Origin of the sequence: Undibacterium sp. RuTC16W, assembly GCF_049339445.1 — a bacterium.
In the GTDB taxonomy this organism is placed as follows: Bacteria; Pseudomonadota; Gammaproteobacteria; order Burkholderiales; family Burkholderiaceae_D; genus Undibacterium.
On sequence record NZ_JBMPPE010000006.1, the window covers coordinates 1 to 115,343 of the forward strand.

At 49.6% G+C, this 115,343-nt stretch carries 97 protein-coding genes and 3 pseudogenes (1 of these 100 running past the window's edge); 52 read left to right on the top strand and 48 right to left on the bottom strand.

Annotated features, from left to right (window positions below):
- The first annotated feature begins 41 nt into the window (after nucleotides 1–41).
- Both ACO0K4_RS12480 and ACO0K4_RS12485 read left to right on the top strand, forming a co-directional pair.
- Complete coding sequence (locus ACO0K4_RS12480) at nucleotides 42–155, top strand: hypothetical protein (RefSeq protein WP_422955401.1); 114 nt, start codon at nucleotides 42–44, stop codon at nucleotides 153–155.
- 867 nt (nucleotides 156–1,022) lie between these two features.
- Entirely contained in the window at nucleotides 1,023–1,679 is a 657-nt protein-coding gene (locus tag ACO0K4_RS12485) for a hypothetical protein (RefSeq protein WP_422956963.1), read from the top strand.
- A 149-nt stretch (nucleotides 1,680–1,828) separates the two neighbouring features.
- Here ACO0K4_RS12485 and ACO0K4_RS12490 read toward each other — a convergent pair whose 3' ends face one another.
- Complete coding sequence (locus ACO0K4_RS12490; protein ID WP_422956964.1) at nucleotides 1,829–2,710, bottom strand: polysaccharide deacetylase family protein; 882 nt, start codon at nucleotides 2,708–2,710, stop codon at nucleotides 1,829–1,831.
- Nucleotides 2,711–3,560: 850 nt separating this feature from the next.
- On the opposite strand from ACO0K4_RS12490, the gene ACO0K4_RS12495 reads away from it, so the two are divergent.
- The 4 genes from ACO0K4_RS12495 (at nucleotide 3,561) to ACO0K4_RS12510 (ending at nucleotide 9,231) form a co-directional block, all read left to right on the top strand.
- Complete coding sequence (locus ACO0K4_RS12495) at nucleotides 3,561–6,155, top strand: TonB-dependent receptor (RefSeq protein WP_422956965.1); 2,595 nt, start codon at nucleotides 3,561–3,563, stop codon at nucleotides 6,153–6,155.
- Nucleotides 6,156–6,170: 15 nt separating this feature from the next.
- Nucleotides 6,171–7,166: a YncE family protein gene (locus ACO0K4_RS12500; protein ID WP_422956966.1), complete on the top strand. Its 996-nt coding sequence runs from the start codon at nucleotides 6,171–6,173 to the stop codon at nucleotides 7,164–7,166.
- 89 nt (nucleotides 7,167–7,255) lie between these two features.
- Nucleotides 7,256–7,918 (top strand): response regulator, encoded by a 663-nt coding sequence (locus tag ACO0K4_RS12505; protein WP_422956967.1) that lies wholly within the window; start codon nucleotides 7,256–7,258, stop codon nucleotides 7,916–7,918.
- A complete protein-coding gene (locus ACO0K4_RS12510) occupies nucleotides 7,915–9,231 on the top strand; it encodes an ATP-binding protein (protein WP_422956968.1) in 1,317 nt (438 codons plus the stop codon). The genes ACO0K4_RS12505 and ACO0K4_RS12510 overlap by 4 nt, the downstream gene beginning before the upstream one ends.
- A 30-nt stretch (nucleotides 9,232–9,261) precedes the next feature.
- Here ACO0K4_RS12510 and ACO0K4_RS12515 read toward each other — a convergent pair whose 3' ends face one another.
- Nucleotides 9,262–9,669, bottom strand: coding sequence for a hypothetical protein (locus ACO0K4_RS12515; RefSeq protein ID WP_422956969.1), 408 nt, complete (start codon nucleotides 9,667–9,669; stop codon nucleotides 9,262–9,264).
- Between the two features lie 174 nt (nucleotides 9,670–9,843).
- Between ACO0K4_RS12515 and ACO0K4_RS12520 the strand changes: the two genes are divergently transcribed.
- A complete protein-coding gene (locus ACO0K4_RS12520; protein ID WP_422956970.1) occupies nucleotides 9,844–11,517 on the top strand; it encodes a SulP family inorganic anion transporter in 1,674 nt (557 codons plus the stop codon).
- Between the two features lie 329 nt (nucleotides 11,518–11,846).
- Here ACO0K4_RS12520 and ACO0K4_RS12525 read toward each other — a convergent pair whose 3' ends face one another.
- The 9 genes from ACO0K4_RS12525 to ACO0K4_RS12565 all read right to left on the bottom strand — a co-directional run bounded on the left by ACO0K4_RS12525 (nucleotide 11,847) and on the right by ACO0K4_RS12565 (nucleotide 18,524).
- Nucleotides 11,847–13,067: a DUF2252 domain-containing protein gene (locus tag ACO0K4_RS12525; RefSeq protein WP_422956971.1), complete on the bottom strand. Its 1,221-nt coding sequence runs from the start codon at nucleotides 13,065–13,067 to the stop codon at nucleotides 11,847–11,849.
- Between the two features lie 111 nt (nucleotides 13,068–13,178).
- Entirely contained in the window at nucleotides 13,179–13,376 is a 198-nt protein-coding gene (locus ACO0K4_RS12530; protein WP_422956972.1) for a hypothetical protein, read from the bottom strand.
- Between the two features lie 276 nt (nucleotides 13,377–13,652).
- Nucleotides 13,653–14,948 carry an ATP-binding protein gene (locus ACO0K4_RS12535; protein ID WP_422956973.1) on the bottom strand — a complete coding sequence of 432 codons (1,296 nt, stop codon included), beginning with the start codon at nucleotides 14,946–14,948 and terminating at the stop codon, nucleotides 13,653–13,655.
- A 38-nt stretch (nucleotides 14,949–14,986) separates the two neighbouring features.
- The gene (locus ACO0K4_RS12540) at nucleotides 14,987–15,649 is read right to left on the bottom strand and encodes a response regulator transcription factor (RefSeq protein WP_422956974.1); all 663 of its coding nucleotides are present in this window, start codon (nucleotides 15,647–15,649) and stop codon (nucleotides 14,987–14,989) included.
- Between the two features lie 190 nt (nucleotides 15,650–15,839).
- Nucleotides 15,840–16,301, bottom strand: coding sequence for a hypothetical protein (locus tag ACO0K4_RS12545; RefSeq protein ID WP_422956975.1), 462 nt, complete (start codon nucleotides 16,299–16,301; stop codon nucleotides 15,840–15,842).
- 30 nt (nucleotides 16,302–16,331) lie between these two features.
- Nucleotides 16,332–17,114 (bottom strand): hypothetical protein, encoded by a 783-nt coding sequence (locus tag ACO0K4_RS12550; RefSeq protein WP_422956976.1) that lies wholly within the window; start codon nucleotides 17,112–17,114, stop codon nucleotides 16,332–16,334.
- A gap of 86 nt (nucleotides 17,115–17,200) precedes the next feature.
- Nucleotides 17,201–17,797: an undecaprenyl-diphosphatase gene (locus tag ACO0K4_RS12555; protein ID WP_422956977.1), complete on the bottom strand. Its 597-nt coding sequence runs from the start codon at nucleotides 17,795–17,797 to the stop codon at nucleotides 17,201–17,203.
- A gap of 54 nt (nucleotides 17,798–17,851) precedes the next feature.
- A complete protein-coding gene (locus tag ACO0K4_RS12560) occupies nucleotides 17,852–18,190 on the bottom strand; it encodes a PepSY domain-containing protein (RefSeq protein ID WP_422956978.1) in 339 nt (112 codons plus the stop codon).
- Between the two features lie 163 nt (nucleotides 18,191–18,353).
- Nucleotides 18,354–18,524 carry a hypothetical protein gene (locus ACO0K4_RS12565; protein WP_422956979.1) on the bottom strand — a complete coding sequence of 57 codons (171 nt, stop codon included), beginning with the start codon at nucleotides 18,522–18,524 and terminating at the stop codon, nucleotides 18,354–18,356.
- 255 nt (nucleotides 18,525–18,779) lie between these two features.
- Here ACO0K4_RS12565 and ACO0K4_RS12570 point away from each other — a divergent pair, with 255 nt between their 5' ends.
- Nucleotides 18,780–19,028: a GlsB/YeaQ/YmgE family stress response membrane protein gene (locus ACO0K4_RS12570; protein WP_422956980.1), complete on the top strand. Its 249-nt coding sequence runs from the start codon at nucleotides 18,780–18,782 to the stop codon at nucleotides 19,026–19,028.
- 55 nt (nucleotides 19,029–19,083) lie between these two features.
- Nucleotides 19,084–19,422 (top strand): hypothetical protein, encoded by a 339-nt coding sequence (locus ACO0K4_RS12575; RefSeq protein WP_422956981.1) that lies wholly within the window; start codon nucleotides 19,084–19,086, stop codon nucleotides 19,420–19,422.
- A 109-nt stretch (nucleotides 19,423–19,531) separates the two neighbouring features.
- On the opposite strand, the gene ACO0K4_RS12580 is transcribed toward ACO0K4_RS12575, so the two are convergent.
- From ACO0K4_RS12580 to ACO0K4_RS12590, 3 genes are all read right to left on the bottom strand, one after another.
- Entirely contained in the window at nucleotides 19,532–20,086 is a 555-nt protein-coding gene (locus tag ACO0K4_RS12580; protein ID WP_422956982.1) for a hypothetical protein, read from the bottom strand.
- 223 nt (nucleotides 20,087–20,309) lie between these two features.
- Complete coding sequence (locus ACO0K4_RS12585; RefSeq protein ID WP_422956983.1) at nucleotides 20,310–21,698, bottom strand: sensor histidine kinase; 1,389 nt, start codon at nucleotides 21,696–21,698, stop codon at nucleotides 20,310–20,312.
- Nucleotides 21,682–22,356 (bottom strand): response regulator, encoded by a 675-nt coding sequence (locus ACO0K4_RS12590; protein WP_422956984.1) that lies wholly within the window; start codon nucleotides 22,354–22,356, stop codon nucleotides 21,682–21,684. The genes ACO0K4_RS12585 and ACO0K4_RS12590 overlap by 17 nt, the downstream gene beginning before the upstream one ends.
- Before the next feature lie 184 nt (nucleotides 22,357–22,540).
- On the opposite strand from ACO0K4_RS12590, the gene ACO0K4_RS12595 reads away from it, so the two are divergent.
- The 5 genes from ACO0K4_RS12595 (at nucleotide 22,541) to ACO0K4_RS12615 (ending at nucleotide 27,970) form a co-directional block, all read left to right on the top strand.
- A complete protein-coding gene (locus ACO0K4_RS12595) occupies nucleotides 22,541–23,857 on the top strand; it encodes a porin (protein ID WP_422956985.1) in 1,317 nt (438 codons plus the stop codon).
- 208 nt (nucleotides 23,858–24,065) lie between these two features.
- The gene (locus ACO0K4_RS12600; protein ID WP_422956986.1) at nucleotides 24,066–25,061 is read left to right on the top strand and encodes an ABC transporter substrate-binding protein; all 996 of its coding nucleotides are present in this window, start codon (nucleotides 24,066–24,068) and stop codon (nucleotides 25,059–25,061) included.
- Nucleotides 25,061–25,837, top strand: coding sequence for an ABC transporter ATP-binding protein (locus tag ACO0K4_RS12605; protein WP_422956987.1), 777 nt, complete (start codon nucleotides 25,061–25,063; stop codon nucleotides 25,835–25,837). Before ACO0K4_RS12600 ends, ACO0K4_RS12605 begins: the two co-directional genes overlap by 1 nt.
- A gap of 1 nt (nucleotide 25,838) precedes the next feature.
- On the top strand, nucleotides 25,839–26,723 hold the full coding sequence (locus ACO0K4_RS12610) for an ABC transporter permease (protein ID WP_422956988.1): 885 nt from the start codon (nucleotides 25,839–25,841) through the stop codon (nucleotides 26,721–26,723).
- 128 nt (nucleotides 26,724–26,851) lie between these two features.
- Nucleotides 26,852–27,970 carry an ABC transporter substrate-binding protein gene (locus ACO0K4_RS12615; protein WP_422956989.1) on the top strand — a complete coding sequence of 373 codons (1,119 nt, stop codon included), beginning with the start codon at nucleotides 26,852–26,854 and terminating at the stop codon, nucleotides 27,968–27,970.
- Nucleotides 27,971–28,369: 399 nt separating this feature from the next.
- Here ACO0K4_RS12615 and ACO0K4_RS12620 read toward each other — a convergent pair whose 3' ends face one another.
- Nucleotides 28,370–29,308 (bottom strand): AraC family transcriptional regulator N-terminal domain-containing protein, encoded by a 939-nt coding sequence (locus ACO0K4_RS12620; protein ID WP_422956990.1) that lies wholly within the window; start codon nucleotides 29,306–29,308, stop codon nucleotides 28,370–28,372.
- A gap of 152 nt (nucleotides 29,309–29,460) precedes the next feature.
- Between ACO0K4_RS12620 and ACO0K4_RS12625 the strand changes: the two genes are divergently transcribed.
- The 5 genes from ACO0K4_RS12625 to ACO0K4_RS12645 are packed head-to-tail and all read left to right on the top strand — an operon-like array spanning nucleotide 29,461 to nucleotide 34,317.
- A complete protein-coding gene (locus tag ACO0K4_RS12625) occupies nucleotides 29,461–30,051 on the top strand; it encodes an NAD(P)H-dependent oxidoreductase (protein WP_422956991.1) in 591 nt (196 codons plus the stop codon).
- A gap of 37 nt (nucleotides 30,052–30,088) precedes the next feature.
- Entirely contained in the window at nucleotides 30,089–30,562 is a 474-nt protein-coding gene (locus ACO0K4_RS12630; protein ID WP_422956992.1) for a (2Fe-2S)-binding protein, read from the top strand.
- A gap of 10 nt (nucleotides 30,563–30,572) precedes the next feature.
- Nucleotides 30,573–32,801, top strand: a complete 2,229-nt coding sequence (locus ACO0K4_RS12635; RefSeq protein ID WP_422956993.1) for a molybdopterin cofactor-binding domain-containing protein — start codon at nucleotides 30,573–30,575, stop codon at nucleotides 32,799–32,801.
- Nucleotides 32,802–32,830: 29 nt separating this feature from the next.
- Nucleotides 32,831–33,259 (top strand): DUF1330 domain-containing protein, encoded by a 429-nt coding sequence (locus ACO0K4_RS12640; RefSeq protein ID WP_422956994.1) that lies wholly within the window; start codon nucleotides 32,831–32,833, stop codon nucleotides 33,257–33,259.
- Nucleotides 33,260–33,270: 11 nt separating this feature from the next.
- Nucleotides 33,271–34,317 carry an XdhC family protein gene (locus ACO0K4_RS12645; RefSeq protein ID WP_422956995.1) on the top strand — a complete coding sequence of 349 codons (1,047 nt, stop codon included), beginning with the start codon at nucleotides 33,271–33,273 and terminating at the stop codon, nucleotides 34,315–34,317.
- Between the two features lie 152 nt (nucleotides 34,318–34,469).
- On the opposite strand, the gene ACO0K4_RS12650 is transcribed toward ACO0K4_RS12645, so the two are convergent.
- Nucleotides 34,470–35,363, bottom strand: a complete 894-nt coding sequence (locus ACO0K4_RS12650; protein WP_422956996.1) for a LysR family transcriptional regulator — start codon at nucleotides 35,361–35,363, stop codon at nucleotides 34,470–34,472.
- Between the two features lie 101 nt (nucleotides 35,364–35,464).
- On the opposite strand from ACO0K4_RS12650, the gene ACO0K4_RS12655 reads away from it, so the two are divergent.
- From ACO0K4_RS12655 to ACO0K4_RS12665, 3 genes are all read left to right on the top strand, one after another.
- Nucleotides 35,465–36,100, top strand: coding sequence for an NADPH-dependent F420 reductase (locus ACO0K4_RS12655; RefSeq protein WP_422956997.1), 636 nt, complete (start codon nucleotides 35,465–35,467; stop codon nucleotides 36,098–36,100).
- Nucleotides 36,101–36,183: 83 nt separating this feature from the next.
- Nucleotides 36,184–36,732, top strand: a complete 549-nt coding sequence (locus tag ACO0K4_RS12660) for an ester cyclase (protein ID WP_422956998.1) — start codon at nucleotides 36,184–36,186, stop codon at nucleotides 36,730–36,732.
- A 785-nt stretch (nucleotides 36,733–37,517) separates the two neighbouring features.
- A complete protein-coding gene (locus ACO0K4_RS12665; protein WP_422956999.1) occupies nucleotides 37,518–40,430 on the top strand; it encodes a ligand-binding sensor domain-containing diguanylate cyclase in 2,913 nt (970 codons plus the stop codon).
- A 499-nt stretch (nucleotides 40,431–40,929) separates the two neighbouring features.
- Here the strand turns inward: ACO0K4_RS12665 and ACO0K4_RS12670 are convergent.
- Nucleotides 40,930–41,127: pseudogene (locus ACO0K4_RS12670) on the bottom strand (IS3 family transposase); the annotation flags it as partial.
- Between the two features lie 286 nt (nucleotides 41,128–41,413).
- Here ACO0K4_RS12670 and ACO0K4_RS12675 point away from each other — a divergent pair.
- From ACO0K4_RS12675 to ACO0K4_RS12695, 5 genes are all read left to right on the top strand, one after another.
- Nucleotides 41,414–43,171: a methyl-accepting chemotaxis protein gene (locus ACO0K4_RS12675; RefSeq protein WP_422957000.1), complete on the top strand. Its 1,758-nt coding sequence runs from the start codon at nucleotides 41,414–41,416 to the stop codon at nucleotides 43,169–43,171.
- 81 nt (nucleotides 43,172–43,252) lie between these two features.
- Nucleotides 43,253–43,945, top strand: a complete 693-nt coding sequence (gene cysC / locus ACO0K4_RS12680; RefSeq protein WP_422957001.1) for an adenylyl-sulfate kinase — start codon at nucleotides 43,253–43,255, stop codon at nucleotides 43,943–43,945.
- Nucleotides 43,946–43,953: 8 nt separating this feature from the next.
- A complete protein-coding gene (locus ACO0K4_RS12685) occupies nucleotides 43,954–44,964 on the top strand; it encodes a hypothetical protein (protein WP_422957002.1) in 1,011 nt (336 codons plus the stop codon).
- Nucleotides 44,964–46,013 (top strand): sulfotransferase family protein, encoded by a 1,050-nt coding sequence (locus tag ACO0K4_RS12690; RefSeq protein WP_422957003.1) that lies wholly within the window; start codon nucleotides 44,964–44,966, stop codon nucleotides 46,011–46,013. Before ACO0K4_RS12685 ends, ACO0K4_RS12690 begins: the two co-directional genes overlap by 1 nt.
- A gap of 161 nt (nucleotides 46,014–46,174) precedes the next feature.
- Nucleotides 46,175–47,737 (top strand): sensor domain-containing diguanylate cyclase, encoded by a 1,563-nt coding sequence (locus ACO0K4_RS12695; RefSeq protein ID WP_422957004.1) that lies wholly within the window; start codon nucleotides 46,175–46,177, stop codon nucleotides 47,735–47,737.
- Between the two features lie 86 nt (nucleotides 47,738–47,823).
- Here the strand turns inward: ACO0K4_RS12695 and ACO0K4_RS12700 are convergent, their stop codons facing one another.
- Genes ACO0K4_RS12700 through ACO0K4_RS12710 form a run of 3 tightly spaced genes read right to left on the bottom strand, consistent with a single transcriptional unit; the run spans nucleotide 47,824 to nucleotide 51,001 of the window.
- Nucleotides 47,824–48,291 (bottom strand): response regulator, encoded by a 468-nt coding sequence (locus ACO0K4_RS12700; protein ID WP_422957005.1) that lies wholly within the window; start codon nucleotides 48,289–48,291, stop codon nucleotides 47,824–47,826.
- The gene (locus ACO0K4_RS12705; RefSeq protein ID WP_422957006.1) at nucleotides 48,288–50,222 is read right to left on the bottom strand and encodes an ATP-binding protein; all 1,935 of its coding nucleotides are present in this window, start codon (nucleotides 50,220–50,222) and stop codon (nucleotides 48,288–48,290) included. The genes ACO0K4_RS12700 and ACO0K4_RS12705 overlap by 4 nt, the downstream gene beginning before the upstream one ends.
- Nucleotides 50,219–51,001: a LuxR C-terminal-related transcriptional regulator gene (locus ACO0K4_RS12710; protein ID WP_422957007.1), complete on the bottom strand. Its 783-nt coding sequence runs from the start codon at nucleotides 50,999–51,001 to the stop codon at nucleotides 50,219–50,221. The genes ACO0K4_RS12705 and ACO0K4_RS12710 overlap by 4 nt, the downstream gene beginning before the upstream one ends.
- A 133-nt stretch (nucleotides 51,002–51,134) precedes the next feature.
- Here ACO0K4_RS12710 and ACO0K4_RS12715 point away from each other — a divergent pair, with 133 nt between their 5' ends.
- The 3 genes and pseudogenes from ACO0K4_RS12715 (at nucleotide 51,135) to ACO0K4_RS12725 (ending at nucleotide 52,888) form a co-directional block, all read left to right on the top strand.
- The gene (locus ACO0K4_RS12715; RefSeq protein ID WP_422957008.1) at nucleotides 51,135–51,629 is read left to right on the top strand and encodes an SgcJ/EcaC family oxidoreductase; all 495 of its coding nucleotides are present in this window, start codon (nucleotides 51,135–51,137) and stop codon (nucleotides 51,627–51,629) included.
- Nucleotides 51,630–51,889: 260 nt separating this feature from the next.
- A pseudogene (tnpA, locus tag ACO0K4_RS12720) lies at nucleotides 51,890–52,261 on the top strand (IS200/IS605 family transposase).
- A gap of 111 nt (nucleotides 52,262–52,372) precedes the next feature.
- On the top strand, nucleotides 52,373–52,888 hold the full coding sequence (locus tag ACO0K4_RS12725) for a hypothetical protein (RefSeq protein ID WP_422957009.1): 516 nt from the start codon (nucleotides 52,373–52,375) through the stop codon (nucleotides 52,886–52,888).
- A 1,073-nt stretch (nucleotides 52,889–53,961) separates the two neighbouring features.
- On the opposite strand, the gene ACO0K4_RS12730 is transcribed toward ACO0K4_RS12725, so the two are convergent.
- From ACO0K4_RS12730 to ACO0K4_RS12740, 3 genes are read right to left on the bottom strand one after another with little or no spacing between them, the layout of a single operon-like run.
- A complete protein-coding gene (locus tag ACO0K4_RS12730) occupies nucleotides 53,962–55,845 on the bottom strand; it encodes a feruloyl-CoA synthase (RefSeq protein ID WP_422957010.1) in 1,884 nt (627 codons plus the stop codon).
- A gap of 13 nt (nucleotides 55,846–55,858) precedes the next feature.
- The gene (locus ACO0K4_RS12735; RefSeq protein WP_422957011.1) at nucleotides 55,859–57,325 is read right to left on the bottom strand and encodes an aldehyde dehydrogenase; all 1,467 of its coding nucleotides are present in this window, start codon (nucleotides 57,323–57,325) and stop codon (nucleotides 55,859–55,861) included.
- 37 nt (nucleotides 57,326–57,362) lie between these two features.
- On the bottom strand, nucleotides 57,363–58,196 hold the full coding sequence (locus tag ACO0K4_RS12740; protein WP_422957012.1) for a p-hydroxycinnamoyl CoA hydratase/lyase: 834 nt from the start codon (nucleotides 58,194–58,196) through the stop codon (nucleotides 57,363–57,365).
- A gap of 117 nt (nucleotides 58,197–58,313) precedes the next feature.
- Here ACO0K4_RS12740 and ACO0K4_RS12745 point away from each other — a divergent pair, with 117 nt between their 5' ends.
- On the top strand, nucleotides 58,314–58,772 hold the full coding sequence (locus ACO0K4_RS12745; protein ID WP_422957013.1) for a MarR family winged helix-turn-helix transcriptional regulator: 459 nt from the start codon (nucleotides 58,314–58,316) through the stop codon (nucleotides 58,770–58,772).
- A gap of 185 nt (nucleotides 58,773–58,957) precedes the next feature.
- Here the strand turns inward: ACO0K4_RS12745 and ACO0K4_RS12750 are convergent, their stop codons facing one another.
- The 8 genes from ACO0K4_RS12750 to ACO0K4_RS12785 are packed head-to-tail and all read right to left on the bottom strand — an operon-like array spanning nucleotide 58,958 to nucleotide 71,023.
- On the bottom strand, nucleotides 58,958–60,838 hold the full coding sequence (locus ACO0K4_RS12750) for a carboxylesterase/lipase family protein (RefSeq protein WP_422957014.1): 1,881 nt from the start codon (nucleotides 60,836–60,838) through the stop codon (nucleotides 58,958–58,960).
- Nucleotides 60,839–60,890: 52 nt separating this feature from the next.
- Nucleotides 60,891–62,009, bottom strand: coding sequence for an ABC transporter substrate-binding protein (locus ACO0K4_RS12755; RefSeq protein ID WP_422957015.1), 1,119 nt, complete (start codon nucleotides 62,007–62,009; stop codon nucleotides 60,891–60,893).
- Nucleotides 62,006–64,438: an efflux RND transporter permease subunit gene (locus ACO0K4_RS12760; protein WP_422957016.1), complete on the bottom strand. Its 2,433-nt coding sequence runs from the start codon at nucleotides 64,436–64,438 to the stop codon at nucleotides 62,006–62,008. Before ACO0K4_RS12760 ends, ACO0K4_RS12755 begins: the two co-directional genes overlap by 4 nt.
- 40 nt (nucleotides 64,439–64,478) lie before the next feature.
- Nucleotides 64,479–65,588: a YCF48-related protein gene (locus ACO0K4_RS12765; RefSeq protein ID WP_422957017.1), complete on the bottom strand. Its 1,110-nt coding sequence runs from the start codon at nucleotides 65,586–65,588 to the stop codon at nucleotides 64,479–64,481.
- Between the two features lie 15 nt (nucleotides 65,589–65,603).
- Nucleotides 65,604–66,962: a DUF1329 domain-containing protein gene (locus ACO0K4_RS12770; protein WP_422957018.1), complete on the bottom strand. Its 1,359-nt coding sequence runs from the start codon at nucleotides 66,960–66,962 to the stop codon at nucleotides 65,604–65,606.
- A gap of 13 nt (nucleotides 66,963–66,975) precedes the next feature.
- The gene (locus tag ACO0K4_RS12775) at nucleotides 66,976–68,685 is read right to left on the bottom strand and encodes a DUF1302 domain-containing protein (RefSeq protein WP_422957019.1); all 1,710 of its coding nucleotides are present in this window, start codon (nucleotides 68,683–68,685) and stop codon (nucleotides 66,976–66,978) included.
- 60 nt (nucleotides 68,686–68,745) lie between these two features.
- On the bottom strand, nucleotides 68,746–69,513 hold the full coding sequence (locus tag ACO0K4_RS12780; protein ID WP_422957020.1) for a coniferyl-alcohol dehydrogenase: 768 nt from the start codon (nucleotides 69,511–69,513) through the stop codon (nucleotides 68,746–68,748).
- Nucleotides 69,514–69,553: 40 nt separating this feature from the next.
- Nucleotides 69,554–71,023 carry a benzaldehyde dehydrogenase gene (locus ACO0K4_RS12785; protein ID WP_422957021.1) on the bottom strand — a complete coding sequence of 490 codons (1,470 nt, stop codon included), beginning with the start codon at nucleotides 71,021–71,023 and terminating at the stop codon, nucleotides 69,554–69,556.
- Nucleotides 71,024–71,312: 289 nt separating this feature from the next.
- Between ACO0K4_RS12785 and ACO0K4_RS12790 the strand changes: the two genes are divergently transcribed.
- Nucleotides 71,313–73,121, top strand: coding sequence for a sigma 54-interacting transcriptional regulator (locus tag ACO0K4_RS12790; protein WP_422957224.1), 1,809 nt, complete (start codon nucleotides 71,313–71,315; stop codon nucleotides 73,119–73,121).
- Between the two features lie 111 nt (nucleotides 73,122–73,232).
- Here the strand turns inward: ACO0K4_RS12790 and ACO0K4_RS12795 are convergent, their stop codons facing one another.
- The gene (locus ACO0K4_RS12795) at nucleotides 73,233–73,724 is read right to left on the bottom strand and encodes a MarR family winged helix-turn-helix transcriptional regulator (protein ID WP_422957022.1); all 492 of its coding nucleotides are present in this window, start codon (nucleotides 73,722–73,724) and stop codon (nucleotides 73,233–73,235) included.
- Between the two features lie 125 nt (nucleotides 73,725–73,849).
- Here ACO0K4_RS12795 and ACO0K4_RS12800 point away from each other — a divergent pair, with 125 nt between their 5' ends.
- On the top strand, nucleotides 73,850–75,016 hold the full coding sequence (locus ACO0K4_RS12800; protein ID WP_422957023.1) for an ABC transporter substrate-binding protein: 1,167 nt from the start codon (nucleotides 73,850–73,852) through the stop codon (nucleotides 75,014–75,016).
- A gap of 11 nt (nucleotides 75,017–75,027) precedes the next feature.
- Nucleotides 75,028–76,740, top strand: a pseudogene (locus tag ACO0K4_RS12805) (tannase/feruloyl esterase family alpha/beta hydrolase).
- Between the two features lie 26 nt (nucleotides 76,741–76,766).
- Here the strand turns inward: ACO0K4_RS12805 and ACO0K4_RS12810 are convergent.
- A complete protein-coding gene (locus tag ACO0K4_RS12810; RefSeq protein WP_422957225.1) occupies nucleotides 76,767–77,918 on the bottom strand; it encodes an ABC transporter substrate-binding protein in 1,152 nt (383 codons plus the stop codon).
- A gap of 283 nt (nucleotides 77,919–78,201) precedes the next feature.
- Nucleotides 78,202–79,050, bottom strand: coding sequence for an IclR family transcriptional regulator domain-containing protein (locus ACO0K4_RS12815; protein ID WP_422957024.1), 849 nt, complete (start codon nucleotides 79,048–79,050; stop codon nucleotides 78,202–78,204).
- A 146-nt stretch (nucleotides 79,051–79,196) separates the two neighbouring features.
- On the opposite strand from ACO0K4_RS12815, the gene ACO0K4_RS12820 reads away from it, so the two are divergent.
- From ACO0K4_RS12820 to ACO0K4_RS12850, 7 genes are all read left to right on the top strand, one after another.
- Nucleotides 79,197–79,862 (top strand): 3-oxoacid CoA-transferase subunit A, encoded by a 666-nt coding sequence (locus ACO0K4_RS12820; RefSeq protein WP_422957025.1) that lies wholly within the window; start codon nucleotides 79,197–79,199, stop codon nucleotides 79,860–79,862.
- Entirely contained in the window at nucleotides 79,859–80,503 is a 645-nt protein-coding gene (locus tag ACO0K4_RS12825) for a CoA transferase subunit B (RefSeq protein WP_422957026.1), read from the top strand. The genes ACO0K4_RS12820 and ACO0K4_RS12825 overlap by 4 nt, the downstream gene beginning before the upstream one ends.
- A gap of 11 nt (nucleotides 80,504–80,514) precedes the next feature.
- The gene (gene pcaF / locus ACO0K4_RS12830) at nucleotides 80,515–81,717 is read left to right on the top strand and encodes a 3-oxoadipyl-CoA thiolase (RefSeq protein ID WP_422957027.1); all 1,203 of its coding nucleotides are present in this window, start codon (nucleotides 80,515–80,517) and stop codon (nucleotides 81,715–81,717) included.
- A gap of 103 nt (nucleotides 81,718–81,820) precedes the next feature.
- Nucleotides 81,821–82,687 carry a branched-chain amino acid ABC transporter permease gene (locus ACO0K4_RS12835; protein WP_422957028.1) on the top strand — a complete coding sequence of 289 codons (867 nt, stop codon included), beginning with the start codon at nucleotides 81,821–81,823 and terminating at the stop codon, nucleotides 82,685–82,687.
- Nucleotides 82,684–83,739: a branched-chain amino acid ABC transporter permease gene (locus ACO0K4_RS12840; RefSeq protein WP_422957029.1), complete on the top strand. Its 1,056-nt coding sequence runs from the start codon at nucleotides 82,684–82,686 to the stop codon at nucleotides 83,737–83,739. Before ACO0K4_RS12835 ends, ACO0K4_RS12840 begins: the two co-directional genes overlap by 4 nt.
- Nucleotides 83,736–84,512 carry an ABC transporter ATP-binding protein gene (locus ACO0K4_RS12845; protein WP_422957030.1) on the top strand — a complete coding sequence of 259 codons (777 nt, stop codon included), beginning with the start codon at nucleotides 83,736–83,738 and terminating at the stop codon, nucleotides 84,510–84,512. The genes ACO0K4_RS12840 and ACO0K4_RS12845 overlap by 4 nt, the downstream gene beginning before the upstream one ends.
- Nucleotides 84,505–85,206 carry an ABC transporter ATP-binding protein gene (locus ACO0K4_RS12850; protein ID WP_422957031.1) on the top strand — a complete coding sequence of 234 codons (702 nt, stop codon included), beginning with the start codon at nucleotides 84,505–84,507 and terminating at the stop codon, nucleotides 85,204–85,206. The genes ACO0K4_RS12845 and ACO0K4_RS12850 overlap by 8 nt, the downstream gene beginning before the upstream one ends.
- A gap of 14 nt (nucleotides 85,207–85,220) precedes the next feature.
- Here the strand turns inward: ACO0K4_RS12850 and ACO0K4_RS12855 are convergent, their stop codons facing one another.
- Both ACO0K4_RS12855 and ACO0K4_RS12860 read right to left on the bottom strand, forming a co-directional pair.
- Nucleotides 85,221–85,682: a cache domain-containing protein gene (locus ACO0K4_RS12855; RefSeq protein ID WP_422957032.1), complete on the bottom strand. Its 462-nt coding sequence runs from the start codon at nucleotides 85,680–85,682 to the stop codon at nucleotides 85,221–85,223.
- Between the two features lie 37 nt (nucleotides 85,683–85,719).
- A complete protein-coding gene (locus ACO0K4_RS12860; protein WP_422957033.1) occupies nucleotides 85,720–86,214 on the bottom strand; it encodes a MarR family winged helix-turn-helix transcriptional regulator in 495 nt (164 codons plus the stop codon).
- A gap of 131 nt (nucleotides 86,215–86,345) precedes the next feature.
- On the opposite strand from ACO0K4_RS12860, the gene ACO0K4_RS12865 reads away from it, so the two are divergent.
- Together ACO0K4_RS12865 and ACO0K4_RS12870 are read left to right on the top strand one after the other, a co-directional pair.
- On the top strand, nucleotides 86,346–87,377 hold the full coding sequence (locus ACO0K4_RS12865) for a Rieske 2Fe-2S domain-containing protein (protein WP_422957034.1): 1,032 nt from the start codon (nucleotides 86,346–86,348) through the stop codon (nucleotides 87,375–87,377).
- A complete protein-coding gene (locus ACO0K4_RS12870; RefSeq protein WP_422957035.1) occupies nucleotides 87,374–88,339 on the top strand; it encodes a PDR/VanB family oxidoreductase in 966 nt (321 codons plus the stop codon). The genes ACO0K4_RS12865 and ACO0K4_RS12870 overlap by 4 nt, the downstream gene beginning before the upstream one ends.
- 55 nt (nucleotides 88,340–88,394) lie before the next feature.
- Here ACO0K4_RS12870 and ACO0K4_RS12875 read toward each other — a convergent pair whose 3' ends face one another.
- Genes ACO0K4_RS12875 through pcaH form a run of 4 tightly spaced genes read right to left on the bottom strand, consistent with a single transcriptional unit; the run spans nucleotide 88,395 to nucleotide 92,310 of the window.
- Complete coding sequence (locus tag ACO0K4_RS12875; RefSeq protein ID WP_422957036.1) at nucleotides 88,395–89,657, bottom strand: alpha/beta fold hydrolase; 1,263 nt, start codon at nucleotides 89,655–89,657, stop codon at nucleotides 88,395–88,397.
- Nucleotides 89,654–91,057 (bottom strand): lyase family protein, encoded by a 1,404-nt coding sequence (locus ACO0K4_RS12880; RefSeq protein ID WP_422957037.1) that lies wholly within the window; start codon nucleotides 91,055–91,057, stop codon nucleotides 89,654–89,656. Before ACO0K4_RS12880 ends, ACO0K4_RS12875 begins: the two co-directional genes overlap by 4 nt.
- An 18-nt stretch (nucleotides 91,058–91,075) precedes the next feature.
- Nucleotides 91,076–91,606, bottom strand: a complete 531-nt coding sequence (locus ACO0K4_RS12885; RefSeq protein WP_422957038.1) for a protocatechuate 3,4-dioxygenase — start codon at nucleotides 91,604–91,606, stop codon at nucleotides 91,076–91,078.
- A gap of 11 nt (nucleotides 91,607–91,617) precedes the next feature.
- Nucleotides 91,618–92,310, bottom strand: coding sequence for a protocatechuate 3,4-dioxygenase subunit beta (gene pcaH, locus ACO0K4_RS12890; protein WP_422957039.1), 693 nt, complete (start codon nucleotides 92,308–92,310; stop codon nucleotides 91,618–91,620).
- 151 nt (nucleotides 92,311–92,461) lie between these two features.
- Here pcaH and ACO0K4_RS12895 point away from each other — a divergent pair, with 151 nt between their 5' ends.
- Entirely contained in the window at nucleotides 92,462–93,235 is a 774-nt protein-coding gene (locus ACO0K4_RS12895) for an IclR family transcriptional regulator domain-containing protein (protein ID WP_422957040.1), read from the top strand.
- 45 nt (nucleotides 93,236–93,280) lie between these two features.
- Here ACO0K4_RS12895 and ACO0K4_RS12900 read toward each other — a convergent pair whose 3' ends face one another.
- A complete protein-coding gene (locus tag ACO0K4_RS12900) occupies nucleotides 93,281–94,171 on the bottom strand; it encodes a helix-turn-helix domain-containing protein (RefSeq protein ID WP_422957041.1) in 891 nt (296 codons plus the stop codon).
- A 126-nt stretch (nucleotides 94,172–94,297) separates the two neighbouring features.
- Between ACO0K4_RS12900 and ACO0K4_RS12905 the strand changes: the two genes are divergently transcribed.
- A complete protein-coding gene (locus ACO0K4_RS12905; RefSeq protein WP_422957042.1) occupies nucleotides 94,298–95,464 on the top strand; it encodes a 4-hydroxybenzoate 3-monooxygenase in 1,167 nt (388 codons plus the stop codon).
- Nucleotides 95,465–95,838: 374 nt separating this feature from the next.
- On the opposite strand, the gene ACO0K4_RS12910 is transcribed toward ACO0K4_RS12905, so the two are convergent.
- The 3 genes from ACO0K4_RS12910 to ACO0K4_RS12920 form a co-directional block, all read right to left on the bottom strand.
- A complete protein-coding gene (locus tag ACO0K4_RS12910; RefSeq protein ID WP_422957043.1) occupies nucleotides 95,839–98,586 on the bottom strand; it encodes a bifunctional diguanylate cyclase/phosphodiesterase in 2,748 nt (915 codons plus the stop codon).
- Nucleotides 98,587–98,655: 69 nt separating this feature from the next.
- Nucleotides 98,656–100,371, bottom strand: coding sequence for an ArnT family glycosyltransferase (locus tag ACO0K4_RS12915; RefSeq protein WP_422957044.1), 1,716 nt, complete (start codon nucleotides 100,369–100,371; stop codon nucleotides 98,656–98,658).
- 308 nt (nucleotides 100,372–100,679) lie between these two features.
- The gene (locus ACO0K4_RS12920) at nucleotides 100,680–100,946 is read right to left on the bottom strand and encodes a type B 50S ribosomal protein L31 (RefSeq protein ID WP_262835590.1); all 267 of its coding nucleotides are present in this window, start codon (nucleotides 100,944–100,946) and stop codon (nucleotides 100,680–100,682) included.
- Between the two features lie 215 nt (nucleotides 100,947–101,161).
- On the opposite strand from ACO0K4_RS12920, the gene ACO0K4_RS12925 reads away from it, so the two are divergent.
- Entirely contained in the window at nucleotides 101,162–101,770 is a 609-nt protein-coding gene (locus ACO0K4_RS12925; RefSeq protein ID WP_422957045.1) for a trimeric intracellular cation channel family protein, read from the top strand.
- Nucleotides 101,771–101,797: 27 nt separating this feature from the next.
- Here the strand turns inward: ACO0K4_RS12925 and ACO0K4_RS12930 are convergent, their stop codons facing one another.
- The gene (locus tag ACO0K4_RS12930; protein ID WP_422957046.1) at nucleotides 101,798–102,433 is read right to left on the bottom strand and encodes a TetR family transcriptional regulator; all 636 of its coding nucleotides are present in this window, start codon (nucleotides 102,431–102,433) and stop codon (nucleotides 101,798–101,800) included.
- Between the two features lie 159 nt (nucleotides 102,434–102,592).
- Between ACO0K4_RS12930 and ACO0K4_RS12935 the strand changes: the two genes are divergently transcribed.
- The 4 genes from ACO0K4_RS12935 to ACO0K4_RS12950 all read left to right on the top strand — a co-directional run bounded on the left by ACO0K4_RS12935 (nucleotide 102,593) and on the right by ACO0K4_RS12950 (nucleotide 109,378).
- Complete coding sequence (locus ACO0K4_RS12935; RefSeq protein ID WP_422957047.1) at nucleotides 102,593–103,939, top strand: efflux RND transporter periplasmic adaptor subunit; 1,347 nt, start codon at nucleotides 102,593–102,595, stop codon at nucleotides 103,937–103,939.
- A 72-nt stretch (nucleotides 103,940–104,011) separates the two neighbouring features.
- On the top strand, nucleotides 104,012–107,167 hold the full coding sequence (locus ACO0K4_RS12940; protein WP_422957048.1) for an efflux RND transporter permease subunit: 3,156 nt from the start codon (nucleotides 104,012–104,014) through the stop codon (nucleotides 107,165–107,167).
- A gap of 3 nt (nucleotides 107,168–107,170) precedes the next feature.
- Entirely contained in the window at nucleotides 107,171–108,640 is a 1,470-nt protein-coding gene (locus ACO0K4_RS12945; RefSeq protein WP_422957049.1) for an efflux transporter outer membrane subunit, read from the top strand.
- Between the two features lie 351 nt (nucleotides 108,641–108,991).
- Nucleotides 108,992–109,378, top strand: coding sequence for an OsmC family protein (locus tag ACO0K4_RS12950; protein ID WP_422957050.1), 387 nt, complete (start codon nucleotides 108,992–108,994; stop codon nucleotides 109,376–109,378).
- Nucleotides 109,379–109,428: 50 nt separating this feature from the next.
- Here ACO0K4_RS12950 and ACO0K4_RS12955 read toward each other — a convergent pair whose 3' ends face one another.
- Entirely contained in the window at nucleotides 109,429–110,133 is a 705-nt protein-coding gene (locus ACO0K4_RS12955; RefSeq protein ID WP_422957051.1) for a pirin family protein, read from the bottom strand.
- 203 nt (nucleotides 110,134–110,336) lie between these two features.
- Here ACO0K4_RS12955 and ACO0K4_RS12960 point away from each other — a divergent pair, with 203 nt between their 5' ends.
- On the top strand, nucleotides 110,337–111,257 hold the full coding sequence (locus tag ACO0K4_RS12960; protein WP_422957052.1) for a LysR family transcriptional regulator: 921 nt from the start codon (nucleotides 110,337–110,339) through the stop codon (nucleotides 111,255–111,257).
- A gap of 153 nt (nucleotides 111,258–111,410) precedes the next feature.
- Here ACO0K4_RS12960 and rho read toward each other — a convergent pair whose 3' ends face one another.
- Both rho and trxA read right to left on the bottom strand, forming a co-directional pair.
- Nucleotides 111,411–112,673 (bottom strand): transcription termination factor Rho, encoded by a 1,263-nt coding sequence (gene rho, locus ACO0K4_RS12965; RefSeq protein ID WP_422957053.1) that lies wholly within the window; start codon nucleotides 112,671–112,673, stop codon nucleotides 111,411–111,413.
- A 219-nt stretch (nucleotides 112,674–112,892) separates the two neighbouring features.
- On the bottom strand, nucleotides 112,893–113,219 hold the full coding sequence (trxA, locus tag ACO0K4_RS12970; RefSeq protein WP_422957054.1) for a thioredoxin TrxA: 327 nt from the start codon (nucleotides 113,217–113,219) through the stop codon (nucleotides 112,893–112,895).
- A gap of 378 nt (nucleotides 113,220–113,597) precedes the next feature.
- Between trxA and ACO0K4_RS12975 the strand changes: the two genes are divergently transcribed.
- On the top strand, nucleotides 113,598–115,343 hold the 5' portion of the coding sequence (locus ACO0K4_RS12975; protein ID WP_422957055.1) for a PD-(D/E)XK nuclease family protein. Its footprint extends 972 nt past the window's final position; only the first 1,746 of its 2,718 coding nucleotides appear in the window; it begins with the start codon at nucleotides 113,598–113,600; the stop codon falls past the right edge of the window.

The following is a 115,343-nucleotide window of genomic DNA, read 5'->3' on the forward strand; positions in this document are numbered from 1 at the left end:
CAGGACATTGGTATCAAGGCAGCGTACGCCCTATGCCCGCGATGCTTGTAGAGCAAATTACAATAGCGCCAAGTCCTAATCATTATTGGATACCAGGGCACTGGAAATGGCATAGTAATGAATGGGAGTGGGTCAAAGGGCGCTGGAATATTTAAGTGCTTGACTGCCAGCATCAATCGGCTTTGCTGGCAGGGCTTGCTATTGCCTCAATTCGACTACGTTTTTTTAGTTAATCGAAGTGAATTTTTCGTATTTATGGATGTACGTCGATACATATACAATTGCGAGAATTCGTACCGCTGTACCTGCGATCGCGCAAACGCTGCCGCGAACGAGCAGGAGTAGATCCAGTTACGCCCAATAAACTAGCCGTGGGAAGCGCTTATCTTTCAGCGACAATTGAAATTGAAAAACCAGATTAGGGTGGCGTACTACAGACGGCAAAAAGCGCAAAGAATATGCTCTATCGAACTGTAATATGAACTCAAAATTCATATGGATCACTGCATAAATTGATCATTGCCCGTTATTAAGATGCCTCATCGATACCGTATATGTTTCGGTTGAACTTACCAAAAGCTCTAGATCTTAATAAATGTTACTTGCATATTACCGATACTTCGGTAACGTTATGGAATTCGACGTATCTACGAGACACTGTTTGTCCAAAGTTACAAGTCTCGTGTGGAAATATTGTGTCGGGATTTTTGTTGAGACAGCGTAGAAGATGGTTTGCAATTATGAAGGACCATAAATTTCTTATTTTTCAGTATGAAACTAAACGATGGCGCCTTCGTAGAGACAACGAATTTGGTGTCACAAAAGGCTTCTTTAGATAATTTAAGATTTATAAAACTGACCAGGTCATGTTCAAATTCTTCTTCAACGGGATGTTATCTGTGAAAAGAGATGTAGCTTTGCTCGATATTTTTTAATCAGATAGAAGAAAAGCAAAGTGTGTACCCAATCGTAGAGATAGCTTGGTGATGCGTTTTCAAGGTATCTTTTACTAAGGAAGCTTAATGAAAAGTTTAGAAGAGCGCGTCCAGATGTGCGAGCAGGAAAATGCTCGCCTACGTAAGCAACTTAGCTGGCAAAATAAATTCTTGTTGGTTAGTTTTCTTCTGGCGATTGGAGGAGGAGCGATTGCAGGTGGAAGTTTAAAGCAAGAGGTTTTCGAAAGCATCAAGGCGAAGGAAATCATCGTGGTGGATTCAATGGGTTCCGTGCGAGCACGATTAGGAGGCGATTTACCGGACGCTATTATGGCGGACGGCCGCGTTGCAAAACGGGGGTCAAAAGCCTCTGGATTAATACTTTACGACGAGCAAGGTATCGAACGTGGTGGCTATGTTACTCAGGATGAGGGAAGTAACGCGATGTTGACCCTCGACTCTAAATACAGCCAAGTAGCTTTGTTTGTTGCGGGGCCAGATGAGAGCCAGGCCAGCGCCTTAAAACTATGGACAAAGGGAAGTGCAATTGAGCTGCGGTCTGACCACAATGGTTCCAGACTCAGTATTTCCGATCAGCAAGGTGTGAAGTTTCAGCAACCCGAGGTTGGGCTCTCTTCAGACAATTGTGCAGAGTACAAAAAAATCGAAAAACCAAGTTTAGCAAAGCAATATTGCCAAGGTCGTTTTACAGAGCGCGCTTGCATTGCTTGCTTGGGATTTTAATCTCTTTGGGTTCAACTCTCGGTCCTTTGGAGGAGAAGGGTGATTAAAAGCTAGCGCTTTGAAGAGCGCGTTAATATCCCTTTGCTTGCGGCAAGGTGCTCTATTTGCTTATTTAATCAAGTAATTAGCTAAATAAAACAGTACTATTTTTAATGAAAAAAAACTTTGGACTCATCCTCGCCAAGAATACCAAACGAGAATCCATCATCAAGTAATTTTTGAACTAACGCGTCCAATTGGTTTAATGTGTTTGGATGAATTTCATGCATTAAAATAATCCCACCGTTATGCGCTTGGACGGTAGAAATAACATGTTGGAAAAAATTATTTCGATTTTGTGGCAAAACGCCACAGCTTAAAGCCTCTTTAAGATCTACCGATCCTTTGTGATCAAATGCCCAGTCACAAGAATCAATATGCCATCCGATAATTTTATAATTTCTTGATTTTAGTAATTGATTCGATTCACACGAGGAATTGCCGTATGGATAACGGAATAAAAGCTGATCTGTAATCTGGAAAAATAAGGCTGAACTTTTTTCGATTTCAAGTACTTGTTTCTCTTCCAGAATGTCATGAAAATTTGGGTGCGACCAGGAATGGTTTCCTATTGACGCTAACGGCGACTGCCGCACTAATTTTACTAACGAAGGATGTAATTCTACTTTTTCACCAATCATGAAAAAAGTTGCTGGAACGTGATACTTGTTGAGTACTTCAAGAATATGTTCCGTTTGACCTGGTTCAGGACCATCATCGAAAGTAAGATATATTTTTTTCTGAGTTGGAGGGATGCTAATTTCGGATTCAAAACGACATTGATGTTTTAAGTTTTCTTGACCTGAATTCATATGTTCAATCAGTTTTTTTAGACGATGCTTTTTTATTGATTTCGTCTCCTCACTTATAGAATGAATCTGCAGCGTATTTGCTAGTTCGTCTGCTTTTGCAAGTATTGGTGCGAGAGTAAAAATAAATAAATAAATAAATTTCAAATAACTGAAAATGGCTGAATTGAATAAAGATTGCATATGGTAATTTTTTGAAATTCTGTTGTGATAAAACATTGAGCTTGAACGAAACAATTAATCCTAGTTAGTTGTCTAGAGATATTAGCTAGATAGTTGCTTTTAGCATGTCATGCTAAAAAAGGCTAATTAATCAATACACTTAGTTAAAATTTAAAAAATTAAAAGCGTAAGTAGCGGCATGCCTCAATACATTTCTTTGCAGCTTACCGTGTTAGCTATTTCTCATTAATATGGAATTGAATAATTCAGTAACTATTACTCGCCACCTTATTAAATTAGATTGTAGAAAATAGGTCACATTTATTTTACGTTAGCTCTTGGAATTCATCTCGGCGATATTGGCTTTGCCTGTCTAAAAGGAAGGTGTTTCGAGTACTACAATGAGTTTTAGAAACTAAAAATGGTGCGTTCCACCGAACGAAATACGATATTTTATTTCATGTTTTATTGTTGAAAATATGAAAAAAATATTTGGAAATACATTAGCCTAATAAAATGGATTTGGCTTTTAATTGCTTCCACAAATAAAAAAAGAAAAAATTATCCTCTCTTAATACTTAAAATTTCCTTAATTTTAAGTAAATACAACGACTATTTTTTCCCTTATTACATGTAGTTTTCTCGTAATAAATACTCCCTAAGCTTCGTTCACAAATATCTTCCAAAAACCAGTCGTCACTATTCGATCCTGTCTGAATAGCGATAGAAACATCGTTTTTGGAGAGATATTTTCTACTGGTAAATAGTCGCCAGATTTACATCCCGTATTTATGATGCGAAACTTTGAATTTGTATTTCATCTGGCTCGTATTTTTTACGCGGTACTTATTAATTTTTATTGAAAAATATCATGCGAAAATTAGATACGAAAAAAACGTTGATCTCAATGTTGATCTCACAAATTTTTATGACATCGGCTTTTGCTGTTGAAGGCGACGCAAACAATTCAGCTATTGAAACAGTGGTTATTGAAGCTCAACGAACGTCAAATGGAGTAGCTCGTAAGGCACAAGAGGAGGCGCCAAACCTGATTAATTTATTGACTGCGACTGAGATGAGGAAGTTGCCAGATGTGAATATCGCAGAATCGGTACGTCGAATTCCTGGCATCTCACTTGAAACCGATACAGGAGAAGGGCGTTTCATTAATATTAGGGGATTAGATGCAGACTTAAATAGCACAACATTTGGAGGCTTGCGTCTCCCTCCATCGAATAATGCGACACCATTTTCGGGCGGACGAGCTGTCGCATTAGATGCTATACCAACGGGATTGGTTGGCGCAATTACTGTCACAAAAACGAATCTTCCCGAGCAGGATTCGGAAGCGTTAGGTGGCACAATTGAGATTACACCTAAAACTGCTCCACTCAATGGGAAGCCCTTTTTTGAGGGACGTATTGGAACTGGGCGAGAGCAACTTCGTCGTACCAGTATTACCGATCTTTCTTTCTCTGCAGGAGGACGTTTTGGTGGGGACGGCGCTACCAAATCGATAGCAACAGCCTATTCCGATAATCCATTTTCTGTTGTAATTACCGGCGCATATTATGAAGATAAGCGCGGTATAGACGATGTCGAACCTGCATTCGTTGACGATGGTATCAACTCGGCACTCGCTTACGCTGGTTGGGACCAGCGTTGGTATCAATATAATCGAAAACGTCACGGTGTCGGGATGGACTTTGGCTACCAAGCCGATTCAAAAAATAGTTACTACATACGTGCATTCGATGCTGGTTATACTGAAACTGTTTTGCGTCAACGTCTCACAATCACTCCTGACGGCAATCCTTTGTCAATCACTGGCGGATTAAGTGATGGCTTGGGAGTAAATGGATTTGATAAAACATTGCGTCAAGAAAAAGAGACTATTAACAATCAAGTATTCGTTATCGGTGGAAAAAATCAATTTGATGACAAAGTAATTGATTATCGGTTAGGAATGACTAAGGGATCCTTTGATAAAAAATACGACTACAACTCAGACTTTAATTACACACCAAGTGGCACTGCAACTATCGTCTACAACAACCTTGGTTCAGGTAATACGCCAGCATTCGTTACCGGTACAGATTATTTGAATCCGTCCAATTATTCTTTAGTTAAATTCCAAAATAGTACTCAAAATATTTCTGATAAAGAGTGGTCAACCGCTATCAATGTTAAGTTTCCAGTATCGTGGGGTAGGTTTGATTCCGAAAGTTTAAAGCTTGGTATCAGTACAAGACTACGTACAAGAGAGGTTAACGGGCAACCCTATTCTTATCTTGGGATCCCTGCACTTTCAATGACAGATGCTTCTTATGGACCCAGTGTGACCTTTTATGATGGAGCGTATAAGAATGGTCCGCAATTAAGCCCAGATGTGCTTCAGAGGCTTTTGTCTGGTTACCAAACGATTAGCACTAATAACAAGGTAAATGCCGCTCTCCAGTACCAGAAGGACAAGGAAGATGTCTATGCAACCTATGGTCAATATCAGATGAACATCGACAAGCTTGGTGTTGTGACCGGTATCAGGATTGAAAGCACTCACGGTACCTATGATGCTAACGGAAAGGGTGTTGACATAAACGGCAACGTATTCGTTACACCCGTAAGACAGGGAAAGTCATATACAAATTTCTTCCCTAGTCTGCAGGCTCGGTATGAGTTAGAAAAAGGTCTTATTGTGCGCGGAGCTTATTCTTCAACGATTGCGCGACCAGGTTTCAATCAAGTAAATGCTTCGCTCAATGTCGACCCAAGTGCTAATACAGTTTCTAGAGGAAATCCAGATTTAAATCCTGTTACGGCGAATTCGTTTGATATCTCTGTTGAAAAATATTTATCTAACTCGGGTATTGTTTCTATTGGTATTTTTGACAAAGAGATAAGTAACTATATCGCAAACAATTTAACCAATCAGACTTTTCCCAATAACGGACTATTTGCTGGGTTCGTTGGTGTCGCGCACGTGTACTCATACACTAACGTTGGGAAATCCCGTGCTACTGGGATTGAATTCAATTATGAACAGAAGTTTAAAACACTCCCTGATTTGTGGAGCGGGCTTGGTTTTGGCGCTAATTATACGTATGTCAATTCTCGTTTTGAAATCCGACCAGGTGAATTTGCCTCAATGCCGTCAACATCGAAACAAACAGCAAATGCTAATCTTTCTTATGATCGAAATGGCTTAAATTTACGACTTGGCGCATATTATGTCTCACGTAACTTATGGGCAATTGGTGGTAGTAGTGCTTCTGATAATTTTTCAGAAGCACGTACGTCAGTTGATTTCGGTAGCTCATATGCGATAAACGACTACACCTCGATTTACTTTAACGCTAAGAATCTGACTAATACACCACTTCAATTCTCAGAAGGTGCGTCAAATAGGACGATTCAACGTGAATTTTATGGTGCTACCTACCAAATAGGTCTCAATATCAATTATTAATTACGCGAGAATAAAATGAACCTCACAATTATCACATCTTCATCAATGGCAACTTTATTACTAGGGACTCTTTTCGTCAGTCCCTTTGTAAGCGCATCGGAATCTGGATACAACTTAGCTCAACAGTGGTCTCTTGGGAAAATATCAAAATGGGATTATTTGGACATAGACCCAGTTCGTCAGCGTTTATTTTTAACTAAGTCCGACCATGTCCAAATACTCGACGTGAATTCGGGTAAGCAAATCGGTGAAATTCCAAATACCTTAGGTGTTCATGGCGTTGCATTTGCGGAGAACTTGAAAATTGGCTTTACTTCAAATGGCAAAAGCAATTCAGTAACAGTTTTTGATCTTGACTCTTTAGTGGTAAAGCAAGAAATAAAAATTAGTGGACTCAATCCCGATGCCTTACTTTATGAGACGGCCAGTCAAAAGCTTTTTGTGTTTAATGGAAAATCTGCAGACGTAACAGTAATAGACGCAAAAACTTTGAAAGTAATATCTACCATTGCAACAACAGGACGCCCAGAATTTTCTGTCAGTAATCAGGCCGGTAAAATATATTTTAACGTTGAGGACAAGAATGAAGTCCATGTAATTGATGTCGCCACAAACAAATTGATTTCAAAGTGGCACTTAGATGGGTGTGAGGAGCCAACTGGATTAGCTATTGATATCAATGGAGAACGACTGTTTTCAGTATGTCAAAATAAAAAAATGATTGTTACCGACGCTAAAACTGGTAAAAAAGTGGCAGCAGTTGATATTGGTGAGCATCCAGATGCAGTTATATACGATCAAGAAACGTCAACTATTTTTTCCTCAAATGGTGATGCTGGAGGATCGCTATCAGTGATTCATCAACGAGATGTTAATAACTATGACCTTGTTGAAAACATTAAAACTGCGCAAGGTGCAAAAACCATGGCGATGGATATGAAATCAAAGAAAATATACTTACCCGCGATTCTGAATAATACATTTACGATTATGACGTTCGCAAAAAAATAGAACGGCCATTTGAAAAAGAAGAGCGTCGTTTGCAGCCATAACGGCTCTCTTTATTTTTTGTAGCCTGAAAATAGTGTGAGTGCAACGTTATGCGAATTTTGCTTGTTGAAGATGATCCGATGATTGGTGGCAGTATTGAGGAGGGGTTGCAAAGTCAGTTCTATGCTGTTGATTGGGTTAAGGATGGCATCAGTGCGTCCTTGGCGTTATCGTCTAACGTATATGATTTTGTATTACTAGACTTGGGATTGCCAAAAAAAACCGGATTAAAGGTACTCGAGGAATATCGTCGCTACGGCGGAAACTCACCTGTCATTATTCTTACCGCAAGAGATACGACAGATGATCGAGTGCTGGGACTAGATGCCGGTGCAGATGACTACTTAGTTAAACCCTTTGATCTTATTGAATTGTTTGCCAGGATAAGAGCGGTCATGCGTCGAAAGTTAGGTAGGGCTCAGCCGATTCTATCTTGTCATGGCGTATTCCTCGATCCCGCAAGCCATGAGGTTAAACTACATGGGGGCCTGATCTGCTTGTCTGCACGTGAATTCGGATTACTTTATGCGTTAATGGATCCTGTCGGTCAGGTCGTCTCTAAATCTCAGCTAGAAGAAAAGCTATATAGCTGGAAAGATGAGATAGAAAGTAATACGATTGAAGTCTATATCCATCATTTAAGAAAAAAATTCGGTATTGGTTTTATTAAAAATGTTCGTGGCGTCGGGTACGTTATTCCATTGCAGTTATGAAGACAATTCGTCAGAAATTATTGCTTTGGCTTTTAGGCGGAACACTCTTATATGCTCTTGTCGGTGGTGTGCTGTTATTTACCCAAATTAGTACGGAAACAAACGAACTTTACGACGATCAGCTTATGCAAATTGCTCAGTCGGTTCCTATGTCAATGATGTCAATACCATCAGCCGGAGATAATAGTAAATTTCATGAAAATTTCTCACTCCAGGTATGGGATTTAGATGGTAAGTTGATTTATGCCTCTAATTATTCTGTTCAAATACCGGTACATAAAATCAATGGATTTCAAACAGTTGAATTTAATAAAATAGCTTGGCGCATTTTTGTACGACGTACTCAAGATTATATTGTGCAGGCGGCACAACCTGTCTATGAGCGCGATATATTAGTCGGTGAAATGGCTTTTCGTTGCTTGATTCCGTTTATCGTTTTGATGCCGCTCTTAATATTATTAATATGGGGGGCAGTTAATAAATGCCTGATGCCGCTGAATATGCTGGCAAACAATGTCAGAAGTCGCTCTCCGGACGATTTGCATCCAGTGTCAACTGCTGGAATATCTCCTGAATTAGTGCCTCTATGTGAGTCGCTTAACGATTTATTGAAAAGGTTGAATTATTCTACGTCTCTGCAAAAAGAGTTTATAGCAGATGCTGCACATGAACTACGATCCCCTCTGACTGCATTAAAACTCCAGATTCAGCTAGTTGAGATGGCTACCGATAGCGATCAAAGAGACGTGGCAATCTCTAAAGTTCATGAACGAATTGATCGAGCAACTAACTTGGTGCACCAACTGTTGACTCTCGCACGTAACGAACCCGGATCCAACGATAGACCGCAAGTCCCAATTAATTTGAAATCTGTAGCTGAACAAACTGTGATCGATAATTATCAGTTAGCTGCAGCCAAAAAAATTGACTTAAGCTTTTCTTGGGAGGGTGCCTCTTTTGATATTTTAGGAAATTCTGACGATGTAAGGGTTTTGATGTCGAATCTATTAAGTAATGCGATTCGATACACATCAATAAATGGAGTCATCGAATTAGCATTAATTAACAAGAACGAGAAAATTATTTTTCGCGTATCAGATAATGGCCCAGGGATACCGTCTTATGAATATTCTCGAGTTTTCAATCGATTCTACCGATGCGAGCACACGGCAGCATGGGGGAGTGGATTGGGGCTATCCATTGCTAAAAATATTGTAGACAAACATTTGGCATCCATTCAACTACAACCTACGTCTGCCGATAAAGGACTGACGGTAGTAGTATCGTTTCCTATACTACTACCCTTGATCTGATGAATTGCAAATTTGAGGGAGTTGAATTAATTACTTGATTTGTGCGGCATCCTTATTCCGCTGATTTACATCCTCATTTCGCTCTTTACGATCGTGATGAAGTTCTTTTTTATCTTTTTTTAGATCATGTTTCTCATGATTTATTTCATGTTGTTCATGTTCACGGCGCTTTTCCATTTTTTCAGCACCAACCAAATTACCGTTTTTAATGTCTTTATCTTCCACGCGTTGGTCCATATTGCGTCTCTGACGATCCTCAGATAACTCCTTTTTATCTTTACCGATAGCACGCTTATCTTGGTGAATATCTTTATTATCTTGATGTATTTCTTTGTTATCTTGTTTGACCTGCTCAACGGCATTAGATGTCGTTGATTGGGCGAATGCCGATATAGAAAGTACTGTCATCAATGTCGTAAAAATGAGTTTCGTCTTCATTATGCTTCCCTTTTTAAGTAGATTAAGACGTTGAATGTCTTGTTCACATTAACGATGCTCATGTTAAATTCGATGACGGAATAGTTTCACCAAGTTGCAACAAACTGTAAGTCATTCAATGGGTGGCGGTTAATAGTGAGACTGTTAAAAAATAGTGTCTTCTGAATGTCAAATATGAAAATGAAAAATAATAGTTGGGGTATAAATATTATTGCGGGAATTTCGCTCGCAGGGTTATTACTTCCTGAGGCAGTTGCTTATTCAAGCATCGCGAATCTTCCTGCTCAGGCGGGTATCGTTGCATTGTTTGCCGGGCTCGCTTGCTATGGATTGATAGGTAATAGTCGATTTGCAATTGTTGCTGCAACTTCGTCATCGGCCGCAGTACTTGCTTCCGCATCCGCCGCAATGTCTACCGGAAGCAGTACGATGCGCCTGGATATTGCCGTGGGGCTCGTATTGTTGACAGGAGTCTTTTTTATTTTGGCTGGAGTTTGTAAATTAGGTAGTATTTCCGATTTTATTGCGAAGCCCGTGTTGCGTGGATTTGCGTTTGGACTTGCTCTTATCATCATCATCAAGCAAGCTGCCAATATCCTTCAAATTCGCTTACATCATACGGATATTATTCGTATTTTTAACGATCTATTTGGGCAAATACATTCGTGGAATTGGATTTCGGGTGTTGTCGGAATCGTCTCACTAATTTCACTATTTATATTTTCTAGAGTACCTAAACTGCCGGGAGGCTTAATCGTTATTCTTCTCAGTATTCTTCTTGGTAAATGGTTTGATCTTTCTCATTACGATATCCGATACGTTGGAGATATCGATCTTCGTCTAGAATCACCTTCTCTGCCAACGATGTCTTATCTGGAATGGTTACGAATAGGGGAAATGAGCATTGCTATGTTGATGATCTTATATGCAGAGTCTTATAGTTCTATTCGTAATTTCGCAATGAAACATAACGATCAAGTCTCACCAAACCGCGACTTGTTAGCTATCGGTTTCTCAAATATCGTTTCTGGCTTGTTTCATGGAATGCCTGTTGGCGCTGGATTTTCTGCAACATCTGCTAATGAAGCGAATGGCGCGACATCACGTATCGCTGGATTAAGTGCTTTGATGACGCTATTTGTGATTGTATTAACCTTGTTACCCTTAATTGCCATGACACCAGAGCCAGTTCTAGCTGCCATAGTAATTCATGCAGTAAGCCATACATTGCGACCTTCAACTTTTTATCCTTACTTCAAATTACGTCGAGATCGATTTGTCGTCATAGCGGCAGTTGTTTCAGTACTGTTTTTGGGCGTATTAGATGGGTTGCTGGTCGCCATAGGAGTTAGTCTGATAATGCTGTTGAAGCGTTTATCTGAGTCTGCGCTGTCTATTTTAGGGCGATTAAATGGTGGACATGACTTTGTCAGTAAAGCGACATATCCAAACGCACAATCGATTCACGGAATTTTGATTTTAAGGCCAGAGTCAGGCCTTTTTTTTGCGAATGCTGAACGTATTTTTAGTTTGGCAAAAAATTACATTTCTTTGGCTGGAGAAGATGCAAAAATTACTATTATTAGTTTAGAAGAGTCGCCTGATCTTGATAGTTCCAGTGTAGAGGCGATCATCAATTTTTGCGATGAGATGTCGGTTATTCGTAGATATGTTTTTTTCTCTCGCTTGAAATTTCCAGTACAAAAAGTTTTGATAGAAGCTGGGATTCAAAAAAATAGTTGGGTTAAGATTAGTGATCTTAGTGTCGACGAGATGGCTAAATTGGCTGCGAATGTACTTTTGAAAAACGCCCAACCAGAACATATTTCCAGTTCATCGGTGTACTGAAAAATGTCAGAAAATTACAAACGCTTTGGTGTTCCAAAACAGAATTTGGATGCTGCACAAAAGGCAAAAAAATATCAAAAAAATGCGAATTACTGCTGCTACGTTCCGACGCGTGATCAAGTTGCGAATGCAGACATTGACAGCGTAAAAAAGCTTCTTATTGACTGGATGTGTCACAGTCCCACGGAGCTAATTCCGAGTAAGACACAAATAGCCGAGGTACATGCCATATTAGTGGCAAGACCTGATGCCAACAGTCTCAGTGGGTTATTAACAATGTGTAGCTATTACATTAGTGGCGACTAGAGGACAATAATGGCAAACGATAGTTAAAAATTAAAAAAACCGTCGTCAAATGCACAAATATAAGATTTCCAGTCTTTATTAGTTTGCCTAGCACAATCGTCAGCGTAGGCTAATATTTGCGTATGCCATTGATTATTTTGACTATATTCGATAAGTTCGTCGGTGATTGTGGAGCCATCTCTTCCTGTACTACGAATATGTGCTGATGCAACGATTTCCCCCATCGCATGAAGTATGTTCTCCAGCTCACTCATGGAGTTCATAGAACGATCTAAAATAATTCTGTCTTCAACTGGTTGAAGTGCTCTTAAAAGGTAATCTGTTTTTTGTATTTTGACAGATTCTAAAAAAGACATAGATACTGCTTGTAGTCGAGACTGTAGTTCACGTGTTCTATGTGATTCAGTTTGCCATTTTGGTTGCTTAACTCTTAAATGAGAGACTAAAGACGAGGGTGAAGATGCTTTGAGATCGAGTAAGTAGTTACCATCTAGATGTCCCTTGCCATTGATCAAAATGATATAACGATCGAGCCCCAGACTACCAGTGCCGGCCACACGTCTAGCAATATCAATGGGACGAAAAAAATTGGGATCAGCCTGAGTTTTAGCGTATCCACTCATGAACTCAGCAATTAAATCAAACTGGCGTAATGACGCCGGGAGCGCTCTTTGCCCATCAACCTTTAATTTACGTTTGCCTTTTAGTGTATCCGTTCTTTTATTTAAGAATGCAGATCGTTTACGTTCTCTGAGATTGTCAAGTAACAGGCGGATTTTTCCATCAGCAGTTTCTCTCTCCACCCAGTAGCTTTTGCCTGATGAGAGCGTTGATCGATAGGACGTTAAAAAAACATCGCCTAATAACTGCGCATCTTTTTTCTTAATTCCAAGGCTGACCGAGCCAATCAGAATACTAGTAAGAAGTCTCACCAGGTCCCAAGTTAAGGGGGCGAGCGCAGCCTCATCAAAATCATTGATATCAAAATAGGTAAGACGATTATTACCCTTATAGCTTCCAAAATTTTCTAAATGTAAATCACCACAACACCAAACAAGAGGTGCGTCATTAAAGATATTTTCTTTTGGAAGCCGGTCATAAAATAAATGACATGTGCCTCGTAAAAATACGAAAGCATCGCTTCGCATTTTTTTGTATTTCAATACTAAACGCTCTTGCTCTCGACCTGTATTGAAATTTTTAATAAGTTCGCAGGCGTCTGTCATATTAATTTGATTTTTCAATACATAGCATTATTGAAAAATCTTTTTATGGGTAAACATCAGCCCACCAAAAGATATTCAAAAAATATGCTCAGCGAAAGTAATGTCTGAAAATTTATATCGTGAAATGAATTAAGAAAATCCACCAAGCTGAGCTAGTTTATGTTCTTGACCATCATGGCTCACAGAAACAACATCTATTTGATATGGAGCATTTAGCTCATGACGAAGTACGGCAGCTTTGTTAAATGAATTCAAAAAATCATCACCAGCTTCTACTGTTTTTGTAATTTCTTGTGCTTCATTTTGGCAAATTAATTGATAACGCATTGATAGAACTTTCCTGTGAAAATTAAATTTAAGATTTGAAACGAATATGAATACTAATGCTTTTTATGGTTAAATTTAGTAATTTTTGAAAATTTTCCTGATTCATAATTCACAAAAAATTAAGAAACAATCTAAGTAGTCATCAGTAGATGAAATTGTTTAAATCAACTTTTCGTTATATTTTTGAATTTTGCTTTGTCGGTTGAAGTAATTAAGTCAAAAAATAGCCGTTTCAACTCTTTTTTGCCGCATGATAATGCATCTTATCTAACTAGATTAATGAGATTTTAAGTTAAATATTGCTTTTACACTTAATCCTATTAATCCCTCTTCTGACCGGATATTTTCTATTTGAACATCAGCACCAATTCGTAAAGCAACGGATTGCACGATAGACAGCCCAAGCCCAGAACCAATTTCGTCACTACCTAGCACTCGATAAAAAGGATCAAATACTCTCTGCAACTCGTTGTCTGGAATGCCAGGACCCGAGTCAACAATTTGAATGATTACGATTGATTCATTCGAGTGAATCGAGATATCAACACGTCCTCCCTTTGGTGTGTAGCGAATTGCATTTTCTACGATGTTCTTGAGTAAAATTGTTAGATCAAACTCATTTGTTGATATGTGAATATCTGTTCTGCCGACAACGCCCAAATCAATATTTTTTTCTTCTGCTAGCGGCATTAGGTCTTCTAAAAGACGACGTAACACCAATCCAATTGAGATTTCTATTAGATTACCTTTTGAGGGTTCCTGCATCCGGGCTAGCATGAGCAATTGATCTAACAACAATCGTGAGCGATTTAATCCCCTTTGTAGTGTGACCAGGCGCTCTCTTGCCGAATCGGACATATCCGCATTAGATAATCTTTCTGCTTGTAAGGATAAAGCAGTTAACGGAGATCTAAGCTCATGTGCGGCATCGGTAACAAACCGTCTTTGTAACGCGATAGTGTGCCGGACACGAGAGAGCAAATGATTGATCGATGTGACAAAAGGGATAATTTCATAGGGTACGTAATCGTCACTGACTTCATTCAAATCATGTTCGGAGCGAACGAATAAATCAGACGCTAATTGTCTCACCGGCCTAAACATTTGGCGAATCAAATTTCGAATCAATACCAAGAGAAGTGGAATCAATACTAAGAATGGCATCAAGGTTCTAAACGCACTGTCTCGAGCGACCTCATCACGAACCGCAGTCTGCTGACCAACAGCAATTCGTGAGCCAGATGATAGTGACTTGACAAAAAATCGCCATGACTCACCATCAACGATGATTGTCTGTATGCCTAAAGGCAACTTATAAGATAAAGCAAGTCCATGATCTAAATCGGCTGATAGTTCGTTTGGGTCATTGGGTAATACTTGAACTACTACACGTGAGTCGGGATCAATATTGGTAAGGCTGTCCTGGCTATTAGTTTGCGCTGTAGAAAGCCGATAGCGACTTAACATTGACGCTATTTGCTTTAGTTGATCATCCTGTAGTTCATTTGCCTCTTGAAATGCAGAGGCAAATGAGAATATTCCAGCTGCAATGGCGACCATAATAATGGACACGCACAACCATACAGATAACTTAAACTGCAATGAATGCTTCAATTTCCTTTTGAAACCATCCATCCTACCCCCCGAACATTTTTTATCGCAGCATTGCCCAATTTTTTACGAATAGAGTGAATTAAAAATTCAACCGCATTACTTTCTACCTCTTGGTTCCAGCCATAGATACGATCCTCAAGGTCTGTGCGAGATAAAATCGCACCAGGACGTATCAACAGCGCTTGGAGCAGCGCAAATTCTCTTGCTGATAGGCGAACACGCACATCTTCAAAATTAGCTTCATGTGTGGCGGGATCTAAGGTTAAGTCACCGTTACTCATTAACGGAGCGGCTATTCCTCCTTTACGCCGAATTACCGCGCGCATACGGGCGAACAATTCTGCCATTTCAAATGGCTTTACTAAATAATCGTCAGCGCCACTATCCAGGCCTCGCAGACGGTCGTCTAGGGAATCTCTGGCCGTAATGACGATTAAGGGAATAGGATTATTGTCCTCTCGTATTGATCTCAGAACGTCAAAACCATCTTTTTTGGGTAGGCCTAAATCTAGTAATACGAGATCATATTGTTGCGCTTGAAGCGTAGACAGAGCATCTTGCCCGTGACGTATCCAATCCACAGCAAACGCGGCGTCTTTTAACGCACCTTGGATAGCATCTCCAATCATCTGATCATCTTCAATAAGAAATATTCTCATTTTTTTTGCCTAATCAGTGTCATGAATATCGATTTGCTTTGTAATTAAGCATAATCGATTTGATACTAAGCGGAAATCGCACTGAACGGAAATCGCACTGAATTTAAATAAGGAATATAGACCAAAAAATTTGGAATGTTCAATGCAGACTGAAAATTCATATTAGAGTTTTTATGGACATATCGTAGTCTCAATGAGGCTCTTGAAGAGTATCAAAGGTTTTTAACAACTCAGACATAGCAGTTTTACAGTCAACTTGATTTGCTGGGTCTGCGCGAAGTGCATTAAGGGCATGATCAATAGCCTTGTCTAAGGCATGCCAATCACTTGCAGCACGAGGTTTTAAACCTGCCTCTGCGGCGTCCCATGCGATTTCTAAATCCTTGATTCTAGTTTTAGCGACAGTAAGATTATCCTTGTCCACGATGGTAGAAACGTCAGCTGCGATCACACGAAATGTAGATAAGTCGCCTAATTTAGAAGCGGTCTTATTGGGTAATTGAGCTGCCGTCGAGGAGCTTGGACTTGTTATCGATGTACTGGTGACTGCGGCAGTACCGGTCTCAGGTTTTGAGCATCCAGAAACAAAGACCAAAGAAGTTGCTACTGAAATCGTAGCAAGGACGCGAGTAAGTGAATACAGGTGAGTCACGATAATTCCTTAATTGATGGTGATTTGATGTTATTTTGAGAGTTGTGCTTGCTGATCACTGTTCGCACTACATTGAGCGAAGACTACTAGGATGATGATTACGGATAAGAATAAGGCACTTGTCCACATCGCACCCATACCAAGTCCGCCATAGGTTTTTGCCTGTGTGAGCATATCGCCTAGCGCAGCACCAAACGGACGTGTCAGGATGTAACTTATCCAGAACGTAAGTACAGCATTTCCACCGAATCGCCAGATAGCATAGGTAGTAGCGATCAGCGTGCCGAATAATATTGTTCCCCATACAAAGCCAAGTCCAATGGCTTCCGTAGCGAGATCTCCTGCTGCAGTACCTAAAGCAAAAGTGCAGAGAATCGCCGACCAGTAAAATAATTCTCGGCTGTGCGTAACAATCTGATGGATAGATAAACTGTGCTCTTCCCAATACCAGATCAAAAAAATGAATCCCAATAGCAAGGCGAACGCCGCCGTACTGATATACAGGCTCACACCCAATCCATCGGTGAGCAAATCTGTAATTAAGGTACCCACTACGCTGACCAGAACCACGGTATACCAATAAATCCAAGGTGTATAACGGCGTGTACGTAATTGGATTAACAGAGCTACGACTAACAGTGCCCCCATGACTGCGCGCGTTATTCCTTGGCCCAAACCTGCGTTGACCGCAAGAAAATCGGCTCCAGTTTCTCCCACTGTTGTGGACATGATTTTGATAATCCAGAAAGAGAGTGTCACTTCGGGGACTTTATTGAATAACTGTGATCGTTGTGGCGTTGTTAGCATATTCATGAGTTAATTTTTTTATATAATTGGTTCGTCTTGGTGCTAGTTTGAAGCCTCAAACTTAGGCTATCCATAGGAGCTCAAACTACGCGTCATTTTTTTACCCATCCGATTCGGATGAGTTTTTTAAAAAGAAGGTGATGTATGCTGATAGTGATTTTGTAGGTAAAAGCTAGATACAAGCTCGATAGAATATAGCCTGACCAAGCACTTAAAACGGCAACCAAGATTGCACCCAACATGTCGAGTGGAAAATGAATACCCAGATAAATTCTTGCCCAAGCCATAGGTAAACCAAGTAACGTAAATGCAGCACCTATTGATCGAAAAGGTTGATAGCTTAAAAAGCTGAACGATACAGACCAGAGCAAAGTTAAATGATCGCTTGGAAATGATGAGTCGGCTACATGAGGAATCAAGGTTCGACCCAGTCCCATCATGAATGGCCTAGGATGCTGCCAAAGTGCGCTGATACTCTGGTTGAGTAGCAATCCAACTAGTCCAGCACAGACGGCTTCTAATAGGAATTTTCGTGTGGACTCATCACCACGTAGCCAGGTAATGATCAGGAAGATAGGAATCAAATAAATACAATATTCTGCGAAAAAAATAGCTAAGCTAACGACGATCTGGATTGGATGTGCTGAGGCATTGAGCCAAAGGAATAGATTTTGGTTTAGTTGTTCCATAGGGTTAAATCAAGAATTGCCTCTAAAATTTAGAGGCAATTTATTAATCATAAATTAGTCTGGTTTGTCGTGATCATCGTCGCGATCCGCTTTGTCTTCAACAGAAGAAATGATGCTACCTTTTTCAGCATCCACTCTGACGTCAAAGACTTTCGCTCCACTAACAACCTCTACGTCATATACCCAGCCAGCTTTACTTTGTTCGTATTCAACACGAGATGCTTTTCCATTGGCATGCTGTTCTGCGGTCGTGACAGCCTGTACCATCGTTACTTTCGCACTCGCTACTGCTATTGCGTCGTTCTCCGTTCCTTTGTTTGCATAAGCAAACGCACCTAAACTAACCGTTGTTAAACTCGTGATAGCGATTGCAATTTTAGTAAAACGAAACATGATGAATCTCCTTGAAGAAATCCGCAGATATTTGCGTAGTGAAAAGAGTAATGTCCCAGACTTAGCTAACACTGAGGACTTCGATTAATCTGAGGGTCAACAGCAATAAAAAAGCCAGCGATTGATTTACGCTGGCTTTTTGGACATTCTTTATTGTTGCCTATCATGCGAAGGTATTAATGGAGGTTCCTTTGCCATCTTCTTGAGCGCGTACTTGTGGAGATTCCTTTGCCTCTTCACTAGAACGTGTTTGTTGTACGGTTTGATTTTGCTTTGTTATTGGTTGTGCCAATGGTTGAGCTACTGGCGAATGAGTAACATTACCGATATTCATATTTACTCCGTCATAGACAGCACAAAATTGTGCTATTTCAGCCTACCCTAAGATACTTAGCTCAGACATAGTATCTAGACAGATGTTGCTTAGGTGATCGTAGTACTTAAAGCATTCCTTAATGTTACACGTCGGCTTTAGCAAGGTGTGTTAAATCAATTGATTTTAAAACCTAATGAATTAACAATACTCAATAGTTGGTAAAAAATAAATTATGTATCCTTTTTAAGTTCTAATTTTATATAGGAGAACCTTGTGCACATCATTTGGACCATCTTGATTGGTTTGGTTGCTGGTGCGATCGCTAAAATGATTCTTCCAGGGAAAAATCCTGGAGGGTTTATTATGACGGTGTTGTTGGGTATCGCAGGTTCCGTCGCCGCAACCTATTTAGGACATTTTATTGGTTGGTATCATGCTGGAGAATCAGCAGGTTTCATTGGTGCAGTTGTCGGTGCAATCTTGTTGCTAGGGATTTATCACTTGGCAACTAAAAATAGTTAATCGCCCTCAAAATAGAGGGGTCTAATTTTTTCAATTTAATCTTGAAAGTACAACAATGAAATTACTCATATCGTCATTTATATTGGGAACAAGCATACTAAGTGCTGCAAGTAGTTTTGCACAAACAGCACAAAGTGCATCCAACACAGTGAATCCGATCAAACCGAATGCCACGGTCGCTGCGTCCTCTTCTGCAACAACGGCATCAGCTAAAGTAAAGGTAGCCGCAGCTGGCGGTGCATCAGACAAAGTTTGGCTGAATACCAAGTCAAATGTATACCATTGCTTTGGTACCAAATCCTATGGCAAAACAAAAGTAGGTGAATATATGAGTGAGGCCGATGCAAAAACAAAAGGCGCGCACGCGGATCATGGTAAGGTTTGTTCTAAGTAAGAGCTAAATTAATAAAGCAAAAAGGTGGAAATAGCTCAACTATTCCCACTGTTTTCCTATATCCGAACCTTTAGTTTTTTCTTTTCTTTGCGTTTCTATTTCCGCTTACTTACGGCCAGAGCTGCCAAAAAATCAGAGCACTGACAGTACCGTAAATGAGCGCATCCAGCAGATTCTTCAGCGTTGCCGACCATGGACGTCCCATCCAGATGGACTCTTGCACACTACCTGTACCATAAGCGATCAAGGTAAAAATGCCGATAAAATGACCTGCTTGATGAGCATTGCCCGGGCTACCAAAAGCATGCAAAGCCAGCATAGCACCTAGTGCCGCAACTGCGATATTAAGCGCAAACCACTGCAACAGATATTTGCCCATGGCGGGAGCGCCTGGCGCACGCATGGTAATCAGCGCGACCGGACCATCACGGAATTTTTGCTGTATCACTTCCGATTGCATTTCCTTCATGTCAGGGCAGTGCGGCGTGACATACAAACCAGCACTTAACTTGGCGCTTCCCAAAACACGGCGCACCTCATCATCATTTGGCAAAGCACGATATTCAGAATTGTGCCATTTGAAAACCATGTGAATAAAACTGCTGGCAACAAATACAGCAATCGCTGCCGCCAGAATCGGTATCCATAAATGCAGTAATGTCATAACGTCTCCCTATTTGTGAATTATATGTTGTGCCAATTAGGCACCTGTGGGCGTTTAAGAAATATACGCTAGGAATGCTAGGAATTGTGAATCAAAAATAGGAGACATCGTATAAATTTATTGTGGTGCTTCCGCTGCATACGAAGTAGGTGAAGTTAGGATACAAACTACGCAGCAGAAGTGCGACAACCATCGCATATAGTTATTTGTTGAAATTCAGCTTTTATAAAATATTGAAATTGATAGAAACAACTAGTCCCGTTTCGTTGTCTGGAGCAGTGAGCTTGATCGTTGCATTTAGCATATCGCAGATTTCTTTGACGATAGATAAACCTAATCCAGAGCTGTTCGGTTTATCTTCGTTTAAGCGGTAAAAGCGTTCGAATACTTTACTATGCTGCTCAATTGGAATGCCAGGTCCGTTGTCAGAAACTTGTAATAATATTGAACTGCCTAAATTCTTAAGGGATATAGTCACCATGCCCTCTGTTTGCAGGTGTTGGATAGCATTTCCAACTAAATTGGAAACTAATTCACGCAGCAAATACCTCGATGCATTCACCATGCAATTTTCATCAAGTGCATCGATCCCTAGATCGATATTTTTTTGTTGTGCTAGAGGGGCAAGTTCTTCTATAACGGATTGTACGACTTCAGAAAACTGGGTGACAACTTGTGTATTTTTGTTGTGACGATTTTGTTCTATCGATGCGAGAACGAGTAATTGATTAATGACCTTAGTGCCGTTCACTATCGTTTTTTGAATCGCACTAAAAATATCTTTTTGAGATTGATCCAAATGGGTATTTCTATTTCCAAAATTAATTTGAGAGGTAATAATGGCAAATGACGTCCTTAATTGATGTGCGGTATTAGCGACAAATTGTTCATAAGACGTTAGGGTTTTATCTAATCTAGCAACATAATCATTCATGGCAAATATGACTGGTCTTAACTCGTCAGGTGCATTGTCTTCATCTAGTTTTTCTAATGACCCAGGTTGACGTTGCAATAATTTTTCACCAAAAAGAATTAATGGACTTAAAGTCCATCGAAATGCAATAACAAGTCCAAATAAAACTAAGGATAAGAGAATAAAATGCTCTCTCATCGTTAATAGAAAAAGTTCTTTTTTGAAGGCGTCATGACTGCGTAATGTCTGTGCTATTTGAGTAACTGCATAGTCATTGCTGGATGTACTGGGAAGTGCGTGAGCATACGCAATTACTCGTACCGGCTCTCCGCGAATATGTGTCAGGAAATACTTCTCCTGTTCGATCTGCAAGGTGCTTGAATAAGTACTCAGCTCCTCATCTCCTGAAATCAGATGACCATCTTTACTACGCACAGAATAAAAAACACGATCTTGATATTTACTGGCGAATAGTTCAAATGCCGCTGGAGGAATACTTATTTCGTATCCTCCATCAATTGTAATGAGTTGCTCAGAAATGATTTTTGCAGAACCTTTTAATAATTGCTCCTGAACTAAAGTGGCAATATTATCGGTACTTTTGTAAGTGACAAATAAGTCGATCGTAGAGATCAGTAATGTGGGCAGAAATACCCACAAAGCTAATCTACTTTTTAAACTTTTAAGGTGTAGCAACATAAGTCAACATGTATCCCAAGCCACGCAAAGTAATAATTTGCGCGCCAGAATTTTCTATTTTTTTTCTCAACCGTACGATATAGATTTCTAGCGCCTTCGGCGAAACGGTGTCATTGAGCGTAAATAAACCATCAGCCAATTCTTTTTTTGAGACGGTCTTCCCACATTTGCGAACTAATGCCTCTAGCACAGCATGCTCTCTTGGCGTCAAATTGATATTCTCTCCAGTATTACTAAAAATCTTAGTATTGCTGTTATAGGTTAAAAATCCGCACTGAATTATGGGATTTGCTTTCCCACTAGACCTCCTCAACAAGGATCGCAGGCGTGCTTCTAACTCCTGAATATCGAAGGGTTTGGCTAGATAATCGTCGGCGCCTAAGTTCAAATTTTCTATGATGTCACCTAAAGAATCCAGAGCACTAATGATCAAGACGGGAACATCATTATTTTTATTTCTGAGATCCCTTAATACAGTCTGACCCTTCACTCCCGGAAGTGTTAAATCTAAAAGAATTGCATCAAAATTTTGCGTTATTAAAAAATGCAATGCTTCTTCGCCAGTAAAAGCTTGCTCGACTGCATAACCTGATTGAGTTAGCAGACGCGTGAGCCAAGACGATAGTTCACGATTGTCATCGACTAAGAGTAATTTCATAGTTACTAGACTAAATCATTTTGATGCCTCAATAAATGAAACAGTCCTCCCCGTTTCATTTTATCCACACGATACCTATTGAAGGCTGATAGAAGGCTTCATACAACTACATTGGTCTCCGTAGGCTCACGCAACCAACTAATAGGTATGTGAGATACGACTTCATTAATCAGGAGACATTCAAATGAAAAAAAAGTTAATGGCTATGGCCATTTTAGGTGTACTGGCGAGCTCAGTTCAAGCGCAATCAGTTCAGGATTTACAGCAAGCATTGGCTCAAGCACAAAAAGCGGCCGCTGATGCACAAAAAGCAGCTCAACAGGCGCAAGATGCCTTAGCACAAATCCAGCAGGCCACAGTTGCTGCCAAAGAGGCGGCAGAGGTAAGCAAAAAATCCGCAACCGTCAGCCAGCCAGCAGGAGAAGGACTTGTTTATAAAAGTGGTGGCGATACGGTTCGCTTATATGGCTTGATTGATTTGAGCCTCAGTAATAAAAGTAACGCAGATAAAGCCGGTAACAGCCAGAAGGATATGTCCGTCGCTTGGTTTAGCGGCAATCGTTGGGGGATTGAGGGCGAGCATGCTTTAAAAGATACGGGCGGCTTAAAAGCTATTTTTAAACTGGAAAGCGAGTATGAGTTGCCTACTGGGAGCATGGATACCCCTGGTGTTTTGTTTAATCGAGATGCTTGGCTTGGTGTACAAAGTGATAGCCTGGGTAAGTTGACTTTTGGGCGTCAGAATACACTCGCACGTGAATTTTCAAAAATTTATGGCGACCCATATGGAACGGCAGCAGTCACTCTGGATGAAGGCGGGTATTCCAATAATAACGATTTCAAGCAATTAATTTTCTATTCAGGTAGTGCAACGGGCACCCGCTATGATAAGGGTATAGTTTGGAAAAAAGAATTCGGTAATATTGTTGCCGGTGTCGGTTATCAGGTTGGTGGTATTCCTGGAGACACGACAACTGGGACAACCAAGTCTTTGGGATTGGCTTATAACGGTGGCGACGTCAATGTTTCAGGATTCTATAACTCAGCTAACGTCAATGGCTATACGCATTCATCCTATTCCATCGGCGGAAATTACCAATTTGGCATGATGCGCCTCAATGCTGGCTATATCAGTTATAAAGCGGATCAACCTCTAGCCATTGGCAATCGTAGCGACAAAGCCTACACACTGTCCGCTAAATTCACACCTGCTGGCAACTTCGACTATGAATTAGGCTGGCAAACAATGAACGCAGAAAATGCCGCTGTCAACGGCAGTGGTTATGTCCTGAATGCCTATGCGAATACAGGAAATGCAACGAAGACCGCAACAGGGAAGCGTAAGACTTGGTATGGTTCAGCGTTCTATCATTTTGACAAACGCACAGAGCTTTACTTTGCTTTAGATCGTCTTAACACTGACGGCACTTATTTAGCCTCTCAAGCTAATGGATTTAATTCCCAAAATGAATATGCCGTTGGTATGCGGTTCAAATTTTAATCTGCTTAATTATTCGAATTGACATCAGTAGAGGGCAATGTAGGGTGCCCTCTACGTTTAGCTAACTAATTCTAATAACGAGATCAAAAATAGTTAGAGTTCGTAAGCTATTTATAGGTGCTATGCAGAATTATTGTTTAGTGAAAGCTAAATGAAGGAATCAATAAGCCACAATAAAGTAGCAGTCAATATAAAAACGGAGACAACCATGAAATTAACATTGAAGCCTTTGGCGTTAGCAATTTTGCTAACAGCCAGCCTGAACTCAATTGCCGCAGAAAAAATCACCATAATGGTAGGCGGCATAGAAAAACAAATATATCTTCCTGCCAAACTAGCAGAGCAGCTGGGCTATCTTAAGGAAACCGGTCTTGATATCGAGCTCCTGAGTGAGCCTGCTGGCGTGAATGCAGAGACAGAAATGTTATCCGGTGCAGCTCAAGGAGTGGTCGGATTTTATGATCACACCATTGATTTGCAAGCACGTGGAAAATTGGTGCAATCAGTTGTGCAGTTCAGTCAAGCTCCTGGTGAGGTCATTTTAGTTTCTAAGGCTGCAGCTAAAGATATTAAATCTCCTGCTGATTTTAAAGGAAAGACGTTAGGCGTTACAGGATTAGGATCCTCTACAAATTTCCTGACGCAATATCTTGCTGCTAAAGCGGGTATTAAAAACAGCGAATTCACTACTTTGCCGGTAGGTGCGGGATCTACGTTTATCGCCGCAATGGCGCAAAACAAAATTGATGCAGGTATGACGACTGAGCCGACAATATCTCGCCTGGTATCGACAGGAGCAGCAACTATTTTGGTCGATCTTCGTACGGTCAAAGAAACCGAGGCAGCGTTAGGCGGAACCTATCCTGCTGCATGTTTGTATATGCCAACTGCTTGGGTCAGTACGCATAAAGATCAGGTCCAGAAAATTGTAAATGCGTTCGTTAAAACCTTAAAGTACATCAAAACGCATACGGCAAAAGAAATTGCGGAAAAAATGCCCGCTGATTATTACGCCTCAAATAAACAAATGTATATCGATGCACTAGAGGCTAGCAAACTGATGTTCACACCGGATGGCGTGATGCCAGAAAACGGCCCCGCAACTGTATTGAAAGTACTAAACGGTTTTGATAAGGCTGTTCAAGGAAAAACAATCAATCTGGCGAATACTTTTACCTCTGATTTTGTGAAAGCTGCAAAATAATGAAAAACGTTGCAATAGAGTTGACCAATGTCAGTAGAAAATTTATCAGTCCATCTGGAAAAGTAACGCTGGCCTTAAAAGATTTTAGTTTGACTGTTAATGAGGGAGATTTTTGCGCCATTGTTGGTCCAACAGGATGCGGAAAATCAACGACGCTAGGCATGATTACGGGTCTTAACCCTCCTTCATCTGGGAGTGTCAGGGTCTTCGGTAAACCTGTTATGGGTATCGATCCCAACATCGGATTTGTTTTTCAGGCCGATGCGGTATTTCCATGGAAAAGTGTGATCGATAACGTAGCAATTGGTCCTATTTATCGTGGAGTCGATAAGCAAACTGCTCAAGGTATGGCGGCAGAATGGGTTCGTCGAGTCGGGTTATCTGGGTTTGAACATCATTATCCACATCAACTATCCGGTGGTATGCGAAAGCGAGTTGCGCTGGCTCAAACTTTTATTAATGAACCCAAGATATTGCTAATGGACGAGCCTTTTTCAGCCTTAGATGTGCAGACGCGCGCACTGATGCAGGAGGAGCTACTTGGGCTTTGGTCTGAGAAAAAAGCATCTGTTGTGTTTGTGACTCATGACATAGAAGAGGCGATTGCATTGGCAGATCGTGTGATTGTTTTGTCTAAGGGTCCTGGATCCGTGAAGAGTAGTTATGAAATTCCGTTAGCACGTCCACGAGATGTCTCTGAGGCTCGCTATACCAATGAATTTATTCATCTCTCCAAGCAGATTTGGTCCGATTTAAAAGATGAAGTGCAAATCTAAAATGGAATCAATGACTATGAACACTTCAACTATCAAACAAACTTTGAATCAGTCTGCCAATGGCGACGAGGAGAGAAAAGCTATTGCTCGAGCAACCAATCATAGACGGCTAGTCATATTTCTACGTATTGCTCTAGCTGTTGCCACGTTAACCGGATGGGAATTAGCAGTTAATTGGGGATTGATGGATGTATTTTTCTTTTCAAAACCATCGGCAATTTACGAACAATTAGTCATTTGGCTGACTGAAGGCACTGCTCAGGGGCCCTTATGGCGTGAATTAATGGTAACAATGGAAGAGACGGTTCTTGGATTTTTAATTGGGAGTTTACTCGGAATATTTTTTGGCATTGCACTTGGACGTAACAAACTGGCAGCCGATGTATTTAGTATTTACATTAAAGTCGCGAATGCAATTCCTAGGGTCGTCTTGGGATCGATATTTATTATTATGTTTGGATTGGGAATGGGATCCAAAGTTGCTCTTGCCGTAGTCATGGTTTTTTTTGTTGTTTTCGGTAATGCGTTTCAAGGTGTTCGTGAAGCAGATAAAAATCTTATTGCCAATGCTTATATTCTTGGTGCGAGTAAGAGGCAGGTAACATTCTCTGTCGTATTTCCATCAGCATTAACTTGGATTCTGGCAAGCTTACACGTTAGTTTTGGTTTTGCTTTAGTCGGTGCGGTTGTTGGAGAGTTTCTTGGCGCCAGGCATGGCATTGGTTTGTTAATTGCAACGGCTCAAGGTACGTTTAATGCTGCGGGCGTATTTGCCGCAATGATCGTACTAGCTATTGTGGCCCTCGCTGCTGAATATTTGCTGACTGCCATAGAAAATAAATTATTGAAATGGCGCCCGGCACAATTTGTTGAACAAGGTATGTGATTTATTTTATGAAATTGTAAATTTGTCTTTTGCCCGCTTTCGCGGGCATTTTTTTGTATGCATTCATTTCATTTTTGATGGTGCAAAGCAGTAAAAAATTAACTTATAAATATCAGGAGACAATAATAATGAAAACAATATTAGTTCTTGCTTTAGCTGTTTTCTTCAATTCAGCACAAGCCGTCGATAAAACAACTCTAGAAAAAATTGTAATTGGTCAGTCTGTCGAATTATCAGGAGAGGCAACAGGAAAAGAAAATATGGAAGGTGCTCAAGCTTACTTCAAATGGGTTAATTCTCAAGGAGGTGTTTATGGGCGTCAAATTGAACTAAAGACTTACGATGACAAGCGAAAACCAGATATTACAAGAACAAATACAGAAAAATTAATTAAAGAAGATCACGCATTAGCTTTGTTTGGTTACCGTAGTACACCTACGGTGGAGGCTGCATTACCATTACTCATATCTGAAAAAATTCCCATGATCGCGCCGTTTTCTGGCGCTCAGGTATTGCATCAACCGCTTAATCCTTACCTCTTTCATTTGCGTGCCAGTTATCAGGACGAAACCAAAAAAATGGTAGAGACTTTGATGCCTCTAGGAATAAGCCGGATTGCTATTTTGTATCAGGACGATTCGTTTGGAAAAGATGGATTGGTCGGCTTTAAACAGAGTTTAGCTTTAAATCGTGTTAAAGCCTTAGTTGAGGCAAGTTACGACAGAAAAGACTTAAAAATAGACAACGCAGTGAATCTGATCGCCTCTGCGAACCCACAAGCCGTACTAATGGCATGCACTCCATCAGTATGTGCGGACTTTGTGAAGCAAGTTCACACGAGGAATTTTTATCCTAGATTCTTAATGTTATCTAATGTCAGTTCCGATAGTTTTTTTAAGTCACTTGGCGATGACGGTCGAGGTGTCGGCATTATGCAGGTTATGCCTTATCCGAAAGATATTGGTGTATTAGTAGTCAGAGAATTTCAGCATGTCTTAAAGGGAATGGATAATCCACCACCGATCTCCTACGCGACATTAGAGGGTTTTGTCGCGGCAAAATTATTGACAGAAGGCTTACGGCGCGCTGGGCCGTCCGTCAATAGAGAAAAATTGATGGCGGCATTTAATAGCATGCGTAATTTTGATCTTGGAGGAGTGAAAGTGACATATACGCCAAATTCACATGAGGGCTCAAAATTTGTTGAGTTAACCGTTGTGGGGAAAAATGGTGTGATTCAACGGTAGTGTATAGCGAACAGCCCTTCGATACCAATGCCATTCAGGTAAATCGTATGCCACAGGGCTCATTTGCGAACAAGGTTCTAGTTACCTCCAGCGTGGGACTATAAAAGAATATACTATTCACCTAGTACGATAGCTGCCAGCCCGCTGATTTCCAACACTGTGTGGCCGGTGTCTTTTTACCTCAATTAGTTTATTCGCGCACAGAAGTGCACGATATGCCCGGTTGCGTTGTCAATTCATGGTCATACGGAATCGTGTAAGCTGCAAATCAATAATTTATTACTTCAGATTGAGGTCTGCATCTTCACTGGCGAGTGAGCGTATAAGGGTGTGGTGCTAACAGGGATTGGGGGGCATATCTCTAGAAGAGGCAAGGTGGTTCGTCGAAGAGTTTCATACTCATAAAGTTAAACGCACCCGCTTTAGATCCCTCAAAGGCGGAGCCCCAAACAAGCGGGTGTATTCACGACTGAACTGTGACGCGCTTTCATAGCCTACCCGCAAAGCGGCGCTGCTGGCGTCGATGTCTTCATTGAGCATCAGTTGCCGTGCATCTTGCAGCCGCAAATGCTTCAGGTATTGCAAGGGACTCATTCCGGTGACTGCACGAAAATGCTGGCGGAAGGTGGATGGGCTCATGTGGGCTTTGTCTGCCAGCTCATCCATGGCGATATCTTCGGTGTAGTGCAGTTTCAACCAGGTGATGAGCTTGGCGATTTGCTGGCCCGGTGAACCTGCCGTCATCAAATGGCGCAATGCCGGGCCATGTTCACCATTGAGCAGGCGCACGATGATCTCTTGCTGTATCAGCGGTGCGACCAGAGGTATCAGTTGCGGTTCATGTTGCAGGCGCACCAGCCGGGTAATGGCATCGAGCAAACCATCGTCCACGGTCACGACTGACATTGCCAGTGATGTTGATGCTTTCAGCGGTGCAGAGAAATTCATTTCGGCAGCGCACTGGGTAATGACACGGGCATCCAGTGCCAGGCCCATTCCCAGAAATGGTTGCGCGCTGCTGGCACGCGTCACGTAAGACACCACCGGCAAGTCCAGCGAAGTCACCAGCGATTGCCCGGGTGCGTAGTCAAAAATCTCTTCCCCCAGCAAGACGCGCTTACCACCCTGCACGGTTACACCCAGGCTCAGGCCATAGATGCAGGGCATGGGATCGGTCGTTTTACTGCGCCTGTACATTAACAAGCCAGGAATATGGGTCGTATAGTCGCCATCGGTTTGGGCAATATTGCTGACCAGTGCGGCCAATGCCTGGCCATTCACAGTGAGGGTTTGATGTCCGGTTTGCATGGTGTCGCCAGTGAATTCTTGAATAGTCATAGCCTACCATTTTCAATGCCATGTTTCGCATTTCTGCTGATGAATCATCAAATTGGGCAAGAAATGCATCGGATCAGGCAAACGGCTTTTATGACACCTGGCACACAATAGCCGTCAATAAAAGTATTCCGGTAAATCAACAGGACTTATCAATGAAACACGCACTGATCATCAACGCACACCAGTTTTATGAAGGCATTTCCACTGGCAAGCTTAACCATAGCATGGCCGACATCATCAAGACCGAGCTGCAAAACCGCGACTACCAGGTCAGGCAAACCCAGATCGAGCAAGGCTATGACATCAATGCCGAAGTGCAGAATCACTTGTGGGCTGACCTCATCATTTTGCAGTCACCCGTGTACTGGTTTGGCATGCCGTGGATATACAAGAAGTATGTTGATGAAGTTTTCACGGCAGGCATGATGCAGCAAGGCTTCCTGGATGGCGATGGCCGCACGCGTGAAGACCCCAGCAAGCAATATGGCAGCGGTGGCAAGTTACATGGCAAGAAATATATGTTGTCACTGACCTGGAATGCACCTGCAGAAGCCTTTGGCGACACCGCGCAATCTTTATTTGAAGGCAAGACGGTTGACGATGTCTTTGTTGCCAATACAGCCAATTACAAATTCTGTGGAATGGATGTCTTACCCGCTTTCTCTTGCCATGACGTGCTGAAACAGCCTGATATTGAGAATGACATCGCAAGGCTGCGCGCCCACCTGGCAAATGCCATCTGAATAAATACCAAGGCTCTTACCCATACCGGAGGTTTTCATGATCAACACTACCATTAATGGCAAGAATACCAGCGTCGATGTCACACCCGACACACCCGTGCTGTGGATGCTGCGCGATGCGCTGCAACTGACAGGCACCAAGTTTGGTTGCGGTGCCGCCTTGTGCGGTGCCTGCACCGTGCATCTGGATGGCCAGGCGATACGCTCTTGCGTCACGCCAGCTTCTGCCGTGCAAGGCAAGAAGCTCACCACCATAGAAGCAGCAACGGGTGGTAACGACAAAGTGGGTAATGCCGTCAGCGCGGCCTGGATCAAGCATGATGTGGCGCAATGTGGTTATTGCCAAAGCGGGCAAATCATGAGTGCCACTGCTTTCCTGAAATCCCTGCCACGCGGCAAACAACCGACTGCTGCTGAAATCGACAGCGCCATGGCGGGCAATATCTGTCGCTGCGGTACTTACGCCCGCATCCGCGCAGCCGTCGCCGATGCAGCCAAAGCCATTATCTAAAGGAAACACTATGTTGCCGAATATCGATTACAGCGAAATGCCGCGTGCCTTGCAACACATGCTGGAGCGCGATCAGTCCGCTAAAATTCTCCCTCTCAACCGTCGCAGCTTTCTCAAATTTGCCGGTATAGGTGGCCTGGCTCTGGGAGCCTTTCCCCACCTTGCGCTGGCACAGGCGGCTACTGCCTTGAAACCGACTCAGCAGCCATCTGCTTTCGTGCAAATCGCTACAAACGGTGAGGTCACGGTCATCATCAACCGGCTGGAATTTGGCCAGGGTGTGCAGACTGCCTTGCCGATGATACTGGCAGAAGAACTGGATGCAGACTGGAATCTGGTGCGCAGTCGCCATGGCAGCAGTGATGCGGCCTATCACGACCCCTTCTTTGGCATCCATCTGACCGGCGGTTCCAATTCCGTCAAGAACAGTTTCTTGCAATATCGTGAACTGGGTGCACGCGCCCGCGCCATGTTGCTGGCTGCGGCGGCAGCGCACTGGAATGTCGATTTGGCCACGCTGCGCACGCAGGCAGGTAATGTGATTGCCGCCGATGGCCGCAAGCTGGGCTATGGCGAACTGGCCGAAGCTGCGATGGCATTGCCCGTACCTGAAAAAGTCGAACTCAAAAACCCCAAGGACTTTCGCCTCATCGGCCAGCCAACCAGCCGCCTGGATGCCCGCGCTAAAAGCAGCGGCAAACAGGATTATGGTATCGACATGCACTTGCCCGGCCAGTTGACCGCCGTGGTAGCACGCCCACTAGTATTTGGCGCAAAACTGAACACTGTCGATGACAGCGCAGCGCGCGCCATCAAGGGTGTGAAGGCTGTTTTCCGCCTGCCGCTGGATCGTGGTGCCGAAGGCGTCGCCGTAGTGGCCGATGGCTATTGGGCCGCCAAACAGGGGCGCGATGCCTTGAAGCTGGAATGGGACACCGCCAGTGTCGAAAAGGTTGACAGCACAAAACAACTGGCTGATTACCGCAAGCTGGCCAATGAGCCCGGCGCGCGCCGCTTTGATGCCGACATGGTAGCACTGGACACTGCGCCCAGACACCTGGAAGCGGAAATCATTTTCCCCTACCTCGCGCATGCCGCGATGGAACCGCTGAACTGCACGGTTGCCCTGAAGGATGGCGCTGCGGACATCTACACAGGCTCACAAAGCCCCGGCCTGGATGCAGCAGCCGTGGCACGCACGCTGGGCATCAAGCCTGAGCAAGTGGCCATGCATGTGCAAATGGCAGGTGGTGGCTTTGGCCGCCGCTTTGCCAGCAGCAGCGACTTTGTGGTCGAAGCCTGCGAAATCGCCAAGGCCACCCGCGCTGCAGGCTTGAATGTGCCGGTGCGCACCGTCTGGAGCCGTGAAGACGACATGCGCGGCGGCTATTATCGCCCCATGCACTTGCACCGCGCCCGCATAGGTTTTGATGACAAGGGCAAGGTATTGGCATGGGACCATGTAATTGTTGGCCAGTCGATCACCGCTGGCACCGTGTTTGAGCAATTCCAGGTCAAGAATGGAATTGATGGCACAGCGACTGAAGGCATGCGTGACCCCTACCCTTTCCCCATGCGCCTGACTGTGCATCACCCAAAACTGAATGTGCCAGTGTTGTGGTGGCGCAGCGTGGGTTCTACCCACACCGCCTTTGTCATGGAAACCCTGCTGGACGACATAGCCCGCGCTACCAAACAAGACCCGGTGGCTTATCGCATGAGCCTGTTTGGCGACAAGCACCCGCGCCACCGCGCAGCCCTGCAACTGGCCGTGGATAAAAGCGGCTATGGCAAGAAGCGCCTGCCAGCCGGTCGTGCCTGGGGTGTGGCCGTGCATGAATCATTCTCTACCGTGGTGGCCTATGTGGTCGAGGCGACCATGCAGCAAGGCCGCCCGGTACTCAAAAAAGTGACGGCAGGCGTGCATTGCAACCTGGCAGTCAACCCACGCACTATCGAAGCACAAGTGCAAGGTGCTGCGGTAATGGGGCTGAGCATGTGTTTGCCGGGCGCAGCCATCACGCTCAAGGATGGTGTGGTCGAGCAAAGCAATTTTGGTGACTATACAGTGGCACGCATGACCGACATGCCCGCCATCGAGGTGCATGTGGTACCCAGCGCCGAACCACCAACCGGCATGGGTGAACCCGGCTTGCCACCACTGGCACCGGCCTTTGCCAATGCGATAGCCAAGCTGACTGGCAAACCTGTGCGCCAGTTGCCGTTCAACTTGGCGTAGTCTATCCATAACCCGATTCAGTGACCAATATGAGCAAACTTATTACACGCATCGCCCCCAGACTCACCCTTGGGCTTGCCATCGCACTTGTCACGGCCACAGGACATGCGCAGGAAGCGACACCGTCTACGGACGCGCCTATCCCGGCTGGCAAGACGGTGCCAGGCTACCTGATCGCCAACTTTACGATCCATGATCAGGCGATGTTCCAGAAGTACCGTGACGCCGTTCGCCCTATCTCGCTGAAATACAAAGGCAAGGCTATCGTCTTCAATCCGGATGCAAGAAAGGTCGAAGGTAATCCACAAATGGTAACGGTCGTCGTCGAGTTCCCCAGTCTGGCCGATGTCGAGAGCTTTTACTTTTCGCCTGAGTACACTGAGGTAAAGAAGCTGCGTATTGCATCAACCGAAGGTTCGATCGTGCTGACCCAAGGTTTAATTCCACCCGTGAATTGAGTACCCACACCATGGAAGACATCGACACCCTGGTCTTGCGCACTGCGCTGAGCTGGCATGCGCAAGACTTGCAAGTCATCCTCGTCACGGTGGCGCGCACCTGGGGTTCTTCACCACGCCCACCAGGGTCGCTGATGGCGATCAATGGGCGCGGTGAAACCGTGGGCTCGGTATCGGGTGGTTGCATAGAAGATGATCTCATCCACCGCATCCGGGAAGAAGGTGTGCAGGCTGTCTGTGCAGGCAACCTGCCGCTGGTGCTGCGCTATGGCATCTCTGCCGACCAGGCGCACCGCTTTGGCCTGCCCTGCGGCGGCACGGTAGAGCTGGTGCTGGAACCTGTCTCGGCACATAGCCGTCTGGATGAATTATTGCAGGCTTGCGAACAGCGTCGCAGCGTTGAGCGCACACTGGATTTGCTAACCGGCCATGCAGCCCTGCAAGCAGGCCAGTATGATGGTTTGCCAAGGCTGGATGATCACAAGCTTGTCACTTACCTCGGCCCTCAAGCCCGCATCATCGTCATCGGTGCCAGTGACCTCTCGCGTTACCTGTGCCAGTTTGCACTGAGCCTGGGTTTTGCCGTCATCGTCTGCGACCCGCGTGAAGAATACCGCGCCAGTTGGCAATTGCCAGGTGTCGTCGTCAGTGATGAAATGCCGGACGACCTGATACTGCGCCTGCAACCAGATAGCCGTACCGCCATCATCGCCCTGACGCATGACCCAAAGCTTGATGACCTGGCCCTCATCGATGCCCTGCAATCAAATGCCTTCTACGTCGGCGCAATCGGTTCACGCCGCAACAGCCAGCAAAGGCGCGAACGCCTGCACACCCATTTTGACATCCCCGAAGCCGCCCTGAAAACCCTGCATGGGCCAGCAGGCCTGTACATAGGCAGCAAGACCCCAGCAGAAATTGCACTGTCCATTATGGCAGAAATTGTGGCGCTGAAGAATGGCATACCGCAGCCAGCAAGCACGCCCGTCGTGCTTGGCAAGACGATGTATGAAAGCCAGCAGCATCAGACTACAAACACTGCGCCTTGCACCATTTGACCGTGAAAGGCATTGCGTGAATTGATTTGGCCCCGGGCTTATCTATAGACAAGCCATAGCACAATGCCATACGCCATCCATTGACGGATACTTGAGTCAATCACCCTGGATGTCATCGTTCGCCTTGGCATAGGCAGGCATTAATACAGGCATTAAATCAGTCGGGACCCAAAAGTGCTCACTGCAAAATCCAGAAAACTTCTCAGCTTGGGAGTCATTCGCCGGTCCGGCGCATAGAGAATGTGCAAAGGTCTGGTTGGCACCTCATAATCCTGTAACACAGGTACCAGGCGACCTGAGTCCAGTTCGGCCTGCACCAGCTCTATCGGCTGCAGCATGATTCCAAGCCCGGAAATGGCGGCGGCTAGCAATGCTTCGCCACTGTCCACCATCAAGCGTCCTGATATGGGCACTGAAATACGACCATCCGCACTATCAAATAACCAGTGGGTCCGCAGAGTGGTATGTGAAAACATCAGGCATTCATGTTGCTGAAGATCCATTGGCGTTGTGAGCGGTGGGCCAGACGCGAGGTAAGAGGGGGCAGCACACATCATCAGGCGATAGGGTGCCAGTGATCTGGCCATCAAGCCGCTGTCTGATAATTCACCTATCCGAAAGATGGCATCATAACCTTCGTCAATGAGGTCAACCATGCGATTGGACAAGGTGAGTTCGACCGTGACATCAGGAAATTTTTTCAGGTATTCATGCAGTTTAGGTGCCAGAGCGTGAATGCCGAAAGTGACTGGCGCATTGACCCGGATACGCCCACGCGGTACAGCGCGAGTTTCCTCCACAAGCGACTCTGCAGCCTCAACCTCGGCCAGGATAATTTTGGCGCGTTCATAAAAGAGCTTGCCAATTTCGGTCAGGCTATGGCGTCTGGTTGTGCGGTTCAGTAATCGTACCCCCAGGTTTTGTTCCAGCACCATGACGTTTTTCCCGACTAGCTGTGGCGAAATCTTCAGTTCATCGGCTGCAGCCGAAAAAGACCCCAGCTCTATGGCTTTGACGAAGATGTGCATGCTGGTGAGCCTGTCCATTATAAACACCTTGTTTTTAGTGATTAAATATTATAGACATTTATCACGAATTGTTTTCATTTTATAGTGAACTCCTCATAAATACTTTTGGAGAAATCAAAATGAAAATCGCTGTTATTGGTACCGGCAACATGGGAGCTGCTCTTGCCAGCCTGTTTTCTGAGGTGAATCTTGACGTGGTCATTGGGCATCGCGAACCTGCCAACGCGGCGGCATTGGCTGCCAAGTTGGGTGCCCACGTGCAAGCTGGTGGCATTGAGGCAGCATGCAGGCTGGCTGATATCGTGTTTTTGGCCTTGCCTTTTGGGGCGGTGGCAGACGTGTTGCAAGCGGCAGGCGACCTGTCAGGAAAGGTGATCGTCGATATCACCAATCCCATCAGCGCTGATTTCAAAAGCCTGTTGATTGGTCACACGACATCCGCTGCAGAAGAAATCCAGGCGCTGGCACCAACGGCCAAGGTCGTTAAAGCATTCAACACAATTTTTGCTCAATTGCTGCCTGTTGAAGCGCGCAAGCAAAATGTCTTGCAGGTGTTTGTGGCGAGCGACGATGCCATCGCCAAAGACGCAGTATCACAACTGGTCAGTCAGGTCGGTTTCGAAGCAATTGATGCCGGGCCGCTGAGTAATAGCCGGTTTATCGAACCAATTGGAGAAATGAATATCCATTTCGGGTACTTCCTTGGCTGGGGCCCCACGGCAGCACCAACGTGGATCAGGCTTGGGCAGAGCTAACGCATTTCTCACACCACACGCTTAGCGATGTCGGTTACCACGGCTGCTGCAAATTTCCAACTTTTTTCGACACGACTGGATTAATGATGATTACTTCCCGTATTAAATCTACAGTACTGATGGCTTTTACTGTGCCACTCATAGCAATGGCAGCAGAACCCGCGACGACAACAAAATTATCTGCTCAGCAGTTAAAACTCAATGCTGACGTCATTGCAGAAGCACAGGCAAATCGCCTGTGCATGCAAAGCTTTGTGAAATTTATTAATACCGCAGATGTGAAGCTGGCCTCTGAACTGGTTTCGCCCAAAGCAATATTTTATGTGCCTGGCCGTGCAGAACCTGTGAGTGGCCCTGCAGGTTATCTGGACATCATTCACATGATGCGCTCTGGTTTCCCCGATATTCAATGGACACTGGAGGAGACCGTTGCTGAAGGCGACAAAGTGGTAGCCCGCTTCACCATGCGTGGTACCCACCTGGGGACTTTCTTCGGTGTACCAGCATCTGGCAAGAAGATTGCAGTACAAGCATTGAATATCTATCGGTTCTCTGATGGGCAGATTGTCGAGGAACGTGGGCAACCAGATCTGCTTGATTTATTGCGACAGCTTGGTGCCGTTACTAAGTAGTCGTTATTTGCAACTGATACAACACTCTTTAATCGGGAGCGCGAACACTCTGCACAAAATCTATGTAATTTTTAAACACCAACCTACCTAACAATCACTGGCTTACGTCGATGATCCTTAGTTTTTATAACAACCTATAGTATGTGATACGAATGCTACCAAGATTCTTGTACTGGTTTTTATCTAATGTGACCTCGCCTCAGTATCATCATGTAAAAAAGTAATTTGCTCTTGATTGCGGTTAAATTAATGGCTGATAAAGAAGACTAGTTTTTTTTGCGAGCACTGGATAGCACAGGGAAGTTTAAGACGCGTATTAAGGATGCTATTTGGGAGCGATTGAAGACGGTGTATAACCGCTTCAATCGCCGGACGTACAGAGGGCTGTGGCGAAATTTCGTTCGAGCTCACCAGCATGCGAGCGGAGCTCGGACTGGAGAAGAGTGGGCTATTGGCAGGCGGGTGCCAGTCCAGTTATTTACAAAAAATCCAATAGCAATAAAATCAATCCGGAATTTAATTCGCATTTATGCAGACAACGCCACTTGGTTGAAAACCCTTTTGTAGATTGAAGCATTTGCGTAGCATCGCTACTTGTTTTGAAAAATTGATGCTTAATTTCAAAGCTATATTTTTTATCGCATGTACTTTTACCTGGATTAAATTGAAATGAGGACCCGCCCTAAAATCAGTTCCAGATTTTGGTATATAACACGGGTAAAATTAGTGGAAAGCTGAATTAAGATTTTGTTGATTTGAGCAACTTTTCTGATAAGGTTTTTCATATGTTTGTCTGCCCCCGCATCTTTGTTGCCAATCTAATCTTATGGCCTTGGCTGGCTTGGGCGCAGCAAATGCCGCTCCGATATTTTAGCCAACAGGATGGTCTGAATAATCTATCGATTAGCGCAATGGCTTTTGATAAGACGGGTTATCTTTGGACAGGTACTGAAAATGGGTTATTTCGCTTCAATGGTGCAGGCTTCCAGCATTTTTCAAAAGAATCAGGAATAACAGAGCCTTTCGTGACAGCTGTCTATATTGATAGGCAAGACCGACTATGGGTTGGAAGTTACGATAATTTATACCTTAAATCAGGTGAACGTTTCGTTCCAGTCTTAAATGCACGAAACAAAATAAATATATGGCCGGGACAAAATTTTGCGACCTTACCTGATGAAAGGCTTCTAGTTGTCGGTGACCGACATCTGTATTCGCTCACACTGCTTGATGGCAATCCGCAGGCCCATCCTTTCTTTTCTGATGAACAGGTTCGACAACAGCCGGCATTGGGAGACATTCTCAGCATCCATGCTGATGCGAATGGGACGTTGTGGATGGGGTGTCGCCAGTCACTTTGTGAGTTAGGGGCGCAAGGACTTAAAGTCTGGGGCAGTACGCAAGGAGTGCCAGATGACCAGTGGAATAGTATTATCAGTGACAATAGGGGACAGTTATGGGTGCGTGGAAGTCATCACATAGTTTCGTTGCCATCGCAGGCGATTCGCTTCATTGACCGCACTCCACCCGGCAATATTCTCCAGAAAATTGTATTGTTGACGCCATTAACGATTGACGCAGAAAACCGTGTTCTCAGCAGTTCCGACCAAGGCTTAATTCGCTGGAGCAAAGAACGCTGGGAAGTGTTTGATGCGCGGAATGGTTTGAGAACAGGAGGCGGTCTCAATGCCTTATTATTTGACAGAGATGGTGGTATGTGGATGGGGGTGCGTGGGCATGGTCTGATCAATTGGCTAGGATACGGAAACTGGGAAAATTGGACCAAGGCGGAAGGCATGCCAGATGATGTCGTTCTATCCTTCTTGCGGGATCAGACTGGCACATTTCATGTCGGCACACGTTCTGGACCAGCACGCATGAAGCAAGACGAAGGGCGATTTGTATTGGGCAAGAGTGAGCATGTCCACAATAGTCATCAATGGGCAAGAATGGTATTGGATAATGACGGAGCAGTATGGAGCTCGACTTATTCGGGCTTGTTGATGCGATATGATGCTGCAACTGGCAAAAATATGAAGGTGACAACACTGTCTTTGATTTCGGCTATGCTCGCTGACCGTAATGGTCTGCTTTGGCTGGCGACAGCGAAAGGTATATTTACTGTTGACACACACTCACATGACAAAGCCGCACGGCAATCTGCCGCACTCAAAACGGTACTGGGTTCTAAGAGTGAACAGTTTCTTGATCTTTGCCAAAATACTAGCGGCGATATCTGGTTCCTTTCTGAACATCGCTTGTTGCGCTTCGATGGAGTTCATTGGAATAGTTTTCTTATCGGCGTGGAAGGAGATGGCGCGGCAATGGGAATCATCAATTGTGCTAGTGATGGAACCTTGTGGTTGGGGAGTGACCAAAACCTGTGGCAAGTTGTGCCCAGCAAAAATGGTATTCAGATCACTCAACAGGATGTGCCACTGTTACACGGTAAAATTTTGCTCTCTATGCATGAAGACCGTCGTGGCTGGTTATGGATAGGGACTGATGCAGGCATCGCAGTATGGAATAAAAAGCAATGGCGTACCTTCAACCAAAATCATGGCCTAGTATGGAATGATATCAACGGTCACGCGTTTTATGAGGATACGGATGGCTCAATGTGGATTGCAACAAGCAATGGCATGTCACACCTGCGTCAACCAGAGCGATTGTTTCTGTCGCAACAATTGAATGTGCTGATAGAAAATGCCAGCCAGGACGGCAAGTCGTACTCCACAAATCAGCCATTGCATTTGGCATGGTCCCGGGAGCCGCTGCAACTGACGCTGGCCAGCCTCAGCTTTCAGAACCGCGCGGCACTCAAGTTTCATTACCGTTTAGCTGGACTAGAAAAAAACTGGTCAGAGTCGTTTTCGGCGGATATACGCTATACCGCGCTGCCACCAGGTCGTTACCAGTTAGAATATTTTGTAAAAAATATAGAATCGCAAACGGCATCCCCATTGATGACGCAGGCATTGTTAATTCAACCTCCTTGGTGGCGAACTGTCCCATTTTATTTTTTATGTAGTTTTGTGATGATCTTTTTTCTGCGCACTCTATATCGTTACAGACTGCGTAAATTGACTACACGACAGTTGGAAATGGAGGTGCTAGTAAGTGAGCGTACGCGTGAACTCGAACTTTCCCGAGAAGAATTACGTGCACGCGCTCTAAGGGACGGTTTGACCAAAGCGTGGAATCGTTCAGCATTAATCGAAATTCTTGATAAGGAATTGTCAAAAGCAACGAGACAACAAACGTCATTACTATTGATCATGTTGGATCTAGATCACTTTAAACGTATCAACGACACCTATGGGCATCCAGCCGGTGATGCTGTGTTGCAAGAAGTAGTGCGACGTTTGGAAGGCGTCGTGCGACCGTATGATTCCGTGGGGCGTTATGGTGGTGAGGAATTCCTGGTTCTACTACCAGGGCTAGATCTGAGCAAAGGAAAAAATCGTGTTGAGGTTCTTCATCAGATAATACAATCAGAAGTCATACCGATCGGGGAGCAAACAGCGATCACTGTTACAGCTAGCTTTGGGGTTATCGTATTTAATCCAGTATTTCCTCAAACCTCATCTGAGATGATTGCTCAGGCAGACTTAGCTTTATATCGTTCGAAAGAACAGGGGCGCAACCGGATTGAATATGCCAGTCTTGAAAAGAGTAGTCCTGAGCGAGAGAACTGACTTTTCACCAATCAAGGAAAGGGTTCCAGGTACAGATCAATATGAATTTAATTAATAATTACAAGTACATTTCGACCACTACAGAACTACAACTTATCATTTAAAACACCAGTATTAATCGTCAAATTACGATTAGATTAGCAAAGAAAAGCCATCATTTATTGGGGATAATTTATTTTAATAACATCTACATTCATCTGATTGGATTGTGATAATCCATTTAAAATAAATAATTTACATTAATCACAAAATTGCTCTGGGATTGATTGCCGTAATTTGAGTTTCTGCTGCTATTTCCCCCCGTAATATTCCATGCAAATTGCAGTTTCTATGCAGCGAAATTTGCACCAAATCCAATTCGGGAATCAGGTCTGTTGATCGCGTAATATGTTGTTTTAGCAGATAGTGATCTAAGTAGACCAACATGGACGAATATGTCCAGATACGTCAGAAGCTAACAGTCACCATTGACTTCAATATATGCAGTTTTAACACCCTGTCCACTTTCACGCATGAGCCTTTCAACGCGCTCCTTGCTAGCAGTAAAACCTCGCAGCCGCAGTTCACGCGCCATGCGCGGGCCGCCGTAAGCACCTTTGAGCTCGGCATGAATGGCGCGGATTACAGCAAGCATCTGCGTATCCGTCAATCGTTTGCTTTCAGGTGTGCCGCCACGCTTCCACGCCCGATAGCCGCTGCCAGTAATTTTGCTATTTAAACAAGAGGGGAGGTTTAACTTTCGAGATCCCATGTGCTGATCACAGTGAATATGAGTTCGACTCTCAATTACATAGTCAACCAAGATACCAAATGCAAAAATAAATTTCCTCAATTCAATAACATTCACTATTGACATCATTGAGAAATACTCTATTGTTAACTTTAGTTAAATACAAGAAAACTAATTGACATTGTGAATTCTTGAAATTTCAGATCTACAATCTGGAATTGCAATTATGTAATATAATTGCCGAGTGGAAATAATGTCCCATATTGAAATATCTGTGTTGCTCATCAAAGGGGTAATCATGAATTTTGGAAATATGACAGTTTCAACACGATTATCTGTTGGTTTTGGATTGGTTCTCTCTTTGCTTTTAACGGTTTTATTACTTGGTGTCAGTCGCATGGCACAAATGCAAAATCGGATGGAAGACATTGCCAATATCAATAATATTGAGTCAAAATTGGCATCTACTATGTATTTAACAATTACGGAGCGGGCATTAGCTTTACGTAATCTCATACTCTTAAGTGATGAAGCTGAAATTCAAATTGAAGTAAATCGCATCAAAACACAAGCAAAAAAATATGCTGAAGCGGAAGATAAACTTGAAAGCATGATTGCTAATGATCCAAATAATCCCCCCGATCAATTGGCATTACTAAACAAAATTAAGGAACAATCAAAATTGTCCGAACCTTTTATTACAAAGGGGACTCAGCTTGGCTTACAAAAACTTGGGGATGATGCTTATAAATTACTGCGATTTGAGTTTAGACCTGTTCAAAAAAAGTGGTGGGAAATGCTAAATGAATTTATCAGCGAAAAAGAAAAACAAACTACTCAGGCAATTGTTGATGCCGAAAAATCCTACGAGAACGCACGACTACTGATGTTTGTTTTTGGCGGCACTGCATTGGTCGTAGGGGTGGTCGCTGCGTATTTAATTGTCCGAAGCTTGCTTTTGCAACTCGGAGGGGAACCACAATATGCGGCACAAATCGCAAAAAAAATCGCGGGTGGAGATCTGACTGTTCCTGTTGAACTGGCTGGAAATGATCAGTCTAGCCTTTTGCATGAAATGGGGAAAATGCAGCAGAGCCTTGCCAATATCGTTGGACAAGTACGTTCTGGAACCGCGACCATTGCAGCAGCGTCCCGACAAATCGCTGCAGGCAATATGGATTTATCTTCGCGTACAGAGATGCAAGCTGGATCATTAGAGGAAACAGCATCCTCCATGGAAGAGTTAACATCAACGGTAAAACAAAATGCCGACAATGCCAGACAGGCCAATCAACTGGCAGTGTCGGCCTCTGATGTCGCGATTAAAGGTGGCGTTGTGGTATCTGAAGTTGTACAGACTATGGGCTCAATCAATACATCTTCACGCAAAATCGTTGACATCATTGCTGTCATAGATGGGATTGCCTTTCAAACCAATATTCTTGCATTGAATGCCGCGGTAGAAGCTGCCCGGGCAGGTGAGCAGGGCAGGGGATTTGCTGTCGTTGCGAGTGAAGTGCGTAGCCTGGCACAAAGATCGGCAGATGCCGCGAAAGAGATAAAGAAACTGATTGATGATTCAGTTCAAAACGTCGATAAGGGAACAAAACTGGTAGATCAAGCTGGCCATACGATGGAGGATATTGTGACGAGTATCAAGCGCGTGACCGATATTATGGGTGAGATCATGCTGGCTAGTCAGGAGCAAACATCAGGAATTGAGCAAATCAATGAGGCCATTATGCATATGGATGATGTAACGCAACAGAATGCAGCTTTAGTAGAAGAAGCGGCAGCGGCGGCAGGATCGCTACAACATCAGGCAGATGATTTAGAGAGTGTTGTCAGTACGTTTACTCTGGACGAGAAAAATGTGTTGAGTTCAGAGCAGCTTTCGCTTTCTCTTAAGGGAAAGGAAAATGTAATAGCGATGTCAAGAAAAATGGTTAAGGCAATTAACCCTTTGATATCAAGTGAAATTAAACGCATTGCCAACTTAGACAAAGGATGACAGATACCAGATCTTCTGTCCCGTTGCATTACCTCTTAGGGTTTTAGTGTGGCCGATTGATTTTTTTTCGTTGGAGTTACCATGCGGACTAACTTAATTTCAGGCCAATTCAATAATGAAAATTCTGATCAGACTGACATAAAGAAACAGTTTGGGCGATATGCAGTAGCTCCTCAGGCACGAGGTGCGGATGTAGTCTGGCATGACGGTGATGTATCTTTGGAGGTCAGGCAAAAATTATTGTGTCAACATGCAGCTACGTTGTGGCTGACAGGTTTAAGTGGATCAGGAAAATCAACGATTGCTTTTTCTCTTGAAAAATTTCTTTTAGAGAGCGGGCATTCTTGTTTTGCACTTGACGGTGATAACTTGCGTCACCACTTAAATAGCGATCTTGGTTTTTCCCCTGCAAATAGACGAGAGAATATCCGGCGTGCTGCAGAGGTTGCACATCTGATGAATGAGGCAGGCTTAATTGTCATCACTGCATTTATCTCTCCGTTCCAAGAGGATCGTTTAATGGCCAGAGAAATAATCGGACATCCTCGATTTATTGAGGTTCATGTCAGTACCTCAACGACGGTCTGCGAACAGCGTGATCCCAAAGGCCTATATAAAAAAGCCAGAAATGGGGAAATTCCAGAATTTACCGGTATTTCTTCTCCATATGAAATACCCTTAATACCAGAATTGGAGCTTAACGCGGAATTTTTGAGCATAGAGTCAGCAACACAAATTCTCTATGAATATTTGATTCATCACCATTTCATTTGAAAACGTGTATGTCGTTACACAATAAATCGAACGTCAGTACATTCGACGTTTTTAATGGTGACGCAGACGGCATTTGCGCACTTCATCAGTTACGGCTTGCCATGCCAATAGAATCAACCTTGGTGACGGGTGTAAAGCGTGATACTCAATTATTACAACAAATTCGCTCAACAGATGGCGATCGTATTACCGTCTTAGATATTTCCCTTGATACTAATACCGACGCCCTGAAACAGCATCTGGCGAATGGAGCCGGTGTTATCTATTTTGATCATCACAGCGCCGAACAAAGATTTTCTCATCCATTGTTAACTTTGTATTGGGACGATGCACCCAATGTATGTGCCAGCATTTTGGTGAATCGTTATTTAAGCGAAAAATATGTGCTATGGGCGATCGTAGCGGCCTTCGGCGATAACTTGATGGCAGTAGCACATCACATGGCAATACAGAACGGACTCACTTTTACACAAGAGCTTCTGTTATCCGAGCTTGGTACCTTGCTTAACTACCATTCCTATGGTGAAAAACTTGAGGATTTGCCTATTTTTCCAGTTGAGCTTTATCAAAAGCTACACAACTATACAGACCCTTTCGAGTTCATTGCAAAGTCATTTTGTTTTTCACTACTCCAACATTCTTATGCCCAAGATATGTCCTTGCTTCAATCTTTGCAACCCTCATGGGAACAAAGTAATGGCGCAATTTATTTATTACCAAATCATATCTGGGCAAAGCGTCTGTCTGGACTTTTGGCAAATAAATTAATTACTCAAAATCATAACATCTCTTTTGCGGTACTAACCGAAAAATCCGACGGGTCATTTTTTGTTAGCGTACGTTCTGCTAATCCAAGATACAAGCACGCCAGCGAATTTTGTGCATGCTTTCCCAGTGGGGGGCGGGCGACGTTCAGCCGCCGGAGTGAACAGCCTTCTGGCATCAGAGCTATCAGTATTTATAGTACGATTTTTTTCATATTTCTAACGACCCTTCATCCGAAAATTTTGGAAAACTAATGAATAAGCTATCCAGACCCAAGCCGGTATTAATGATTCCTTTGCGTCGCTGTGGTAGTCACGCTTTACGATTGCGGTTAAATAACAGTAAAGAATTTTATTCACCTTATCCGTTGCATATTGTTGATTTCATCCCATTGTTACCCATGTATGGCGATTTATCCGATGACCAATCTTATTTTCAATTAATAGTCGATGTAATTGGTTTGCAATCAGCCAGTATGGTGAAGTGGAAAGATATTGTGTTCGATCCGGTAGAGATTTTTGAGGTACTTCAAGAGCAAAAACGTAGTGTGCATAAAATTTTGTGGGAATTATTATTACGTGCAGGTACGCAACATCAGGCGACAGTTGTCATGGATAAATCTTTGGATAGTGTGCATTATTCGGAGGAGTTATTTGAGTTGTTTCCCGACATGCTTTTATTGAATGTTGTCCGCGATCCGAGAGCTCAAGTATCATCAATGAATCGGGCCATTATTCATGACTATGAATCTGTTTTAAATGCACTCAGTTGGGTTGATGCTCATCAAGTTACCCGATTATTAATAGCACGTCATCCCGAGAAAGTGCTAACGATACGTTACGAAGATTTTTTGTCTGACCAGGAATCTGTTTTAAGGAATATTTGCCATTTTTTGGGGATTACATTTTTGCCTGATATGCTGGATATCACACAATCGAATGAGGCACAAAAAATTTCTCAACTTTCAGCTTTATGGGAAAACAATTATTTTCCTCCTGTCATGACTAACATCGACAAATTTAAACAGCAATTGGAAATTGGGGAGATAGAAATAATTGAGACCTTGGCCAAAGATCTCATGAAATTATATGGCTATGAATTAATGACTGAAGCAAACGCCGACATATCTGATGCCACCATAATACAGGCAAGAGAAAACTCAGCAACTGCAAAAAAGAAAGCTTGGGAGGCATTAAGAACTAATGACTATAAAGACTACGTTTTGCGCCGGTTCCGCGCAGACTATCTTGCTGGACTGAGCCAAAGGTTAATGGTGCACTCTACCACGAGTACGATACGATAGACTAAGCGAGCATCATTATGAAACAAGGAATGAGGAACGTCTTGAACTCCATTGCGCTAATATTTTTCGCTTATTAATGTCCGCAAATATCATGTCAATGTCGGTTCTTTTTAGAATTCACTGTTTTTTTTCAGTACATATCACCTAATTTCATTTAACTTATGAGTCAGTTGACTTACTCAGGCAGTCTTAAAATAAAACGTATCCCAATAACATGGTTAGCGTTTGGATTTGTCGTCTTGGTCTGTATATCACTTGTTGTAATTGATGGATGGCGCAGTTGGGCGGCAAGAGAAAAGCAATTAATGGAAATGGAAATTTCCACCTCTAATATGGCTCGTGCGATCGCTCAACATGCCGATGATACGATTAAAGCGGCGGATACGGCATTGATTGGACTTGTGGAAAGAATACAAACCGATGGTGTTAATAGCGCTGCGCTGGATCGACTGCATACGCTGTTAGTTCGGCGAGTAACGGAATTGCCGCAACTTAACGGCTTATTTGTTTATGACGAACAAGGACGCTGGCTGGTTAATTCACAACCTTCAATACCGGCAAATGCCAATAATTCTGATCGGGATTACTTCATTTATCACCGTACCCACCAAGACGATAGCGCATATATTGGTCCTCCTATCCGAAGTCGCTCTACGGGAGTATGGATTATTACGGTATCTCGCAGAGTTAACCATGCGGATGGCAGCTTTGCTGGAGTCGTATTGGCAACAATTAATATTGATTATTTTAATAAATTTTATGACAGTTTTAATATTGGCAAAGCTGGTGCGATCGTTCTGGTATTGAATCGAGGGGTGATGTTAACTCGTCGGCCATTATTGGCGGACTCTATTGGCAAGAGTATGCTTAACACGCCAGTCTATCGTGATAATGCATCTAAAAGACCGTTTGGGACATTTACAGTCAAGTCTGCCCAAGATGGGGTAAAGAGACAAAACAGTTTTCGTCGTATGGATAAATATCCGCTATTTACTTCCGTGGCCTTATCAGAGGAGGAAATACTTTCGGATTGGTTAGCTGATACTTATCTTCATTCAGCGGGTGTTCTAATCTTGATTGTCATATTGGGATCGCTCGGATTTCCTCTCGTCAGTCAAATTCAGAGGCGTTTTGATGCGGAAGCGGAGGTTATTAAAGCGCGAGATGCGTTAGTGACACTTAACCAGACATTGGAGAGATTATCGTTGCAGGATGGGCTTACAGAACTCGCAAATCGTCGCCATTTTGATATGGCACTAGATGAGGAATTTAGCCGGGCAATGCGCAATGCCAGTTCACTGGCATTAATTATGATTGATGTAGATTGTTTTAAGCAGTACAACGATATTTATGGACATACGGTAGGTGATGATTGTCTTAGGAAAATTAGCCGGATCGTGAGTGCTAGTCAGAACAGATCGGGTGATTTGGCTGCTCGCTATGGGGGAGAGGAGCTATCGGTTTTGCTCCCTGGTACGGATGTCGGTGGAGCGATGATTGTTGCTGAAAAAATTCGCTTGGCAATTTATCAACTCAATATTGCTCATAAGGGTAGTCCTGAGGGTGTCGTCACCGTGAGTGCTGGTGTGGAAGCTATCATACCTGTACGCTCTCAGGATCAACCACTGGATCTGGTGAACGCCGCAGACAAAGCTTTATACGTAGCAAAAAATAGCGGTCGCAATCGGGTTTCCCCAAGGGGAAATCTCGAATTCACAAATTAAAACAAGGATTGATTTGTGTTATTTGTTGAACTTGACGTGGATTTAGTTGATCTGTGACACGTCATTTTTAGCAGAGAGAAAGATAGCTAATTTAGCTTCAGATGCCAGGGTGGTACAGGCGTCTCGTTGGGGATCAGTGCATGCAGGCGCTTGTACAGCAAGCGGGTTTCCAGCAAGTTGGAGATTCTCAATATCGATTCGACAAAGTCGAAAGGCTTGGTCAGAAAATCTTTTGCTCCCAGTGCCAGCGCCCGGTGTTTTGCTTCAGACATGGCGTCAGCAGTGAGTACCATGACGGGACGGAAATCATTTTTCGGCGTGCATCTGGCCAGTTGTTCCAGCACGGCATAACCATCAAACTCTGGCATCATTAAATCCAGTAAGACAAGGTCAGGGTCGAATGCAATAACCAGATCGAGTGTACGGGTCGGGTCAGTGGTGCTGACGATGTTGTTGAAGCCTTCACGCGTCAATATTTTTTCGAGTAACTGCACATTGTCTATTTCGTCATCGACAATCAGAATTCGCATGGCAAGTATGTCTGTGGCATTCATGGCAAAAGACGATTCAAAGTGGAAAAGAATAATGTGACATCCAGTGGCTTGGTCAGGTAGTCATTGGCACCACCAGCCTTCAGTCTATGGATGGTAGTCGCCAGTGCATCCGCACTCAGTATAACCACGGGTATGTCTTTCAGGCTGGCTGATGCACGTAGCTCTTGCAAGACTTCTTCCCCGGACATATCAGGCAATTGCAGGTCCAGTAGTATCAGGTCTGGCCGCTGTTGTTGCGCCATGTGCAAACCCTCAGCCCCTTTTTTTGCGCTGAAAAGCTCTACATGCTTGCTGCGTGCAAGCAGTATTTCTATCAATACCAGGTTCGATGAATTATCTTCGATATACAGTATGCTGCAAGGGCGATGCAAAATTGCCAGTTCGCTGGTCGCTGGCCTATGTCCTTCTTGCGATTGCGTTGCTTGTGCGACGGGCAAGTTGATCCAGAACTGACTGCCTTGTCCCTCTACGCTGGACATACCAATCTCCCCACCCATGGCTCGCGCCAATTGCATGGATACTACCAGGCCCAGGCCATTGCCTTCTACTGGCTTGTGTTCTGCACCTAATCGGTCAAAGGGAGTGAACAAGCGCTTTTGCATATCTGTGGCGATGCCTATGCCACTATCCACCACTAGCAACTGCACTTGCATTGCTGTGGCATGCACGCTTACTGTGACTGTGCCGTTTTCCTTATTGTATTTGACGGCGTTGGACAAGAGATTGAGTATCACTTGCAGCAGGCGTTTGCGGTCGGCCTGCAGGTAGATATCACTGGTTTTCTCCGGCCCTGCCAGGGTGATATTCCTGGTATGTGCCAGCGGTGCAATCAGCGACAATGCTTCGCGCAAGATCCCGCCAGCTTCAATTGGCTGGAGTGATAATTGCAGATGGCCAGTTTCTATGCGGGCGATATCCAGTACTTCATCAATCAGGGCCAGCAGATGATGGCCGCCTTTCAGTATATGGTCCAGGCTTTGCCGGGCGTCTTTGGCATGGATATCGAGTTGCAGCAATTGCGCAAAACCGAGTATGGCATTCAGCGGTGTGCGTAATTCGTGGCTGGTGCGGGACAGGAATTCAGTCTTGGACTGGTTGGCGCGCTCGGCTTCTTGTCGCTCTTTTTGCACTTCTTCTGTACGGGCAGCCAGCAAATGGCTGGTACGCACCATACGGTCAGAGAGTTGCCCCAACTCGTCATTCGCTGCTTCCAGTGGAGTCAGTGCCTGGCCGTGTTCCAGGCGGCCTGCATTGCCCGTCAATTGGTGTACCCGCCGCACAATACCGGCAGAAAATAACAGGCTCGTCAATAATGCGCCGAGCACCCCTGCAATGGCTGCTGCGGCGGTAACGATCATGGTGAGATCGTATACCCGATTGGCCTGGTTGACGCTTTCTTGCCTGAGCTTTTCTTCCCGTACCAGCATGGTGTCGATATGGGCACGTAAATCGTCTAGCACTTTCTTGTTCCGAACCAGGGCCTGCGTCAATTTTTCAGGTGATGATCCAGGCCCGATATTGATCAGTTCAACCAGGCCATCGCTTTTTTTGACGGCCAGAGCCGACAGTTCATTCAAAAGCTCGGTTTGCTGCCTGTCGCGGATTTGCCCTTTGAGGCGTTGCAAGGTCTTTGGTAATTCAGTTTCGCTGATCTGGTAGGGCGTCAAAAAATTCTTGTATCCGGTCAGCAAATAGCCGCGTACACCGGTCGCTGCTTCCGCCAGCAGGGTATGCACTTCCTGGATATCGCGCTGTATCTGTATCGTGCGTTGCACGTTTTCTTGTGCACGTTTGGCCTGTACACCCATCAGGTAACCGGATATCAGGGTGCCAAGCAAGACCATGATAGGCACGGCGATTACGATCAGCCCCTTGATCCTCAAGGGACGGTCTGACCACCAGCGCATTGCCAGCTTGAAGAATTTTGTCATGATGTCCTGGTAGGAGATGTGCCAGATGTACCCAGGCCCAGTTCAACTGCCAGGGCGGCCACCTGTGTCCTGTCCTGCAGTCCCAGTTTATGTATGATGCGCTCCACATGAATTTTTACCGTACCCCTGGCGATGCCTAACCTGTCGCCTATATCAGCGTTGGTCAGGCCATGCGGCAGCCATGACAGGACTTCCCGTTCGCGGGCTGTGAGCAGGGCTGATATCTGTTTGATGCGCTCATTCATTTGCGGGCTGGTGTTTGTGGCCGATTCACGCAATGCCAGCGCGAGGATGTTGGCCAGGGTACTTAATGTGAGCATGTCGGCAAGTGAAGGTTCCGCCAACTGCTTGCGGTTAACCAGCACCAATATTCCTTGAGGACGGCCTTGCTTCATTAATGGAAGCAACAATTCCAGCCCTGCCACACCGCCCGCTGGCAACAACAAGCGACTGACACTTTTTTGCCTGACCATTACTTTTGCATCCTGCTCCAGCATGGCTGACAAGATACCCTGCACTGGAAACCGCGTGCCATGCGGCAAGACCGGCCCTTTCGACGCATGCACGCGCAAGGCACCGGTGTCTTCCACCAGCACTGCACAAGCTTCAAAAGCCGAAAACTCCATAGCATAGGCCAGCACTGCCGCGATGGCAGATTCTTCCCCTTCGGCCAACACCCGGCCAACATCGTGCAACAGACGCAAACGGGCAAGATTGGCCTGGTTGTCGCGATATTGTTCGCGTAAAGAATGAGTGGTGTCTGAGGGCAGGGTATTCATTTGGCTAGTATATGCCATCTGGCATATGGAATGCTAGGCCACCTGGCTGATGGCAAGACTTGAGCCCTGGTTCATGATAAGTCCAACCTCGCAGAAAGAGGCGAACATCTATTCTAACCATGGGAAATATGAAATGAAAAATCTGTTCTTTGTAGTGGCCTTGCTCGCCAGTGGTACTGCTTTTGCAGAAGCACCTCCCAAGAAATACGATCAGGTAGCTGCCGCACCTGCCAGCGCTGCAGAAAAAGAAATTGCCGGCTTGTTTGACCGCTGGAATGCCGCACTTGCAACTGGCAAACCTGCAGAAGTCGTGAAACTGTATGCGCCTAACGGCATCCTGCAGCCTACCGTGTCGAATAAAATCCGTGCGACACCGGAAGAAATTGAAGAATACTTTGAGCACTTCCTGTTGCTTAAACCTAAGGGTACTATCAATTACCGCCAAATCCGTCTTTTCGGTGAAAACACGGCTCTCGACAGCGGTGCCTATACCTTCGATATCGTGAAGAATGGCAAGCCTGCAAAAGTGCGAGCACGATATACCTATGTATATGAAAAAATCAAAGGCGATTGGAGAATCATTAATCATCATTCTTCAGCTATGCCGGAATTTGTTGAAGAAAAATGAGACTCTTTGATAGCAGAGCCGATCCAACACTGGTCTAGTTGAATTTCCTTTTGAACGCAGATTTAAATGACAGAATTGATTGCCTCGCTTCGTGTAATTTAATAAGGTACCCCCTGGCTTTGCCGGTGGACTCGCCAATGCTTGACTAATACGCCGGTCGCTTTGAAACTTCTATCTCTATCAAAAGAACGAATTGCAGAATAAAAAATTATCAAAGTTTTAGTCATACGAGGTGAGATTGTAACTACCACGTAGTTTTTATACCTAAGCGCTGCAAGATATTAATTTACGGAGCGCTACGTAAGCAGCTTGGATAGATCTTTCATGAGCTTGCACGGCAGAGAGAATGCAACGTTGTAGAAAAGCATTTGATGATGGATCTAGTTCACATCCGTTTGAGTGTGTCCCCCAAATATGAGATATCAAATGTGATTGGCTATATTAACAGTGAGAGTGTGATGTCGATAGCACGACATTTTGGAGGCCGACAACGAAATTTTACTGGCAAGGTATTTAGGGAACTAGGTTACTTTGTATCTGCTGTTGGATTGGATGAAGAAATGGTTCGGGCTTACATCCGAAATCAAGGGCAAGAAGATGATCGTTACGATCAAATAAAATTGGGACTATAGCTGCCTGCATGCGAATCACGGGTTACCCAGCGCCTTAGCGGCATCCAGCAATAAACCCTCAGCTTTGCTGGAGGTAATTAATGTTGTGGTTTTATAGGAGTCATCGCCGCTATGCATACCGCAAATGCCAGCGACATCCCGGCAAAATCCCTGCCCTCTGACATTGAGATCAAGCAGAAAATCAACGGCTATGTAACAAATGAAATTCAAGAGCGGCGCATTCCGGGCATACAATTGGAGGTAGTCAAGGGTGGTAAGATTGTTCTGTTGAAGTCATATGGCCCGGCAGAGATTTCGAATGCAGTTGGTGGGAGAGGGCAGACTGGATTTGTGGCACCGGTATCACGTTATCTTGAAGGCTTGCCGGTCACATGGCAGGTGGTGATTGTGAAACAGTTGCTCACTCATACGTCGGGTATCCTGACATCAGCGCAAGCTACCCTCGGTAGCTACGCCGTAAGAGGTAGATGCTGCGTGGGCTGCGATTCAACCCTGGCCTATGGAATTCAAGATGGGAGGGCATTGTCGCCACAACCAGACCAATTATATTTATTGGGCAAGATGAGCGATCGCCTGAGCGGCCTGCCATTTGTAGGATTTTTTTCCAGAAGTGTCAGTTTGCCGTGACCAGTATGCGTAACGTTGGTTTTGTGACTCGCGTGATGTCATTCCGCACAAGACAGTATCGTACAGGTATGAAGACTCGGGCAAACGCTTGAAGCATTTCGTCGAGGTTTTTCCTTGGTGCCGACATGAATAGCAGTGCTGAGGGGTTAGCCAACTGGTTCATCGCTCTGAAACAGGGCAAGCTGATTTCTGCTGCGGTTTGAAGTAACTTCGCACGCCAGGCACCATTCAATAATGGAAACCGATCGCCTGCGCGCTGGGCTGGCCAGTGGTACGGCAGGGGACTATGCTGCGGTCGCCGGTGTGAGCGGGCCCCGCTCGCCGTTTTATGTATATTCCGATCATGATCTTGCCCTTGTCACGTTGATCAATCTGGCGAGTGCGGATCCGCAAGGAATAATCGATGACATCGCTGGCTTCTATATAAAAGTGAGTGCTCCTGTCTGTTAGCAGTTAACCTTAAAACTAGCTGTCAACTTTAAGCCTTGCAACTTGATATACTCATCTCACTTTCCACAAGCGCCGGGTTTCTTCCGCAATCACATCATGAAACTCCTCCTGAAAAAATAGCCTCCCTTATGGTGCGGCAAGTATGCCATGTAAATGTGAAAATAGCAGGTCAAAGTAAGACTACTCGCTGCGTTGAAGTTTTGAGAATTGGGTGGCCGTGGATAGCTGGAACATCAAGTCGATGATGAAGTACGTGTTCTGGAGAAATACTCAAAGTGCCATGCACTACATCGGCAGCGTTAACCGCTTCGCGAGGTTACACATAACCCGGCGGATGCTGAATCCAGCTAGAACCGCTCTAGAAATGGTTTCAGGCGATTAGTGCTTTCTGATATAGCCACTGCTTTTCTCAGAAAATCTGAAACCATGAAGATATGGCAATAATGATTTCATCTCCTATCTATGTCCACGCAGTCACATTGGTGCAGTCGTCTTCAGCGAAAATGATTGGCCTTTTCGAAAATGTGTGAACGCATCTCTTTGCGTGTTTGCCCGTAGTGCAAGACAAATAGTAGTACATCGAATACCATTCAAGCTAAACGTCCCGGCTCGATTGAAGCTGTTTATTTGCTTGATTCTACGATCAGACATCCGTCAATTCCCGCTCCGTCGCCATACATCGCTTCGACCAGCTCTGCGCGTCGCGTCAATACCACTCGCTGATTGATTGAGCCTTTGTCGGTTTGCTCGCCTGCTACCAAAGACGGAGCCTCGTCCAGCAACAGCATGCGTTCGATGCGTGACGCCGATCCGGTTGCCTTGCTGTTTAATTGCGACAACAGCTGCTGGAAATGGTGGCGTACAGGCGCGCTAGACAGAATAGCTGCGGCATCGGCATCGGCTCCCAATCCGGACAATAACTGGCATTGATCCAGACGAGGGAATACTAGCAAGCCTAAGGTGTCGCGATTGAGACCAGCCACCACTACATCCTGGACGTAAGGCGCACAGGTACTGATCACCCGTGCCCGCAATGGACCCACACTGACGAAGGTGCCGCTACTGAGCTTGAAATCCTCGGCGATACGGCCATCGAACATCAATCCCAGTTCAGGTCGTGCCGGATCGACAAATCGCACCGCGTCGCCGCTGCAGTAATAGCCTTCTTCATCAAAGGCAGTGGCGGTGGCTTCCGGCGCACGCCAATAACCCGGCATAACGTGTGGGCCCCGGAAACGTGCCTCATACTTGCCATCTATCTGTACTAGCTTGACCTCGCAGGCAGGTGCTGGCAAGCCGACATAGCCTGCCATCATTACCGGACCGGTGGTGAAGGTGCAGGATGGCGCTGTTTCCGTCATGCCCAGGCCAGCCATGATGCGGATCCGTTGACCACACTGGTTTTCGCTGACCTGTTCAAGCGCATCCCAGGCAGCTTGCGACAAACCAGCACCAGCGAAGAAGAACAGTTCCATCTGGGAAAAGAATTTCTGGCACAGGGCCGGGTCGTCCTGCAATGCGGTAGTAAGTAGCTCCCAACCCTTGGGTACGTTGAAGAATACAGTCGGCGCGATCTCTTTCAGATTCCGCACTGTGATAGCGAAGTCACGCGCCGTTGGCTTGCCATCGTCAATGTAGTAGCTGCCACCGTTGTATAGCGCGACACCGACATTATGACTACCGCCGAATGTGTGGCTCCATGGCAACCAGTCCAGTAGTACTGGTGGCTTTTCACCGAAACTAGGCAAGCTTTGCAACAGCATCTGCTGGTTGGCGCATAGCATACGCTGAGTGGTGATCACTGCTTTTGGCAGCTTGGTTGAACCAGACGTGAACAGAAATTTGGCAATAGTGTCGGGACCGCTGGCTGCGTTGGCTGCGTCTACCGTGTCTGGTACCGTTGCCAGCAAATCGGCCAACTGTGTGCTGGTGCGCCCTGCATCACCACGGCTGATCACGATTTCCACTTCGGTTGACACCGCAGTTGCCAGTGCTGCCGCACAGGTGCCACCGTCGGTGGCATAGATCATACCCGGCGTCAGGTGGCGCACGAAGTGTGACAGCTTGGTGTAGTCAGTGGTAATGATGGAGGCTGCAGGCGACACTGGACAGTAGGGGATGCCAGCATACAGCGCCCCCATTGCCATCTGCAGATGTTGCAGGTCGTTACCGGACAAAATCATCAGTGGACGCTCGGCAGACAGGCCACGGTCCAGAAGTGCCTGGCCGATGGCGCGCGCCTGCTCCAGCATTTCCCGGTAGCTGATGTGCTGCCATGCGCCATCAGGGCCACGTTGCGCGACCAGCGTACGCCCAGGGTGCTGTTCAGCGCCTCGTACCAGGCAATCGGTGATGCGATCCGGGTAGGCACCCAGTGATTCCAGCGATGCCAGGTGCCAGCGTCCCTGTGCGTCGGTGTCTATCCGCACCGGCGCGCTGCCGACGCGCACCGGACGGTAGCGCGACAGATCCAGCGTGCCGACGGCAGTGGAGGGGAGTTGCGTCATGGTGCCAACTCCATCACACAGGATAGTGACGATGGCCACTCTGGATGGTGATCCAGCGCAGGTCGGTGAATTCGGCGACGCCGGCCTTGCCACCGAAGCGCCCGTAGCCACTGGCTTTGACACCGCCAAACGGCATTTGAGCCTCGTCCGCCACGGTGGAGCTATTGATATGGCAAATGCCTGATTCGATGCGGCGCGCCAGCGCCAGTGCACGTGAGATGTCGCGACTGAAGACTGCCGCCGACAAGCCATACTCGCCGGCATTGGCTTCAGCCAGCGCTGCCTCGTCACCATCGACACGGATAATGGCGACGATGGGGCCAAAGGATTCCTCCTGATAAACCGCCATGGCAGATGTGATGTAGTCGATAATGGCCGGTTGCAGCACATTGCCATCGGTTTCGGTGCTACCACAAACCAGTGTGGCACCTTTGGCGCGCGCGTCGTCGATCATGGCAGCAACGCGGCTGGCGGCAGCGCCATCGACCATGCCACCCAGTACTGCACCTTGCTGGCCCGGTTTGCCAGCGCGCAGACTGGCAGTTTTTACTTTCAGCTTTTCGACGAACTGGTCCGCCACCTTGCTGTCGACGATGATACGGTCAGTTGACATGCAAATCTGCCCCTGGTTAAAGAAGGCCCCGAAGGCGGCAGCCTGTACCGCCTCATCCAGGTCAGCGTCGTCCAGCACCAGCAATGGATTCTTGCCACCCAGTTCCAGTACCACGGGTTTCAGATATTGTGCCGCTTGCTTCGCAATGATGCGCCCCACCTTGGTAGAGCCAGTGAAGTTGACACGCTTGACGGCCGGATTGGCGATCAAATGACCCACGATGCTGGCGGCGTCCTGCGGCGCATTGCTGATGACGTTGACCACCCCAGCCGGAAAACCGGCATCCTCGAACACTTTACCGATCAGGCGGTGCAGGGCAGGGCATATTTCTGACGACTTTAGCACTACGGTGTTGCCACAGGCCAGCGGAGTGGCGATGGCGCGCATGCCTAGAATCACCGGCGCATTCCAGGGCGCAATACCCAACACCACACCACAGGCCTGGCGCACTCCCATTGCCATCAGGCCAGGTACGTCTGATGGGATGACTTCGCCAGCGATCTGGGTAGTCATGGAAGCCGCTTCGCGCAGCATACCTGCTGCTAACATCACGTTGAAACCATACCACCCCGGTACACCACCAGCTTCGGCCACACCAGCGGCGATGAATTCGGGCGCGCGTGCTTCCAGGCAATCAGCTGCTTTCAGCAGCAGACGGCGGCGTTCGCCCGGTGCCGTGGCGGACCAAGTGGGAAAGGCCGCCTGTGCCGCTGCTACAGCGGCATTAGCATCAGTCAGGGTGGCGGCGGCAGCAACTGAAGCAGTGTCGCCAGTGGCGGGGTTGAGGCGCTGGTAAGTGGCGCCTGTGGACGCGGCCTGATCCAGGCCTCCAATCAATAAACGAGTTTCAATGCGGGTTTCAGACATGACGTATCTCCTGTGTTATTGGGCGGTGGGGCGCGTCTTATGCGCGCTTGTAAGTTTGTAGGCCGGGCTTGATCGTTTTGTCGTCCAGGAATTGTTTGAGCCCCTGGGCGCGGCCTTTTTCCGGATCGCGGTAATTGGATTGGTCGACCTTGGCGTACAGGTAGTCTTCGTTCTGGTCCCAATTCAACTCGCGGCAACGTTTGAAGCCATTCTTCGCGATGCGCAATACTACTGGTGCCTTGGCCAACAGCTTGTCGGCCAGCTCAAGCACTGCGGCGTGCAGTTCGGCGCGTGGCACACTCTTGTTCACCAGGCCCATTTCAGCAGCCTGCTGACCAGTAAAAGTGTCACCCGTCATGATGTAGTGCAGTGCAGCGCGGTGGCCCATGGTGTCTGCCACGGCCTTACTGACCAGATTGCCAGGTGGAATGCCCCAGTTGATTTCGGACAAGCCGAACACCGCTTCGTCGGCAGCAATTGCCAGATCGCAGGCCACCAATGGCGAGAACGCGCCACCAAAGCACCAGCCGTTGACCATGGCAATGGTCGGCTTGCTGTACATGCGCAACAGCTTCCATTGCCATTGCGAGCAATCACGGCGCATGCGTTCCTGCACGATCTCGGGCTGGCCATCAGTTTCGCGGAAGTACTCTTTCAGGTCCATACCTGCCGTCCAGCTGTCGCCAGCACCGGTCAGCACCAATACCTGTGCTTCAGCATCCAGCTCCACGGTTTCCAGTACGTCTATCATTTCGCGGTTCAGCGTTGGGCTCATGGCATTGCGCTTTTCTGGCCGGTTCAACGTTACCCAGGCGATGCCGCCGGTAACTTCAACTTTTACAGTATTCCAACGGTTTTCATATTGACTCATTTTGGCCTCATTTTATGTTAGGTTAATATCAGGTTGCCTGATATATTACTTATAATATATCCTGTTTGAAACGTAATGCAAGTACTTTTTGAACGATTTTTAAACTTATGGATCACGATGAAAAAACACCAGCCCGCCATTGCGCATGACAAACCCAGTGGCATCGCCTACCTGATCGGACGGCTCGACCACGTATTGAGCCGCCGTCTACGAGACAGTCTCAGCCTGCTGGGGTTGACTGCAGCTCAGTACACGGCGCTATCAGTGCTGGACACTCAGCAACAATTATCCAACGCGCAATTGGCAGAACGCTCGATGATTTCGCCACAATCTGCAAATGAAATGGTAAAAGCGATGGAAGTGCGTGGTTTGATCGCCCGTCAGCCAGATACCAATCATGGCCGCATCATCCATTTGCGCCTTACCGTCGAGGGCAGTGTCTTATTGCGCCAAGGGGATGCCGCAGTGGCACAGTTGGAGCGTGCTATGTTGTCCGAGTTGGATTCTGACCAGCGCGGTGAGCTGCACGCACAACTGCGCCTGCTGTTGCGGTCACTTAGCGCCATCGTGCTTTGATCGCTGCCAATCCTGATTTTCCTGAGCAGGATGATGCAAACGAATGACTCAGAAAGAGCACAATCAGCATGCTTAGCTTAAGGCGACTGTAGTACTGAATACAGTGATCCAATTGAGATTCAATTCGATGTCCACCAAGAGTGCCGTGTCGATATAATCGCGAAAAATCAGGTTAACACATATCGTTACGGCCAATAGTTGGGTCGTAGTTCGTCGGTGTTGCCGTTATAGCCTTGCATCTGGGCGAAAGCTGCCAACGCGTGCGGTGCTTCTTGCCCGCCGAAGATTGACCACAAGAACATACGACCATACAGTTCGGCACGCTCACGTGGGTCGTGCTTCAATGTTGGGTCTTGCGCCAGCGTTGCCTTGAGTTTAGCTATGCTGCTGTCGTGCGTCACCATACGGGTGCCGCCATCAGCGCTAGTGTCAAACACCATCAGGCGCGGTTGACTGACTTCAGTGCTCCAGCGCGTCCATTCAGGCAGATATCCACCCAAACCACTGCTCGGCTGGCCCTTATGGGCGAAGTAGGTCCAATAGCCCGCCATGGCGTCTGACACTTCTTTACGCCCCGGTAAATTGGCCGCCGTGAAGGAGCGAAATGGATCAAATTCACCATCCAGATCGCGGAACACGAAGGCCACATCCAGTACATGGGCGGCACCCAGCAACAGCCTTGGCTGGATCAGTGGCACAGCCGGCTGTTCATCCCAATCGAAGCGGTAGACCCAGACGTCGTGATGACCGGAAGCCACCATCGCGCTGGCCGGCTCCAGTGCACTTGAGACCTGCCACAATGAAGACATGTAGGCAGCGTGGCGCAAGTAGCGGCTGCGGTCGCGCATCAACGGAATGCTGCCAAACAACATGCGTACGTAGGCCGGATTATTGGACATGAACAGCCGGTATTCATCGCGGTTGGTGCCGATGATGACCGGTACCGCATTGTAAAGACTGCGGTCTGCAAAGACCTGTAGCAGCGGCATCGCTGGCAGCACATGGCCGTCCTGTAACACGCAAGGCGCATCATAGAAACTCAGTGCGCCCGGCGTGATAGGTGCCAGCAGCGCCTCTGGTGTCAGGCTGCGTACAAAGCTGGCTATGTCAGCGGGCGGCATGGATGCGATCAATGCCTGTGCTGCGGCGCGGTCGGCGGCGCGGCCATCGCGCTGCAACCAGTGGCATAGTAGTTCGCGCGAGCTGACAGCATGACCAGGCTGTGCGTTGTCCACGTAGTTGCGTGCCTGCGCCATGCTGTAACTAGCCATCAGTGGTGACTGCAGGATGGCACGATGAAACAGCCCCTTGGCCAGCGGACTGGCCAGCAGTGTATAGGTATTCAGGCCGCCCGCTGATTCGCCAAACACGGTGACATTCTCCGGATCACCGCCAAAACTGGCGATGTGTTGCCGCACCCACTGCAACGCAGCGATCAAGTCCAGTGTACCGAAATTGCCGGAACGGTCGGCTACAGTATCATCATCCTGCTTTAACTCTTCCAGGCTGAACCAGCCGAGAATGCCGAGACGATAATTGACCGAAACCATGATCACGTTATCCTGCCCCGCCAGGTTGCGCAAAGTCGTGTAGGTGGCAGACGTACCTGCAGTGTTGGCACCGCCGTGTATCCAGAACATCACTGGCAAGGCGGTTGCCGGTATGTCGTCCGGCTGCATTTGGGGCGCATAGATATTCAGTGTGAGGCAGTCTTCTGATCCTGCCAGCTTGCCCCATTGCTCTGGCGGTAGTTCCAGCGTAACACCGCCCAGTTGGACCGATGGATGACCGCAAGCCAGTGCCTCGCGCACGCCATGCCACGGCTGCGGCGGGCGCGGTGCTTTCCAGCGTAAGGCACCGACTGGTGGTTGTGCATACGGAAGTCCAAGCCAGGCGTGGGTGTTGTGTTTGTCGGTAGATCCGACGACGGTACCGAGCGCTGTATGGCGTAATGACGCAGGGTCTGTGGTTTTCTGTGGTGGCAATGGCGTATTGCGGCTGCGTTTAGAAAGCAAGATCGCTGTGGCGATGACCACGACAGCTAGGATGATGAGCCAGTAGTACATGTTTATCTCCTTGTTTTATTATAAGTAACCAGGACTTGCACAATTTAAATTCTTAGCGGCTCAGCTTACCGTCGCGCGTAATCACGGTCATTTCGGTGTACTTCGAACCACTGTGATTGTCGCGCTTGAAACGAAGCCGGTAGCCACCCAGGTCATAGTCAGTTTCCAGTGCACTGATTAACTTTTCCCTCGAGAGGTTTCTACCAATTTTTTGCATCGCTTCTACCGTCAGTTTGGCTGCCATGAAACCCTGCAAGCCGTACACTGAAATCAGCTGTTGTTTTGCTATTGCCTGGTATTGTCTGAGCAGCGTTAAATCGCTGCTCCAAGGAATCGGCACAACCTGAGAAATGGCAACTCCACGCGCCTCTGGTCCCAACTCCTTGAATAGTGCACCTACATCCATATAGGATGCCGCAATGAATTGCGGAAACAGGCCAGCCTTGTGTATCTGTTTAATGAATTCCGCAGCTGGGTGGGCCGGGCAAATCAGGAGCACTGCTTGCGGCTTGCCATCAGCGATGGTTTTGACAGCCTGCGTGACATCGCCGGAATTGACCGCTACAGCGCCGACCGAATTTTTTCTGAGCGAAAGCTTCAGCATCACTGCTTCAGCTTCCTTCAACCCCGTTTGGCCGAAGCGATCTTTTTGATATAGCACGGCGACCTCAATCAAGGTTTGGAAATCAAGTTGATTGAGGATGGTTTCCGTTTCTTCCTTGTAACTGGCGAACAGGTTGAACACGTGGCGGTTGAACGGTTCATGCAGGGATTCAGCACCACTGGTCGGGCCGATCAGGGGTGCGCCGGCAACTGGCAGCAGAGGCAGTACTGCCTCTGCTGCTGCCGTACCATGATAGCCAAGCAGGGCCAGTACCCTGAATTCTTCTAGGAGTTTTTTCGTGTTCTCCACGGTGCGCGCCACATCCCCCGCATCATCAAGTGCCACCAGCTGTATCTTGCGACCAGAGATGCCCCCGTTCTGATTGAAGTAGTGAAGATAGGATTCCACGCCGCCCTTAAGCGCCAGGCCGTTAATTGCTTGCGGCCCACTCAACGGCAACGACATGCCAAGATTCACGGTGCCATCATTGATAAGCGCTTCGGCGTGGGCACCGCTGGCAATACTGATCAACAAGCAAAATGAGAAGAGCAAGTTCAGCAGGTTCACAGCACATTCTCGCGCAGGTGGATATGGCCTGATCCAATCGCGGGTACTGGCAATACGTCTTGTTGCGCCGCCTGCGGCATCAGGAAATGCGCCAGTGCCGGCACCAGTACCAGCGCACCAATCATATTCCACAGGAACATGAAAGCCAGTAGTATGCCCATATCAGCCTGGAACTTGATTGACGAGAAGAGCCAGGTGGCAACCGCCACTGCCAGCGTCACGCCAGTCAATATCACTACCCGGCCAGTAAATTGCAATGCATGCATATAAGCCTCGGACAGGTTGGCACCTGCACGCATACGGCTTAGCATCACACTCAACACATACAGTGCATAATCGACGCCAATGCCTACTCCGAGTGCGATGACGGGCAGGGTCGCGACTTTCACACCCATGCCTAGTACCACCATCAACACTTCACACAGAATAGAGGTCAGCACCAGCGGCAAGATCGCCACCACCACTGCGCGCCAGTTGCGGAAAGTTGCATAGCACAACAGGATCACTGCACCATACACCCAGAACAGCATGTCATGCATGGCCTGCTTGACGACGATGTTGGTAGCAGCTTCAATGCCAGCGCTGCCAGCGGCCAGTTGGAACTGTACATCCGGCGTGTTATGCACTGCGGCGAAAGCCTCAACTGCATCCACTACACGGGTCAGTGTGGCAGCCTTGTGATCTTTCAGGTAGACATACAATGACAACAAGGAGCAACTCTGGTTGAACAGTTCACGTGGTGCGCGCGTCTGTACGGCACCCAGTGCGCCGGCATTTGGTATCAGATCGTACCATTTGAAATTACCTTCGTTGTAGCCGATGGTGGCCAGCTTGCTGAGTGCTGCCATCGAGTTGCTTGAGTCAACACCAGGAAGTTGCTCCAGTTGCCAGGCCAGCGCGTCTACACTGGCCAGCGTGCCATATTGCGTACACTGGTCGGGCGGCGTCTTGACCATAACTACCAGGATGTCAGAGCTGGCCGCGTAATTGGTGACCATGAAGCCGTTGTCGCGATTGTAACGCGAATCGGCCCGTAGTTCTGGCGCGCCAGGATCAAGATCACCCACCTTCAGGTTCAGGCTGTAGAGAAAGCCCAGGCCACCCAGCAGCAGGCTGGCGATGACCGTGACAGTAGCCCAGCGGCGCTGAGTGAAACGGTCAAGGAAAGTCCATAGCCATGGTTGGGTGGCGCTGTCATCCTGCAGGCTGCGCACAGCCGCCCTGGCACTGACACCAGTGTAGGACAGCAACACTGGTAGTAACACCAGGTTGGTGAAGATCAGCACTGCCACGCCGATACTAGCGATAATGGCCAGATCCTGGATCACCTTGATGCGAATACTGACCAGTACGGCAAAGCCAACAGCGTCGCATAGCAGCGCCGTCAGGCCAGCGGCGAACAGGCGGCGGAAGGTATAACGTGCGGCCACCACGCGGTGCGTACCACGGCCAACATCCTGCATGATGCCGTTCATTTTCTGCGCACCGTGACTCATGCCGATGGCGAATACCAGGAAAGGTACCAGAATGGAGTAGGGATCAAGTTCGTAATGCAGCGTGGCCAGCAAACCGCATTGCCACAGCACCGCTACCAGCGAGCACACCACCACCAGTGTGGTGCTGCGCCAGCAGCGTGTGTACCAGAACAGAACAGAACCTGCAATGCCGATGGCCAACACGAAGAACAACAGCACCTGTTGCAGCCCTTCGATCAGATCACCGACGATCTTGGCGAAACCCGTGATATGAATACGCACACCTTCCTTCTCATACTTGCTGCGGATTTGCTCCAGACGTTCAGACAGGGCTCCATAATCGAGCGACTGACCGGTCTGTGGATTCTGTTCCAGCAACGGTACGAAGATGATGCTGGACTTGAAGTCGGCGGCAACCAACTGACCGATCTCGCCAGAACGTGCCACGTTGGCACGCAACTGCGCCAGACTGGAGGCCGTGCCATCGTAGCCATCCGGAATCACGGTCCCACCGTCCAGACCGTCCTCGGTGACTGAGGCCCATCGCGTGCTGGGCGTCCACAGGGATTTCATGAAAGGACGGTCCACACCCGGCAACAGGAACAGTTCATCGTTCATGCGCTGCAGGGTGTCGAGATAGGCACGGTCATAGATCGTTCCGTCCTTTGCTTCAACCGCAATCCGCACCGAATTGCCCAGGCCATTCAAGTCGGTCTTGTTGGCCAGGTAGTTAAGCACATAGGGATGGGCGCTGGGAATCATCTTTTCAAAGCTGGCATTGAGCTTGATGCGCGTCGCCTGGTAGCCCAGCACGATGGTCGCCAGCAGGCACAGCAATATTACCAGGGGCCTGTAGTTGAACAGTGCACGCTCGCCCAGATTGCCGGAGCCGGTATCGAAATCCTGCAGCCGCCGTACTACCGGCTGTTGTTCCAAATCTTGGTCTGTATTCATGATGTTCCAACGGTATTCATATGAGGAAGAGGCGGTTTTATTACTGCCGTGCCGATGATGTCGCGATCACTACGCGGCGCAGGCCGCGCAAGCCAGCCACCACCAGCGCACCATCGCTGGCTTGTGCTATCGCACTCAGAGGCAAAGCTGGAGGTAAGTCGCCACCGGTCTGTGCAACGAAGCTACGGCCCTGGTCATGACTGAGCAGTATGTCTCCCCCCTGACTGACCAGCACCAGCGTGCCGTCGGCCAATTCGGTACCACCAGCCAGCGAGGCCTGAATGCCGGTATCAACCTTGCTCCAACTGACGCCCTGGTCGCCGGACCACCATGCATTGCCACGTAAACCATAGGCCAGCAATGCGCCATTACGCGCAGCCAGCAGGCCGAAATAGCTGCCCTTGTAAGGTGTAGCCAGCGTGACAAAACTGACTCCCTGGTCGGTAGAACGTAGTAACAAGCCCTGTTCACCAGCCAGATATAAGGCATTGCCAGTGCCGTGCATGCCATACAGGTGCAAGCCTTTGGGGTTAGCGACATGGCTTTGCCAAGGCTGCCAGGTTGCGCCGCTATCTGTGGTCCTGAGCATCAGGTTATACGCACCCAACACATAGCCGCTGTTTGCATTCTCGAAGTACAGATCGAGAAAGGGTTTGTCCGGACCATCATCTACCAGCCGCTGGGCATCGGCCTGGGCACGCTGCTGTTCCGGGCCAGTCATCGCAGCAGCGGCGCGTACTGCCAGCGCCGCCACGTGAATGCCGTCCAGCTGCTTGCTCCAGGTGACACCGCCGTCGGTACTGTGCAACACCACGCCCTGATGGCCGACGGCCCAACCCTGTCTGTCATCGACAAACTTCAGTGCCGTCAGACTGACGCTGACAGGTACCCTGGCTTGCTGCCAGTTACGGCCCGCATCGTCCGAATACAAGATGGTGCCGCGTTCACCAGCCGCTACCAGTCGCTTGCCGGCGCTGGTCACAGCCAGCATGGCTGCGCCCAAGGCCTTGGGCGTGACCAGGGCGGACTGGTTCAGCGCGACTGGTACTGCAGCAGGAGTGACGCCCTCCGCCACAGTGGTCGTCGCCAGCACCAGTGTGGCACAAGCGCCGAACATTACAGACAGTGCGCCGGGATTCAATCTGGCCATCGTTCGCTCCTTCACTTAGCGCGAGCCTTGGTTGGCCAGCTCTTCCGGTCCGAAATAGCTGCTCGGAAGACGAGGGATGGCTTTAACCTGGGACGACATATCGTTCGAAGCCTCATTCAGCAGATAAGCACCGGTCTGCACGTTGTAGGTACCCCACATGATGTTACCCAGCACGGCTGGCAAGTCTGGTGCCAACAACGTCAAGGTGTAGTTGCCGCGCCAGATCTGGCCTTGGGCATCGTAGCCGTCGATCATGACGATCTGCCAGGTATCCTCATCCAGGTAGTAGCGACGCTTGGCCACTACGTGACGTTTGCCGGGAATCAGATTCGCTTCCACTTCCCATACACGGTGCAATTCCCAGCGCACCAGGTCTGGATTGAGGAACTGTGGACCGACCAGATCGGCGATCTTGGCGGCACCAGCCCGGTTATTGTTGTAGGGGATGTACATCTCCTTTTTACCTATCAGCTTCAGTTCGTGATGATCTATGGGGCCGAAGAGCATGAAGGCTTCGTCGAACAGGCCAATACCCGACGTGACCGAGTCCGGTGTATCGTAGGACACCGATGGCGCACGGCGTACACGACGCTGACCAACCAGGTATTGCCAGATGGCGCGAGGGTGGGCTTCGTCGATGCCGTCATAAGCCAGAATGCCTTCGCCTGCCTTGGACGCCGGCGCCCGGGTGATCAGACGCCCATACTGAGTGATGCCATCGAATTTTTCCAGACTGCCTTCCTTGAAATAGTAAGGGCGCATCAGCGTCTGTTCGGCTTCGGTGGCCATGGCGCGTTTGCCGTCCGGCGTGACGATGATGGTACGGATCGGCAACTGTATCGTTTCGCCGGTCCAGGCCAAACGGTGGTTCATGATTGCTTCGTAGCCGGTTTTCGGGATCGGGAAGGGAATACCGCCGTACGCGCCTTCCACGCCGAAACCGCCGTCAATCGACTTGGCGCGGGTGGCGTTCTTGAACGTGTTGTCGTACACCCAGGATGGCGCGCCACCGGTGCGGTGGGTCGGGAAGACATCGAGCCGGTAGGTCGGATATTTTTTTAGCAGCGCCACAGTAGCAGCCGACAGCTTGGCCGCGTACTGGTCGACATTCTTGCCGGTAATGGCAAGCGCCGGCTTCTCGCTGGCAAAGGGATCAACGCGAAAGTCGCCGGGCTTGAAGCCGGGTTGCACCTTGGTGTAGACACCATCCCAGGCCGGGATGCTGCCTTCCTTGTTACCTGCTTTTTCAGCACCCAGCGGTGTCAGGGTGGTGTGCAGTTTGGCCGCTTCATCGGCGGTCACGGCTGCGCCGGCACCTGGCAGGGCGAAAGCCAGGGTCAGGGCGGCGGCAGCGAATTTGATAGTCGTCTTCATTTTGGTTTTGTCCTTAGAATGCACGTTTGATAGTGAAGGAGAGGTAGTCGCGGTCTGCCAGCGACTGGGCGTAGCTCAGTATTGGTGTCTTGGTGGCCGGATTATTCTTCAGGAAGGTGCCTGCCGCGCCGAGGAAGCGCACGTAGTTGATGCCGATCTTCCAGTCCTGGCGATAGGTGGCGTTAATGCCGATATTAAAATCACCGCCGTGCGAGCTGCCGCCGTTGAAGTTAAATATGGCACGCGAGCGGCCATCGATGTTGTAGCCGAGTCCGATCGGGACCGACAGATCGAGTCCATTGATCACCTGGTAATACGACGGTTCGAAGATCATGCGCGCCGAAGTGGCGTCGCGTGTGGTGTTGGGATCGAGCGAGCCCTGCCAGGTAACACTGGTAGCGCGATTCCATGCCAATTCGCCGAGCAGTGACGCGCCCTGGAACAACGCAGTGGTCGGCATTACATAAATCGCCGACAGGTTGACGTGGGCCGTGTTACCGACCGCATAGGCCGGGTTGCCGCTATTGTCAGCAAAAACGCCGGTGCCGGCTTTGGATAAAAAGTTGGGTGTAGGATCACTGACCAAGGGCGTGTTGCGACGCACCGAGATTTCGGCTGCCACGTTTGCGCCCAGCAGTACTGTACTGGCGCTGACACCGAAAGTGCGGATGCCTTCCGCATACACCGCTTGCACGGCGGATGGTGCGCCAGGTGGAAAGCTGGGTGAGAACCGGAGATAGAAGTAGGGTGTCTTGTCATGGTAGCGCGCGGCGTACAGGCCATATTCAACGTCCGAGCCGGCAGGCGTGAACTTCACCTGCAGGCCACCCTGGCCTGAATTTTTCGCCTTCATATCTGCAACGGTATAGAAGGCTGGCGCGCCACTATTGGTCGGGGCCACCAGGAAAGCACTGCTACCGGCACCTGCCGCATCGTAGGAACTCAGATAGCTGCCGACACCAGGAATCTGCGTTGGACGCCATTCCAACTGGTAGTAGCCACCAATCGACACATTGGGCAGCACCTGCAGTTGGCCGGATATCTGGTTGACCGGACGCAGGATTTCCTTGAACTGCGCGCCCGGTACGCTAAGCAGTTTGACCAGATCCACCGGCCCTTGTGCATTGGCGATACCGTTGGCACCGAAGAACAGACTCTCACCATATTGCAGCGTGTGGCGGCCAACGCGCACGGTACCCGGCAATTCGCCCAGTGTGCCCTTGGCGAAGACGAAGGCATCCAGCAGTTCCGCATTGCGGCCATGCAGCGTACGGGTGCCTTCAGTAAAGCTGTTGCCGGCGTTACCGAGCAAGGTTGCGGCGTTACTTCCATAGGAAGCATTGTCGTTGCTACGGTTGTAGACGGTGTCGTACCACGCTGCAGCGCTAATACGCATGCCCAGGTTGCGGGTACCGGCATCGAACTCGGACAGCCAGTCGATGCGGTTTGAGACGATACCCTTGTTACGGAAGTTCTGGTTACCGTCGTCGAGGTTATAGCCGGTGAAATCGCCAGGGCCGGCGGATGGATAGCCGCCAGCCAGCAGGCGCGTATCGGCATCCTTCAGGCGATACGCGGTGCTGTATTTAAAGGTATTGTTCCAGCTGATCTTGAGATCAGGGTTGTCGGTCTCGAACTCGTAGGCATAGGCGTGGGTGGTCGGTAGTACGGCTGCCACAGCCAGTGCCAACAGGGTTGGACTCAGGCGTTTATTCGCTTGCATGTACAGTCTCCTCATTATAGTTGTGTGGCCGCTGACGTGCAGCCGGACGGATGGGATGCATCAGATAAAAGTTGAAACCAGTCCTCCGTCGACAGGCAGGTTGACACCGCTGATCCAGCGCGCGTCGTCACTGCACAGGAAACTGATGGCAGCGGCCACTTCGTCTGCGTAGGCCGGGCGCTTCATGCGGTGGGCATCACGCTGCACGCGTTCTTCGCCCAGCATGGATATGAAGTCGCCCAGGATAGGTGTGAAAACCGGGCCGGGTGCGACGCAATTCATGCGTACAGAATGCGCCAGGAACCAGGGCTGCGATTGCGCATAGGTCCAGACGATCAAGGCTTCCTTGAAGTACTGGTAGCAGGTATCAGCCGGGACCGGGTGGGCTTCCAGCCAGGCCAGGCCAGCGGCGAAGCTATTTGTGGCTGCCAGTTCCTTGTGCAGGGCAGTGCGCTCTGGCCATTCCGCCCCCAGGATGGAGGCGATGTTGACAATCGAGCCGCCAGCCGGCATGCGCGGCAATACACCTTCGGTCAAGTGACGCAGGCCCAGGTAATTGACACGCGCCAGCAACGCCGGGTCAGCAGTGCCGGGCACACCAGCGATGTTGCACAGCGCATCCACACGTTGCGGCAGTTTGGCGATAGCCGCATCGATGCTGGCTGTCTGCCCCATGTCGACGGCGACGAAACCATCCAGTGTCAGCCCCGGTTCATTGCGGTCCATGCCGATCACGGTGGCACCTTCAAAGCGTGCCAGACGTGCTACCTCGGCACCGATGCCGGAGGCGGCACCGGTGACGACGATGGTCTTGTTACGTAATTTCATGTGGTCTCCTTTGTTGATGTTGTGTTGTTGTGTGATTGAGTCAGAATGGATAGCGTGGCGCCTCGGTTTTCATCGTCAGCCACTGCCATTGGGTGAATTCGTCCCAGTCAACAGTCCCGCCGTGGCGGCCACCGTTACCAGAGCTGCCACCGCCGCCGAATGGCGCGTGCGCTTCGGCCAGCACGGTCTGGTCATTGATGTGGACGTGGCCGGCTGGCACCCGATCCACGATGTACATGCCGCGTGCCAGCGTCGGCGTAATCACGCCCAGTGCCAGACAGCCACTGGTGGCCGAAGCCAGGGCTATCGCTTCCTGGTCGGTGTCGAACACGGTGATCGATGCGACCGGGCCAAACAGCTCTTCTTCGAAACAACGCATGCCGGGCCGGACACCGGTCAATACAGTAGGTTGGTAGAACTGCCGGTCGTAGCTGCCGCCAGCCAGCAGGGTGGCACCGGCAGCTACACTGTCTTCGACGATGCCGTGCAGGCGCTGCACCTGGCGTGCATTGATCAACGGCCCCAGTGCAACCTGGCCCTTCATCGGATCGCCCACCGGCAGATGGCGTGCCTTGGTAACCACCCGTTCTATGACGGCGTCGGCGATGCCGCGCTGGAGCAGGATGCGGCCAGAGGCCATGCAGATCTGCCCCTGATGCAAGTAAGCACCCCAGGCCACGTTGGCGGCGGCAATGTCGGGGTCGGCGTCGTCGAGGATAATCAGCGAGTTTTTACCTCCCAGTTCCAGTGACATCTTTTTCAGGTTGCGGCCGGCTACTTCGCCTATGCTGCGACCCACCGCAGTCGAACCGGTGAAGGCGATCATGGCAATGTCGGGATGGCTGCACATGGCCTGGCCAGCTTCAGCGGCACCAGGCAGCACATGCAGCACGCCTTTCGGCAAACCGGCTGCTTCGAAGATACGGGCGATCAACACACCACCACTGACCGGCGTTTGCAGGTCTGGCTTGTGCACTACCGCATTGCCGGTAGCGAGTGCCGGTGCGATCGAGCGGATCGACAAGATAAGAGGAAAGTTGAAAGGCGAGATCACACCGACCACGCCATGTGGTACACGGCGCGCGATACTCATCTGGCCGCTGCCTGAAGCTAGTAGTTGCCCCTTGGGCTGGGTCAGCATTGCTGCGGCTTCCTGCAGATGCGCACCTGCTTCACGCAGCTCCAGGTCGGCTTTGGGACGAATTGCGCCGGTCTCACGCACTATCCATATGGCTAGCTCGTCGTGATGTTCGGTTATCAGCGCCGCCGCCTTGCGGAAGATGGCTGCGCGTTCCTTGTAGTCGCTGCTGGCCCACGCCGTTTGTGCAGCGCGTGCTTGTGCAGCGGCCAGTGCTACATCGTCGGCATTCGCCAGACCGATGCGGCCCAATTGCTCGCCAGTAGCGGGTTCGGTAAAAGTGTGCTTGCCGCCTTTGGCAGTGATCCAGTCACCATTGAAGATGCGGTCTTGCCAGATCGCGGGGCGCAGAAATGCGTTAGCGTCAGTCATGTTGTCTCCTGTTAATTAAGGGATGGTGGGAAAGTCAGTCTGCTTGCATGTTTGTTGCATGAAAGTCTGCTTGCCGCTTTTGTCTTAGCTATTACAAGTTATGTGCCAGCTCCTTGTGTGGCGATGTTATTGCGGCGCACCAAGTGCTTGCTGCACTTTGTTGCTGCGATGCTGATGGACCTGAAGTGGCGCGCCGCAGCAAAAAAGATATCGCGCTGGCGATTGATGAAATGATCAAACTGGAGATTTGCCGATGTATGATTTGATAAAAGACGATGAAAGTGGAGACATGAGCAAACCCCATCGCGTATCGCTGTCTGACGTATCGCGTGCCACAGGCAAGATGCTGAACCACGGCGATAGCGTGCAACTTGATGCAGGCGCAGCGCCAACGCTGGAAGATCTCACGCAAAGTCTGCACTTTTCGCCCGGCGACGGGCGCATCTGGCTCAACGGCCAGCGTATGCAGTTGTTGCATACCACTTCCCTTGGCGCGCTGCGACGTGAACTGCTGGAGAGCATAGGATCGGAACGCACGCGTGGCTTGCTGACGCGGGTCGGTTATTCTGCCGGTGCGCGTGACGCCCAACTGCTGCGCGAGCGCTGGCCGGATGCCGATGCCAGCACGTTGTTTGCCGCCGGACCGCGCATGCACTCATTGGAAGGAGCCGTCAAGGTCGAGCCGCTGCATTTTGAATTTGATGTCGAACGCGGCACCTATCACGGTGAGTTCTTGTGGCATCACTCCAGTGAAGACGAGGTACACACTGCCGATTTCGGTATTGGTACCGAGCCAGCGTGCTGGATGCAGACTGGCTACGCCATGGGCTACACCAGCGCGATGATAGGACGGTTGATCATCTACCGCGAGGTCGAATGCACGTCCATGGGCCACAAGCATTGCCGCCTGATTGGCAAGCCCGCTGATGAATGGGAAAATGTCGAAGAAGACTTGCGTTTTCTGAACGCGGAATCCTTTGTCAGCACCACTGCTTACGGCGGCCCCGGGCAACATCAGCAGGCCGCAGTGCTGCCGGGCGATGACGAACGGTCTTACGGAGAGAAGGAAATGGTAGGCGTATCGTCGGCCTTCAACGCGGCTTGTCATATGCTTAAACGCGTTGCGCCGACGGTTGCCACGGTGCTGTTCACCGGCGAATCCGGCGTCGGTAAAGAGTTGTTCGCCCACATGCTGCACCAAATCAGCGCCCGTAAGGCACAGCCGTTTGTGGCGGTCAATTGCGCAGCGATCCCCGAGACGCTCATCGAATCTGAATTGTTTGGTGTCGAACGTGGTGCCTACACGGGTGCCAGCCAGTCACGACCAGGCCGCTTCGAGCGCGCCTCGGGCGGCACCTTGTTTCTGGACGAGATAGGAACGCTCAGCCTGGTCGCGCAGGGCAAATTGCTACGGGCGTTACAAGAGGGCGAGATTGAGCGGGTAGGGGGCGTGCGCAGCGTGAAGGTGGATGTGCGGCTGGTGGCAGCAACCAATGTCAATCTGCGCGAAGAGATACAACAGGGGCGCTTTCGCGAAGACTTGTTCTTCCGCCTGAATGTGTTCCCCATCCACTTGCCGCCACTGCGGGACCGGCGCGACGACATCCCGCTGTTGATGGGTTACTTCATGCGCCACTATGGGCAAAAGCATCAGCGCCGCGTGATCGGCTTTACGGCGCGTGCGGTTGATGCCTTGCTCAACTACCACTTCCCGGGCAATATCCGCGAGCTGCAAAACCTGGTCGAGCGCGGCGTTATCTTTGCCAACGAAGATGGCCCTATCGATCTGCCCCATCTGTTCACCAGCGGCGAAGAATCGCAAACCTCGTATTTCTCGCTGGCACAGACAGGCCGCCTGACAGGCCACGGTGCCGCCGCAGCGGAAGCGCCGCCCAGCGGTGCGCTGCTCGATGTGCTGCCTGCCATGCTGCAACAAGCATCGGAACAGAACCAGGGCTGGTCGCTGGACCATCTGGAAAGCACCTTGATACTGGCGGCGGTGGAGCGGGCCGACGGTAATTTGTCGGCGGCAGCACGCATGCTGGGTCTGACGCGGCCACAGTTGTCATACCGCATGAAAAAACTGCAGCAAGGCTGATTTCCGTTTAGAACGGCGTTTCAAAATGACGGCGGTGTCGTTGAGAGTTATTGCCACGCAGACGACTACCTTCATCGCCACACCTAACTATATGCACTTTGAAATACCGTCTTATTCCAAGTAGATTTTCTGCAATAGCTTGATAAGTTGCGCTCGTTCGGTATTGGTCAGTGCGGCGGTGGCCTCAATCTCCAACTCGCTGACGGTCTTTTCTGCCCTGATGCACATATTCATACCAGTGGCCGTCAGCACAAGCGTCTGCGAGCGTCGATCCAGCGGATTACGTTGGCGGAGCAGCAGCCCGCGTTCCTGCAATTTGTCCAGCAGGATTGCAAGATTAGGTGGCGACACATTCACTGCATCCGATAGCCGTTTTTGGTTGATGTTGGGATTGGCCTTAAGCAAGCTCAAGATACTAAAATCCACTGGCCTCAACTGATATCTCGCCATACGTTTTTCGAACAGCGGCATGATATTGATGAAGGCCCGGCGACAGTTGTAGCCGACCAGGCTTAGTAGCATGCTCTGGTTTAGCGACTGCTCCGCAACGTCTTGAACGGCGTCGATTAATTTAAGTTTCGTGTTCTTGGTCTGTATGGTCATCACTCGATTTTAGCAAAGAAGCTGCGCCTCAGCTATCCTGCTGCTTGCAATTCAGTAAAAATACATATAATCTATAATAGTTATAAATTATAACAAAAACCTGAAATCACCATCGAGGAGACACGATGAAACGCAACGTACTGATCGCAATACTGGCGACTGGCTTGCATTTTGGAAATAGCCAGGCTTACGCCCAGGAATCCATCCGCATTGGGGTAATTGCCGCACTTACCGGGCCGTTTGCCAATACCGGTAAGCCGTTCGAGGACGGTATCAAGACCTATTTGCAACAATATGGCGACACGGTGGCCGGCCGAAAGATCGAGATCATCTACCGCGACGATGGCGGCACCAATGTCGACCAGTCCAAACGGGCGGCGCAGGAACTCATCACGCGGGAACATGTTAGTTTCTTAGTTGGCTTCTCGCTGACGCCAAGCGCCATGGCGGTAGCACCGATTGCCACCCAGGCCAAGATGCCGATGATCGTGATGAACGCGGTTACTAACGGCATCACCTCCAAGTCACCATACATGTTACGCACTAGTATGACGATGCAACAGATGACCGGACCATTTGGCACTTGGACAGCAAAAAATAAAATTGGCAAAGTCTATACACTAGTCAGCGACTACAGTACCGGGCTGGATGCCGAGGCGCGTTTTAGCAAGGAATTCAGCGCAGGCGGTGGCAAGGTGATCGGTTCAGCGCGTGTGCCGCTAGCCAATCCTGACTACTCTCCATTCATCCAACGTATCAAGGATGAGAAGCCGGACGCGCTATTTTTCTTTGCCCCCGGTGTGGAAGACGGTATCGGTCTGCTGAAAGCCTTTAGTGACAAGGGTCTGGACAAGGCTGGCATCAAGTTCCTCGGCGTGGGCGACATGACTAGCGAAATGCCAACGCTGGAGGCGCTAGGTGACCGTGCGTTGGGTGCAGTGACGGTACTGAACTACGCTCCCTCGCTAGACAATGACGCTAATAAAGCCTTCTTAAAAGCCTATGCGGTAGCTAATCCGGGGCGTCCCCCAGCTACCTTCGTCACGGTAGCAGCCTATGACACCATGGGCATGATCTATGAAACCATCCGCAAGCTTGATGGTAACGTCACTGGCGACAAGTCGATGCAAGTGCTGGCTGGAATGAAGCGTGATAGTCCGCGCGGACCGATCAGTATTGATCCGGTCACGCGTGACATCGTACAGAACATGTACATCCGCGAGGTGAAAAAGGTCAATGGCAAACTGGTGAACGAGCCTATTGCCGTGCTGCGAGATGTAAGCCCCAACTAAGGAGAAGTATTATGTTCAAACGACGTGTCTTGAAAGGCGCGCCGCTGGTGACGCTTTGCCTGTTGGCTGTTGTCTTGAATGCCTGCGGAGGAAATGGAAGCGGTATTACGGTGCTGCCGCAACTAGCCGCGGCCAGCGGCGGCAAGCTCTCCGCCTGCACTGATCTGGCAAGCCGAATCACCTACCCCAATACGACGATTGCCAGTGCGACCTCGATTGCCGTCGGCGTGCTGACGGTTGCCGGCAAGCCGGTGCCAGCGCATTGTCTGATAAAGGGATCGATGTACCCACGCGTAAGTCCGGTAGACGGGCAAAACTACGCGATAAGCTTCGAGATGCGGCTGCCAGTGGATTGGAATGGGCGCTTCTTTTACTAGGCCAATGGTGGTCTTGATGGTGCCGTTCTCACTGCTATCGGCGATGTCGGCGGCGGCGGGCCGTTGGACAATGCGTTGAACCAAGGTTTTGCCGTGATCAGTTCCGACGCCGGTCATAGTGTGGCGACGCCGTTGTTCGGGCTTGACCCGCAAGCCCGGCTAGACTACGGCTACCAAGCCTCAGGCAAGCTGACACCAATGGCTAAGAGTGTCATCCAGACTGCCTACGGCAAAGGGCCGGATCGGTCCTATTTCGGCGGTTGCTCCAATGGAGGGCGCCATACGATGGTGGCCGCGGCGCGCTATGGCGAGCAGTTCGACGGTTATCTGGTCGGCGATCCCGGTTTCCGGCTGCCGCTGGCGGCGATTGCCAACATTGCCGGTGGACAGTCCTACGCGTCGCTGGCAACCACACCAGGTGACCTGTCGACAGCCTTTACCGGGGCCGAGCGTGCAATGGTGTCGAGGGCGGTTCTGGACAAGTGCGACGCGCTTGATGGCGTCACGGATGGTCTAGTGCAGGACATAACTGCCTGCCAAGCCACATTCAGCTTGGACCGCGACGTACTGGCATGCGGTGTGCAAGGCCGCAACGGCACTTGTCTGAGCGCAGCTCAGAAGACGTCAATCGGACAACTGTTCACAGGTGCGGTCACCAGCACCAAGACAAAGTTCTATTCGAGCTTCCCGTATGACGCGGGTCTAGGCACAAGCAACTGGGCGTTCTGGAAGTTTTTCAGCCCTCTGCAACTGGATTCGGGTGCGTTGGCGATGATCTGGAAGGTGCCACCAGTAAATCCGACCACCTTCAACGGCGCCAGCTTTGCGCTTAGCGCCAATATTGATACGCTGCTAGCGCAGGTGACCGCGACCGACGCCACCTACATAGAAAGCGCGATGTCGTTCATGCTGCCGCCGCATTTGACCGACTACAGCACGGTGAAGAACCGCGGCGCCAAGATGATCCTTTACCACGGCACCAGCGATCCAATATTTTCCAGCGACGACACTACGGCGTGGTACGACAATCTGCGTAACGAGAACGGTGGCGATGCCTCTGGCTTCGCGCGTTTCTTCCGGGTGCCCGGCATGAACCATTGTTCTGGAGGACCGGCAACGGACCAGTTTGACATGCTATCCCCTTTGGTCAACTGGGTAGAAAGAGGGCAGACGCCAGAGCGTGTGGTGGCCAGCGCCCGCGGTGTGGGGAACGCTGGTGGAGTCAATGCCGATGTGCCTGCATTATGGTCGGCGACGCGCACCCGGCCGCTGTGCGCCTACCCGCAGGTGGCGAGGTACAATGGCAGCGGTAACGTCGAGGATGCTGCCAGTTTTAGTTGCAAGTAGAAGTGAGACCAGATGGGGGAGTACGATTATTTACCGGGGTCTTTCTGGTTGGTGAACTGGTCGAATTCAACGTTATAGAATTCATCACCGACCTTTTCAACCTTGCGTACATAAACCGTCTGCACGATATCGCGGGTTTGTGGATCGATGGCGATAGGGCCGCGTGGGCTGTTGATCTGGATGTTCTTCAGGATGTCCATGGCCTGGTCACCGTCAATCTTGCCGTTCAATTTGCGTATTACTTCATAGATCGCTGCCATGCCGTCATATGCCGCCACTGCCATGAAGCTGGGACGACCCACACCTGGATTGGCTGCAGCAAAATTCTTCAGGAAAGCCAGATTCTCCGGTGACTTGTGTGCTGCCGAGTAGTGGAAGGTGGTGATCACACCTGATGTGATATCGCCCATGGCAGGCAATACGTGGTCATCGGTCAGGTCACCGGTGGCGATAACCTTGATACCCGCCGCAGCCAGGCCGCGCTCACGGTAGCCTTTCATGAAAGCCACTCCTTGCTCGCCAGCTGGCACGAAAATGAACACGGCATCAGGTTTGGCGTCCTTGACGCGTTGAATATAGGGTGCGAATTCAGGATTGCGTAGCGGAACACGGATCGTTTCAGTGATCATGCCACCACCTTTGATAAACTCATTCTTGAACGCCGTCTCGGCATCGATGCCGGGTCCATAATCCGCCACCAGCGTCACTACCTTCTTGATGTTGTTTTTCGCCGCCCAGGTTGCCATGGGTGCAGAAATCTGCGCTAGTGTCATCGAAAACCGCACGATGTAATTGGACTTGGCAGTGATCGCAGAGGTGGCTGCGTTCATGATAATCATCGGCTTCTTCGCTTGCTCCGCGATGGGAGCGACAGCCAGCGCTTCCGGTGTCAGGCTGAAGCCAGCCAGGAAATCTACCTTGTCGCGTACCACCAGTTCCTGCGCCAGCCGCTTCGCGATTTCAGGCGAAGGGCCGGTGGTGTCCTTAACGATGATCTCGATTTTTTTGCCCGCCACTGTGCTGCCATTTTGCGCCATCCACGTCTTGATGCCAGCCTCCATCTGTTTGCCGTAATCAGCGAAGGGGCCTGAAAAGGCGGCGATCAGGCCGATCTTGATAGTGTCCTCGGCCCACGACAGTGGTGGCGCAAACAATGTAACAGCTGCCAGTGTCGCCATTGATACAAATCTTTTTATCGTCATGCTGGTCTCCTATATTGTTCTATACGTTCTGTGTTCTTTATAAAGCTAGCGGTGAGCTTGCCTGCAACGACAGACATCAATTCTGCTACGTAGCTTTCGTTGATACTCATTACTTCATGCATAGTATCCAATGAATGTGCGATTAACAATCCATTGTTCGTTAATCGCACACTTTAAAATTGCTCATCATGAAAACAAAAGTGAGGCAGAATGAAGGATGCAGCCAGAATTCTGCCCGAATACTTGCTGCAACATGCTGTTAGGGCAGCAATATCGAAAGTTCTTGCGCGCCGCGCAACAGTACCGGCAAAAATTCATTTTCCAGTTGCTTTACGCTGACACGGGAGGCTTGTGCGCCAACGTTCAATGCTGCCAGTACCGTACCAGATGCACCCCGCACTGGCACTGCAATAGAACGTAGACCCTGTTCCAGCTCCTCATCATTGATGGCATAGCCAGCCTGGCGTACGCCGACCAGGACTTCGCGCAGGCGTTTCTGATTAACTATCGTGTTTTCCGTCATTGGCCGTAGCCTTGTGCGCCCAAGGTACTTATCCAGTTCATCTGGCGACAGGTGTGCCAGCATCACGCGGCCGAGTGAGGTGCAGTAGGCGGGCAGGCGGCTACCGGTGTTCAGCGCCACCGACATCACACGCGAGGTGGCAGCGCGTGCAACATACAACACTTCATCGTCATCCAGCACTGCCAGTGAACTCGATTCGTTCAGGCTGCGGCTGATGTTATTCAGGTAAGGCTGGGCTGACACTGTTAACGGTGTTGATGACAGGTAGGAATATCCCAGCGTCAGCACCTTGGGGCGCAGAGAAAAATTGTTCAACTCTGCATCCACATAACCCAGCTCACGCAAGGTATGCAGGCAGCGCCGCACTGCAGCACGCGGAATCCCGGTTTTCTGGCTGATATTGGCGATGGTCTGTGGCTTGCGAGAATCGCTGAAGGCGCGCACTACCGCCAGGCCACGTGCCAGTGAGGTCATGAAACTGGGATCAGTCATCGCATCGATCTGCTCCGAGATGCTTGGTTCGTGATCTTGTCCGGCTTCAGCAGCGGTGGCTTTAGTCTTGGTGGCTTTAGTGGTCTTGGTCATGGCGTGATTTTAATGCAGTCGTTAAGTTCGATAGTTTTATTTGTTGACCTTGAGGATACGACGTTGTTACACTATATGTGCGATAAACAATCATTTGTTCGATTATCGAACAAATGAATAGTAAAGTGAATCACAAGGGCAGACATATGATTGATAAGATTTATGAATCGCTGGAGCGCGCCGTGACTGATATTCATGACGGCGCAACGGTCATGATTGGAGGCTTCGGCAATGCAGGCATGCCGTCCGCGCTGATCGACGCACTGATCGCACAGGGTGCTTGCGACCTCACCATTGTCAACAACAACGCAGGCAACGGTGAAACCGGGTTGGCCGCGCTGCTCAAGATGAAGCGGGTGCGCAAGATCATCTGTTCCTTCCCGCGCCAGACCGACTCCCATCATTTCGATGCACTATACCGCGCTGGCGAAATTGAACTGGAACTGACCCCGCAAGGCAATCTGGCTGAACGCATACGTGCTGCCGGTGCCGGCATCGGTGGCTTCTTTTCGCCAACCGGCTACGGCACGCAGTTGGCGGAGGGCAAAGAGACACGCTTTATCAACGGCCGCCACTATGTGCTGGAAACGCCTATTCATGCCGATTTTGCACTGATCAAGGCGTTGCATGGTGACCGTTGGGGTAATCTTGTGTATCGCAAGACAGCCCGCAATTTTGGGCCCATCATGGCGATGGCAGCCAAGACCACCATTGCACAGGTGCAGCAGGTGGTGGCGCTGGGGGAACTCGATCCTGAAGTGATCGTTACGCCAGGTATCTTTGTCCAGCGTGTAGTGAAGGAGACAGCATGACGAACAAATATACGCGCGACCAGATTGCGGCCCGCGTGGCCCAGGATATTCCTGAAGGTGCCTATGTCAACCTGGGCATCGGCCTGCCAACTAAGGTGGCCGACCATCTGCCCGCCGATCGCGAAGTGTTTTTGCACAGCGAAAATGGTCTGCTGGGCATGGGGCCTGCACCAGCGACAGGCCAGGAGGATGAAGACCTGATCAACGCCGGTAAACAGCCTGTTACGCTGCTGACGGGCGGTGCTTACTTCCACCATGGTGATTCGTTCGCAATGATGCGCGGTGGTCATCTGGACATCTGCGTGCTCGGTGCTTTCCAGGTAGCATCCAATGGCGACCTGGCCAACTGGCACACCGGTGCGCCTGATGCCATACCGGCCGTGGGCGGAGCAATGGACCTGGCGATCGGTGCCAAGCAGGTATTTGTGATGATGGACCACCAGACCAAGACAGGTGAAAGCAAGATCGTCACGCAATGCAGCTATCCCTTGACTGGCATGACCTGTGTCAACCGTATCTATACCGACCTAGCCGTGCTGGACGTGACACTGCAAGGATTGGCAGTACGCGAGATGGCCCCAGGCCTGAGTTTTGAAGAACTGCAAGCCGTCACCGACGCACCACTGTTACCGTTGAAATAAGAGAGAATGACATGAACGAAGCTTATATCTGTGATGCAGTGCGGACGCCGATAGGGCGCTACGGCGGTGCGTTAAAGGATGTGCGTGCGGACGACCTTGGCGCACTGCCTATGCGTGAACTGATGCGCCGCAATCAGGGTGTGGACTGGACGATGATTGATGATGTGTTCTACGGCTGCGCCAACCAGGCCGGTGAAGACAATCGCAATGTGGCGCGCATGTCGGCACTACTGGCTGGCTTGCCGCAGGAAGTGCCTGGCTCCACCATCAACCGGCTGTGTGGCTCGGGAATGGATGCTATCGGTACGGCAGCACGCGCCATCCAGGCTGGCGATGCCAGTCTGTTGATCGCCGGTGGTGTCGAGTCAATGACACGTGCACCTTTTGTTATGGGTAAGACCGATTCGGCATTTGCGCGCAATGCATCTCTGCAAGACACCACCATGGGCTGGCGCTTCATCAACAAGACGTTGAAAGAAGCTTATGGCGTCGAGACCATGCCGGAAACGGCAGAAAACGTGGCCCAGGATTATGGCATCAGTCGCGCCGACCAGGATGCGTTTGCGCTGGCAAGCCAGAACAAGGCTGCTATCGCCATCGCCGAAGGTTTTTTTACGCGTGAAATTGTTCCGGTATCGCTGCCGCAGAAGAAAGGTGATCCTGTCATCGTCAATCAGGATGAGCATCCGCGCGCCACCACGCTGGAAGCGTTGGCAAAACTAAAAGGTGTGGTCAGAGTAGACGGTAGCGTTACCGCTGGCAACGCATCTGGCATCAATGACGGTGCCTGCGCGCTATTGATCGCTAGTGCGGACGCGGCACGCCAGCATGGGCTAAAGCCCTTGGCCCGCGTCGTAGGTATGGCAACTGCTGGCGTGGCACCACGTGTAATGGGTATCGGCCCGGTACCGGCAGTGCAAAAACTGTTGCGCCAGACCGCTCTGACATTGGAGCAGATGGACGTAATAGAACTGAACGAAGCCTTTGCCGCACAGGGCCTGGCAGTGTTGCGCCAGTTAGGTCTGCGTGATGACGACCCACGCGTCAACCCGAACGGTGGTGCCATCGCGCTTGGTCATCCGCTGGGCATGAGCGGCGCACGCCTGGTTACGACAGCAAGCTACCAGTTGCATCGCAGCGGTGGGCGTTACGCCTTGTGTACCATGTGCATAGGCGTGGGGCAGGGCATTGCAATGATCATTGAGAGAGTGTGAAGAAGAGATTGTAAAAAAGAATGTGACCGAAAATATAATTCAGTGCATGTAGACAAGCAGCGGAGACAAAAATGAACAAACAAAATCAAAACGAGAGACGGCTGTGCTGACCAATTTCGCCGGTGTGCTGTTCGATGGCATCGCCTATGGCAGCCTCTTGTTTCTGATCAGCGTAGGCCTGTCGGTAACAATGGGCATGATGAACTTCATTAATCTGGCGCATGGCGCTTTCGCCATGCTGGGTGGATATGTCAGCGTCACACTGCTGTCGCGCCTGGGGGTGCCGTTTCTGGCATCACTGCCGCTGGCCTTCCTGGCATCCGCCTTCACCGGACTGGTGCTGGAGCGACTGCTGTATCGTCGTCTCTACCAGGCTAGCCACCTGGACCAGGTGCTGTTCTCTATTGGTCTGACCTTTATGTCAGTGGCTGGTGCTACCTGGTTGTTCGGCCCGACACAACAGCCTGTCACGTTGCCGGACTGGTTGCGTGGCCAGGTATCGCTGCTGGGCTTGGATGTGGGTGTTTACCGTCTGTTCCTGATTGGAGTGGTGGTGCTGGTTACCCTGGCCCTGGGATTGCTGATCGAACGTACCCGTTTCGGTGCACAGATCCGTGCATCTGTCGATAACCAGACTGCCGCTGCTGGCCTGGGCATCAATGTCAACCTGGTGTTTAGCCTGACCTTCGCGCTGGGTTCGGGCCTGGCTGGTTTGGGTGGTGGTTTGGGTATTGACGTGCTGGGGCTGGATCCGACTTTTCCGATCAAGTATATGGTTTATTTCCTGTTGGTGGTTGCTGTGGGTGGTGCCGGGACGATCAAGGGGCCGCTGCTGGCAGCGCTGATCCTGGGTGTGTTCGACGTCGCTGGAAAATACTATGTGCCTCAAGTAGGTGCTTTTGTCATCTACGGCCTGATGGTACTGTTGCTGATATTGTTTCCGGCTGGCCTGATGCGGAGGAAGGCATGAACGCTGTCACCGAAACAGCCATCCAGGCTGCAGATGCCGTCTCAACTACAACCATCAACCAAGCTCAGATCGCGCCGATACCACGTTTGCCGCATGACCGCTGGAAGCCACTGGAAATCGCTTTCTGGCTGCTGCCGGTAGTTGCGTATTTTTCTTTTCCTGGTTATCTGGTGCTGATCAGCCAGATCATGATCACCGGCCTGTTCGCACTGTCGCTCGACCTGATGCTGGGTTATGCCGGCATCGTCTCACTGGGGCACGCCGCTTTTTTTGGCCTGGGTGCCTATACGGCTGGCCTGTTGTCCGTACACGGCTGGAGCGAACCGTTCAGCGGTCTGCTGGCCGGTGCTGCAGTGGCTGGACTGTTTGGCTTCGTAACATCCTGGCTCGTGGTACGAGGCCAGGATCTGACGCGCCTGATGGTCACGCTGGGTATTGGCCTGATGCTGTTTGAAGCGGCCAACAAGGCCTCTTTCCTCACTGGTGGTGTGGATGGTTTGTCTGGTATGGTGGTCGGCAAATTGTTCGATGTCTTCGAGTTCGATCTGAATGGCAATGTCGCTTATTGCTACAGCCTGGCCGTGTTATTCATCGTATTTTTGTTGCTGCGCCGGCTGGTAAAGTCGCCGTTCGGCCTGAGTCTGATTGGCATTCGCGAGGGCGTGCGTCGCATGCCTGCACTGGGTGTCAATGTCAATCGCCGCCTGGTAGCCGTGTTCACGGTCGCTGCGACAGTGGCTGGTCTGGCGGGTGCGTTGCTGGCACAAACCACACAGTTTGTCGGGCTGGACTCGCTGGGTTTTCCGCGTTCAGCCGAGTTGCTGATCATACTGGTGCTGGGCGGTACTGGTCGTCTCTACGGTGCACTGATCGGTGCGGCGGTGTTCATGCTGGCACAAGACTATCTGTCCGGCCTGAATCCGGCTTACTGGCAATTTTATATCGGCCTGCTACTAGTAGTGATCGTACTGTTTGCACGTGGTGGTATTTTGGGCGGATTGGAAGTACTAGCCTGCCGTCTTAAATCATGGCTGCGCAAGGAGCAAGCATGAAGCATGTCAGTAACAACAATGCAGACATCACATTGCGCACCGAAGGCTTGAGTAAACAATGGGGCGCATTTGTCGCTAATAGCGATATCAACCTGAGCTTCGCCCCCGGCGCACGCCATGCGCTGATCGGCCCCAACGGTGCTGGCAAGACCACCTTCATCAATCTGTTGACTGGCGGTCTCATGCCCAGCAGCGGCAAGGTGTATCTGGGCAGCGAAGACATCACGCATCTGCCACAGCACCGTCGTGTGCAACGTGGCATGACACGCACCTTCCAGCTCAGCACCCTGTTCGCTGGTATGACGGTAATAGAGTCTGTGGTACTGGCAATTTGCGAGCGGCGCGGGCTGCAGTCGGTCTGGCATCAGACTGTAGCCAGGCAAGCAGATGTCGTCGACGAGGCGATGGCTCTGCTGGCGACACTTCATTTAAGTGACCAGGCCAATAGCATCACACGCAACATGGCATATGGCAAACAGCGGTTAGTAGAAATTGCGCTGGCACTGGCCACCAAGCCGCGCATCCTGCTATTGGACGAACCGGCAGCAGGCATCCCTCAGGCGGAAAGCAAGGAGCTGTTTGAGGTGCTGTCCCAGTTGCCGCACGATGTCACGGTGCTATTTATTGAGCATGATATGGGGTTGGTATTCCGTTTCGCCGACCGCATCACAGTCCTGGTCGCTGGCAAGGTGCTGACCGAGGGCACACCGGCCGAAATCGCGGCGGATCCGCGTGTCAGGGAAGTCTATCTGGGCGAGGCAGAATATGCGTGAGTTGTTGGCACTTGATAAAGTCTGCGCAGGTTATGGAGAATCAGTGGTACTGGAAGACGTGTCGCTCGTACTGCAAGAAGGCGACAGTCTGGCCTTACTCGGTCGCAACGGCGTTGGCAAAACCAGTCTATTGATGACGCTGATGGGATTGACGCGACTGCACAAAGGCGTCTTACGCTGGGCGGGGCACGACATCGGGCGCATGTCCACGCATCAGCGCGCACGTGCGGGCCTGGGCTGGGTACCGCAGGAACGGCATATGTTTCCCTCATTGACGGTGGAAGAACATCTGACGGTGGTAGAACGTCCCGGTCCATGGAATCTGCAAAAGGTTTATCAGATTTTCCCGCGCCTGTTCGAGCGCCGTACCAATATGGGTAACCAGTTGTCCGGAGGCGAGCAGCAGATGGTGGCAATTGCACGTGCGCTGATGACCAACCCACGCATTCTGCTGTTGGATGAGCCTATGGAAGGCCTGGCACCCATCATCGTGCAGGAACTGCTGCGTGTGGTACGCAAACTGGTGCAGGATGAGGGCATGTCGGTGATTGTGGTTGAGCAGCATGCGCGTTTGGCGCTATCACTCACCCAGCGCGCCATCGTACTTGATCGCGGGTGCATCGTGCACGACTCGGACAGTGCCAGCTTGTTAGCCGATGGCGACAAGCTGGACCGCCTCGTCGCCATCACCTGATATCCTGGCAGCAACTATTTTGGTTTATAGATCCCTGCGCCGACCGTGTACTTGCCCTCCGCCAAACGGATGTAGGATGTCTTGTCTTCTAGTGTCTTGGTGACGGGGTTGACCCAGACATAGTCTACCCAACCAGGCTTCTTCGACTGGGCAACATCCCGCATTTCCTGCACAAACCGTTTCCCGTTGGCATCCTTCAACTGTGACATGTCTTTGCCGTTCATCTTGGGCGTAACGGCGTGACAGACCATCATCATCTGTGCATCCTGGACAAACACATACAGGTCGCCCTGGATAAAGCCTCCCTTGGTATCAGAGAAATCTTTGCAGGCTACATCGATACCCTTTTTCTGGATATTCGCCACCGCCTTGTCAACCAGAGCGATGGCGTCGGCCTTACTGGCGGTCTGCGCAAGGACGGGTAATGAGGGAGCAAGCAGCAGGGTGGTCAAGCTGGTGATGGCGTAACGTTTCATGATGTCTCCTGATGTGATGAACCTGATATTTTTTATATTAGTCTACCTCGCGCGCGGCTGGCGCGCTATCGGCGAGTGGGGCACGGCTTTGCTCGTTGTTTTCCTGCACAAGTTTGCTTAACAGCTTCATGAATTGCTGCTGCTCCACCTCAGTGAGCGGTGCCAGCAAACGACGCCGCAACCGTTGCGAACCGGGAACCAGATCGTTCAGCAGTTGCTCGCCAGCGCTGGTGATGGTCAGTGCGCGCTGGCGGCGATTGGTAGGAATGACCCGGCGTTCCAGTAGTCCCTTTTCCTCCAGTCGTGCGCAGACGGTGGCACCGGTCGAGGTGTCAATGCCACTGATGGCAGACAGCGACACCTGGTCTATGCCTTCATGATTTTCAAGGTTACGCAGCATTGCGTACTGCACTGGTGTTAGCTCGTCACCCATTTCGTCGTAAAAAATCGACACTGATATTTGTTGCGCACGGCGCAACAAATGGCCCGGATGTTCATACAAGTCAATCAGCTTGCTTTCTGTTTTTTGCATAGTGCTTTCTCAACTGGTGCCGCGCTAGGTAAAAAAATTCACGTGCGACGTTTACATCGCCAAATTTAAGTCTATACTCTACTACATTCAGTACACTGAATATTAATTCAAAATTAAAAAAGGAGACCGTGATGTTCCCCAAAAATACCTGGTATGTAGCTTGTACACCGGACGAAATCGAAGCCAAGCCACTAGGCCGTAAAATTTGCGGTGAGCAGATAGTGTTCTATCGCGGGCCGGAAGGTAAGGTTGCGGCAGTGGAGGATTTTTGCCCGCATCGCGGTGCGCCACTATCACTGGGCTTTGTGCGAGATGGCCAGTTGGTGTGCGGCTACCATGGGCTGGAGATTGGTTGCGACGGCAAAGTAATCAGCATGCCGGGGCAGCGTGTGCGTGGTTTCCCCTGTATCCGCAGCTACCCGGTGGAGGAGCGCTATGGTTTTATCTGGGTCTGGACAGGGGAGCGTGAACTGGCCGATCCGGCCAAAATCCACCACCTGGAATGGGCAGTCAATCCAGAATGGGCATATGGTGGCGGGCTGTATCACATCAACTGCGAATACCGGTTGATGATCGATAACCTGATGGACCTGACGCACGAAACCTATGTGCATGCGTCCAGCATTGGTCAGAAAGAGATTGACGAGGCACCTGTCCACACCCGCGTCGAGGGCGAAGAAGTCATCACCAGTCGCTTTATGGAAAATATCATGGCTCCACCGTTCTGGCGCGCTGCCCTGCGTGGTAACGGCCTGGCAGATGACGTGCCGGTGGACCGTTGGCAAATCTGCCGCTTTACGCCACCCAGTCACGTCATGATCGAGGTCGGCGTCGCCCACGCAGGCAAGGGTGGCTATGACGCCGATCTGCAGCACAAGGCGTCGAGCATTGTGGTTGATTTCATTACGCCAGAAACGGAAACCTCGCATTGGTACTTTTGGGGCATGGCGCGCAATTTCAGGCCAGACGACAAGGAACTGACTGCCACCATTCGTGAAGGCCAGGGCAAAATATTCGGCGAGGACCGTGAGATGCTGGAACGGCAGCAAGCCAATATCCTGCGTCATCCTGAACGCAAATTGCTGATGTTGAATATCGATGCCGGTGGAGTGCAGTCACGTCGCGTGCTGGATCAGTGGCTGGAGCGGGAGCAGCCGATATGAGCGCCGGTTTGCTACAAGTACGGATAGAACGCAAGCACGTCGAAGCGGAGGATATCTGCAGCTACGAATTGGTCAGCGCAGACGGTGCACAGTTACCCCCGTTTACTGCAGGCTCACATATCGACGTGCATATCAGCACTGGCCTGGTGCGACAATACTCGCTGTGCAATCCACCCAGTGAACGTCACCGCTATCTGATAGGCGTGCTACGCGACCCGGCCTCACGCGGTGGATCGCAAGCCATGCATGAAGCTATCAAAGCTGGCGATACCTTGCAGATCAGCGTACCGAAGAACCATTTTCCCTTAACCAAAGCCAAACATAGCTTGCTGCTGGCGGGTGGTATTGGCGTCACGCCGATTCTTGCCATGGCTGAATCCCTGTCGGCACAGGGGGATGCATTCGAGATGCACTATTGCACGCGTTCGCCCGAGCGTACCGCATTCAGTCAGCGCATCGCAGTATCGCGATTTGCAGCGCAAGTGCATTTTCATTACGACACTGGCGATGCCGAGCAAAAACTGGATCTACCTACGCTGCTGAGACAACTGGACCGCCAGACCCACATTTACCTGTGCGGTCCGGCCGGTTTCATCGATCATGTAAAGGCCACAGCCAAAGCGCACGACTGGCCGCAAGACCAGGTGCACCTGGAGTACTTCGGTGCCGCTGCTGCTCCAGCCGAAGCTGGCAATCAGGCGTTTGAAGTACAGTTGGCTTCGAGCGGCAAAGTGTATGTCATTCCACCCGATAGCACAGTGCTACGCGTACTGAGCGCTGCCGGCGTATTCATTCCTGCTTCCTGCGAGCAAGGCGTGTGCGGCACCTGCCTGACGCGCGTGCTGGATGGTGTGCCCGACCACCGCGACCTGTATCTGGACGAGTCGGAGCAGGCTGCCAATGATCAGTTTACTCCTTGCTGTTCACGGTCGAAAACCGCTACTTTGCTGCTGGATTTATAATTGGCTGACCATCTTGATCATCCGTAAGGACAATCATCTGATGGCCAGCATCGCTTCACAGTGCGCCGATAAAATCCCGAACAGCGAGCGTGAAGGCTTGCGGTTGTTCTACATAGCCCAGGTGAGAAGTTTGAGCCAGAATTTTTAACTGTGCACCAGGGATGTTGGCCATTAGCGTACGCGACATCTCTACCGGCGTGCCCTGGTCCAGCTCCCCGGCAATCACCAGCGTCGGCACAGTGATGGCACCCAGCCGGGCAGTTGTATCGACTGCGCCGACCGCGTGGCAGCAAGCAATATAGCCTGCGGCATCTGTGCTGACAACGCGGCGGCGAAAGCGGGCGACGATGGCTGCATGTTCAATGCGAAACTGCTCATGAAAATAACGCCCCATTACAGCGTCGGCGATCGCTTCAACGCCACCCTCGCGCACGGTAGCGATGCGCTGGCGCCAGGCCTCTCTAGCGGTTTCTGTGTAGCCTGAAGTCGTATGGGCCAGCACCAGTGCCTGTATCAGTGACGGATGGCGCAGCGCCAGTTCCTGACCCACCATACCACCCAGTGACAAGCCTATCCACACCACCGGCCCGGTATCCAGCTCACGCAGCAGGGCGGCGGCATCGTTGGCCAGGTCGGCCATGCTGTACATGCCCGCTGGCGCTTCGGAACTGCCATGACCACGATGGTCGTAAGCAATCACCCGGCAGTCTTCAGCCAGCAGGTTAGCCAGATTATCCCACATGGTCAGGTCGCAACCCAGTGCATGGCTCAGTACCACTGTATGGCGTGGCACCTTGCCGTTGCGGGGTGCCCGGATAGTGTAGTGCAGCGCGGGTTGGCCAGCACTACGGGCGGCATGGCCGATGCCAGGGTGGCAGGTAGCGTACGGTGTCAATGGTGCAAGCTCATAGCCGATCTGCGGTTCCACTTCGCGTAAGATCACTTGTGCATGGGTAAACGCGGTATTGGCAGCGGGCACGCCGGCATAGATGGCTGACTGTATCAAGACCTCTTTCAACTGATCCGGTGTCAGGCGGTTTGTGTCGCTACCCAACAATGCGGCCCGCACATGCAGATCGAATTCTTCCCAGCGGCCCAGCGCAATCGTGATGGCAAGGACTATGGCGCGCCGGGTCTGCTGCTCCAGGCCTGGCCGTCCCCAGATTTCATTCCACGCAAAACGTGTGATCAGGTTCTGGAATTCGGCGTTGAAACTGTTGGCACCGGCCAGCGAGCGCTCCACCCAGGCATCACCAAGGATGGCGCGGCGATTGTGCAACCCACGCTCGAAGTCGTGGTCGATAGGATCGAAGCTCATGCGGTAGTCCTGTGATAAAAGTGAATGGCATTTTGTGCTGCAATGTCACTGCGCAAGTAGTCTAGCTGCTGTCGTGCCAGGCGCTGTGCTGGTGCGGTAGCAGCGACTGGATCGAATAGGGCGGCCAGGGCAGACTGATCAACCTGTTGGCGCAAGCTGGCGTCGGCTTGTACGGCATCAGCCAGCACCTCGGCCAAATGACGCCGGCTGGCCAGTGCTTCTGTGCTCATTTTCTCCAGCAACCGATGAGCTTCCGGCCGACCGACGCTGGCTGCCAATGCTGCCGATGCTGCTTCGGCAAATATCAGCCCTTGCAAAGCGTCGATATTGCGCAGCATGCGACTGGTATCAACCTGCAGACCTGCAAAGGCGTCGTTCAGTGCCTGTAGAGCGCCGTGCGCGCTCAGAAACAGGCCGGGCCACTCGGCAAGTTCGGCCTGCCAGTTGCCCAGTCCGCGCTCGTGTTGCTGTCCCATGCTGGCCAGTAGCACCGCTGCGTGCTGCGGTGTACGGATGGCGGCGGCCAGCGTGATCATGGACGATACTGGATTGCGTTTGTGTGGCATGGCGGAAGAACCTCCTCGTCCTGAGCCAGACGGTTCCGCCAGTTCAGCGATTTCGCCTTGCGCCATCAGGCTGACATCGGTGGCAATTTTGCCCAGACTGCCTGTCAGCACAGCCACTTCCAGCCCCAGTCGCACCCATTCGTCGCGCTGCGTGTGCCACGCGGCATCCGCCACCTTCAGGCCCAGAGCGATAGCAACGCGCGCCGCCACGGCAGCGCCTTGCTCACCCATTACGGCCAAGGTCCCGACTGCGCCGCCCAACTGCAGTTGCAATGACCGTGCCGCGCACTCGCGCAGACGTGCGCGAGTGCGCACCAGCGGTGCCAGCCAGCCAGCCACCTTAAAACCAAAACTGCTGACTTGCGCCGGCTGCATCAGCGTGCGTGCCAGCACCGGTGTCGCGATATGCAGGTCTGCCAACTGCAGCAGCCGTCCGGTCAGGTCATGCAAACCATCGTCCAGCAACTGCAGCGCGTCACGTGTTGCCAGCACCATGGCAGTATCGATCACGTCCTGGCTGGTGCTACCCCAATGGACGCGCGTTGCCGCCTCTGCATCGTACAATGCCACGGTGCGTATCAGCTCATGCACCAGCGGGATAGCCAGACTGCCAGCGCGGCGACCAACATTGACGATGGCAGGAATATCATACAACTGCGCATTGCAAACACCAGCTATGGCACGCGCCGTCGCAGGTGACAGCAAACCTTCCTCAGACTGGGCTTGTGCCAGTGCTGCTTCAAAGTGCAACATGGCCTGCACGATCGCGGCATCGTCAAAGACCGCGATCATGTCCGGCGTGGTAAGGAAACTGTCGAAAATGGATACACTCAAGAGAACCCCGCTACAAGGTCACACATAGTCGAAAAATGCAGTTTCCTTATCGGTCTGCATCCAGATGTCCCAGTGATAGGTGCCTGGCGCGGTCTTGCGCGCGACCAGGGTAGGGCGGCGGTTTTCTGGCACCTGCTGCAGTATCGCAGATTGCGCCAGGCCGCTGTCGTCATCCAGAAAAATAGCGGTGAACTGGTGTTTGACAAGGCCACGCGCGAACACGGTGATGAAGGTAGCCGGCATGCCCATGGTGGGTAACTCAATTTGCGAAAGGCACAAGCTGAAGCGGCCCGCATCGTCACTTGGCACCCGACGAAAACCCGGCAGAACTTGTGCGGCTTCCGCGTCAGCCGCGGCTGGTTGCCAGGCTTCGATCTGGGCATCATTGATAGGTTGACCATCACCGTCATAAATGGCGCCGCTGATGGTGACGGTAGTTACGGTGGTTTCCAGTAGCGCGACGGCAGTGGCGGCTGTTGCATCCACGGCCCATTGCCAGGCTTCATGCGAAAAGGGGCCAATGGTTTGAGATGTCGTGATATTGCTCATGCGGGTCTCCGTTAAATGCCCATGGGCGTAGCGTCACGGCCACGCAGTACGATATCGAATTCATAACCCAGCATCTTGTCGCTGTCAGTGTGCTCCAGACTATAGCGCGAAATCAGGCGCTGGCGTGCAGCCAGGTCCGGGATGCTCTGGAAGATGGGGTCATAGTCGAACAGCGGATCACTGGGAAAATACATCTGGGTGACCAGGCGTTGCGCATAGACATTGCCGAACAGGGAAAAGTGGATGTGCGCCGGACGCCATGCCTTGTTGTGATTACCCCATGGGTAAGGACCAGGCTTGATGGTGATGAAGCGATAGCGGCCGTCGCCGTCAGTCATCATCTTGCCGAAGCCGTAGAAATTTGGATCAAGTGGTGCCTGGTGCTGGTCACGTTTGTGCCAATAACGGCCAGCGGAATTGCATTGCCAGACTTCGATCAGCGAATTGCGCACCGGTTTGCCATCCTCGTCGATTACCCGGCCGGTGACGACGATCTTTTCGCCAAGCGGCTCGCTCACACCATGCCCAGTCAGGTCGGTGTCGTTTGGCAGCAGAATACGTGGCGAGGGTAGCAGGTTATCAAGCACCGGCTGGTCCGCCTGGATACGTAACAGCGGCTGGGTGGGGCCACGCTTCAGCGTGGACTTGTAAGGTGGGTAGATCAGTTCCGGATAGACGCCGGACGCGATAGCATCGAATTTCAAGGCAGGTCTCCTGTTATTAAGACTATGTGTGAGATGAATGGTATGAAATCTGCCCTGGCATCACAATACATCAGATGCTAGTGGTATTCGCTATACGCACAAAATGTGCGACAATCGCACAAATTTATAAAATCCTTTCATTTCCTGTCTTATGGTGCCAGAACAAGAACTTCCTGCCCAACGCGACCTCGTGGCAGGCCTGGAAAAAGGCTTGCAGGTGATTGCCGCCTTCGACCAGGAGCGTAGCCGACTGACCATCGCTGAAGTGGCCGAACTCACCGGTTTGACGCGGGCGGCGGCGCGCCGCTATTTGATCACGCTGACTCATCTTGGCTACATGCGACATGAAAACAAACTGTTCGCGTTGACGCCTATGGTCCTGCGCCTGGGACAGTCCTATCTGCATTCGGCGCGCTTGCCGCGCATTGCGCAACCCTTGTTGTACCGGCTCGCTTATTCACTGGGGGAAGCGGCATCGGTCGGTGTGCTAGATCACGATCAACTGGTGTGTGTAGCTGCTGCCAGCGCCGGGCAACTGGTGTCAGTCACATTGCAGCCGGGTACCCGGGTACCTGCTTACTGTACTGCAAACGGACGGATACTGCTGGCCCATCTGCCGCAGGCGCAGGTCGACAATTTTCTGGAGCGCGCCCAGCCAGAGCAAATCACCGAATACACCATCCTCAACATAGAGCGCCTGGCACTGGAAATCGTGCATGCTCGCGCACAAGGTTATGCGATGGTGGATCAGGAACTGGAATTGGGGCTGCGCACCATCGCCGTTCCGCTAAAGAACTTCCGTAGTGAGGTGGTGGCTGCAATGAACATCAGCGTACATGCCGGTCGCATGCCACGCGAACAAATGGTGGAGCGCTGCCTGCCTGCACTGATCAAGATCCAGGTCGAGTTGAATGCCTTGCTGTAATACTGCTACCCATGGGTGACCTTCGCACTACACCTTAACTGCGCCTCAATTACTGCGGAATTCCTTGGGTGTCAAACCCATGCGTTTTTTGAACAGGCGGCTGAAGTAGGCCGGGTCCTGGAACCCCAGTTCATAGGCAATACTGGCAATGCTGGCGGGTAAATAAGTCAGCTTGCGACAGGCTTCCAGTATCAGCCGATCCTGCGTGATATCAAATGCCGATTTGCCGGATAGTTTGAGACACAGCCGGTTCAGGCTGACTGGCGAGGTACGCAGCACGGTAGCATACTGGCTAAGCTGCCATTGATCCCTGTAATGCTTTTCTACCTCGGCGCGGAAATGGCTAAATAATTCAAAGTCGCGGCGCCCCGACTGATCGACAAAGCGCCGCTCCTCGTTCAGCCGCACCAGTAGCAACAAGGTGCTGCGCGCCAACCATTCCAGCATCAGCGTGTGGCCGTACTGCGGCCAGGTTGCTTCTGCCAGCAAGTTTTGCAACAGCGATTCCAGTCGCGCGCGTAGCTCAGGATGGCCCGAAAGATTGATCGCCAGTGGTTCTACAAACAATGATGAGTACAAGTCACCATGATTTTCCGCCACTGCGAAGACCACGTTCTGGTCCACCGTCAGCACGTAGCCATGCGCCTCCGCCGAAAAATCGAAGCCATGTACCACAGACGGATGGATGGTGATGACGGTCGGCGCGTTGCATTCCCAGACAGCGCCATTGACGCTGGCGCGGACTTCTCCGCCAAAGAGAAAAAGTACCTGAAACAAACCGCTGTGAGTATGCTTTTCGATATGCCAGTGGTGCACCCGGCTGCGGGTTTCGATTAGCTCAACGTGTACAAATTCGGCATTTTCTCCCTGTATATACTCACCATACAGGCCAAACTGTGGAATGTCAGGTGGAGCCGGTTTTGCGTTGCGGGCCATGAATAATCGTATTGGTAAAAAATGACTGAATGTCGAAATAGTACAAGTTTTAAACTGTTTCATCCATTTTTTTTTGACAGATCCGACGCTACGATGACTACACATTAAAACCATATCGGAGACATCATGCGTACTCAAGTAGCCATCATTGGTGCTGGCCCTGCAGGCTTGTTGCTATCCCATCTGCTGCATTTGAACGGCATCGAATCCATCGTGCTGGAGTCACGCAGTCAGGCCGAGATTGAAGCAACGATACGCGCTGGCGTGCTGGAACAAGGCACCATGGACATCCTGAAGAATGCCGGCGTTGGTGCGCGCATGCAGGCTGAAGGCGCGCTGCACCACGGAATAGAACTGGCCTTCGACGGCCAACGCCATCGCATTGACCTGACCGAGCTTACCGGCAAAGCCATCACCGTCTATCCGCAACACGAAGTGATCAAAGACCTGGTGGCTGCCCGGCAGGCAGCACAGGGACAGTTGCTGTTCGAAGTTAGCGGGGTAGAATTGCATGGCATCGACACTGTCACGCCATTGGTCAGCTTCACTCATCATGGCGGGGCAGCACACATCGAAGCCGATTTTGTCATCGGCTGTGACGGCTACCACGGCGTCACGCGGCCAGCGATGCCATCACAAGACCGCCAGGATTACCAGCGTAACTATGGCTTCGGCTGGTTCGGCATTCTGGTGGAGTCAGCACCATCGTCCAATGAGCTGATCTATGCGCAGCACCAGCGTGGTTTCGCCCTGGTAAGCACGCGTACACCGACTGTGCAGCGCCTGTACTTCCAGTGCGATCCTGCTGATCACGTCGATAACTGGTCGGACGACCGCATCTGGGCTGAATTACATGCACGCCTGGAAAATAACGATGGCTGGCGGGTCAATGAAGGACGTATCTTTCAAAAAAACATCATCGGCATGCGCAGCTTCGTGTCTACCCCCATGCAGTCAGGCAGGCTGTTCCTGGCTGGTGACGCCGCACACATCGTGCCGCCCACCGGTGCCAAGGGCATGAACTTGGCGGTGTCAGATGTGTATTTGCTGACACAGGGGCTGGAACAGTTTTACCACCAAGGGCAAGAAGACCGGCTTTATGGCTACACGGCAGCAGCCTTGAAGCGCATCTGGCGCGCCGAGTACTTTTCGTGGTGGATGACCAGCCTGCTGCATAACTTCAATGACGCTAGCCCGTTCCAGCGTGAAATGCAGCGAGCAGAACTTGAATGCGTCGTCAGCTCACGCGCAATGGCAACGGCGCTGGCAGAAAATTACGTCGGTGCATTTTGACCAGTAACTATCTGGTCGTTTTGGAAATTCAAGTTTCAGCCACCCGGCGGTCTGTTCTGGCGACCAATTCCAACTGCAATTTCATTTCTCAATCCTTAGTTTATTCGCTGCACGGCCCCGCCAATGGAGGCAGTTTTTCCATGGCACGACCCTAGCGGTCCAACATCAGATTGTATTCGACGTAGGTTTCTTCACGCTCCCATTCGGTGGCGCGATACAGGGCTTGCGCACTTTCATTGGTTTTCGCGGCCGACAGGCTCAAAGCCTTGGCTCCGAGCGAGCTGGCATAGGGGTTGCGGTCTCAATCAGCCCCTTGGCGATGCCGCGGCGACGGCCCGCCTCGACTACGAACACGTCGTTGAAGACGAAGTCCTCTATGCCAGAGGGCTTGCCCGTATATCACATTCAATTGGGGGGAGCAGGCTTTGGATGGCTTGTGCGGGCAAAGCGGTTGAGCGCAACCAGCCTTGATATAAATCGCAGCCTATATTTTCAAGCGAAATGAGTTGCAATTCGGTCTCGACACCTTCCGCGATTACTTCCATGCCGAAGTCATGGCCTAATGTGGCAATAGCTTTGACGATTGCCATGTCCTTATGATTTTTAGTGTGCCCCTTTACGAAACGCTGGTCGATTTTGATGCGTTGCACGGGAAATTCTCTTAAGTAAGTGAGGGATGCATAACCGGTACCAAAGTCGTCAATACTCACGCCGACGCCGAAAGCATGTAATTGTTCCAGGCAGGTTTTGGCGATATTGATGTCTTGCATAATCATGGTCTCAGTGACCTCGATTTCTATGCGTGAGGGAGGGATGCCAGCATCGTTAATCGACTTGATCACAAAATCGACAAAGCCTGCCTGGAAGAATTGCAGGCTGGACACATTTACGCCAACCACGAATTTTTCTGGCAAGTTCCAGGTCGGTATTAACTGGCAGACTTCGACCAGAATTTGATTGCCAATATCAATAATGAGTCCGGACTCTTCTGCGATAGCGATAAAATCTTTGGCTGCAATCATGCCGCGTTTGTCATGGCGCCAGCGCAGCAATGTTTCGACACCAGTCATCTGATGAGTGCGCACATCGAATTGCGGTTGGAAATAAGGTAAGAATCGCTTTTCTTTCATTGCAACGCGCATTTCGAGTTCCAGATTCGTTCTTTGTTCCAGAGCCTGTGCAATATCGATAGAGAAGATCGTATATTTGTTTTTGCCTTTTTCCTTGCTTTGATACATTGCCATATCGGCTTGCTTCATCAGTTCATCCACATCTGGCGCACCATTGCTGGCGATGGCAATGCCAATACTGGTGGTCAGATAATAAGTGTGTTTGCCAATGTTCATTGGTGCGCAGATCAGTGCGAGTATGTGGTCTGCTATGGTGTGAACGTCGTTGTCTTTGGGTAGATGTTCTACCAGAATAACGAATTCATCTCCGCCCAGACGAGCAACAAAATCATGTTCTTTGACTGAATTTTTCAGGCGACGGGCGATTTCGATTAAGACCTGATCGCCGATATCATGACCCACTGAGTCATTGATAAATTTAAAGCGATCCAGATCGAGGAAGAACACGGCAAGTTTGCTGTGATAGATATGTGAGTGCCGCAGTGCTCTCTCAGTCGCATGACGTAAGCTGGTGCGATTTGCTAATCCTGTCAGAGCATCCTGATATGCTAACTGTTTAATTTTTTGCTCGGATTGATATTTATCCGTGACATCCATGGCGATCACGCGCAGTGTGAATCCCGTCTGTGTCTCGCTGGAATCTACGATGAGATTGAGCCAGCCAGGTGTTTCACTCTCTATGCGGACGACCTGATGCGTGTGCAGCACCGTAGTGAGTGCCGTGCTGATTACTTGCGTGAATTTGAGTGCATCTTCAGCATCCATATGCAGAAGTAGCTGCAGCAAATAATCAATCCGGATCTCTGGATCGAGATAAAATAAATCATGCAGATTGCCCGTTTGTGCGCTGAGCTGATGTGATGGGCTGAGTTGGAAACTTCCCATTTTAGCCAGACGCTGCGTTTCCAATAGAGATTCTTCACTGATCTGTAAAGCGCTGGTCATATCGTAAGCAAGCCGGTGAGCGATTTTACCGGTTCTGACTGTCAGATAAATAAAGCCAGTAGCAAATGCCGTGAACAGAGTCCCGATTAGTGTGATTAGCCACAGGATATTGGTTTCTGCTAAACCGTCATAGGTTTGTATGTCGTAATTGACCGACCATTTTTTTCCAGGTACGGATAGGGGCAGCTGGAAATTAAATTCCTCTATATATGGTTTATGCCTAATGTCGGTTCTTGGTCCTGATGGTAGTCTAATCTGAATTTTTTCATCATCAATCCCGGTACCTGAGAGCGTGACGCTATTCATCTTCAGATTGGCAGAATCAAACAGATGATGAATTAACTTATCAATAGAGATAACGGTAGAAAATGCACCTTGAAATGCAGTTTTTCTTTGTGCCTGATTGGTCAGCGGCAAGCTAGTATCGTACACTGGTATAGAAATAACGATGTTATTTCCTTTTAAAATTGGATGCTTATTATTTAGCATGAAGGACAGAGGCTGCGCACTCTCTCGCATGCGCTTACTCCCTGAGGGAAACCATTTTTCCAGATTCAGACCAAGTGTATCGCGTAGCTCTTGTCTCGGCTCCATGTACAGTGCAACCAGCGCGTCTTGATGTGCCACTTTATCGATAATGTAAAAATCAGGATAACCCTGAGTATCAACACTGGTGTCGACTTTGACCGCTTGTTCAAAGTGATTAAATTTGTCAGGACTGACTCGTTTAGAAAATAATTTTGCGACGAGCCAAGGTTGATTTTCTACTTTGGCAAAGGAGTGAAATGCATAGCGATTGAAGTTTGGCGAGATGTAATACAGGCTGACAAAGGATTCCAGTCGTGATTCTTCATGCTCAAGTTCGTTTTGCAGGCTGGCATGGTGTTGATAGACGGTTTCTTGCAAACGCCTTTTTAGGTTCTCTTTTGATACCTGTAACGATAGCCAGCATAAACCCGTAGTGACGGAAATACAGACCAGGGCAGTGAGGAGTGCTGCTGGAACTGCTTTGACATTCAGGAAGCGTGCTGTGACTTGCAAATTCATTAAACTTAATTAAGGTGGAAGCGCTCGGCAAGCGCATTCCCTGACGACAGAAATACTGCTGGTTGTGGATTATTTTTTTAAGTACAAAGAAAAAAGCTCATCCTTGTCGGCGGTGCGATGACCGTCCCACACCCGTTCCCATTTGCCCGGATAAGCATTGGCATCTACCTCGCTGGTCTGGTGCAGTCTCTGGCTCGATTGCAAAAGCAGCACATCGCATGAACGCTCATTAAAACCTGCAAAATGCAGGTGACCAAAATACGCAAACGAGGCACGTTGTGAAGGGCCGATGTTGCTATCGATACAGCGGTAAGTCTGAGGTATTTTTGTTTGTAATTCCACGGTCAGGGCAGCATAGCTGATGCGGTGATTAATCAGTGGCAATGCCAGCGTAAGCAGCAACAGCCAGCAAAGAATGACGCCGCCGCTAGATAAGACGACGGCGCGCCACAGTACGGATGGCTGCCGTGAAATACGCCAATACACCAGGGCAAACCAGGCGATTGTCGCAATCAAGGCAATCAGAAAGGTAAAGAGGTTAAAGTGCGCCTCATAACCAGGTGCCCAGCGTGTGACGGTCTTCGCGGCACTGACAGGCCAGCCGGTTTGTAAGGCAATCCAACACAGCCAAAACAGAGCGGCAACGCCAGTCAGTACCATGACTGCGAACCAGTCAACTGCATTGATCGCGCTGCGCTTCATGGTCGGCAAGCCAAAGGCTGCCAAAATCGCGAGCGGTGGCAAGATGGGTAGCAAGATACCTTCTTCTGAATACGGATTAATCAGCGCGAGCAGGATGAAGCAGGCTAAAAATGTGACAGGTAAGGAAATGTGCAGCGCTTTCTCTTGCTTGCGCCAGGCATAAATTGCCCATGCGGCAAATGGCCATGCCGGCCAGGCAAACCAGATGCCGTATTTGAGAAAATAAGTAATGCTGGCGAATGAAGGAAAGTCGATCTGACGCGTGTTCCACAGCATCCAGGCTGGATAGGGTGAGCTGTCAAAAGGGTTCACCATCGCAATCGCCATTAGCCATGATCCTGCAACAATCAGCGCTGTGGGAATTGTCAGCTTCAGCAGTAATTGGTACTGAGTTTGCTGACGATAAAAACATAATCCGATTAAACATACGCTTAATGTCGCTGGCAGCACCCAGCCACGCGTCAGAACCAGCAGTCCCAGGGTCAAGCCTAGCTTCAGTGCGCTGATTTTGCTACTGGTATCGAGTAATCTGGCGCAGCCATATAAGGCATAGGCGACCAGAGATATTTGCAGAGCTTCGGCACTGGTTTCATGACTGCGCACCAACAGACCCAGGCAGCCCAGGTAAATCAATAAAGCGCCATCAGCCAGGGTTCGTCCGAAATCTTTGGCATCAGGTTGTCCGCCAAACGCTAGTTTCAATGGCTGCGCTTCGGTACGACGACCGAGTAAGTACGTGGTGTACCAGACGGACACTGATCCCAGCATAAAGAACATACCGGTTACAAGCCGCGCGGCCATTGCATCACCTACCAACCAGCCAAATAATTTAATGCAAATCGCGCCCAGCCAGAAGGCCAGCGGTCCTTCTTCCGGCATGGGCAGGCCGACAATGTGCGGCCATAGCCAATCATTCAGTGTGCCGTGTGCCATGGTCCACATCACGCCAAAACTGGCGGCGTCATCCCCTTTCCACGGGTCGCGACCGATCAGCCCTGGCAAAATATAGAGCAGACATAAAGCTAAAATACCCCAGCGTGGCAGGGCGATAGTGGCAGCGGCAGGAAGGCGTACAGGCTTCATATGTCTCTATAAAATGAGCTATGACGAAAAATAACGGAGTGTAATCAGACTTATGCTGACTGAAAGGATCGAATCCTATCTTCAGTGCCAAGCGAATTGCAGTCCAGATTGTAGTGCAGCGCCAGAAGAGTCATTAACACTATTCTCTGCGGGTACTTGCAGATTGTTGCAAATTTGGCTTGAAGTAACATCCGGTAGTTTGGTGCAGACCTGATTAAGCCAGATCATTTTCAGCGTATTTATAAAAAAAGGCAGCTTGAGCTGCCTTTTTTTGTTCAACACATTCTTTACAAACTTGAAGAAGAATCTTAGTTTGCAACAGAAGTTTTGGAACCAACAGTACCGAATTTTTTACGGAATTTATCAACACGGCCAGCGGTATCAACAATTTTGTGTTTACCAGTGTAGAAAGGATGGGATTCTGCAGAAACCTCAATCTTTACCAATGGGTATTCTTTGCCTTCAAATTCCATTTTGTCACGTGTCTGGATAGTAGAGCGTGTAACGAATTTGAAATCATTAGAAACATCGTGGAACAAAACTTCACGATAATTTGGGTGGATGCCGTCTTTCATGCTTGCCTCAAAAAGTTTTGGTAGCCAATCATCACTTCGTCGGTCGCCTTGCTTCTTGACCCGATTGTCGATCACTTGCCGGATTTAAAAATATGCTCTTGGCAGAATTGCCAGCCCACGATTATACAATAAAATCATGGGTTTGCGCTATTCTGCATAAAGACAAAAGCCTGAGAACGATAGGAGATAAGGTGGCGGCATCAATACATTTAGGCATGAGCACACTGATTCATGCGGTCGAAGTGGCGGGTATTATCGCTTTTGCCAGTTCTGGTTTTATCGAAGCGCGGCGTAAGAAGATGGATCTGGTCGGCGTATTTACGGTCGCTTTTATTACTGCGTTTGGCGGCGGCACTTTGCGTGATCTGTTATTGGACAGGCGGCCTTTATTTTGGGTTGAGCACCAGGAATATCCCTTGATGATCTTTGTTCTTGCGCTGGTTACCACGCCGTTTCTCCGTCATTTACGTCATGTCGTGACGGAAAAAATGATTTTGTACGCTGATGCGCTGGGTTTGGGGTTGTTTAGCGTAGTCGGCGCATCTCTGGCGCAAGAGGCGCAAATGCCTATTTTCGTCTGCGTCATGATGGGTGTCATTACTGGCATCTTTGGCGGGGTATTGCGGGATATGATTTGCAATGAAATCCCCATGGTGTTCCGGCGCGGTCAGCTGTATGCGACCTGTTCATTTGCCGGCTGCTGGGCTTATCTTTTACTGAATTTGTTTGGTGCGTCGGAGAGTGTGTCGGTATTTTCGGGGATTGTTCTGACGTCGGCAATGCGACTGCTGGCAGTTCGTTTTGACTGGAAACTGCCAGGCTAGTCTGATCTACCTGTTGGACTAAATTACTCAGTTGCTTATTTTCAGAGGAGGGCGAGCCACCAGTCCTGCCATAAACATATCAATCATCGCCTCTGAGTGTTGTATCAGGCAGTACGCTGAAGTGTCTTCCAGCCATTCATGAACGATGCCCATGGCATAAGCATGTATGGCTTGCATGACGATCCAGGTATCGGTATCTGCCGGGAGATTGCCCTGATTAACAGCCTGATTAACGATGGCCTGAACTTTGTGAAGGCATTCAACACGCTTTTCGTCTTCGGCGTCGAAAAAAACCAGATCGCTGTTTTTTTCGCATCGATGAAAAATAATATCGAACACTTTGCGCTGGCGCTCGTCACCGGTGACTTGTCTTAAAAAATGCAGATATAGCTGCTTGATGCTTGCCAGCGGATCTTTGCTCGGTGTGGAGACAATTTCATTGAGCAAGGCTTCCATCGGCAAGAAGGCGCGATCGCACATGGCTTGAAAGAGCGCGCTTTTATCCTTAAAGTGCCAGTAGATAGCGCCGCGCGTCATTCCTGCTGCGCTGGCCACGTCATTTAATGTCGTACTGGTTACGCCTTTTTCGGCAAATACTTTTTCAGCCGCATCTAGCAGCGCGCTATAGGTTTCCTGAGCTTCTTCTTTAGTTTTTCTAACCATAATATCTCTCCTGACGACGCAGATTCAGGTGGTCTTGCACCTGTTCTTGTATTTTTTATTATCTTGTGATGCCAAGAATATTTTTTGTTTCATACATTTACAAACATTCGTGAATGTATATAATAGCACACCGAGCTCCCTATCGAAAGAGAAAATTTCATGAGTCCACCTAATTCCGCCCTCTCTAAAGCGATCCAAAAAATGTTCCCAACTCCCGCAGATTCAGTTACTTCTATGCAAGCTAATTCTTCCATCCGCCTCTGGCACATTGTCGCGCTGAGCCTGCCGTTACTGACATTGTCAGCCTGTGGAAAACAAGATGCCAGCGCCGCAGGGCATGGCGGCATGCCGCCACCAGAAGTCAATGTCGTCACCGTCCAGCCAAGAAATCTGGCGATGGATTTTGAATACGTCGGTCAGACTGCCGGCTCACGTGAGACAGAAGTGCGCGCACGTATTTCCGGTATTTTGGAAAATCGCGTGTATGAAGAAGGATCGCGCGTCAAAGCCGGTGCCGTATTGTTCCAGATCGACCCGGGGACATATCAGACCCAACTGGCGTCGGCAGAAGCAGCGGCTGGCGTGACAGAAGCCAAGTTGAACCAGGCAAAACGTGAGTTTGCCCGCCTGACACCGTTAGCGGCTGAAAAAGCGATTAGTCAAAAAGAATTTGACGATGCAAAATCAAGTCTGGAAACTGCCGAAGCAACTTACAAGCAATCCCGTGCACAAGTCAATGAAGCCAAATTGAATCTTGGCTACACCAAAGTAGTTGCACCGATCAGCGGTGTCACTGGTGTGGCGAATAAGTCAAACGGCAGCCTGGTAACGCAGAGCGACAGTTTATTGACGACAATCGTGCAGACCGATCCGATTTATGTGAACTTCAGCGTTACCGAAGCGGATTACCTCAAACTCAGCAAGGACGTGAATAGTGGCAAAATTGCTTTGCCGGGCAAGCGTGCAACGAACGGTAGTCTGGCATTTGATATCAAACTGAAGCTGGCTGACGGCAGTATTTATCCAACGACGGGCAAGATGAATTTTGCCAGCGAAAAGATCAATCCGGCAACCGGCGGTTTTGATGCGCGTGCACAAATTCCTAATCCAGAGGGCAATTTGCGTCCTGGTCAATTCGTTCGTGTGATCATGAATGGCGCAACCCGCAGTGCTGCAATCGCAGTGCCACAACGTGCAATTATCGACAGTCCGATGGGAAAAATCGTCTTCACCGTATCGCCTGATAATAAGCTGGCACCGCGTCCTGTTGAGTTGGATGGCTGGTCGAATGGTGAATGGATTGTGACCAAAGGCCTGCAAGCGGGTGATCGTGTACTGGTCGATGGCTTCATCAAGGCCCATGATCCTGGCATGACCGTTACACCCGTTGCATTAACTGCACAGGCTGCCGTGACACCAGCGCCAGCGATGCCTCAGGCTGCGCCGGGTGCAAAGCCAGTCGCAGAATCTGCGGGTGCTAAAGCTGCTTCCGCTGCAAGTAAATAAATACAAAACTAAGCGCCCATTCGCCCCATTTAGTACCCAAACAATACGTAATACGAGGCACAAGGACTATTCATGTTTTCAAAATTCTTTATTAACCGGCCGATTTTCGCGACAGTCTTGTCGTTGATTATCGTGCTGGCTGGCTTGGCCGCTTTGCGGATCTTGCCAATTTCGCGCTACCCGGAGATTTCTCCGCCGGTCGTCAATGTCACTGCAGTTTATCCGGGCGCTTCTGCCGAAGTGGTCGAGCGTACTGTTGCCGCACCGATTGAAGAGCAGATCAATGGTGTCGAACACATGTTGTACATGGATTCGACCTCATCTGCCGACGGTCGTGTATCGATCAACGTTACCTTTGAAGTCGGTACTGACCTCGACATCGCTGCCGTCAACGTCAATAACCGCGTGCGTCAGGCGGATGCCAAGTTGCCGCAGGAAGTCCGCCGTCAGGGTGTGACCGTCGCCAAGAGTTCATCGAACTTCCTGGTGGTGGCTGCGCTGTATTCGCCGGATAACCGTTACGACTCCTTATACCTGTCTAACTATGCAACGCAAAACGTACTGGATGCCTTAAAACGTATTCCCGGTACGACCAACATTCAGATTTTCGGTGCGAAAGATTACGCAATGCGTATCTGGATGCGTCCTGATCGTATGGCGCAGCTGGGTATTACCGTCGCCGATATTTCCAATGCGATTACCGAACAGAATGCCCAGTACGCGGCAGGTAAAGTAGGCGCACCGCCAAACAATACCGAAGAGCTGACGATGACTGTCACTGCCAAAGGTCGTTTGCTGGAACCATCTGAGTTTGCCAATATCATCGTAAAAACCGACAAGAGCGGTGCCACTATCCGTGTCAAAGATGTTGCCCGTATCGAGCTTGGTTCTAAAGACTACAATCTGAATGGTCGTGTGAATGGTCATCCATCAGCGAATATCGGTGTCTTCTTGCAGACTGGCGCGAATGCACTGGATACCCGCAAAGCCGTAGAAAAAACTTTGCAGGATCTGAAAGCCAAATTCCCAGAAGGTATGGAATACGCGACGCCGTACGATACGACGCCGTTCGTGACCGAGTCGATTGCCGAGGTATTAAAAACTCTGGGCGAGGCGATGGTGTTGGTGTTCATCGTGGTGTATTTGTTCCTGCAAAGCTGGCGCGCAACTATTATCCCGACGCTCGCTGTCCCCGTTTCTCTGATCGGTACGATGGCTGGTTTGCATTTGCTGGGTTACAGCATTAATACACTGACCTTGTTCGGTATGGTGCTGGCGATCGGTATCGTGGTCGATGATGCGATTGTCGTATTAGAAAACGTCGAACGCCTGATGAATGAAGAAGGCATGACGCCAAAAGATGCGGCGATTGAGGCGATGCATGAAGTGACTGGTCCGGTTATTGCGATTGTCCTGGTGTTGGTTGCTGCGTTTGGTCCGATTGCTTTCCTCGGTGGTTTGGCGGGTGAGTTGTATCGTCAGTTCTCCGTGACGATTTCGATCGCGGTCGTTCTGTCCGGTATCGTTGCCTTGACCTTGACACCGGCACTGTGCGCAATTTTGCTCAAACCAGGTGCGGAGCAGCACAATCGTTTCTTCACTTGGTTCAACGGCGCATTCTTGCGTCTGACCAAGCATTACACAAATGGCGTGACCTTCTTCCTGCGCCGTGCAGTCTTGGGCGTGCTGGTGTTCGGCGGCATGCTTGTCGTCACTGGCGTGTTGTGGAAAACGGTACCAGGTGGTTTGGTACCGGATGAAGATCAGGGTTACTTTATTGGTGCCGCCATCATGCCAGAAGGCACGTCATTGGCTCGTACCGATGCGATGGTCAAGCAGGTCGAAGAAATCATGAAAACCAACAAGGACATTGATACAACGTTCGCGTTAGTTGGTCTCGATTTTCTGGGCGGTGGTGGATTGAAATCCTCCGCAGCGACCATGTTCTTCCCGCTCAAACCTTGGGAAGAGCGCACTCAGTCAGCACAACAAATGGTTGGCGAAGCGTATATGAAAACCGGTCGTATCAAAGAAGGTCTGCCACTGTTCTTCGCACCTCCTGCGATTCAGGGGCTGGGACAAACTGGTGGTTTTGAATTCTATTTGCAAAACAAAGGTGAGGGCGGCGTAAAACGCTTAGCTGAGTTGTTGCCTGCATTGCTGGCAGAAGCGAATAAACAACCGGAACTGGCAGGTGTGCAGACTTTGTGGCAAGCGAACTCACCGCAGTTGTATGTCGATGTTGATAACGATAAAGCGCGAGCCATGGGTGTGGCCTTGTCCGATATTTACAATACGCTGGCAGCGACCATGGGTAGCTACTATGTGAATGACTTCAACAAAAACGGTCGCATCTATACCGTGCAGTTGCAGGCAGAGGGGCAGTTCCGCGCCAAGCCAGATGACATCGGTGGCATGTATGTGCGCTCCGCATCGGGTCAGATGATACCGGTACGTGCTTTCACAACGATCCGCTTTATCACTGGTCCGGATTCTGTCCAGCATTTCAACGCCTTGCCATCGATCAAAATTCTGGGTGGTGCTAAACCAGGTTACAGCTCAGGTCAGGCAATTGCGGCGATGGAACGTGCTGCGAAGAATGTGTTACCGACGGATATGGGCTACGACTGGGGTGGTGCATCATTCCAGGAAAAACGTACCAGCAATGCCGCAGGTATCGCCATCGGCGCCGGTGTTCTGATGATCTTCCTGATTCTGGCTGCACAGTATGAGAAATGGTCTTTACCGTTCTCCGTTTTGCTGGCGATGCCTTTCGGTATTTTTGGTGCTCTGCTGGCGGTGTATTTGCGTCACTTTAATAATGACGTGTACTTCCAGATTGGCCTTGTGACCCTGCTTGGTTTGTCTGCGAAAAATGCGATTTTGATCGTGGAATTTGCGGTAATGAAAGTGCATGAAGGTTATGCGCCGGTGGCGGCGGTATTGGAGTCGGCACGCTTGCGTTTCCGCCCGATTCTGATGACCTCGCTTGCGTTTATCCTGGGCGTGGTTCCGCTGGCGTTCTCGCACGGTGCTGGCGCTGCGGCACGGATGTCGCTCGGTACGGGTGTTCTGGGCGGCATGCTGGCAGCAACTTTCCTTGCGATTTTCTTCGTCCCCCTGTTCTTTAAACTGATTAACGATAAGCGGTTTAAAACTACTGAAGCAGACTTTGAGCATCCTGTGCATATTTTGCACAATGCGCCAGTTGCAGAAGTGAAGGAATAAGTAATGACTACATCGATGACTACAAACATCTCTACATCCAGGCTGGTGCTGACTGCGATTGCCGCAGGCTTGCTCCTGGCGGGTTGCGGCGCAGTCGGGCCCGACTATCAGCGTCCTGCATTTGACACCCCGGCGACCTTGACCACGGCGGCGAATATCTCCAAATCCGTTGCAGCAGCCGAATGGTTGTCCTGGTGGAAATCATTTCAGGATCCGGTTCTGAACAGTTTGCTGGACGAGGCCGTCGCACATAATCAGGATCTGGTATTGGCAGCCGGACGTGTTGAAGAGGCGCGTGCTACGGCAACCGCCGCCAACTCCAGCCGCTATCCGACCGTCGACGCCAATCTGGTTGCTACCAAATCTCGTACGAGCCAGAATTCCGGCAAAATACCGGCAGGCTCACCGTTGATTGCCAAGGATTATCAGGCCAGCTTAAGCGCGTCTTATGAGCTCGATTTCTGGGGTAAGCTCAGTCGCGCTGATGAGGCGGCACGCGCCAGATTGCTGTCCCAGGAAGCGAATCGCGGTATCGTGATCAGCAGCTTGTATTCAAACCTGGCGCAAAGCTATTTTGCATTGCGTGCCTACGATGCGCAGGTTGCCTTGGCGGACTCCGCATTAAAAACGCGTCAGGAAAATCTGCGCCTGCAACAGAAGCGGTTTTCTGCCGGATCCATTGGTGAACTGGACTTGCATCAGGCAGAAGCCGAAGCAGCAGCAACCGAGATCACTCTGGCACAAGCAAAACAGGCACTGGCGAATACGGAATCCGCGATTGCCGTGTTGCTCGGTCGTTCACCGGCAGCGATTGCCAATCCGGACATCCCGCGCGGCAATAGCATTGACCGTATTTACCAGCAACTCAGCGTTCCCGCCGATTTGCCGTCGGACTTGCTGAACCGTCGGCCCGACATTATTGCAGCGGAACAGACCTTGGTTGCGGCAAATGCCGATATCGGTCAGGCGAAGGCGCAGTATTTCCCTAGCCTGAAATTGACTACGACTTACGGAGACGAGTCCAAGGTATTTCAGGACCTGTTCAATCCGGCATCTTTGCTGTGGAATCTCGGTGCAAACTTAGCGCAACCGATCTTCCGTGCTGGTGCCATCGGTGCAGTTGTCTCGGGCGCAGAAGCCCGCAAAACGCAAGCCTTGGCGCAGTATGTCCAAAGCGTTCAAGGGGCGTTCCGCGATGTGCATGATGCCTTGATTAATACCAGCGCCAATGAGCAAATGTACGCCGCAGGCAACCGCCGCGTCGTCGCCTTAAAAGATTCATTGCGTCTCGCGGAGTTGCGTTATAAGAACGGGTACAGCGGCTATCTCGACGTACTGAGTGCGCAGCGGGATCTGTTGCAAGCTGAATCTGGCCTGATCGATACCAAACGCGCCCATCTGGCCGCCGTCGTCAGTATTTACAAAGCAGTTGGTGGTGGCTGGGATAAACCGCAGAGCCCGGCGACGAAGTAAATTGGAAAAATAGGGGAGTATGTCCTTAAATTGACATAAATGCGCACTGTTTATATGAGGTACTAAAATATACTATGGTAAGTATGAGTGATGAAAGCGACATGCGACTCTAGAAATGCCAGCGTCGCGCATTAACAAAGATGAAGAACGAATCTGCATGCCAGTTTCGCTCTTCTTTTTTTTGTAAATATTTTTTAATTGCGACGACAGTTTCTGTTAATGAGTTGCACGCGTAAGGCGGATGAAGTTCTCCCGTCTGCTGACAGCGAATACTTGTGAGCGCTGGCGAATCTTTCTACAATCTATCAACAGTCTGTATCAGGCAACACATATCAACTTCATGGAGAGAATATGGCAACCGTCCATCTACACAGCACATCCGGTTACGCTCAAGAGATACGCGCGCGCACTCACCGGCTGACATCGGATGAACCTGAGAATAACGGCGGTAAGGACACCGGCCCAGCACCCTATGAGCTGCTGCTAGCCGCGCTGGCATCCTGTACTTCGCTGACCCTGCGTATGTATGCAGACAAAAAGGGATGGCAACTCGGCAGCATTCAAGTCGATGCCCGCTTTTCCCGCGATGACCAAGGCGTAGAAACCATAGAACGCACCGTCGCTTTTGGAGAGGTACTCTCCCCGGAACAACGTACTCGCCTAGCTGAGATCTGCGAAAAAACACCGGTCACCAAAACTGTTCGACAAGGCACAACAATCCAGACGCAGCTCCGTTAAGTTCACCATCCTTCCTTGATTTAGATTGAGGGGAAGGATGGCGCTAAGACTTAATGCACGGGCAGATCAAATACCAGCACTTCTGCCTGTGTTGCCTGACTCAATGTGATGGCAGTCTCATCGCTGATTTTTAAGGCATCACCGGTTTCCAGCAATAAACCATTCACCAGCAACTGACCTTTTGCCACGTACACGTAGCCAAGTCGCCCTGCTGCCAGCGGCTGTGTGACCTGGTCATCGCCATGGAGAATCACCGCAAAAATAGAGGCATCCTGATGAATTAAAACAGAGTTGTCGCGGCCATCGGGCGAGGCGATTAAGCGTAATGCGCCTTGCTTTGATGCGGTGTCAAAATGTTTTTCTTCATAACTTGGAGCGATACCTTTTACGTTCGGTTCTATCCAGATTTGTAAAAAATGAACCGGGTTCGATGGCGAATGATTGAACTCGCTATGGCGCACGCCGCTGCCGGCACTCATACGTTGTACATCGCCATAACGGATCACCGAGCCGGTACCCATGCTGTCTTTGTGAGCGAGTTCGCCATCAAGAACGTACGAGATGATTTCCATATCACGATGGCCATGTGTGCCAAAACCACGGCCAGCCTCGACGCGATCTTCATTAATGACGCGCAATGGTCCGAACCCCATGTGTTGCTCATCAAAATACTCAGCAAACGAAAATGAGTGTTTGGATTTTAACCAGCCGTGGTTGGCATCGCCGCGATCAACACTTTTACGAATAGTTAACATGATAGTTCCTTGGTTTAATTGTATGGTCGATTTAATCGAAGTTAAGAAACGTCTTTTTTTACTGATTTCCTTCGATGTCTTGCAGTATAGTGTTGTACTATTTAAATGAAAAACGGAAAATTTACATTCGTACAATCGAAAAAATCGATGATTAAATTTTATGCAAAGATAATGATGAACCAGATTCGTAACAAGGAGTGCTCATGTTAAAAATCAGTCTGGATGCCTTACAAATCATGGATGCGATTGACCGCCGGGGGTCGTTCGCAGCGGCAGGCAAGGAGATGTTTCGCGTGCCATCGACGATTTCCTATACCGTTGCTAAGCTGGAGGAGGAGTTGGGTGTGCAGATGTTTCAGCGGCTTGGGCCTAAAGTCACGCTGACTCTGGCAGGGAAAGAATTGCTGAAAGAAGGGCGATATTTGCTCAAGGCGGCCAGTGATCTGGAGCGCAGAGTGCAGCGTGTTGCAACTGGCTGGGAGACCGAATTAACGATTGGTATGGACTCGTTGTTTTCTCCCATTGTCCTGAAGGATGACATCCTGGCATTCTGTGGCGTCGCGAATCAAACGCGTCTGCGCATCGTGCAAGAGGCGTTGTCCGGAACCTGGGAGGCCTTGCTGGATGGTCGCGTCGATATTCTGCTGGGTGCCGCTGGCGAGGGGCCGTCGGGTGGTGGTTATTCTGCTAAGGCGATTGGTAAAATTCCGTTTGTGTTTGCGGTGTCGCCTGATCATCCATTTGCGGATAAGGCGTCGGTATTAAGCAAGTCAGATCTCCAGCAATATCGTGCGGTGACCGTCGCAGATTCTGCCCATTTATTACCTGCGCGGACGGTCGGTGTATTGTTTGGTCAGGACGCGATTACCGTGCCTACCATGCGTGCCAAACTGGATTTTCAGTTGGCGGGGATAGGCTTTGGATTTTTACCGGAATTTTGCGCCCGTGAGGCGATTCAGGCAGGTCGCTTGATTGAGAAGCAAGTCGAGGAACCAAAAGCAGAGGAAACGATTTATCTTGCCTGGCGCAGTGGTGAGTCGGGCGCGGCGCTGAACTGGTGGATCCGGCGGGCTGAGCAGGTGGGCTGGTTTGAACAGCTATGTCGTCATTTGCCATCGGCATAAAATCACGACAAATAATAGCGACAAAAATAATTACGGTAGAAATAATCACGACACAAATAAAAAGAGCCATCTCTGCAGATGGCTCATCAGGCTAGTGGCAGCGATAAAGAGTGACTTTGTCTCGCTCATCCACCTCGCAGCAGTTACGCTGTTTTAACCGCCACGACGCATCATTTCAAAAAACTCTGCGTTGTTTTTGGTTGCCTTCATTTTATCGAGAATGAATTCCATCGCTTCAATTTCGTCCATGCTATACAGCAGCTTGCGCAGGATCCAGATTTTTTGCAATTGATCTGGCTTGATCAGCAACTCTTCGCGGCGTGTACCGGATTTGTTCAGATTGATTGCTGGGTAGGTGCGTTTCTCGGCCAGACGGCGCTCGAGATGGACTTCCATGTTGCCCGTACCTTTAAATTCTTCATAGATCACATCGTCCATGCGGCTGCCGGTTTCGATCAGCGCAGTAGCGATAATCGTCAGGGACCCACCTTCTTCTACGTTACGTGCGGCACCGAAGAAGCGTTTTGGACGTTGCAGCGCATTTGCATCAACACCACCGGTTAATACCTTGCCGGAGGCTGGGATAACTGTGTTGTAGGCGCGCGCCAGACGGGTGATCGAGTCGAGCAAAATGACCACGTCTTTTTTCATTTCGACCAGGCGTTTTGCTTTTTCCAGCACCATCTCGGCGACCTGCACGTGACGCGTTGCAGGTTCGTCAAAGGTGGAGGCGACAACTTCACCACGCACACTGCGTTGCATTTCGGTGACTTCTTCAGGACGTTCGTCGATCAGCAAAACGATCAGGGTGATATCGGGATGATTGGTGGTAATCGCATGAGCGATATGTTGCAGCATCACTGACTTACCGGATTTTGGCGAGGCGACTAATAAGCCACGCTGGCCTTTACCGATTGGTGCGATCATATCAATGATGCGGCCAGTCGTATTTTCTTCACCGCGCATCTCGCGCTCAAGCTGTAGAGGCTTGTTCGGGTGCAGCGGTGTTAAGTTTTCAAACAGAATTCGATGCTTCGATGCTTCTGGCGATTCGCCATTGACCTTGTCGACTTTCACCAGGGCGAAATAGCGTTCGCCGTCTTTGGGTGTGCGGACTTCACCTTCGATCGAATCACCTGTATGCAGGTTGAAGCGACGGATTTGCGAAGGTGAGATATAGATATCGTCAGTGGACGCCATATAACTGGCGTCGGGCGAGCGCAGGAAGCCAAAGCCGTCAGGCAATACTTCGAGGGCGCCATCGCCAAAAATTTGTTCGCCGGATTTGGCGCGTTTTTTAAGAATGGCGAACATGAGTTCTTGTTTGCGCATCCGTGCTGCGTTGTCAATGTCTAGACCAATGGCCATTTCTAGCAAGGCTGAGACGTGTAACGCCTTTAATTCTGATAAGTGCATGTTGAGTGTCCCGGGATGGGATAGGTAGGTGGGGGAGTGAACAGAGGTGAACTACAGGATGATATGTTGGATGTTTTTGCTGATATGCAGAGTCAAATTTTAATTTTTTTAGATTGCTAACTGCATATATAACAGCAGTTCAATTCAATGCGGCCAATCTTGCTAATTGGGCGATGCTGTAGCACCGCCCTTAATTCGCCGTATTCTACCTTGAATATATTAGATATTGCTATCAATAAAAGAGATAAGTTGACCTTTTGCCAGCGCGCCGACTTTTTGTGCCGCTGCCGCGCCGTTTTTGAACAGAATCAGTGTAGGAATGCCACGGATGCCGAATTTGGCAGGAATAGCCTGGTTCGCATCGACGTCCATCTTTGCAATCACGATCTTGCCGTCATATTCTTTCGCTACTTCTTCCAGTATCGGGGCGATCATTTTGCAAGGACCACACCACTCTGCCCAGAAGTCAACCAGGACTGGTTTGTCGGAATTCAGTACGTCTGCTTCAAAGGAAGCATCGCTTACATATTTGATGTTTTCGCTCATGGAATCCTCATTCGAGGGAAAAATTAAGGGGGTACAGCGCCACAGGAGTTTAATCTGAAATCGGTTTGTAGGACAGGTGATCTACATTGCGACGATGACGCATCCGGTATAACAATGTGAATCTGGAGGCGATCCGTGCAAATTCAATGGTGCTCATCGTTTTGAATGATGCAGCAATGAATTCAGTGGTGTCTAGCGGCAAACTATGCGTCAAATAATAACCTATTTTTTAGAAAAGTGTCATCTAGCCCTCAAATTGTATTCGCTCTCGCATAAAATGCTTGTCCATCAGGCAAATTTTCTGACAACACATGCATCTCTCATTGTGCTCTTTTAATCCATGTTCAATGCCTTACTCTCAACCTCAGCCTTGGTGCTATGCGTAATATCCACGAATTGATTCCCGCATCAGCTGACTTCTGGCAGCAGGCTGCTACTAGGTTCTTGCAAGAGTTGCGCTCACCGGATTGGGCGATTGTATCGCCGCTTGATTTTTCATCGGTACGGGTTGTGGTGCCGACCTTTGAACATGCGCAGTTATTTTTGAAAGCGCTGAGTCAGGAATTGCATACTAATTTTATTCCGCCTCGCATCAATACCATGTTCGCCTGGGTCGAAATGCTGCCTCCGCAAGAAACACCCAAAGTCAGTGCGTCGAGTGAGCGTTTGATGGGTTTGTATGCCGAGTTGCGACAGCACGCCTGGCTGAAAAAATTATTTACCGCCCGGCGTAATACGGATTTGCTGCCATTGGCGCAAACTTTACTTCATCTTTCTGATGAATTGACACAGGCTTTGCTGCCTACGGTGCAATCAGATAAAGACAGCACGATGCAGCGCTGGCATACGGCGTTGGCACAGCTACCGCAACCCAGTCAAAAAATCCTGTCTGAAGAAGCCCAGCTGGTATGGACAATCTGGCAGAGTCAGCTCGATGAGCGCGATGCGATCGTGCACGGACATCAGCAGTGGATGCGCATCGCACAGCAGGCGCAAGAGCCGTTGGTATGGATTAGTCCAACCGCACCGAATGCGATGGAAAAGGCATTTTTGGATGCTTATGCAAAAAAGAAAAAACTCATGACGATGTTGCTGGACTGGCGCTCTGTTAGTTTGCCAGCAATTTACGCTACTGCCTGGCCGAATTTATTGGACGAAACCCATCAGGGGCAGCAGCAATTTTTATTAGAACCAGCGGCAATGTCGCATATTCGTTTATGCGAGGCCGCCTCGCTCGAGGACGAGGCGCAACAAGGCGCACAGACCATCGTGGACTGGCTGCTCGCCGGACATCAGAGTATTGCTGTCATCGCGCAGGACAGAGCGGTTGCTCGTCGTATCAGAGCATTGCTGGAGCGCGCAAAAGTATTCGTTGCCGATGAAACCGGATGGAAGTTATCGACGACCCGTGCCGCTGCGGCGATGGCGGCCTGGTTTGAAGTCGTTGTGACTAAGGCCGATACGATGGCCTTAATCGACTTACTGAAATCTCCTTATCTGCCAATTCCGGTTTCTCTCGACAGTGCCATCGACAAGTCTGATCTGGTCATGCAAATTGAGCTGAGTTTGCGCCGGGCGAATGTTTTGGGCGGCTGGGACTCGATGTTATCCTTACTTGAATCTAAGCCAGATGCGCGCCAGTGGATTGCGATTCTGGCTCGTCAGGCAAATCAATTTAGCGGGCGAAAAAATTTATCCGAATGGAGTAAGGGCACGCTGCAGATGCTATATGAGCTTGGTATTCATGCGAATCTGGCAGTTGACGCTGCCGGCGCGCAAATCATTAGCTTGTTACAAGCCTTAGTCGAAGATTGTAAGCATATGGCTGCCCCATTTTCTTTTTCTGAATGGCGGGCTTTCGTCAATTTGCAATTTGAGAATGCACCTTACCTCCATCGCCGGAACGATAAGCGTGTTTTTATGCTGCCACTGAACGGTGCACGCTTACGCCAGTTCGACGCGGTGTTGCTGGTCGGTGCAGATGCTGCACATTTGCCTTCGCAAGCCCAGGAGGTTTTGTTTTTTACCAATGGGGTACGGCGTGAATGTGGTCTGATTACCCGAGAGCAAAGGCAGCAACAGCAGTTGCGCGATTTTACCGAGCTGCTGTTATCGAATTCTGAG

Bases quoted from the DNA above. Each gene is read 5' to 3' on its own strand.
- ACO0K4_RS12715 (WP_422957008.1), top strand. From the start codon at position 51,135: ATGAAAAATCTGTTCTTTGTAGTGGCCTTGCTCGCCAGTGGTACTGCT.
- ACO0K4_RS12620 (WP_422956990.1), bottom strand. From the start codon at position 29,308: ATGACTATTCAAGAATTCACTGGCGACACCATGCAAACCGGACATCAA.
- ACO0K4_RS12595 (WP_422956985.1), top strand. From the start codon at position 22,541: ATGAAAAAAAAGTTAATGGCTATGGCCATTTTAGGTGTACTGGCGAGC.
- ACO0K4_RS12885 (WP_422957038.1), bottom strand. From the start codon at position 91,606: ATGAGCAATATCACGACATCTCAAACCATTGGCCCCTTTTCGCATGAA.
- ACO0K4_RS12655 (WP_422956997.1), top strand. From the start codon at position 35,465: ATGAAAATCGCTGTTATTGGTACCGGCAACATGGGAGCTGCTCTTGCC.
- ACO0K4_RS12560 (WP_422956978.1), bottom strand. From the start codon at position 18,190: ATGTTTCGTTTTACTAAAATTGCAATCGCTATCACGAGTTTAACAACG.
- ACO0K4_RS12840 (WP_422957029.1), top strand. From the start codon at position 82,684: ATGAACGCTGTCACCGAAACAGCCATCCAGGCTGCAGATGCCGTCTCA.
- ACO0K4_RS12725 (WP_422957009.1), top strand. From the start codon at position 52,373: ATGCATACCGCAAATGCCAGCGACATCCCGGCAAAATCCCTGCCCTCT.
- ACO0K4_RS12860 (WP_422957033.1), bottom strand. From the start codon at position 86,214: ATGCAAAAAACAGAAAGCAAGCTGATTGACTTGTATGAACATCCGGGC.
- ACO0K4_RS12710 (WP_422957007.1), bottom strand. From the start codon at position 51,001: ATGAATACCCTGCCCTCAGACACCACTCATTCTTTACGCGAACAATAT.
- ACO0K4_RS12635 (WP_422956993.1), top strand. From the start codon at position 30,573: ATGTTGCCGAATATCGATTACAGCGAAATGCCGCGTGCCTTGCAACAC.
- ACO0K4_RS12800 (WP_422957023.1), top strand. From the start codon at position 73,850: ATGAAACGCAACGTACTGATCGCAATACTGGCGACTGGCTTGCATTTT.
- ACO0K4_RS12910 (WP_422957043.1), bottom strand. From the start codon at position 98,586: ATGAATTTGCAAGTCACAGCACGCTTCCTGAATGTCAAAGCAGTTCCA.
- trxA (WP_422957054.1), bottom strand. From the start codon at position 113,219: ATGAGCGAAAACATCAAATATGTAAGCGATGCTTCCTTTGAAGCAGAC.
- ACO0K4_RS12775 (WP_422957019.1), bottom strand. From the start codon at position 68,685: ATGCAAGCGAATAAACGCCTGAGTCCAACCCTGTTGGCACTGGCTGTG.
- ACO0K4_RS12935 (WP_422957047.1), top strand. From the start codon at position 102,593: ATGAGTCCACCTAATTCCGCCCTCTCTAAAGCGATCCAAAAAATGTTC.
- ACO0K4_RS12640 (WP_422956994.1), top strand. From the start codon at position 32,831: ATGAGCAAACTTATTACACGCATCGCCCCCAGACTCACCCTTGGGCTT.
- ACO0K4_RS12615 (WP_422956989.1), top strand. From the start codon at position 26,852: ATGAAAACAATATTAGTTCTTGCTTTAGCTGTTTTCTTCAATTCAGCA.
- ACO0K4_RS12510 (WP_422956968.1), top strand. From the start codon at position 7,915: ATGAAGACAATTCGTCAGAAATTATTGCTTTGGCTTTTAGGCGGAACA.
- ACO0K4_RS12530 (WP_422956972.1), bottom strand. From the start codon at position 13,376: ATGCGTTATCAATTAATTTGCCAAAATGAAGCACAAGAAATTACAAAA.
- ACO0K4_RS12875 (WP_422957036.1), bottom strand. From the start codon at position 89,657: ATGAGCTTCGATCCTATCGACCACGACTTCGAGCGTGGGTTGCACAAT.
- ACO0K4_RS12795 (WP_422957022.1), bottom strand. From the start codon at position 73,724: ATGACCATACAGACCAAGAACACGAAACTTAAATTAATCGACGCCGTT.
- ACO0K4_RS12750 (WP_422957014.1), bottom strand. From the start codon at position 60,838: ATGTACTACTGGCTCATCATCCTAGCTGTCGTGGTCATCGCCACAGCG.
- ACO0K4_RS12895 (WP_422957040.1), top strand. From the start codon at position 92,462: ATGGTGCCAGAACAAGAACTTCCTGCCCAACGCGACCTCGTGGCAGGC.
- ACO0K4_RS12930 (WP_422957046.1), bottom strand. From the start codon at position 102,433: ATGGTTAGAAAAACTAAAGAAGAAGCTCAGGAAACCTATAGCGCGCTG.
- ACO0K4_RS12650 (WP_422956996.1), bottom strand. From the start codon at position 35,363: ATGGACAGGCTCACCAGCATGCACATCTTCGTCAAAGCCATAGAGCTG.
- ACO0K4_RS12575 (WP_422956981.1), top strand. From the start codon at position 19,084: ATGAAATTACTCATATCGTCATTTATATTGGGAACAAGCATACTAAGT.
- ACO0K4_RS12580 (WP_422956982.1), bottom strand. From the start codon at position 20,086: ATGACATTACTGCATTTATGGATACCGATTCTGGCGGCAGCGATTGCT.
- rho (WP_422957053.1), bottom strand. From the start codon at position 112,673: ATGCACTTATCAGAATTAAAGGCGTTACACGTCTCAGCCTTGCTAGAA.
- ACO0K4_RS12520 (WP_422956970.1), top strand. From the start codon at position 9,844: ATGAAAATGAAAAATAATAGTTGGGGTATAAATATTATTGCGGGAATT.
- ACO0K4_RS12850 (WP_422957031.1), top strand. From the start codon at position 84,505: ATGCGTGAGTTGTTGGCACTTGATAAAGTCTGCGCAGGTTATGGAGAA.
- ACO0K4_RS12950 (WP_422957050.1), top strand. From the start codon at position 108,992: ATGGCAACCGTCCATCTACACAGCACATCCGGTTACGCTCAAGAGATA.
- ACO0K4_RS12610 (WP_422956988.1), top strand. From the start codon at position 25,839: ATGGAATCAATGACTATGAACACTTCAACTATCAAACAAACTTTGAAT.
- ACO0K4_RS12925 (WP_422957045.1), top strand. From the start codon at position 101,162: ATGAGCACACTGATTCATGCGGTCGAAGTGGCGGGTATTATCGCTTTT.
- ACO0K4_RS12915 (WP_422957044.1), bottom strand. From the start codon at position 100,371: ATGAAGCCTGTACGCCTTCCTGCCGCTGCCACTATCGCCCTGCCACGC.
- ACO0K4_RS12675 (WP_422957000.1), top strand. From the start codon at position 41,414: ATGTCCCATATTGAAATATCTGTGTTGCTCATCAAAGGGGTAATCATG.
- ACO0K4_RS12960 (WP_422957052.1), top strand. From the start codon at position 110,337: ATGTTAAAAATCAGTCTGGATGCCTTACAAATCATGGATGCGATTGAC.
- ACO0K4_RS12515 (WP_422956969.1), bottom strand. From the start codon at position 9,669: ATGAAGACGAAACTCATTTTTACGACATTGATGACAGTACTTTCTATA.
- ACO0K4_RS12480 (WP_422955401.1), top strand. From the start codon at position 42: ATGCTTGTAGAGCAAATTACAATAGCGCCAAGTCCTAATCATTATTGG.
- ACO0K4_RS12490 (WP_422956964.1), bottom strand. From the start codon at position 2,710: ATGCAATCTTTATTCAATTCAGCCATTTTCAGTTATTTGAAATTTATT.
- ACO0K4_RS12500 (WP_422956966.1), top strand. From the start codon at position 6,171: ATGAACCTCACAATTATCACATCTTCATCAATGGCAACTTTATTACTA.
- ACO0K4_RS12740 (WP_422957012.1), bottom strand. From the start codon at position 58,196: ATGAGTCAATATGAAAACCGTTGGAATACTGTAAAAGTTGAAGTTACC.
- ACO0K4_RS12770 (WP_422957018.1), bottom strand. From the start codon at position 66,962: ATGAAGACGACTATCAAATTCGCTGCCGCCGCCCTGACCCTGGCTTTC.
- ACO0K4_RS12760 (WP_422957016.1), bottom strand. From the start codon at position 64,438: ATGAATACAGACCAAGATTTGGAACAACAGCCGGTAGTACGGCGGCTG.
- ACO0K4_RS12505 (WP_422956967.1), top strand. From the start codon at position 7,256: ATGCGAATTTTGCTTGTTGAAGATGATCCGATGATTGGTGGCAGTATT.
- ACO0K4_RS12785 (WP_422957021.1), bottom strand. From the start codon at position 71,023: ATGACTGACGCTAACGCATTTCTGCGCCCCGCGATCTGGCAAGACCGC.
- ACO0K4_RS12705 (WP_422957006.1), bottom strand. From the start codon at position 50,222: ATGACAAAATTCTTCAAGCTGGCAATGCGCTGGTGGTCAGACCGTCCC.
- ACO0K4_RS12855 (WP_422957032.1), bottom strand. From the start codon at position 85,682: ATGAAACGTTACGCCATCACCAGCTTGACCACCCTGCTGCTTGCTCCC.
- ACO0K4_RS12685 (WP_422957002.1), top strand. From the start codon at position 43,954: ATGTCGTTACACAATAAATCGAACGTCAGTACATTCGACGTTTTTAAT.
- ACO0K4_RS12550 (WP_422956976.1), bottom strand. From the start codon at position 17,114: ATGAATATGCTAACAACGCCACAACGATCACAGTTATTCAATAAAGTC.
- ACO0K4_RS12815 (WP_422957024.1), bottom strand. From the start codon at position 79,050: ATGACCAAGACCACTAAAGCCACCAAGACTAAAGCCACCGCTGCTGAA.
- ACO0K4_RS12590 (WP_422956984.1), bottom strand. From the start codon at position 22,356: ATGAAATTACTCTTAGTCGATGACAATCGTGAACTATCGTCTTGGCTC.
- ACO0K4_RS12585 (WP_422956983.1), bottom strand. From the start codon at position 21,698: ATGTTGCTACACCTTAAAAGTTTAAAAAGTAGATTAGCTTTGTGGGTA.
- ACO0K4_RS12605 (WP_422956987.1), top strand. From the start codon at position 25,061: ATGAAAAACGTTGCAATAGAGTTGACCAATGTCAGTAGAAAATTTATC.
- ACO0K4_RS12955 (WP_422957051.1), bottom strand. From the start codon at position 110,133: ATGTTAACTATTCGTAAAAGTGTTGATCGCGGCGATGCCAACCACGGC.
- ACO0K4_RS12905 (WP_422957042.1), top strand. From the start codon at position 94,298: ATGCGTACTCAAGTAGCCATCATTGGTGCTGGCCCTGCAGGCTTGTTG.
- ACO0K4_RS12765 (WP_422957017.1), bottom strand. From the start codon at position 65,588: ATGGCCAGATTGAATCCCGGCGCACTGTCTGTAATGTTCGGCGCTTGT.
- ACO0K4_RS12495 (WP_422956965.1), top strand. From the start codon at position 3,561: ATGCGAAAATTAGATACGAAAAAAACGTTGATCTCAATGTTGATCTCA.
- ACO0K4_RS12695 (WP_422957004.1), top strand. From the start codon at position 46,175: ATGAGTCAGTTGACTTACTCAGGCAGTCTTAAAATAAAACGTATCCCA.
- ACO0K4_RS12865 (WP_422957034.1), top strand. From the start codon at position 86,346: ATGTTCCCCAAAAATACCTGGTATGTAGCTTGTACACCGGACGAAATC.
- ACO0K4_RS12820 (WP_422957025.1), top strand. From the start codon at position 79,197: ATGATTGATAAGATTTATGAATCGCTGGAGCGCGCCGTGACTGATATT.
- ACO0K4_RS12645 (WP_422956995.1), top strand. From the start codon at position 33,271: ATGGAAGACATCGACACCCTGGTCTTGCGCACTGCGCTGAGCTGGCAT.
- ACO0K4_RS12630 (WP_422956992.1), top strand. From the start codon at position 30,089: ATGATCAACACTACCATTAATGGCAAGAATACCAGCGTCGATGTCACA.
- ACO0K4_RS12870 (WP_422957035.1), top strand. From the start codon at position 87,374: ATGAGCGCCGGTTTGCTACAAGTACGGATAGAACGCAAGCACGTCGAA.
- ACO0K4_RS12900 (WP_422957041.1), bottom strand. From the start codon at position 94,171: ATGGCCCGCAACGCAAAACCGGCTCCACCTGACATTCCACAGTTTGGC.
- ACO0K4_RS12780 (WP_422957020.1), bottom strand. From the start codon at position 69,513: ATGAAATTACGTAACAAGACCATCGTCGTCACCGGTGCCGCCTCCGGC.
- ACO0K4_RS12745 (WP_422957013.1), top strand. From the start codon at position 58,314: ATGAAAAAACACCAGCCCGCCATTGCGCATGACAAACCCAGTGGCATC.
- ACO0K4_RS12600 (WP_422956986.1), top strand. From the start codon at position 24,066: ATGAAATTAACATTGAAGCCTTTGGCGTTAGCAATTTTGCTAACAGCC.
- ACO0K4_RS12790 (WP_422957224.1), top strand. From the start codon at position 71,313: ATGAGCAAACCCCATCGCGTATCGCTGTCTGACGTATCGCGTGCCACA.
- ACO0K4_RS12920 (WP_262835590.1), bottom strand. From the start codon at position 100,946: ATGAAAGACGGCATCCACCCAAATTATCGTGAAGTTTTGTTCCACGAT.
- ACO0K4_RS12690 (WP_422957003.1), top strand. From the start codon at position 44,964: ATGAATAAGCTATCCAGACCCAAGCCGGTATTAATGATTCCTTTGCGT.
- ACO0K4_RS12940 (WP_422957048.1), top strand. From the start codon at position 104,012: ATGTTTTCAAAATTCTTTATTAACCGGCCGATTTTCGCGACAGTCTTG.
- ACO0K4_RS12625 (WP_422956991.1), top strand. From the start codon at position 29,461: ATGAAACACGCACTGATCATCAACGCACACCAGTTTTATGAAGGCATT.
- ACO0K4_RS12660 (WP_422956998.1), top strand. From the start codon at position 36,184: ATGATGATTACTTCCCGTATTAAATCTACAGTACTGATGGCTTTTACT.
- ACO0K4_RS12945 (WP_422957049.1), top strand. From the start codon at position 107,171: ATGACTACATCGATGACTACAAACATCTCTACATCCAGGCTGGTGCTG.
- cysC (WP_422957001.1), top strand. From the start codon at position 43,253: ATGCGGACTAACTTAATTTCAGGCCAATTCAATAATGAAAATTCTGAT.
- ACO0K4_RS12540 (WP_422956974.1), bottom strand. From the start codon at position 15,649: ATGAGAATATTTCTTATTGAAGATGATCAGATGATTGGAGATGCTATC.
- ACO0K4_RS12700 (WP_422957005.1), bottom strand. From the start codon at position 48,291: ATGAATGCCACAGACATACTTGCCATGCGAATTCTGATTGTCGATGAC.
- pcaF (WP_422957027.1), top strand. From the start codon at position 80,515: ATGAACGAAGCTTATATCTGTGATGCAGTGCGGACGCCGATAGGGCGC.
- ACO0K4_RS12485 (WP_422956963.1), top strand. From the start codon at position 1,023: ATGAAAAGTTTAGAAGAGCGCGTCCAGATGTGCGAGCAGGAAAATGCT.
- ACO0K4_RS12735 (WP_422957011.1), bottom strand. From the start codon at position 57,325: ATGTCTGAAACCCGCATTGAAACTCGTTTATTGATTGGAGGCCTGGAT.
- ACO0K4_RS12730 (WP_422957010.1), bottom strand. From the start codon at position 55,845: ATGACGCAACTCCCCTCCACTGCCGTCGGCACGCTGGATCTGTCGCGC.
- ACO0K4_RS12810 (WP_422957225.1), bottom strand. From the start codon at position 77,918: ATGGCGACACTGGCAGCTGTTACATTGTTTGCGCCACCACTGTCGTGG.
- ACO0K4_RS12825 (WP_422957026.1), top strand. From the start codon at position 79,859: ATGACGAACAAATATACGCGCGACCAGATTGCGGCCCGCGTGGCCCAG.
- ACO0K4_RS12845 (WP_422957030.1), top strand. From the start codon at position 83,736: ATGAAGCATGTCAGTAACAACAATGCAGACATCACATTGCGCACCGAA.
- ACO0K4_RS12665 (WP_422956999.1), top strand. From the start codon at position 37,518: ATGTTTGTCTGCCCCCGCATCTTTGTTGCCAATCTAATCTTATGGCCT.
- ACO0K4_RS12565 (WP_422956979.1), bottom strand. From the start codon at position 18,524: ATGAATATCGGTAATGTTACTCATTCGCCAGTAGCTCAACCATTGGCA.
- ACO0K4_RS12555 (WP_422956977.1), bottom strand. From the start codon at position 17,797: ATGGAACAACTAAACCAAAATCTATTCCTTTGGCTCAATGCCTCAGCA.